This window comes from Nocardiopsis moroccensis (assembly GCF_055763695.1).
In genome coordinates this window covers 3,765,017-3,879,353 of sequence record NZ_CP199747.1, presented here as the reverse complement: position 1 = coordinate 3,879,353, position 114,337 = coordinate 3,765,017, and the positions used below count along the sequence as shown (strand labels likewise).

Here is a 114,337-nt window from a genome sequence, read left to right as displayed (position 1 = left end):
CGAGAAGATCGACATCGGCGGCCCCGCGATGGTGCGCGCCTCGGCCAAGAACCACGGCAGCGTGGCGATCGTGGTCGACCCCGCCGGCTACGACTCCACCCTGGAGGCCGTCCGGGACGGCGGCTTCACCCTGGAGCAGCGCAAGCGGCTGGCGGGCCTGGCCTTCCAGCACACCGCCGCCTACGACGCCGCGGTGGCCGACTGGTTCGCCGGCGCGTACGCGCCCGACGCCGAAGCCGAGTCCACCGGGTGGCCCGCGTTCCGCGCCTCCGCGCACACCCGCACCGCCGCCCTGCGGTACGGCGAGAACCCGCACCAGAAGGCCGCGCTGTACACCGAGGCGGGTTCGGCCGGTACCGGCCTGGCCGGTGCCGAGCAGCTGCACGGCAAGGCCATGTCCTACAACAACTACGTCGACGCCGACGCCGCTCTGCGCGCCGCCCACGACTTCGACGAGCCGTGCGTGGCCATCATCAAGCACGCCAACCCGTGCGGCATCGCGGTGGGCGCCGACAACGTCGAGGCGCACCGCAAGGCGCACGCCAGCGACCCGGTCTCGGCGTTCGGCGGTGTGATCGCCACCAACCGCGAGGTCGGCGCCGAGCTGGCCGAGCAGATCTTCGAGATCTTCACCGAGGTCGTCGTCGCCCCCGGGTTCACCCCCGAGGCCGTCGAGAAGCTCTCCGGGAAGAAGAACATCCGCCTGCTGGCCGTGGCCGACCCGGCCCGGGGCCCGCGCGTGGAGACCCGTCAGATCAGCGGCGGCCTGCTGGTCCAGGACACCGACGTCGTCGACGCCGAGGGCGACGACCCCGCCACCTGGACGCTGGCCACCGGGGAGGCGGCCGACGAGGCCCTCCTCGCCGACCTGGCCTTCGCCTGGAAGGCCGTGCGCGCGGTCAAGTCCAACGCGATCCTGCTCGCCTCCGACGGCGCCACGGTCGGTGTCGGGATGGGCCAGGTCAACCGGGTCGACTCGGCCGGCCTCGCCGTCTCCCGCGCCGGTGAGCGGGTCAGGGGCTCCGTGGCCGCCAGTGACGCCTTCTTCCCGTTCGCCGACGGTCTGGAGATCCTCACCAAGGCCGGGGTGCGCGCCGTCGTCCAGCCCGGCGGCTCGGTCCGTGACGCCGAGGTCATCGCCGCCGCGGAGGCCGCCGGGGTCACCATGTACCTCACCGGCACCCGCCACTTCTTCCACTAGCCCAGTCAGCGAGGAGCAACGTATGAGCGCGATCGTTCTGGACGGAAAGGCCACCGCGAAGGCCATTCGCGAGGAGCTGGCGGAGCGGGTGGCCAAGCTGCACGCCAAGGGCCTCGCCCCCGGCCTCGGTACCGTCCTGGTCGGCGACGACCCGGGCAGCCACTCCTACGTGCGTGGCAAGCACCGCGACTGCGCCCAGGTCGGCATCGCCAGCATCCGCCGCGACCTGCCCGCGGACGCCACCCAGGAGCAGGTGGAGCAGGCGGTGCACGAACTCAACGAGGACCCGGCCTGCACCGGGTACATCGTGCAGCTGCCGCTGCCCCGGGGGCTGGACGAGAACCGGGTGCTGGGGCTGATCGACCCGGCCAAGGACGCCGACGGCCTCCAGCCGGTCAACCTGGGCAAGCTCGTCCTGATGGAGGAGGCCCCGCTGCCGTGCACCCCGCGCGGCATCGTGGAGCTCCTCAACCGCTACGAGGTGCCGATCCGGGGCGCGGAGGTCGTGGTGGTCGGTCGTGGCGTGACCGTGGGGCGCCCCCTCGGCCTGCTGCTGACCCGGCGCTCGGAGAACGCCACCGTCACCCTGTGCCACACCGGTACCCGTGACCTGGCCGAGCACACGCGCAAGGCCGACATCATCGTCGCCGGTGCGGGTGTCCCCGGGCTGATCACCAAGGACATGGTCAAGCCGGGCGCGGCCGTGCTGGACGTGGGTGTGACGCGCACCGACGACGGGCTGGTCGGGGACGTCGCCCTCGACGTCCCCGAGGTCGCCGGACACGTGTCCCCCAACCCCGGCGGCGTGGGCCCGATGACTCGGGCCATGCTGCTGGTCAACGTGGTGGAGGCCGCTGAGCGGCAGGCCGGCTCGGCGGCCTGATCGGCTGCCCGGCGCTCCTGCCGCCTGTCCGAGGGGGCGGTCCCGCACGGGGCCGCCCCCTCGTCGCGTCCGAGCCGGACGCTCAGCTCGCCCGGCGGGAGGAGTCACCCAGCGGCATCGGGCGGACCAGGCCCAGGGCCACGACCTCGTTGGCCAGCCGGGTGCGGCGGTTCTGTCCCTCCGGGATGCGGAACTTCTGGTAGAGCCGGAGCAGGTGCTGTTTGACCGCGGCCTCGGTGACCACCAGTGCTTCGGCGATGTCGCGGGCGGTGGCGGGGGCGACGAAGGCCTCCTCGGAGAGCGCGGGCCGGCACAGGGCGGTCAGTACGTCCAGTTCGCGCCGGGTGAGTTCGGGGGCGGCGCCCCTGCGGAGCTCGATGTCGGGGCTGAGCTGTTCGTTGGGCAGGCCGCCGATCCGGCAGCGGGCGGTGCCGAAGCTCACGACGTCGCCCTCGGCCAGGACGCGCCGGGCGATCGGGCGGCCGTTGACCCGGGTGCCGTTGCGGGACAGGCCCAGGTCGACGACGTAGACGTAGGGCCCCCGGCGGACGAGTTCGGCGTGGAGCTGGGACACGCTCGGGTCGTGCAGCCGGATGTCGGTGCCCTCACCGCGGCCGACCGTGGTCACCTCGGCGGGGAGCGGGCGGATGTCCCCGGACTCCTCCACCCGCAGATAGGGGCCGTCCACGGGGGCTCCTCCCGTGCTGGTGGGGCGCGGTCGGTGGGGGTGGGGTCGGCGGTGGGGGAGGGGCGGCTGTCGGGGGGTGGCGGCTCGGTCTACACGTCGCGTGGGCTTCATGGGGGTGGTCCTCGCTCACCGGTGCGCTCATCTCCACTCTGGGTTACCCGGCTGGTACGCGTTCTACGCGCTTACTCCGGAGTTAGGCGGATAAGGCGCGGAAATACGGCTCTGTGGCCGAACCGGGAGTAGGAAACGGTCACTGATATCCCCGAAGGGGGACAAGTCCGTTTCCGTGAGCCCTGGGGCTCCGGCGGTGCCGTTCACTACAATGGGCGGGTCCTCTTCCGGGTGTCGGGGTCCGTCGCACACGGGCCCGACCGGGGCCACCAGGAACGTGAGCCACACTGGAGACTGTCCGGTTTCGGACAGTCTCCTTTCGAGGGTTGGCCGGTCTGTGCCAGATGCCCGGGGAGAGGTCGGCAGAACGAGCCGCGCGGCGGCCAAGCAATTCGGAAACGAACAGGTCGGGACTGGGTGGACGACGCGGAGCAGGCTGAGGTGGCGGAGTCGGACGGGCGCACCCCGGACGGGGGTTCGGGCTCGGTGGAGGGCGGCCGGAGGAAAGTGCCCTACTGGCTTTCCCAGGTGCCCTACGCCCTGGTCCTGTCGGCTCTGGCCGCGGGGATCGCGGTCGTGGCCGCGGCCCACTTCAAACGCGGCCCGGCGATCATCGCGGGTGCGCTGCTGCTCGCGGCGACCTTCAGGTTGCTCCTGCCCAAGGACTGGATCGGCCTGCTGGCGGTGCGTCGGAGGTGGGTCGATCTACTCACCCTGGTCTCGCTCGCGGGCCTGCTGATCGTGTTGGCCTGGGTGGCGCCGCAACTCTCCGCCTAGGCGTCGAATAAGCTTGATGTCGAGATACTGCGACACCGACAAGCACCGCCTCCCCGGTAAGCACGGATACCGGGCGGGATCAGGGGATTGCCGCGCGCGCGGAACCCGGAGCCGGCCACGAACCGGTTCCGGCCCTCCGCCGCACGAGGCGGTAGCGAAGACTGAAGGGACAGCCACACAGCCATGGCCAAGATCAAGGTCGAAAACCCCGTAGTCGAGCTCGACGGCGACGAGATGACCCGGATCATCTGGTCCTTCATCAAGGACCGTCTGATCCTGCCGTACCTCGACATCGACCTGAAGTACTACGACCTCGGCATCGAGGAGCGTGACCGCACCGACGACCAGATCACCGTCGACGCGGCCAACGCCATCAAGGAGCACGGCGTCGGCGTCAAGTGCGCCACCATCACGCCGGACGAGGCCCGGGTCGAGGAGTTCGGCCTCAAGAAGATGTGGCGGTCGCCCAACGGCACCATCCGCAACATCCTCGGCGGTGTCGTCTTCCGCGAGCCCATCATCTGCGAGAACGTGCCGCGGCTGGTGCCGGGCTGGACCAAGCCGGTCATCATCGGCCGTCACGCCCACGGCGACCAGTACAAGGCCACCGACTTCAAGGTGCCCGGCCCCGGCACGGTCACCATGACCTACACCCCGGCCGACGGCAGCCAGCCGGTCGAGTTCGACGTCGCGAACTTCCCCGAGGCGGGCGGTGTCGCGATGGGCATGTACAACTTCCGCAAGTCCATCGAGGACTTCGCGCGCGCCAGCCTGAACTACGGCCTGGACCGCAACTACCCGGTGTACATGTCCACCAAGAACACCATCCTCAAGGCCTACGACGGCATGTTCAAGGACGTGTTCGAGGAGATCTTCGAGACCGAGTTCAAGGACAAGTTCGCCGCCGCGGGCCTGACCTACGAGCACCGCCTCATCGACGACATGGTCGCCGCCGCGCTCAAGTGGGAGGGCGGCTACGTCTGGGCGTGCAAGAACTACGACGGCGACGTCCAGTCCGACACCGTCGCCCAGGGCTACGGCTCGCTCGGCCTGATGACCTCGGTCCTGCGCACCGCTGACGGCCGCACCGTGGAGGCCGAGGCCGCCCACGGCACCGTGACCCGTCACTACCGCCAGCACCAGCAGGGCAAGCCCACCTCGACCAACCCGATCGCCTCCATCTTCGCGTGGACCCGCGGTCTGGAGCACCGGGGCAAGCTGGACAACACCCCGAAGGTGGTCGAGTTCGCGAACACCCTCGAGGACGTCGTCATCAAGACCGTCGAGGGCGGCCAGATGACGAAGGACCTGGCCCTGCTGATCGGATCCGACCAGGAGTGGCTGACCACCGAGCAGTTCCTCGCTGCCCTGGACGAGAACCTGAGCAAGCGCCTCGCCTAGGAGGTCGGCTCGCGGCGGCCATGAGCCGGCGGTCGCGATGAGACCTTGACCACGCCCGGGCGCCCGTACGAGGGGCGTCCGGGCGTCGTCGTGCCATCGGTCCCGGTGCCGGGGTGAAAAGCGTGGAAAGCGGTGTTCACGGGGGTTCGGGGTCCCGTGGAGTTGGAAGTTCCCCGGCATGTTTCCCGTGTTCGGGTCACATCGGCGGGGCCGCGGTGGGAGGATGGCAGAGCCGGACAGGGGCCTCGGGTCCCGGGTGCGACGTAGGACACGTGAACACGATTCGCACCTTTCGCGAACTTTGACCTATTGTGGAGACACGCCGGTGAGAACCGGCAGGCCAGAGCGGGTTCAACGCCCCTCGGCCACCACGAGCCGACGTGCCGGCCGTGCGCCCGCTGGGGGGTAGGCGCGCACAGTACGGAACGTCACGAAGAAGGGCCCGTCACTCCGGTGACGGGCCCTTCGCTCGTTCACGGTCCGGTCCGGGGCGGGGGCGCCCTCGGCCGACACCCGCTCCGCCGTGCCGCCCTAGTCCTCCATGACCTCCTCGGGGATGGGCTCGCCGGTGCGCATCGCCTCGAACATCTGCTCGGACCTGCCCTCGTCCCACAGCACGACCGAACCCACGCCGTCCAGGGTCGGGGTGCTGCCCACCGGCACGGCGGTGGTCCGGGTGCCGCCGCGCATCGCCAGCAGCATGCTCGCCAGGTGGCGCAGCTTGTCGCCCTCGTCGACCATGAACGTGTCGGTGCCCGCGAGCACCAGCGGCACCGAACGGAAGGGGTTGACCATCGTGGAGGGGGCGCCGGCCTTCTGGATCAGCGCGGAGAAGAACTCGCGCTGGCGCTGGATCCGGTCCAGGTCGGCGCGCGCGGTGGCGCGGGTGCGCACGTAGCCCAGCGCGGTGCCGCCGTCCATCTCCTGGCAACCCGCCTCGATGTCCAGGCCCGCCTTCGGGTCCGCCATCGGTTCCTCCGGGCACAGCTCCACGCCGCCGACCGCGTCGACCAGGTCGACGAAGCCGCCCATGCCGATCTCGACGTAGTGGTCGATCCGTACGCCCGAAGCCTGCTCGAAGGTCTGCACCAGAGGCCCCGGGCCGCCGCAGACCTCCGTCTCCGACTCGTCGGTGCCGCACACGGCGTCGGCGAAGGCGGTGTTGATCTTGTTGTCCGCGTAACCCGGAATGGCCATGGGGACGTAGGAGTCGCGCGGCACGCTGACGATCGTGGGGTCGCCGTCGCGGGGCATGTACAGCACCATGATCGTGTCGGTGCGACGGCCCTCGGCCCGGCCGGTGGCCAGGTCCTGGACCTGCTCGTCGTCCAGGCCGTCGCGGCTGTCGGAGCCGACGATCATGTAGGTGGTCCCGGGCTGGCGGTCCGGTCGGCCCTCGTAGTCCTGGAGCGCCTCGACCCGCTCCAGCCGCGAGTCCGCCCAGAGGTAGAAGGCGCCGGGGATCACCAGGAGGAGGATCAGCGCCACGACGAACGCGTTGCGGACCTTCCTCCTGCGGCGCTCCTGTGCGCGGCGCTTGATGCCGCGGCCGTCGTACTCGCGTCCGGCGCTGTGGGTGGGGCGCCTCTTCGGGCGGTGCGGGGGCACCCGGTCGGCCGGGGGGAGCCGGCGGGTCTCGCCCACCACCCGCTGCTCGGACTCGCGCGAACGGTAGAGCTTCTCGAACGCGTCCGCCCTGCCGGGGTCGCCCCCGCGCCGGAACACGCCGCCTCTGTCGTGTTCACCGGTCGAGCCGGGTTCCTCCCGCTGCCGTCGGTCAGCCATCGAATCGCCTATCTGCTCCGCGCCGTGCGCCGCTCGGGTGAGTGTTATGTCCCTTGTGATCGCTGACAGAGTAGTCGGGTTCACTCCGATCTCCTCCAGCGGCCGGGACCGGCCCCCGGAGGGGACGCGGAAGCGGCGCTCCGCGGTGGTGGGCTCAGGGTTTCCGGCGGGCCCCGTCGGCGGGTACCGCGGCGCGGATCCGGGGCTCGGGCCACCCCTTCTCCGCGAACGCACCGCGGACCGCCTCCGCGACGTCGGCCACTCGGTCCTCGCCGACCAGGGCGAGGGCGGTCCCGGCCCACCCCGACATCCGGGTCCCCCGGGCGCCGGCGCGCGCCGCGGTCTCGACCGCCAGCTCCACGGCCGGCAGGGGCAGGCCGAACCGGCGCAGGGACAGGTGCGAGGCGGACAGCACCGGCCCGATCTGCACGGCGCGGCCCGCGCGCAGCAGCCCGACCGTCGCGTTGAGCCGGTGGACCTCGGTGACGGCGTACTCCACGCGGCCGCGCAGCACCGGGTTCTGGAGGCCGCGCAGCGCCTCCGGCAGGTCCTGGACGGCGCGCAGCGGCCCCAGCACCTCCTGGGCCCGGGCCAGTTCGGTGGCGCGGACCGGACGGGGGTCCCGCCGGGGCAGCGCCCCGGTCTCCAACACGAGCAGCCGCAGCCCGGCCCCTGCGAGGTCGAAGGGCAGCAGGGTGGTCCGGCCGCTGGCCAGGTTCACCCGTACGGCGTGCCCGGGACGGGCGTCCAGGGCGACGCCCCCTCCGGCGGTGGTCCCGGCCAGATCCGCCCCGGCGGGGCGGTCGGCCCCGGCCAGGTCGGCCAGGGCCAGGCGCACCGCAGCGCCCACCGCCTCGGTGTGGCCCAGGGAGGCGTGCTCGGGCAGGTCCGAACCGAGGAGCACCCGGAGTCCGAGGCCGCTCTCCAGCAGGCCCCCGTCGCGCGCGTCGGCCACGGTCTCCCGCACGGCCCGGGCGGCGCGGTGCCGTTCGCCGAGCGGCCCCGCGGGCGCAGCGGTGCGCACACGACCGTCCGGGGTGGTGCCGACGGCGGCTGTCACCCCCCAGGGCAGGGCGGCGTACAGGGCCGCACCGCCGCCGGCCGCGGTGTGCTCGCCCATCAGCGCGAGCCGCCCGGGTGCGTGCCACAGGCCCTCGGGCTCGGAGCCGAAGCGCTCTTTGAAGGCGAGCGTCAGGGCCCCGTCACCGGGGGCCTCCGGCCAGTTTCCGACCGGGCCCCCGGTCCTCGCCCCCAACACCGCCCGCACCCGTGCTCCGGTGACCCCCACGCGCCGTCTCCGTTCTCGGTTCCCTCAGTGGAAATCCACGTCAATGTACGGTTCCAGTCTGCCGTCACTTCGGTACCGGCCGGGTGTGGGGCTTTCCCTGCGAAGGTGCGGTGACGTTAGGTTGTGCCCCTGCGTACGCGCAACCGCCGGAAGGCCGCCGTGAGTGCGGCGGGCGACGGGGGAACGGAACGGACAGGGGGACCATGGCCGCAGCGCTGGACCGGGCGAAGGACAAGGCACGGCACTACCGGAACCTGGCGATGGACACCTACTGGGGGCTGCGGCGCCGGTACCCGTTCGTCGACCACCTGGTGCGTGCCGGTGAGCGCTACTCGGACCGCAGGGGGAACCAGCTGGCGGGCGGGGTCACCTACTTCGCCTTCCTGTCCTTCTTCCCGCTGCTGGCGCTGGCCTTCGCGGTCGTCGGTTTCCTGGCGGCCCGGCAGGTCGAGCTCACCTCCTACCTGGAGGAGGCGCTGGACGACGTGCTGCCGGGGCTGTCCCAGCAGCTGCCCATGGAGCAGATCGCCGACGCCCGGGTGGGCGCGAGTCTGCTCGGTCTGCTCGGTCTGCTGTACGCGGGCCTGAACTCGGTGTCGGCGTTGCGGGAGGCCCTGCACTCGATCTGGTTGAAGAACCTCAAGCACGGGCCCAACTTCGTGCTGCGCAAGGCGGGGGACCTGCTGGTCATGGTCGGGCTGGGGTCGGCCCTGTTCTTCACGGTCGCGTTCACCAGCGTCATGCAGACCGCCACGGTGTGGCTGCTCTCCCTGGTGGGGCTGGACGGGTCGTTGCCGGCGAACCTGTCCCTGCGGGCCCTGGCACTGGTCATCGCCGTCGGTGTGAACATGTGCCTTTTCCTGCTGACCTTCGCGCTGCTGTCGGGGTCCGGGCGGCCGACCAGGATGATGTGGCGGGGCGCGCTGCTGGCGGCGGTGGGGTTCGAGGTGCTCAAGAACGTCGCGGCGCAGCTGTTGGCCGGGACGCTCAGCAACCCGGTCTACGCGTCCTTCGCCGTGCTGGTCGGCCTGCTGGTGTGGATCAACCTGGTGATGCGCCTGGTGGTGTTCAGCGCGGCCTGGACGGCCACCTGGCTTCCGGTGCCGCCGCCCTACACCGGGTCCCTCCCGCTGCCGGAGGAGAACGGCATGGACTGGACCCGGCCGACCCCGGTTCTGCGGCCGTGCGCGAAGGAACTGGCCGAGCGCCGGTTCGCCCGACGGGTGCTCGCCCTCGGGTTGTCGCTGGTGGGGGCCGTGGTCGGTGCGGTGGCCGCAGCGACGGCTCTCCGACCCCGGCGGGAGCCCCAAAGGAAGTGAAAAGCACTTGGAAAGAATTCGCTTTTTTCTGGGTGTTTGATTCCGTATGCGCGAGGTGTGTGACGGGTAGTCCTCCCCTGTCCCGGTTGGTCGGTTCGCCGGGATGAGCGGTGCGTCGGTCACAGCGGCCGCCCCACACCTGGAGGGCACATGGGAATCGCATTCAAAACGTCCGAACGTGCGACGCTCGGGGTCGAGTGGGAGCTTCAACTCGTCGACCGGAGCAGTCGCCATCTTCGGCAGGAGGCGCAGCAGCTTCTCGCGGCCCTCCCCGACCTGAGCAGTGCGGCGGCGGTCCCCCCGCTGCGGCACGAACTCATGCAGTCCCAGGTGGAGGTGGTCACGGGGATCTGCGAGACGGTGGAGGAGGCCAAGCTGGACCTCTCCCGCAACGTGGCCCGGATGCGTGAGGTCCTCGAACCGCGCGGAACCACCCTGACCTGCTCGGGGACCCACCCGATCGATGACTGGCGGGACCAGGAGCTCAGCCCCGGCAAACGCTACGGCGAGCTGGTGGACCAGATGCAGTGGCTGGCCCGCCGGATCCTGACCTGCGGGGTCCACGTGCACGTCGGTGTGCGCGGGCAGGAGAAGGCCATTCCGATCGTGAACGCACTTGCGAAGTATCTACCGCATTTTCTCGCTTTGAGTGCTTCCAGCCCATTCTGGAACGGTCACGACACCGGCCTGGCCTCCGCGCGCTCGATTGTCTTCGGCGCTCTGCCCACCTCGGGGCCCCCGCCCAACCTCCCGGGCTGGGCCGCTTTCGAGGAATACCTCGAAACCCTTCTCCGGGCAGGTACCATCGCCTCTATCAAGGAAGTGTGGTGGGACATCCGTCCGCACCCGGATTTCGGCACCATAGAGATCCGGATGTTCGACGGCATTCCCACCTTGCGCGAGGTGGGAATGGCCGCCGCTCTCTCCCAGAGTCTGGTGGAGATGTTCGATCACCAGCTCGACCGCGGGTACAGCTTGCCCAGCCCGCCGTCCTGGGTGGTGAAGGACAACAAGTGGCGGGCCACCCGCTACGGACTCGACGCTCGTGTCATCACGGACGCACACGGAACCACGGTTCCGATCCGGGACGACCTCTACGAGCTGGTCCACGAGTTAACGCCGGTCGCCACCCGCCTGGGGTGCGCGCAGGACCTGGACCTGGTCTTCGAGGTCCTGGAAAAGGGCGCCTCCTACGAACGCCAGCGGGAGGTCGTCGCGGCGGGCGGTTCGCTCGAGGACGTCGTGGACCTGCTCTCCGCCGAGTTCGAGGGCGGTCCCACCCGTGCGACGGTCGGTGCCGGCGGCGGAGCCGGTGCGCGGTAAGACGTGTAACGAAGAGGGGACCCTCGCATGCAGGGACGTGACCTGCCGGAACAGTTGACCGCTTTTCTGGCGCGCCATGAGCGGGAGCTCAAGGGCTTTCGCCGGGACCTGCACATGCACCCGGAGCTGGCCTTCGCCGAGCACCGCACCACCGGCCGTCTGGCCGAACGGCTGCGCGAGGTGGGACTGCGGCCCCGGACCCTCCCCCAGGGGACCGGCCTGATCTGTGACGTCGGGGACGGACCCGGCCCCACCGTGGCCCTGCGCGCCGACATCGACGCGCTCCCCCTCCCCGACGAGAAGGACGTCCCCTACCGCTCCACCGTTCCGGGCGTCGCGCACGCCTGCGGACACGACGTGCACACCACGGTCCTGCTGGCGACGGGGGCCTTCCTCGCGCAGCAGGACCGTGCGGGAGCCCTGCCCGGCCGGGTCCGGTTGCTCTTCCAACCCGCCGAGGAGCTCCCCGGCGGGGCGGTGGAGGTCGTCAAGGCCGGGGCGATGGAGGGCGTCGACCGGATCTTCGCCCTGCACTGCGACCCCCGCCAGGTCGTCGGCAAGGTGGGCCTGCGCACCGGCGGCATCACCGCCGCCTGCGACCAGATCATGGTCCGCCTGTCCGGCCCGGGCGGGCACACCGCCCGTCCGCACCTGACCTCGGACCTGGTCTACGCGCTCGGCAAGGTCGTCACCGAACTGCCCGCCGCCCTGTCCCGCCGCATCGACCCCCGGGCCGGTTTCAGCCTGGTGTGGGGCCGGATCAGCGCGGGTTCGGCGCCCAACGTGATCCCCGACGACGCCGTCGCCGAGGGCACCGTCCGCTGCCTGGACGACGAGGCGTGGCACTCGGCCCCCGACATCCTCAAGGGCCTGGTCGAGTCGGTGGCCTCCGCCTACGGCGCCGACGCCGAGGTCACCTACCGCCGCGGTGTCCCGCCCACCATCAACGAGGCCCGCAGCGTCGAGATCATGCGTGAGGCCGCCACCGCGGCCCTGGGCGCCGAGGCGGTCGGATCGACCCCGCAGAGCCTGGGCGGCGAGGACTTCGCCTGGTACCTGGAGCACTCGCCCGGAGCGCTGGCCCGACTGGGCACCCACTCCCCGGACTGGGACGGGCCCATGCTGGACCTGCACCGGGGCACCTTCGACGTGGACGAGCGCGCGATCGGGGTGGGGACCCGGCTCATGGTGAGCACCGCTCTCACCGCGCTGTGGGAGAACGCCCCGGAAGGTGTCCGGGTGGACGACCAGGCCCTGGCCTGACCGGCGGCTTCTGCCGGATTTTCGGCAACTTCGCGTCGCCGTGTCGGGTCCCCTCTCCGTCCGATGGCATCCTGAGTGGATGAACCAGCCACTCACAGTCGAACAGATCCGGCGGGCGCCGAAGGTACTCCTGCACGACCACCTCGACGGGGGCCTGCGCCCGGCCACGGTCGTCGAGCTGGCCAGGGAGGCGGGCTACACCGGGCTGCCCACCTACGACCCGGTCGAACTGGGGCGTTGGTTCCGCGACGCCTCGGACTCCGGATCCCTGGAGCGGTACCTGGAGACCTTCGCCCACACCACGGCGGTCATGCAGAGCCGTGACGCGCTGGTGCGCGTCGCCGCCGAGGCCACCGAGGACCTCGCCGCCGACGGCGTGGTCTACGCCGAACAGCGCTATGCCCCGGAGCAGCACCTCGAGGGCGGGCTCACCCTGGAGGAGGTCGTCGAGGCCGTCCAGGAAGGGCTCGAACTGGGGGAGAAGCGCGCGGCGGACGCCGGCCGGAGCATCCGCACCGGGCAGCTGGTGACCGCGATGCGCCACGCGGCCCGTTCCTCTGAGATCGCCGAGCTGGCGGTCCGCTACCGCGACGCCGGGGTGTCCGGTTTCGACATCGCGGGGGCGGAGGCGGGCAACCCGCCCACCCGCCACCTGGACGCCTTCGAGTACCTGCGCCGGGAGAACTTCCACTTCACCATCCACGCCGGTGAAGCCTTCGGCCTGCCCTCCATCTGGGAGGCCCTCCAGTGGTGCGGCTGCGACCGCCTCGGCCACGGCGTGCGCATCATCGACGACATCACCACCAACGAGAACGGTGTGCCCCGGCTGGGCCGTCTGGCCCAGTACGTGCGGGACAAGCGGGTCCCGCTGGAGATGTGCCCCAGCTCCAACGTGCAGACCGGTGCCGCCGAGTCCATCTCCGAGCACCCGATCCGGCTCCTGCACGACCTGCGTTTCCGGGTCACGGTCAACACCGACAACCGCCTCCAGAGCGGGGTCACCCTGTCGGAGGAGTTCGCCAAGCTGAGCGAGGCCTTCGACTACGACTGGGACGACCTCCAGTGGTTCACGGTCAACGCCATGAAGTCGGCCTTCCTGCCCTTCGACGAGCGTCTCGCGCTGATCAACGGGATCATCAAGCCCGGCTTCGCGCAGTTGAAGTGGGCGACGCACTGATGGCCGGATCCGGTGGTGGTTCCACCACGCACTACTCCACCTCCTCCCGGGTGATGGCGGCGGTGTGGGTCGTCATCGCGGTCCTGCTCCTGCTGGACCTGGTGTTGCGGGGTCAGGACCGGCTGGCCTGGATCGCCGGGGCGGTCCTGGTGATGAGCATCGCCGTGGTCTACGTGGCGTGGCTGCGCCCGCGGGTGGTCTCCACCGAGCGCGGAATCCGGATGGTCAACCCGCTGCGCGAGACCTTCGTGCCGTGGGCGGCCGTGCGATGGGTGGACGTGGTGGACGTGTTGCGGGTGCACACCGCGGAACGGGTCTACCGCTCGTGGCCGCTGCGTGAGACCAAGCGGGCCAGGGTCCGCGAGAACATGCGCCGGGAGTCGGGTTACCTGGATTCCGACGACGACGGGGACCCGACCCGGATGCGCCCGGTCGACCTGGTCGCCCGCGATCTGCGCCGGGACGCGGAGCGGTACAAGACGCGTCCGCTGAGCGGTCCGATCAAGGACGTCGAGGAGGAGGGACCGGCCGCCCTGGGGGCCCAGGACCGTCCGCAGACGATGGTCCCGGTCGAGGTCATCGTCGTCCTGGGCGTGCCCGTGCTGCTGTTCGCGGCGGTGCTCCTGCTGGCCTGAACCGTTCCCATCCACGACCGGACCCGGTCCCCGCGCGGTGCGCGGGCGGCCGGGTCCGGTTCTTGTCGAGCCGGCTGCCGGTACCGGGATTCGGGGCGGGGATCCGGTGCGCGGGGTTGACGAGCACCCCGAGGTTCTGCTTAGGTTAGGCATGCCTAAGGGAGAGCGTTCCGGGTGGGCGGGCTTCGCGCGGATGGCCACCCACCCGGATCCCCTCCCGAAGGCGACGCGCGCGGTTCAACTGAATATCGGTAGGAGAAGGTGTCGTCAGCCGCTAGTCCAACGGGGTCTGCGGGGATCCCGAGCGCGGACGACACCGGGGAAAGCACCGCCTTCGACCGGACCCACGGCCGGTACCGTCCATCCCATGGCCTCGGGGTGTACGCTCGCCACGCCGGTACCGGACACGCCGGGTCCGGTCGAAGGTGCCCCACCTCCCCACACGCACGAAAGCCCGGCACCGCCGGGCTTTTCGCGTTTTTCGGGTCCCACCGGGGCTTCCCCGGGGACTGTGGGCGGCGCTGACCGGGTCAGGCCGCGGCGAGTGTCCGGTTGAGCAGCTCCCCGAGCCTGCGCGCCCGCTGGGTGACGATCTCCAGGGCACGCTCGGACTCGAACGGCTCCAACACGGCTCCGACCGCGTCGTTGCTGACCACGGACAGCCCCAGCACCTCGGCGCCCATCTCCACCGAGGCGATGGCCTCCAGGGCGATCGACCGCCCCACCACGTCCGCGCCCGCCTGGCGCAGGATCTTCAGCTCGGCCGGGGTCTGCAGCTGCGGGCCCGAGGTGGCCACGTACACGCCTTCGGCCAACGAGGCGTCGACCCCGTGGATGATCCCGCGCAGCCGTTCGCTGTAGGCCTCGGTCAGGTCGACGAAGTCGGGGCCGGTCAGCGGGGACCTCGCGGTGAGGTTGACGTGGTCGCGCAGCACCACCGGCTGCCCCGGTCGGTAGTCGGTGCGCAGGGAGCCCGCGGAGCCGGTCAGCACCGCGACCCGCGCGCCCGCGGCGATCCCCGTCCGCACGGCGTGCGTGACCACCATCGGGTCGAGGCCCTCGTAGAGGTGGACGCGCCCCATGAACACGACTACGCGCTTGTCGCCCACCCACGTGCTCCGCACCCTTGCGCTGTGCCCCTCCGCGGTGGGCGCCACGAAGCCGGGGAGCTCGGTCGCGTCGAACTCGATGTCGGGCGTGCCCAGGGTGTCCGCCGCGCCCGCCCATCCGGAGCCGAGCACCACCAGGGCGTCGAAGCTGTCGGCACCCGCGCGGGCCAGCAGTTCCTTCGCCGCGGAGCTCGCCAGCTCCTTCGCCTCGCCGGTCGTCCGGGGCAGCTGCTCTGATTCGCTCACAAGTCGGATGCTACCGCTGTGTAATCAGATAGTTCCGGAACGCAACGCAGTGTGTCCGGCGGGCGGAATGTACGCGTCGTCTCGGGTGACCTCGGCGACCAGGGCATGTGGTCTTCCTCGCGTCCGGCGAGGTCAGGAGGGTTCCGGTGTGCCACTCCGGCCGCCCCCGAGGGTCTTGTCCGGGGTGCCTGCGGTTTTCGACGGTCGGCATGGCCGACAATGGTGGGAAGCGATAAAACCAGGTGGTGCCCTGCCATGCCCGAATATCGCCCCAGACCGGGAACGGGTGTGCCGCACCGCCCGCAGAGGGAGTGAAGCAGCGTGACGAAGGTCGTGATCATCGGTGGCGGGCCCGGGGGCTATGAGCCGGCGTTGGTCGCCGCGCAGCTCGGCGCGGATGTGACTGTGGTGGAGCGCGACGGAATCGGCGGTGCCTGCGTCCTCACCGACTGCGTCCCCTCCAAGAGCCTGATCGCCACCTCCACCCGGACCACGTACGTACGTGAGTCCGCTGACCTGGGCATCCACATCCCCGAGGCGGCGCAGGACAAGTCCTCCGTCGAGGTCGACATCGACCAGGTCAACTCGCGGATCAAGCGCCTGGCCCAGGCACAGTCCGAGGACACCCGGGCCCGCCTGGTCAAGGAGGGCGTGGAGGTCATCAGCGGTCAGGCCCGGCTGGTCGACCCGCACATCGTGGCCGTCGGCGACCGCCGGATCACCGCCGACGTCGTCCTCATCGCCACCGGAGCGCACCCCCGCGAGCTGCCCACCGCCAAACCCGACGGTGAGCGCATCCTGACCTGGCGCCACCTCTACGACCTGGAGAAGCTGCCGGAGAAGCTGATCGTGGTCGGCTCCGGTGTCACCGGTGCCGAGTTCGCCAGCGCCTACCAGTCCCTGGGATCGGACGTGACCCTCGTCTCCTCCCGCAGGCTGGTCATGCCGACGCAGGACTCCGACGCCGCCGAGGTACTGGAGGACGTCTTCATGCGCCGGGGCATGACCGTCCTCAGGCAGACCCGCGCCGAGTCGGTCGTACGCACCGACGACGGTGTCCGGGTCACCCTCTCCGACGGCCGCACGGTCGACGGCAGCCACTGTCTGATGACCGTCGGCATGATCCCCAACACGGAGGGCCTGGGTCTGGAGGAGGCCGGTGTCCGGTTGGGCGACGGCGGGTTCGTCGAGGTCGACCGCGTCTCCCGGACCACCGTCCCCGGTGTCTACGCCGCCGGTGACTGCACCGGGGTGAACATGCTGGCCTCGGTGGCCGCCATGCAGGGCCGTATCGCCATGTGGCACGCGCTCGGCGAGGCCGTGGCCCCGCTGCAGCTGTCCACCGTCGCCTCCACCGTGTTCACCCACCCCGAGCTGGCCGCCGTCGGTGCCAGCGAGGACGACGTGCGCAGCGGCAGGATCGACGGCCGCACGGTCACCCTGCCGTTGAACACCAACCCGCGCGCCAAGATGAACGAAGTCAGGGACGGCTTCGTCAAGCTCATCTGCCGCCAGCACACCGGCATCGTCCTCGGTGGCGTCATCGTCGGCCCGCGCGCCAGTGAACTCATCCTGGGCGTGTCCATCGCGGTCCAACAGCGCCTGACCGTCGACGACCTCGCGCACACCTTCTCGGTCTACCCCTCCCTGTCGGGCAGTGTCACCGAGGCCGCCCGCTCCCTCATGATCGCCTCCCCCGAATAGAGCGCGCTCCGGGGCCGGGGACCGGCCACCGCGGCATACCCGCCGTGTGCGAGTGCAGGGCGCACGGCGGGCCGGACCCTTACCCGCCCTTGACGGGGGCAGGTGTATCTTTACCCGTTCTTGACGGGAAATGGCGTATCTTTTCCGGCGTGACCTGTCCAAAGTGCCAGAGCCAGATGCGTACCTTCGACCGCCAGGGCGTCCACATCGACCGGTGTGATGGCTGCCAGGGAATCTTCCTGGACCGGGGTGAGCTGGAACGCCTCGTCGCTGCGGAACAGCAGCACTACGGAGCCGCTCCGCCCCCCGACCCGCAGGCGCCCCCGCCCTACCCGGGCCAGCAGCCCGGCTATCCGGGGCACAAGCCCGCCCACCCGGGATCCCCGGCCGGCTACGGCGGCTACCGGGACTCCCCGCCCGCCTACCGGGACTCGCCGCGGGCCTACCGGGGCTACCAGGACTCGCCCCGCCCCTACCGTAAGCGTCGCAAGGGTTTCCTGGAACAGCTCTTCGACTAGTCGGACGAGAGCCGTGCACCCGCTGATCTGTACACACTGCGGGGAATGGGACGGGGTACCGGACACCGGAGGCGGCGAGCACCTGCTGCGCTGCTCCTCCTGCGGTCTCACCCGACCCTTCCTGCGCCTCCCGCTCCTCTGCGTGACCGGGCCCAGCGGCACCGGGAAGTCCACCGTGGCCCGGAAGCTGCTGGACCGGCTGGGGGAGCGGTTCGTCGTGCTCGAACAGGACCTGCTCTGGGTGGGCGGCCTGCGCGACCCGGCCGAGGAACACCGCCTGTTCCGCTCCACCTGGCTGCGCACCGCCGCCATGGTGCAGCAGAGCGGGCGACCCGTCGTGCTCTGCGGGACCGTGGCCCCGCCCGAACTGGAACCCCTGCCCGAGCGGGCGCTCTTCTCGGGGATCCACTACCTCGCGCTCACCTGTGAGCCCGGCGTCCTCGCCGACAGGCTCAGGGCCCGCCCGGTCTGGCGCGGTTGGGACGAGGCGAGGGTCGTCGAGACGTTGGAGCACCAGGAGTGGCTGCTCGCCGAGGCCGAGCGGCTCCGGCCCCCGGTCACCCTGCTCGACACCACCGAGTCCGGCCCCGGGGAGACCGCGGCCGCGATCCACCGGTGGGTGGACGCGACCGCCGGAGCGGACGACTAGAAGTCGAACCCGCCGAAGTCCCCGAAGTCGCCTCCGCCCATGTCCCCGCCGAAGTCGCCTCCGCCGCCCATGTCCTCACCGGCGCCCATCATGCCACCGCCCATCATCGACCCCATCATGGAACCCATCATCATGCCGGTGAACATGCCGGCCATCATGTTCATGCCGAAGTAGCCGCCGGCGTAGGGCGAGTAGGCGGGCCCGGCGTCGTAGTACGGGCGGCGCTCGCCGTCGACCTCGACCATGCGCACGTCCGGCTGGCCGCCGGTGCGCACCGCCTGGGCGCAGACCGCACACGCGGTGACCGACCGGGGCGAGCCACCGGGCGGGGCCCAGGTGACGTCCTCGGTGGACGGCCCGTGCTGCGGGTTGAAGAAGCAGGGCCCGCGCCGCTCGGGGACCGGCTCGCCGTTCATCCGGGCGCGGGTGGCGGTCATGTAGTAGCGGCCGTCCTCCAGCGCTCCGGTCACCGACTTGACCTGCTCGGGTTCCTGGATGGTGTCCAGTAGGGACTTGGCCCGGTCGTAGGAGTCCATGGCCCGGGAGTAGTCGTTGCGGGTCTCCTCGTCCACCGCGGACAGGTCGATCTCCAGGCGGGCGACGTCCTCACCGAGGCGGACGACGTCCTCGGTGGCCATCTGCCTGATCTCCTCCAGCTGCTTGGCCTTCTCGGCCTCACGCTTCTTGCGGCTGTTGTACACGTACCAGCCGCCCGCAGCCACGATCAGCACGAGTGCGGCGAGCAGGACGAGCCCGGAGCCGCCGCCCCCGGCGGGGGCCTCGTCGGCGGTCTCCGTGCTCTGGACGGCGTCGGGCACCGCCGCGAGGGTGTCGATGGGGTTCTGGCCCCCCTCGTCGAGGGCCGTCTGCCTGATGGCCTCGGTGTCCTCCAGGTTGGGGGAGGTCACGTAGAAGTTCTCGCTTCCGCCCAGGACGCCGTAGGCCCCGTCACCGACCTCGGCCATGACCGGCTCCATCACGGCGTTCACCCCGGCCTCGGAGGTGGCGACCTCGGACGGCAGGGCCACGTAGTAGACGGGGGTGTCCGCGCCGGCGGAGACGGACTCCAGCGCGGCCACGTCCGCGGCCGGGATCACGTCGATGGACGGGTCGACGAAGACGCCGTCGTCCTCCAGCTCCGCGACGATGTCCTGGGTCTGGGGCGGTTCCCCGGGTGCGTCGGCAGCGGCGGGAACCGCGGCGGCCACCACCGCTCCCAAGGCTCCGGCGGTCAGCAGTGCGGGTGTTACCAGGCGACGCAACATGATCGTTCCTCTCGCTTCCCTCAACCACAGGGACGAACAGGAGGCCGCCGCAGTTCCCGCCCCCGGCCCCTGTGGCCGTCGTCTCCGGTGCGCGCATACCCGTCTCCTCCGCGCACACGGCCTCTCCCGCGTACACGACGGGGCCCGCCGAAGTCACTTCGGCGGGCCCCGTGGGTGAACGGTACGTCGGGGTCAGCCCCTGGCGCCCGAGTCGGCTGAGGCGAGCTCCGCCTCGCGGGCTCCGTCCGGACCCGCCCCGTCCTCGGCCGGGTCCGCGGCGGTGCGGGTGGCCGCGGCCTCCTCTGCGGTCGCGGTGCCGGGCTCGTCCAGCGGGACGAAACCGGTGGTGCCGCGCGGAGCGTGGTAGCGGACCGGGTCGAGGATGCCCTCGCGCTTGGCGACGATCGCCGGGACCAGGGCCTGACCGGCGACGTTCGTGGCGGTGCGGCCCATGTCCAGGATCGGGTCGACGGCCAGCAGCAGGCCGACGCCCTCCAGGGGCAGGCCCACCGTGGACAGGGTCAGCGTCAGCATGACGGTCGCGCCGGTGGTGCCCGCGGTGGCCGCGGAGCCGATCACCGAGACGAACACGATCAGCAGGTAGTCGGTGATCGCCAGGTCCACGCCGAAGAACTGGGCGACGAAGATCGCCGAGATCGCCGGGTAGATCGCGGCGCAGCCGTCCATCTTGGTGGTGGCGCCGAACGGGACCGCGAAGGCGGAGTAGTGGCGGGGCACCCCGAGGTTCTGCTCGGCGACGCGCTGGGTGACGGGCAGCGTGCCCATCGAGGAGCGCGAGACGAAGCCGAGCTGGACTGCGGGCCACACACCGGTGAAGTACTTGACCGGGGACAGCCCGTTGAGGCGGGCGATCACCGGGTAGACGACGAACACCACCAGGGCCAGGCCGATGTAGATCGTGATGGCGAACTGCCCGAGCGCGCCGATGGTGGTCCAGCCGTAGCTGTAGACGGCGTTGCCCAGCAGGCCCACGGTGCCGATCGGCGCGAGGCGGATGACCCACCACAGGGCCTTGAGCACGACCTCCAGAGTGGAGGCGGTGAAGTTGATGAAGGGCTCGGCCGCCTTGCCGACCTTCACCGCGGCGATGCCCAGGGCCACGGCGATCACGATCAGCTGGAGCGCGTTGAAGCTCAGCGAGGTGGACAGGGAGCCGTCGTCGGCGGCGGAGGTGTTCGCGGCCAGGCCCAGGAAGTTGGCCGGGACCAGGCTCTCGATGAAGGCCAGCCAGGAGCCGTGGGTGGAGGGTTCGGCGGCGGTGGCCTCGTCCACGGCGCTGTTCAGGCCCGGCCGCACGGTCAGTCCGAGGACGATCGCGATGGCCACCGAGACCAGTGCGGTGACGGCGAACCAGAGCAGGGTCTTCCACGCCAGCCGGGCGGCGTTGGCGACGTTGCGCAGGTTCGCGATGGAGGAGATGACGGCGAGGACGATCAGCGGCGGCACGATCGTGCGCAGCAGCGCCACGAAGGTGGAACCGACGGTCTGGAGGGTGACCGCGAGCCAGTTGGTGGCCTCACCGGTCTCCGGGTGGGGAGGGCTGATCTGCAGGGCGACGACACCGAGGACGAGGCCGAGCACCAGACCGGCGAGGACCTGGGCGGCGAAGGGGAAACGCAGTCTGCGTCTGGGAGCTGTGGTCTGCTCGGACACGGAAGAGAACTCCAGAGATGGGTGGCCGGGTGCACGCGTGCGACGTCACGGGTCGGCGCGGCGGGCCGCGGGATCCCGGCACAGGGGATATGGGCGGGCATCACCGGTAGGGGTGACCTGGGAAGGGTGAGCGGCGCGCTGCCCGGCAGAAGGCGCGGGCGCGCGTGGACCTAGCTACACGCGTGGCTGTCGAAGCGGCACAGGTCGATGTGCCACCTTCGCGTCAATCCCCAGATGTTCGTCACAGTCGAGAACAATAACTGGGTTTCCTTACCTTTTCCATACACAAGGGGACGCTCCGAGCGGAGCCGCTGGTCGGAACGCCCGCTGCGCAGGCTCTTCCCGCATCCGGGGGCGACGAGGATCACCCCGCCGCGGCGTCGACGGGCCCGGTGTCCGGGGCGCGCGGGAGGGAACCATCCATGGAGGGGGCCGGGGTGGGATGATTTCCCGAAAACACCGTTACGGGGTGACGTGAGTGGCTGCTTTGGGCGACAAGAACGATCCGACGAACGGAGACGACATGCCCGTTCCAGTCGCGGACGAATCCACGGTCAGGGCGTTCGGTTCCCAGGTGACAGTCCCGTTGCCCCCGCCGGGCGGCTTCACCGCAGAGGACCTCGATCGCATCCCGGACCTTCCACCGCACACCGAACTCATCGACGGAAGCCTGGTCCTGGTGAGCCCGCAACAACGCTTTCACATGTTCGTGCTCAAGCTGCTCGAACAGCAGCTTGACGCTCAGATACCCCCGGAGCTGCGGACTTATCGAGAGATGACGGTCAGAGTCGGGGACCGGCAGCGTCCCGAACCGGATCTGATGTTGATCCGGGCCAGCGGTACCGAGTCCATACACAACACGTGGGTCGACCCGACCGTGGTCGAACTGGCGGTCGAGGTGGTCTCCCCGGAGTCAGAGGTACGGGATCACAAGCGCAAGCCCCAGATCTACGCTGAAGCCGGTATTCCGCATTTCTGGCTGGTCGAGGAGGACGCCGCGGGTGAGCCCGTCGTCTACACCTACGAGATCGATCCGGTGAACACGGCGTACGGGAACCTCCGTACCCATCGTGGGAGGCTCGAAGTAACAGCGCCCTGTGACCTGGACGTCGATCTGCTGCGCATTCGCCGGTACTACTGAGCTCGGGTATCCGGGTGGCCGGATCCGTACGCAGAGGGGAGGCACCGGTCACGGCGCCTCCCCTCCCGTGTGTTCCGGCCCGGTCGTCAGGCGTCCTTGATCTCGCAGACCACCGCGCCGTTGCCGATGGTCTCGCCCGCGGTGACCTTCAACCCGGTGATGGTCCCGGCCCGGTGCGCGGTCAGCGGCTGCTCCATCTTCATCGCCTCGATGACGACCACGGTCTCGCCCTCGGCGACCTGCTGGCCTTCTTCGGCCACCAGCTTGACCACGGTGCCCTGCATCGGTGAGACCAGTGAGTCGCCGCTGGCCGCTGCGGCGCCCCCGCTCCTACGGGCGGCACGCTTCCTGCGCCCACCGCCCCCGCCGCTGGTGGCGGGGGCCGCGGCCGCGCCCAGGGAAGCGGGCAGGACCACGTCGAGGCGCTTGCCGCCGACCTCCACGGTCACGGTCTCGCGCTCGGGTGTTTCGGTGGTGCCCACCTGGCCCGCCCAGGGCTCGATCCGGTTGTCGAACTCGGTCTCGATCCACCGGGTGTGGACCCCGAACGCCTGGGCCGGGTCGGTGGGGGCGAACGCCGGGTCGACCACCACGGTCTGGTGGAAGGGGATCACCGTGGGCATGCCGCCCACGGTGAACTCGGCCAGCGCCCGCTGCGAGCGCTGCAGTGCCTCGGTGCGGGTGCGGCCGGTCACGACCAGCTTGGCGACCATGGAGTCGAAGGCCTGCGGGACGGTGAAACCCGCCTCGCAGCCGGTGTCCACCCGCACACCGGGGCCGCCGGGCAGGGTGAAGTCGGTGATGGTGCCGGGGGCGGGCATGAAGCCCCGCCCGGCGTCCTCGGCGTTGATCCGGAACTCGAAGGAGTGCCCGCGCACCTGGGGGTCGTCATAGCCCAGGGCTTCGCCGTCGGCGATCCGGAACATCTCCCGGACCAGGTCGATGCCGGTGACCTCCTCGCTCACCGGGTGCTCGACCTGCAGGCGGGTGTTGACCTCCAAGAAGGAGATGGTGCCGTCCACACCGACCAGGAACTCACAGGTGCCCGCACCCACATAGCCCGCTTCTTTGAGGATGGCCTTGGAGGAGGCGTAGAGCCGCTCCATCTGCTCGGGCGAAAGGAACGGGGCGGGGGCCTCCTCCACCAGCTTCTGGTGGCGGCGCTGCAGGGAGCAGTCCCGGGTGGAGACGACCACGACGTTGCCGTGGGTGTCGGCCAGGCACTGCGTCTCCACGTGCCGGGGCTTGTCGAGGTAGCGCTCGACGAAGCACTCGCCGCGCCCGAACGCGGTGACGGCCTCGCGTACCGCGGACTCGTAGGCGTCGGGCACCTCGGCCAGGGTGTGGGCGACCTTGAGGCCGCGGCCGCCGCCGCCGAAGGCCGCCTTGATCGCGATGGGCAGCCCGTGCTCTTCGGCGAAGGCCACGACCTCCTGGGCCGATGTGACCGGGTCGGGGGTGCCCGCCACCAGGGGGGCGCCGACCTTCTGGGCGATGTGGCGGGCGGCGACCTTGTCGCCCAGCGCGGTGATCGCGGTCGGGGGCGGGCCGATCCAGGTCAGGTCGGCGTCGATGACGGCCTGGGCGAAGTCGGCGTTCTCGGCCAGGAAGCCGTAACCGGGGTGGACGGCGTCGGTGCCGGAGTCGGCGGCCACGGTCAGGAGTTTGGCGATGTCCAGGTAGGAGTCGGCCGGGGTGGAGCCGCCCAGGCTGTGGGCCTCGTCGGCGATCTTGACGTGTAGGGCGTCCAGGTCGGGTTCGGCGTAGACGGCGACGCTGGTGAGTCCGGCGTCGCGGCAGGCGCGGGCGATGCGCACGGCGATCTCGCCGCGGTTGGCGATCAGAACTTTACGCACGGTGGAAATCCTCCAGCTGGAGCGTGGAGCGGGTCACGCGCCGACCGCTCGACGAAGGGTCTGGGACAACGGAGAGCACGTCAGGGGTCACCTCGTGCTCAGACGCCAGGCACCGGGGCCCGGGCGCAGGGGGGCGCGCATACCGCGTGAGCGGTCCCGCCAACCGGAGGCGGGACGCTCCGGCTCGGGCGCCTCGGCGGCGGCGCGGGCGGCCGCCGCTCGGGCCCCGAGGACGGCGGTGAGCACCGCGATCTCCTCCTCGGAAGGCTCGCCGCGGACCACGGTCAGGTGCGGTGGCCGGTGTGAGGGCAGGTCGGGCGCGCTCACAGCGGAATGTTCCCGTGCTTCTTCGGCGGCAGCTGCCTGCGCTTGTTGCGCAGCGCCTTCAACGCCTTGGCGACCTGGACCCGCGTCTCGGAGGGCATGATGACCCCGTCCACGTAACCGCGCTCGGCGGCCGAGTAGGGGTTCAGCAGGGTGTCCTCGTACTCGCCGACGAGGCGGGCGCGCTCGGCCTCGACGTCGTCGGCCGCGGCGAGGGTCCGCCGGTGCAGGATGTTGACCGCCCCCTGCGCGCCCATGACCGCGATCTGTGCGGTGGGCCAGGCCAGGTTGACGTCGGCGCCCAGGTGCTTGGAGCCCATCACGTCGTAGGCGCCGCCGAACGCCTTGCGCGTGATCACGGTGATCAACGGGACCGTGGCCTCGGCGTAGGCGTACAGGAGCTTGGCGCCCCTGCGGATGATGCCGTCCCACTCCTGGTCGGTGCCGGGCAGGAAGCCGGGCACGTCGACGAAGGTCAGTACCGGCACGTTGAACGCGTCGCAGGTGCGTACGAACCGTGCGGCCTTCTCGGAGGCGTCGATGTCCAGGCAGCCCGCGAAGCTCATGGGCTGGTTGGCGACGATGCCCACGGAACGGCCGTCCACCCGGCCGTAACCCACCACGATGTTGGTGGCGAACTGGGCGTGCACCTCCAGGAAGTCGCCGTCGTCCAGGACCGACTCGATGACCTGCCGCATGTCGTAGGGCTGGTTGGCCGAGTCCGGGATGAACGTGTCGAGGGCCAGGTCGGCCTCGGTGGTCTCGTCGCCGGGGTCCTCCTCGGGGGCCAGCGGCGGGGCGTCCTCCAGGTTGTTGTCGGGCAGGTGCGAGAGCAGGGTCTTCACGTAGTCGATGGCGTCCTGCTCGTCGGAGCCCATGTAGTGGGCCACACCCGACCTGCTGGAGTGCGTGGTGGCGCCGCCGAGGTCCTCCATGGAGACGTCCTCGCCGGTGACGGTCTTGATGACGTCGGGCCCGGTGATGAACATCTGGGAGGTTTTGTCGACCATCACGACGAAGTCGGTGAGCGCGGGGGAGTAGACGTGCCCGCCCGCCGTGGCGCCCATGATCAGGGAGATCTGCGGGATGACGCCGGAGGCGTGGGTGTTGCGTTTGAAGATCTCCGCGTACAGGCCCAGCGCCACCACACCCTCCTGGATGCGCGCGCCGCCCCCCTCGTTGATGCCCACGACGGGGCACCCGTTGGTGAGGGCGTGGTCGAGGACCTTACAGATCTTCTCACCGTAGACTTCGCCCAGCGATCCGCCGAAGACGGTGACGTCCTGGCTGAAGACTGCGACGGGGCGGCCGTCAACGGTTCCGTGGCCGGTCACGACGCCGTCGCCGTAGGGGCGGTTGGCGTCCAGACCGAAGTTTGTGGAGCGGTGCCGGGCCAGTGCGTCGAACTCGACGAAGGAGCCCGGATCGAGCAGTGCGTCGATCCGCTCGCGTGCGGTCATCTTGCCTTTGGCGTGCTGTTTCTCGACGGCTCGCTCGGATCCGGCATGGACAGCTTCGTACCTGCGTCGCTGCAGGTCAGCAAGCTTTCCCGCGGTCGTGTGGATGTCGATCTCAGCCGCGGACAGCGGTTCAGGGGCTTCGGTGGCCATAACTGCCCAGGTTAGCTTCGGGGGGCCGGGCGGCCTGCACGCGGCCCGGGTTACTCGTCAGTAGGTTCGGCTTGGCGTGTCCGACTGTCGAGGCGGCGCCCCTGGGGCGGGACGGAGTGTAAAAGGCGCGCGGGACTCGCCGGAAAACGTGAGCCAATGTGAATTCGACCCGCCCGGCCACAATTGTTAACGCCAGGGCAAAACCGTGGAAATCCACCCCCCGCACGCGTGCCGCCAGGGGCGATCTCGGTAAGGTCGGCCCTATGACAGCGGTAAGTGCAGAACGCGACAGTGCCCGGCAGGAAGTCCCCGAACAGCTCAGAAATGACGTCAAGCTGCTCGGCGAGATGCTTGGAACGGTCCTCGCCGAAAGCGGTGGTGAGGATCTGCTCGCCGATGTCGAGAAACTCCGGCACGCGGTGATCGGCGCCCGGGACGGCGCCGTCACCACCGAGGAGATCACCGAGCTCGTCGGCGCCTGGCCGCTGGAACGCGCCAAGCAGGTGGCCCGCGCCTTCACGGTCTACTTCCACCTGGCCAACCTGGCCGAGGAACATCAGCGCATGCGCGCCCTGCGCGAACGCGACGACGCCGCGAACCCGCCCCGTGAGTCCCTGGCGGCGGCCGTACGCGCCGTCCGCGAGACCGACGGCGGCGAGGAGCGCCTGGCCGAACTCGTCGAGGGCATGGAGTTCCACCCGGTGCTCACCGCCCACCCCACCGAGGCCCGGCGCCGCGCCGTCTCCACCTCCATCCTGCGGATCAGCGCCCAACTGGACGCCTGGCACGCCTCCCACGAGGGCAGCAGCACCGCGGCCGAAGCGCACCGCCGCCTGCTGGAGGAGATCGACCTGCTCTGGCGCACCTCCCAGCTGCGCTACACCAAGCTCAACCCGCTCGACGAGGTGCGCACCGCCCTGGCCGCCTTCGACGAGACGATCTTCGCGACCATCCCGCAGGTCTACCGCGCTCTCGACACCGCCATCGACCCGGAGGGGACCGGAACGCGGGCGCCCCGCGCCACGCCCTTCGTCCGCTACGGCAGCTGGATCGGCGGCGACCGTGACGGTAACCCCTTCGTCACCCACGACGTGACCCGCGAGGCGGTGACGATCCAGTCCGAGCACATTCTGCGCGGCCTGGAAACCGCGTGTAGCCGCATCGCCCGCAACCTCACCGCCTACTCCAACCTCACCCCGGCCGGCCCCGCGCTGCTGGAGGCCATCTCCGAGGCCAAGGCCGCGCATCCGGCCCTGATGGGCGAGATCACCCAGCGCTCACCCAACGAGCCGTACCGCCAGTTCCTGCTTCTGGCCGCCGCGCGACTGCACGCCACCCGCGAACGCGACGCCGACCTCGCCTACCCGGGCGCCGAGGACTTCCTCGCCGACCTGCGCCTGGTCCAGGAATCACTGGCAGCGGCCGGGGCGAACCGTCAGGCCTACGGCGAACTCCAGCACCTGGTCTGGCAGGCCGAGACCTTCGGGTTCCACCTGGCCGAACTGGAGATCCGCCAGCACAGCGAGGTCCACGCGGCCGCGCTCGCCGAACTGGAGTCCGGCGGCCCCCGCTCGGAGCGCACCGAGGAGGTCCTCGACACCATCCGGACCGTCTCCTGGATCCAGGAGCGCTTCGGCGTGGAGGCCTGCCGCCGCTACATCGTCAGCTTCACCCGCTCGGCCGAGGACATCGAGGCCGTCTACAAGCTGGCCACCTACGCGCTGCCGCCCAAGCGCGTGCCGGTCCTGGACGTCATCCCGCTCTTCGAGACCGGGGCCGACCTGGAGGCCTCGCCCGCGGTGCTGGCCGGGATGCTCGAACTCCCGCAGGTCCGCCAGCGCCTGGCCGACAACGACCGCCGCGTGGAGGTCATGCTCGGCTACAGCGACTCCGCCAAGGACGTGGGGCCGGTCAGCGCCACCCTGCGCCTGTACGACGCCCAGGCCCGCCTGTCCGCGTGGGCCGGCGAGAACGACGTACGCCTCACCCTCTTCCACGGTCGGGGCGGCTCCCTCGGCCGCGGCGGCGGTCCGGCCAGCCGGGCCCTGCTGGCGCAGGCGCCGGGCTCAGTCGGCGGGCGGTTCAAGGTCACCGAGCAGGGCGAGGTCATCTTCGCCCGCTACGGCCAGGAGGCCATCGCCCGCCGCCACATCGAACAGGTCGGCCACGCCGTCCTGATGGCCTCCACCGACGACGTCCAGGAGCGCGAGCGCGCCGCCGCCGAGCTCTACCGGCCCCACGCCGACACCATCGCCGCCGCCGCGCAGAAGGCCTACCTCGACCTCATCGGAACCGAGGAGTTCGCGGTGTGGTTCTCCCAGGTCAGCCCGCTGGAGGAGCTCGGTGAGCTCCGACTGGGCTCCCGCCCCGCCCGCAGGGGCGCGGCCAAGGGGCTCGGTGACCTGCGGGCGATCCCGTGGGTCTTCGCGTGGACGCAGACCAGGGTCAACCTGCCCGGCTGGTACGGCCTCGGCACGGGCCTGGCCGCCGTCACCGACCTGTCGGCCCTCCAGGACGCCTACCGGGAGTGGCCGCTGTTCGCGTCCCTGCTGGACAACGCGGAGATGAGCCTGGCCAAGGCCGACCGAACCATCGCTGAGCGCTACCTCGCCCTCGGCAACCGGCCCGAACTCACCGAGACGGTCCTGCGGGAGTACGACCTGACCCGCGAACTCGTCCTGAAGGTGACCGGCCACAGCCGCCTGCTGGAGAACCGCGCGGTCCTGTCCCGCGCGGTGGACCTGCGCAACCCGTACGTGGACGCGCTGAGCCACCTGCAGCTCCGCGCCCTGGAGGCGCTGCGCGGTGAGGAGGCCGACTCCCTGTCCGAGCAGGACAGCCAGCACCTGGAGCGCCTGCTCCTGCTGTCCGTCAACGGTGTGGCCGCAGGCCTGCAGAACACCGGCTGACCCCGGCGACCACACGGTCCGGGTCCCGCGCCAGGGGGTTGCCGGGGGGGTTTCACGCCCCCCGGCAACCGCCGGAGAGGTGCGGGGCCCGCGGCGTGTCCCCGGGCGGTTCAGGCGGGGAACGCGCCGGTGTCGAGCGTCAGGTCGAAGGGGTCCGGGACGTGGATCTCCTTGCCGAAGGGAACCTTGGTGATGCTCGTGTACCGGCCGCTCTCCGGATCGGAGAAGAGGGTGACCTCGCCCCTGCCGCTCTCCGGGTCCCAGCGGTCCACCAGCAGGTACAGGGGGATCCCGGCGTGCGCGTAGCCCCACAGTTTGGGCTCGCGGTCCTTCTTCGCGGTGCTCCTGGAGGTCACCTCGACCACGAGGATCGCATCGTTGACCAGATGTTCGGGGTCAGAGCTCAGCACTGATTCGGGTAGCACCATCAGGTCGGGGATGTACAGGCCGCTACGTAGTGGTACCCGCACACCAATGTTCTGGTAGACCTCAGCCCCACCGACCCCGCTTTCCCTGCGGTGGCACTCCAGAACGAGCCACTTGTGGATCAGGGTCACTATGTGGCCGTGTTCGAGGGAGGGGGGAGTCATGATCCTGATCGCGCCTTCGATGATCTCGGCCCGCCACCCTTCGGGCAGGTCCAGCTCTTCCCAGGCGCGCAACAGGACTTCCCAGTGAGACGGCGTGCTCAGCACGGTCTCCGATTCCGCGATGGTCATTGTCGCGATACCTCCAGTAGCTGAACGTAGCAACGCACGATCACCTGTGTGCTGGATTCAGCTTAACCGGGGCGCATCCGCCTCCGAGGGTTGTCCACAGAGGATTCCGGCGCTGCTGTAATGGGGCCATGACCGGTGAACACAGCAGTGAGACCCCCCCTCTGGACCGGGCCGCGATCACGGCCGCGGCGGTACGCCCCGGCGGGCTCTGGCGCAGCGTGGAGGTGGTGCCCGAGGCCGGTTCCACCAACACCGACCTGATCGCCCGCTCCAAGGAGGGGGCGCCCGAGGGCACCGTGCTGGCCACCGAACACCAGACCGCCGGAAAGGGGCGGCTCGGGCGCGGGTTCACCACCCCGCCGGGGGCCGCCCTGACCTTCTCCGTGCTGGTGCGGCCCGCCGTGCCGCCCGACTTCCTGGGCTGGCTCTCCCCGATGATGGGGGCGGCCGCCGTCGCCGCGGTCCGTCGACTGACCGGGGTCGGGGCCGTTCTGAAGTGGCCCAACGACGTCCTCGTGCCGGGGGAGGGGGGAGAGGGCAAACTCGCCGGGATCCTCGCCGAGGCCGACTTCTCCGACCCCGCGCGGCTCGGTGTGGTGGTGGGCATGGGCCTCAACGTCGCCCAGGAACGCGGGGAGCTCCCGGTGCGGACCGCTACCTCGCTGCGGGCCGAGGGCGCGTCCGGAACCGGCCGGGGCGCACTGCTCTCGGCGGTCCTGGCCGGGTTCGAGGAGCGCTACACGGCCTGGACCGGGGCCAGGGGGGACGCCGAGACCAGCGGACTGGCCGCCGAGTACCGGGACGTGTGCGTCACGATCGGACGCGGTGTCCGCGTCCACCTGCCCGGGGACCGGCTCCTGGAGGGCACCGCGACCGGTGTCGACGATCAGGCCCGGCTGCTGGTGACGGGCCCCGGGGGCGAACAGGCGCTCAGCGCCGGGGACGTCGTGCACGTCCGGCCGGGAGACTGAGACCGCCGAACGGGAACCGGGGCCGCGGGGCCCGGAAAGGTTGTCCACAGGGGAGAACTCGCCTCTCCCACACGGGGGCGCCCTGTGCCATTATCACCGTTATGGCTATCGCGGACCGCTACCTTTCCGACGACGAGGAACTCGTCCACGTCGCACGCCAGCACTGGACCGTCCTCGTGGGTGAGTTCGTGGCGCTCCTGCTGATCGTCGCGATCGTGGGCACCGCCCTCTTCTTCGTCCCCTGGAACGAGGAATGGGGTCCGATCGCCGGGGCCGTCGCGGTGGGTGTCGGTCTCGTTGCCGCGCTGGCCTTCTGGCTCGTCCCCATGCTGAGGTGGGCCACCACGGTCTACATCCTCACCAACCGGCGGCTGATGATACGGGAGGGCATGCTCTCCAAGCAGGGCCGTGACATGCCACTGACCAGGGTCAACGATGTTTCCTTCAATATCACGCTCTGGGAACGGATCATGCGGTACGGAACGTTGTCCATTCAGTCGGCATCGGAGCAGGAGGGCATGGTCCTCCAGCGGGTGCCCCGACCCCAGTGGTTCCAGTCGGAGATCTACCGCCAGGTCAACGTGGCCCAGCGGCCGGACTATCCGGATGGTCCCCAGGGCTGACCAACCGTCTCCGGTGACCCACGGCCCCCTGACCCGGAAGGCCGCGGGCGTAAGCTGGTGACGGATCCGACACCGCGCCCCCCCGGCCGGTGACAAAGAGATTGCTCCCCGCCGCGGCGGGGAAGGTCCCGTGAAAGAGAACGTATGCCGTCGCGTCCTGACCCGAAAGCGATCGAGTCCGTCCTGCTCGGTGGTGAAGCGGTCTACACCAGGGAACAGGCGGTCGAGCTCGCCGGAGCCGATCCCGAACTGGCCGGGCGCGTCTGGCGCGCCCTCGGCTTCCCCACCCTGGGTGACGACTCGATCATCTTCGCCGAGAGCGATGTCGAGGCGTTGCGTATCGCCAACTCCCTGCTCCAGGAGGGCATCCTCGACGAGGAGGGCGTGGTCCGGTTCGCCCGTGCCATGGGACAGACCATGGCCCGCCTGGCCGACTGGCAGACCAGCATCCTGAGCACGCTCATCTTCAAGGACGGCAACGACAGCGCTGCGGCCAGCCCCCTGATGAACCAGGTCAAGGAGCTCCTGCCGGACGTCGAGCGCCTGCTGCTGCACATCTGGCGCCGTCAGCTCGCGGCCTCCACCGCGCGCACCCTCGCCGTGATGTCCAACGGCCACGACATCGTGCCGAACTACTACCCGCTGATCGTGGGCTTCGCCGACCTGGTCTCCTTCACCACCCTCAGCCGTGAACTCGACGAGGTCGAGCTCGCCGGGGTCGTGGAGGGCTTCGAGGCCACGGCCGCCGACATCGTCGCCTCCGGCGGCGGGCGGGTCGTCAAGACCCTCGGCGACGAGGTCCTCTACGTCGCGGACTCACCGCTCCAGGCCGCCGACATCGCGCTGCGCCTGGCCTCCGGGGTCAAGACGCACGTGGAGGTCCCCGACGTCCGGGTGGGGGTCGCCTACGGGCCGGTGCTCACCCTGCACGGTGACGTCTTCGGCACCACGGTCAACCGCTCCAGCCGTCTCACCTCCTTCGCCCGCCCGGGCACCGTACTCATCGACGACGCGCTCGCCGAGAGCCTCGAAGAGGAGGAGGGGCTCCAGGTGGTCAAGGTCCGGGCCCGACACGCGCACGGCCTCGGACTCATCCAGCCCTACGCCCTGCGCCGCGACTTCGACGCCCCGAGCACCTGACCGGGAGGCCGGGCCGGAAGGACCCCGCCGCCCCGCCACAGGAAATTCCCCGACACCGGGGTGACCGGCGCGGAACGGAGTGTGCTCGGGGGGCCGGCGGGATAAGCTCGAAGCTCCAGCCCCCGTGAGACGTCAGGTGGTGAGCCAGTGAGTTCCCTTTCCCCCGTCCAGCGGCTACGTACTTCCGGAGTCCTCAGTGTGGAGGGCACCGAGTCCAACGTCGAGAACAACGTGTGGATCGTCGGCAACGACGACAGCGCGGTGGTGATCGACGCCTCCCACGACCACGAGCGCATCGCCCGGGGGCTCGGGGACCGTGAGCTCATGGCGATCGTGTGCACGCACGGGCACGGCGACCACGTCAACGCGGCGGTGGCCCTGGCCGAGCTCACGGACTCCCCGATCCTGCTCCACCCGGACGACGCCGAGCTGTGGCAGCAGGTCCACCCCTACCGCGAACCCGACGCCCCGCTGCTGCACGGCGAGGTGCTGCGTGCCGGGGACGTGGAGCTCACCGTCCTGCACACCCCCGGCCACACACCGGGCGGGGTCTCCTTCCACGCCCCCGAACTCGGCGTGGTCTTCAGCGGGGACACCCTCTTCCCCGACGGGCCGGGGGCCACCGGCCAGCCCTCGTCCGACTTTCCGACGATCATCGCGTCCATCCGCGACCAGTTGGCCACCCTGCCCGGAGACACCGTGGTGCACCCCGGACACGGTGACTCCACCACCGTCGCCGAGGCCGCCGCGCACCTGGAGGAGTGGACCAGCCGCGGCTTCTGAGCCCGGCACGGCCCGCACCCGAGCGCACGGGTCGGCGCCCGGGCTGCCCAGGGCCGCGGCCCGAAGGCGGACACCGCCTCTCAGGGCACCGGCAGCGGGTCGGCGGTCTCCAGGAACTCCGCCGGGACCCTGACCCCCAGGCGCGCCAGCCGACGCAGGTGGGTCCGGTGGCCGAACCGTTCACGCAGTACCTCGTGCCCGCGTTCGACCTGCTGCTCGTACCGCTCCCCGTCGGCCATCAGCGCCTCGATCTCGGCCCGGACCCCCGCGGGGTCGGTGTAGAGCGCCGCCGCGCCGAAGACGGGTTCGAAGGAGTGCGGCAGCAGGGTCGGCAGGCCCGCGGCGATGGCCTCCAGCGGTGCCCGCCCGAAGGGTTCGAGGTGGCCCTCCCTGGTGAAGTACACGTACGCGTCCAGACCGTGCAGGAAGTCGCGCACCTCCATGGAGTCGAAGCCGCGCACCCGCCAGTGGTCGGGCAGGACCCCCAGGACGCGCTCGGGCGCCTTCGCGCCGCCCAGGACGTGCGTCTCCCAGCCCGGCAGCCCCGGGTAGGCGGCGGTCAGCGCAGCCGGTTCCCCCGGCCACTTGTCCCGGTGGTCGCGCGAGTGCCGGCCGAGCAGGACCCGGCCGTCCGGGGTGCGCCGGGACTCCCGCTGCCAGGCGTCCAGGTCGATAATGTTGGTCCAGTCCTCGTCGGCCAGCGGTATCCCCGCCATCTCCGCGGCGTGGTGCGAGACCATCGCCTCGCGCACCCGCGGGCTGACCGGGTGCCAGGTGTGCTCCCCGAGCAGGCTCCGGAACCCCTCCGCGCAGCGGGCGACGTCCCACGCCTCGTTCCTGGCCTCCTCGACCCCGTAGCGCCGGAGCGGGGTCTGGTTGAGCACCACGATCCGACGTGCGGCCTCCACCGAGGGCAGTACGTCCAACGGTCGCTGGCCGATCAGGGGGAACCTGACCACGAGCAGGTCGCACCTCACCCGCTCGTCGGGGGCGACGAAACGGACGAGGTCGTTGTCCACGGCGGCCAGGACCTTGGGGTTGACACCCAGGGACTGGTCTCCGGACAGCGCCGGGTGGTGGACCAGGCCGGTACGCAGCCCCGCGCGCCGCTGGGCGGTGATCTCCTGGAGGTTGCTGCCGGTCGTGCCCCCGGGGAGCCGGAAGTCGGACATCACCACCACGTCGAAGTGCTGGGCGGGTGCGGGCGGACGCACCCGGGCGGTCAGCAGCAGGGGCACCCCCGACGAACCCCGGGCGTCCCGGGGAGCGGCCAGGTCGGCCAGGTGGGCGTGGTTGCGGGCGTGCTCGGAGCCCCCCGTGGCGCGGTGCCAGTTGGACAGGGTCTTGTGCGCTTCGGCCCGGACCCCGGGGCTGGCCCCGCCGTCCGAACCCAGGGCGCGGAGCTGGTCCGTTCCCAGGGTGCTGTACCCGGCCCAGAGCAGGTCCTGTGCGCTCGTCAGACGCTTCTCCGCTCGGGTCGGTGCGGGGCCCCGCTCCCGTAGGGACCGTTCCCGCAGGGCCCACCCCTCCACGGTCCGGTCCGCGCAGGAGTCGGCGGCCTCCTGGATCGTCTCCCGGAGCCGCTCGTCCCGCTTGCGCGCGTTACTCAGTTCGTCCCGATGTTCGCGGGCCATCCCGTCCAGCCGTGTGCGGACCTCTCCCAGCTCTTCGGACAGGTGCCGACACCGCTCCTCCACCAGACGCCCGGTCCCCAGAACCAGGAGGGCGAGCCCGGCGAAGGCCAGTGCCAGGGCGAGCCCCGGCGGACTGACGGCGACGGCGACGGCGACCAGCCCGACGGCGGCCAGCACGATCTGCTTGCGGGAAATCGACCTGAGCCTCATGTTGCGACCACGTTCCGCGTAGAGGATGGGTGCCTCCCGCGCGGGCCCGGTGGGGCACGCCGGCGGCGGGAGGGACCAGCTTCACCCAGTGGGCGGCGGGGGAGAAGCACCCCGGGTTCAGAGGAGGGTCGCTGACAGAGCGGGCGAAGCTGCCGATGTCGGATCAGTCGCGGTCGCCGGTCCCGTCCGGGAACCGGGCCCCCTCCCGGTCGGATTCGCCCGAGTCCCCGGCGGAGAGGAGGACCTCCAGGTCGGGGCCCAGGTCCTGGGGCGACATCGAGGACAGGTACCCGTTGAGGTGGTGGCGGAAGGCCTCCGCGGAGTGGGACGGTTCCACGTCCCTGCGCTGGGCCAGGGCCACCGTGCGCAGCAGCCGGGGCCGGGCCAGGGGGGTCCCGCGCAGCCCGGGGCGGTTGCGCAGCACCATGCTGGGCACCACCGCCAGGCCCAGCCCGGCCTCCACGAACCGCAGCACGGCGTCCATCTCGCCGCCCTCCACTGCCAGCTCCGGTTCGAAGCCCGAGGCCCGGCAGGCGCGTAGGGTGGCCTCGCGGACGTCGTACCCCCGGCGGAACATCACCAGGGGCCGTCCCTGGAGTTCGGTGATGCGCATCGAGGCCCGCCCGTTCGGCGAGGGCTGCGCGGTGGGGCTCGCCACCACCAGGTTCTCCCGCAGGATCGGCGTGGTCGAGAAGTCGGGGTCGCTGCTGTGCAGCGGGAGGATGATCAGGGCCATGTCCAGCTCGCCGCGGCCCAGGTCGCGGATGAGGTCGCGGGAACCGCTCTCCTCCACGTGGAGTTCGATGCCGGGGAAGCGGGTATGGAAATCGGAAAGCACGTCGGCCAGCAACCCGGCGCACAGGGACGGGGTGGCGCCCAGGCGGACCCGGCCCCGGCGGACCCCGGCGAGCTCGGCGACCTCGCGGCGGGCCGTCTCCAGGTCGGTGAGGATGCGTTGGGCCAACGGGAGCAGCGCCTCGCCGGCCGGCGTGAGTGTGATGTTTCCCCGAGCACGACTGAATAACGGCGCACCCAACTCACGCTCAAGGCTCCGGATCTGTTTGCTCAAGCTCGGCTGGGCGACGCTGGAAAGCTCGGCTGCGCGGGTGAAATGGCGCGTGCGGGCCACAGCGACGAAGTAGGCGAGCTGTTGGAACTGCATGATCCATAGCCTATGGCTATGGAGGCCAGGGTCCTGATGACTTGGACGTTGGACTTAACCCGAATTTAGAGTGGCAGGCTGTGGCGAACAGTACCTTGACCAAGAAGCGGTCTACGGCCTACGGGTCCACGGTGGCGCTCAAGTCAGCAATGGCGGCCTCCGGTGCGATCCTCGTGCTGTATTTGATCGCGCACATGTACGGCAACCTGAAAGTCTTCGCCGGCCAGGAGTCCTTCGACGGCTACGCCCACGGTCTCCGCGAGCTGGGCTACCCGATCCTGCCCGAAAGCGGCTTCCTGTGGATCTTCCGGATCGTGCTCCTCGCGAGCGTCCTGATCCACATCTACTCGGCGGCGGTTCTGACGATTCGCGCGCGTAGGGCCCGTGAGCACCGTTACGCGGTGCGCAAGCGGGTGCAGCGCACCTACTCCTCCTACACCATGCGCTGGGGCGGTGTGCTGATCGCGCTCTTCGTGATCTTCCACATCCTGCACCTGACGGTGAACGCGATCGCGCCCGGCGGCAAGTCCGACAGCCCCTACGAGCGGCTCGTGAACGGGTTCCAGCCCGAGTTCTGGTACGTGACCCTCTTCTACGTGCTGTCGGTCATCGCTGTCGGATTCCACCTGCGGCACGGCATCTGGAGCGGCATGGCCACTCTGGGAGCCAACAAGGCCAGCCGTCAGGGCAAGATCAACGCCGTCGCCGTGGTGATCGCGCTGGTCGTGACCGTCGGTTTCCTGCTTCCGCCCCTGGCGGTCACCTTTGGACTGGTGAGTTAATTGTCTGAGAACGACCTCTACATCGAGGGCGCCCCGATCCGCGACGAGAAGGCGCCCGAGGGACCGATCAACGAGCGCTGGGACAAGCGCCGCTTCTCGGCCAAGCTGGTCAACCCCGCGAACCGGCGCAAGCTCTCCGTGATCATCGTCGGCACCGGTCTGGCCGGTGCCGCCGCGGCGGCGACCATGGGCGAGGCCGGCTACAACGTCGTCTCGTTCTGCTACCAGGACAGCCCCCGGCGCGCGCACTCCATCGCCGCGCAGGGCGGCATCAACGCCGCGAAGAACTACCGCAACGACGGCGACAGCATCCACCGCCTGTTCTACGACACGGTCAAGGGCGGTGACTTCCGCTCCCGCGAGTCGAACGTCTACCGTCTGGCCCAGACCAGCGTCGAGATCATCGACCAGTGTGTGGCCCAGGGCGTGCCGTTCGCGCGTGAGTACGGCGGTCTGCTCGACAACCGCTCCTTCGGCGGTGTGCAGGTCTCCCGTACGTTCTACGCGCGCGGCCAGACGGGACAGCAGTTGCTGATCGGCGCCTACCAGGCGCAGGAGCGGCAGATCGCGGCGGGCACCGTTCAGATGAACACCCGCCACGAGATGCTCGAGGTCATCGTCGTGGACGGCAAGGCGCGCGGCATCATCGCCCGTGACATGGTCACCGGCGAGATCGAGACGCACTTCGCCGACGCCGTGGTCCTGGCCACCGGCGGATACGGCAACGTCTTCTTCCTGTCGACCAACGCGATGGGCTCCAACGTCACCGCCGCGTGGCGCGCCCACCGCAAGGGCGCGCACTTCGCGAACCCCTGCTACACGCAGATCCACCCGACCTGCATCCCGGTCAGCGGCGACTACCAGTCCAAGCTGACCCTGATGAGCGAGTCGCTGCGCAACGACGGTCGGATCTGGGTGCCCAAGGAGGGCGGCGACACGCGCGACCCGCGCCAGATCCCCGAGGACGAGCGCGACTACTACCTGGAGCGCATCTACCCGGCCTTCGGCAACCTGGTGCCGCGCGACATCGCGTCCCGTGCCGCCAAGAACGTCTGCGACGAGGGCCGCGGTGTCGGTCCCGGCGGTCTGGGCGTCTACCTCGACTTCGCCGACGCGATCGAGCGTCTGGGCAGGGATGCCGTCGAGGCCAAGTACGGCAACCTGTTCGACATGTACCAGCGCATCACCGGTGAGAACCCGTACGAGGTTCCGATGCGCATCTACCCCGCGGTGCACTACACCATGGGTGGCCTGTGGGTCGACTACGACCTCCAGAGCAGTATCCCGGGTCTGTTCGTGACCGGTGAGGCCAACTTCTCCGACCACGGCGCCAACCGCCTGGGCGCCAGCGCGCTGATGCAGGGTCTGGCGGACGGCTACTTCGTCCTGCCGAACACCATCAACGACTACCTGGCCGACGGCCCCTTCGAGAAGCTCGACGAGAGCCACCCCGAGGCCGTCAAGGCCAAGGAGGAGGTCACCTCCCGGATCGACAAGCTGCTCTCCATCAACGGTTCCCGCACCGTCGACTCCTTCCACAAGGAGCTCGGCCACATCATGTGGGACTACTGCGGCATGGAGCGCAACGAGGAGGGCCTGCGCAAGGCCATCGACCTCATCCGGGAGCTGCGCGCCGAGTTCTGGCGCGACGTCAAGGTGCTGGGCACGAACGAGGAGTTCAACCAGGCTCTGGAGAAGGCCAACCGCGTGGCCGACTTCCTGGAGCTGGGCGAGCTCATGTGCATCGACGCCCTGCACCGCCGTGAGTCCTGCGGCGGCCACTTCCGTGCCGAGAGCCAGACCGAGGACGGCGAGGCCCTGCGCCACGACGACGAGTTCGCCTACGTCGCCGCCTGGGAGTTCGGTGGCACGGACAGCAAGCCCGTGCTCCACAAGGAAGCCCTGGAGTACGAGTACGTCGAGATGAAGCAGCGGAGCTACAAGTGAACATCACCCTGCGCGTTTGGCGCCAGAAGGGCCGTGACGACGAAGGCCGGATGGTCACGTACAAGCTCACGGACGTCTCGCCGGACATGTCCTTCCTGGAGATGCTCGACGTTCTCAACGAGAAGCTCACGCTCGAGAACGAGGACCCGGTCGCCTTCGACCACGACTGCCGTGAGGGCATCTGCGGTGCCTGCGGTGTCGTGATCGACGGTGAGGCCCACGGGCCGGAGGTCACCACCACCTGCCAGCTGCACATGCGCAGCTTCAAGGACGGCGACACCATCACGGTGGAGCCGTGGCGGGCCAAGGCCTTCCCGGTCGTGAAGGACCTGGTCGTCGACCGGGGGTCGTTCGACCGCATCATCCAGGCGGGCGGCTTCATCAGCGCCCCGACGGGTACCGCGCCGGACGCCCACGCCAACCCGATCCCGAAGCCGGACGCCGACCGCGCCTTCGACGCCGCGACCTGCATCGGCTGCGGCGCCTGCGTGGCGGCCTGCCCGAACGCCTCGGGCATGCTGTTCACCGCGGCGAAGGTCACCCACCTCGGTATGCTCCCGCAGGGGCAGCCGGAGCGGGCCTCGCGTGTGGTGAACATGATCAACCAGCATGACGACGAGGACTTCGGCGGCTGCACCAACATCGGTGAGTGCGCCGCGGTCTGCCCGAAGGGCATCCCGCTGGACACTATCTCCCAGCTCAACCGCGACCTGCTGGGATCCCTCAGCAAGGGCATCAGCTGACCGGTGCCCGGTCCTGTGCACGGGCCGCGTCCCTCGGGGGCGCGGCCCGTTCGCGTGCGCGGCCGGACCGGCCGCCGCGATCAGCACGGCCCCACCCCTCCCGGAGGCGCCGACAGGGCGGTCAGGCGGCGGGGCGGAGCATGCAGTAGGTGAAGGGGAAGGACGGGTCGTCGACCACCCGCATGACGCGGAAGCCGTACCTCTCGTAATAGCCGATGTTGCTCGGGTTCATGGTCTCCAGGTAGACCGCGACCCCGTCCGCGTCGGCCTGGGCCAGGCCCGCGCGCAGCAGCGCCGACCCCACACCGGCCCCACGTGCCACGGGGTCGGCGCCCAGGGTGGCCAGGTACCAGTGCGGCTCCTCGGGGGCGGACGCCTTCAGCTCCGCGAAATAGCCCAGGACCTTCGGGAGCCGCCTCAGGCCCACCAGCGCGGCCAGGTGCGGCAGCGCCCGCAGCACGGTGGCCGCGCTCTCCGCGTTTTCCTCGGGAGGGGCCCACAGGGCCGCGCCGCGCACCATCCGGCGCCCCTCCTCCTCGGCCTCGAACACGCCGGCCCGGCCGTGGGGTACGTACTCGAACCCCGCCTCCAGGGCGCTCAACCGGACCGAACGCGCCATGCGCAGGTTCGGGTCCGGGAACAGCCACCGGAAGAGGGGGTCCTCGCAGAAGGCCCGGCCGAGCACCCGGGCCACCTCCGGGACGTCGTCCATGGTTGCGGTGCGGACCGATCCGACGGTGGTGGCGACGGGTGCCATACGCGCTGTCTCCCTCTTCCCGGGGCTCGTCACCGCTCATCTTAGATCACGGGAACATCACGGCGGGTGGTTTCCGGGAAGGGCCCGAGTGCCCCGGGAGCGCCGGGTCAGGAGGCCGGTCGGAGCAGGAAGTAGCTGGTCCCGACGTCCTGGTGCGGGACCTCGTGCACGCAGCGGAAACCGAAGTGCTCGTAGAAACCGACACTCTTGTCGTTGAGGGTCTGGGTGAACACCGGCAGGCCCCGGGAGTCGGCCTCGTCCAGCCCGGCCGTGAGCAGCCCGCCTGCCACCCCGGTGCCCTCGGCGCTCGGGTCCACCCCGAGCGCGGCCAGGTACAGATGGGGCTCCTGGGGGGAGGCCATCTTCCACTCGGCGAAGATCCGCACGAACGCGGCCAACCGGGCGCGACCGATCAGCGCACCCCAGTGCGGCCAGGTGCGCAGGGAGACCAGGGGTCCCTCGGGGTTGTTCGTCGGCTGGGCCCACAGCGCTGCGGCGCGGATCACCGGGGTGGCGCCGGCGGCCTCAGCGGTCTCGGCGACCCGGGTGTCACCCGCGGGGACGTAACCGAACCCGGCAGCCAGGGCGAAGAAGCGGCGGACCTTGGCCATCCGCGTCTCCTCGTCGGGGAAGAGCCAACGGAAGAGCGGATCGTCGTGGAGCGAACGGCTGAGCACCCGGGCCACCCCGGGAACGTCGTCGAGTGTGCTGGCACGGGCGGCGGAGGCGACGATCGGACTCATCCTGGCTGCTTTCTGGTAGGGGGCGTCCCGCTCATGGTAAGCGGGGCGATCACGGTTGCCGGGCGGCTGCCTCGGCGGCGACCGGCTGGTCGAACACGTGCGCACGGACCCAGGCGTGCATGGCCACGGCGGCCGCGGCACCGGCGTTGATCGACCGGGTCGACCCGAACTGGGCGATCGACAGCACGGCCGCGCACACCTTCCGCACCTCCTCCGACAGGCCGGGGCCCTCCTGCCCGAACACCAGGACGGTCTCGCGCGGCAGCGGATAGGTCTCCAGGGGGACCGCACCGGGCAGGTTGTCCACCCCGACCAGCACGAGGCCGCGCTCGGTGGCCCACTCCACCAGTGACTCCGTGTCCGGGTGGTGGTGGACGTGCTGGTACCGGTCGGTCACCATGGCGCCCCGCCGGTTCCAGCGGCGCTTGCCCACGATGTGCACGGCCGCGCAGCCGAAGGCGTTGGCGGTACGCACCACCGATCCGATGTTGAAGTCGTGTGTCCAGTTCTCCACGGCCACGTGGAACTCGTGTCGGACCGTGTCGAGGTCGGCGATGATCGCCTCACGGCGCCAGTACCGGTAGTGGTCGACGACATTGCGCCGGTCGCCGTTGGCCAGCAGTTCAGGATCGTAGTGCTCGCCCTCGGGCCAGGGGCCGGGCCACGGGCCCACACCGACCTCGCGCGCCTCGTCCTCCCCGGGAGTAGGGGCGGCGGGCGTCGCGGTGGCGGTTTCGGGCAGCACGGCGGCGGCCTCGGGTGCAGGGTGCTCGTTCATCGCCCCCCAGCTTACGAACCGTCCGGGGCCGCCCGAGCAGACCAGGGCTCCGTCCGGCCCGACCCGGCGCCCGACCGTGGACCGGTGAAGGCCCGGTGCCCCCAGGCGGAGGCCCCCGTGGGAGTCACGGCCCCGGGCGACGCCGGCCCTGCCGCCTCCGCCGGGTCACCAGCAGGGCCACGGCCCGCCAGCCGAGCATGGTCACGGCCAGGAACAGGGAGGTCACCAGTACGAAGGAGAACGGCGCCCCCTCCCCGCCGAGCAGGCGCAGCGGCATCGCGCCCGCGACCGTCACCGCCCACACCAGGACCCCGGTCGGCCAGATCCGGTCAGGTGAGCGCCACGCCAGGGTGACGACCCACCCCAGGGCCAACGCGATCAGGAACGGCCACGCGGTCCCGGCCACGGCAGCCGGAGCCAGGCCGGTCGCGTGGTCGGCCTTGCCCACCACGACGAAGACGAGCACGCAGAGCAGGTCGGCCAGCAGAGCCGCCAGCGGGGTGTACGAACGCATGCCACCAGGCTAGACCTGTCTTCTGCACCGCCTCGGCCGGGCTCGGGGGCGGCAGACGCGGCCCCGGGCCGGTCTGCGGCTGGGCCGGGGTGGAAACTGACAGTGACAGAGTGAACCGGCTAGGGGTTCGGGGCATCTGACCCTTCCGGACCGCCCCCGGCGCTCCCTGTGAATCCTCACCGTGTCCGGCGCTCCCTCGAACCCCCGATCGTGAGAATCCGTCCCGTGAACCCTTCGCCCAGCACGCCCACCCGTTCCCCGAAACCCGGCGGGAACATGCCCTTCGATCGTGACCGTCTGCCTCCGGGTGCGACCCCTCCAGCCAAGGGCGACCCCGAACGGCTGGGCGGCTACCGGATCGTGGGACGAATCGCCCGGGACGCCGTGGGCACGGTACTGCTCGGAGTGGACGGCGACGGCGCCCCCGCCACGATCCGCCTGGTCTCCGCGGGGCTCGCCGACGCTCCGGACGCGCGCTCCCGGCTGACCGCGGAGGTCGGCCGACTCGTCCGCGTCCGCTCCCTGTGCACCGCCGTCTACCGGGGAGCGGACGTTCGGGCCGCCGCCCCCTGGCTGGCCGCCGCGTACGTCCCCGGCCGGACCCTGGCCGAACACGTCGCCGAGCACGGTCCGCTGACCGGCGGCATGCTCACCGCCCTCGCCGCGGGGCTCGCCGAGGCACTGGCCGCCGGGCACGCCGTCGGGGCCACCCACCTGTCCCTGGACCCGACGAAGGTGGTTCTTTCCCCGTCCGGGCCCAGGGTGGTGGACCTCGGGGTCGCCAGGGCCACCGGTCGACGGGTCGCCGCCGCGCGCTGGTCCGCGCCCGAGCAGAGGGGCGCGGACGCCGCCACCGGTTACGCCGACGTGTTCGCCTGGGGGTGCCTGGTGCGGTTCGCCGCCACCGGATGGGAACCGTCCGGGGACGTCGTGGCCGCCCCCGACCTCGGGGCCGTCCCCCAGCAGCTGGCCCCGCTGGTCCGGCGGGCCCTGGCGGAGGAGCCCGAGCAGCGGCCCACCGCGCTCCAGTTGCTCCGGGAACTCACCGAGGGTCGGGGCGGGGATCCGGCGGAAGCGGTGGCTGCGCTCCTGGCCGCCGAGTGGACCGGGATGCGGGCCCCCGAACCCCGCAGGGTGAGCCGGGTGCGAAGGCCTGCGCTGCTGTCCGGAACCGCGGCGGTGCTGGCCGCCGCGCTGCTCGGCGGATGGCTGGTGGTCCGCCCGGGGGAGGAACCAGGGGAGGAGCCGGGGGAGACCTCCACGGGGGAGGCCGCGACGGAGGACGTGGAGGAGGAGACCTCCGGGCCGACCGTCGCCGAGGATCCCGAGGACGTGGACGCGGTGGTGGCCGAGGCGGTCGAGCTGGCGCTGGGGGCGTCCAGCTTCACCACATATGAGTACAGCTATCACAGCGGTCCCGGCGACAGCGCGTCGTACTCCTACCTCCAGACCCGGGAGCCCGAACCGGGGATCCTCCTGGACGTTCCCATGATCTCCGGTGGGGTCATGGCCCTGGGGAGTGACTTGGAGGATGTCGTGTACTTCAACAACACGCTGCTTGAATCCGAGGGTCCCCCCGACCGCGTGTACTACCGGGACGACGGCCCCCGGATCGCAGAGCCGGAGCACCCCCGGGAACGGTGGGAGGAGCTTCTCGACACGGTGACCACCTTTTTGGCCTCGGTCGAGCTGGCCTATCAGGGGACCGGCGTAGCTCCTACGGAGTACCTGCCCGCGGAGGTTCTCGGTGACGGCGCGCCGGCGGATCATACCGGGCACCGGTACACGGCCACCTACGTCGAGGCGGACTATCTGGACTACGGGGACGTGGAAGGGACGCTCGAGTTCTGGGTGGACGAGGCCGGGTACCCGTTGCACTTCGACCGGTACACCGCACCTGACGGGGTGGCCCCCGACACAACGCTCCCCGGGGTGACGGGGTTTCTGGTGGAGTTCGCCCGCTTCGACGAACCGGTTGACCTCCATGTCCCCACCGAGGACGAGATCCTCCCGGAGCGTCCCTGACCCGTCCTTCTGACCGCCCCGCCACGAACATGGCCCCGGCGCCGTGCGCCCTGTTCGGGCACACGGCGCCGGGGCCGCCGGCTCGGGCAAGGACCAGTCGCTATTCGCCCCGCCCGCCCCCGAGGTTCTCCTTGAGGAAGTCCACCTGCAACAGCAGCAGGTTCTCCGCGGTGACCGGGTCCGACGGGCTGTGGGTCACGCCCGCCAGCGGCAGCACCGTGTGCGGCCGCCCCGCGGCGAGCAGGGCCTCGGACATCCGCTGGGTGTGCGCGAACACCACGTTGTCGTCGATCAGGCCGTGGATCAGCATCAGCGGCCGCTCCAGCTTGGCGGCGTCGGCCATGAGCGACGTCTTCGCGTACACCTCCTCCTGCTCCTGCGGGGTCCCCAGGTAGCGCTCGGTGTAGTGCGTGTCGTACAGCGCCCAGTCGATCACCGGGGCTCCGGCCACCGCCGCGTGGAACACGTCCGGGCGGCGCAGCACCGCCAGCGCCGCCAGGTACCCGCCGAACGACCACCCGTGGATGCCGACCCGGGTCAGGTCCAGGCAGGAGAACCGCTTCGCCGCGTCCTCCAGCGCCGCCACCTGGTCCTCCAGGACCGGTTCGGCGAGGTCGTGGTGGACCGCCTGCTCATAGGCCAGGTCCACACCCGGAGTGCCGCGCCCGTCCGCGATGAGGACCGCGAACCCCTGCTCGGCGAACCACTGGGACGACAGGTACGCGCCACGGGCGTTGAGCACCCGCTGGGCGTGCGGGCCGCCGTAGGGGGCGACCAGAACCGGGAGGGGCGCGTCGCCCTCGCGGTACCAGGACGGCAGCAGCAGCGCGGTCGGGATCTTCCGCTCCCCGGCCGGCCAGGACTCCACCCGCGGGTCCGGGAGTTCCGGAACCTCGGCGAGGCTCTCGATCTCACCGTGGGTGCGGCGGGTCTCGGTGCTGGCGTTGCGGACCACCAGGGTCCGCACCCCGGTGAAGTCCAGGGACCGGTGCTGCACCACGAGAGTGTCACCGCGCAACCGACCGGAGCGCACACCCCCGTGCCCGTCGTCGGTACCCCCGGCCGACCCGAAACCGTCCGGCAGCTCCACCGGGGCGCAGGTGCCCAGCCGGGTGTCGGCCAGCCACAGCGACTGGTCGCCGGGGCGGCCCCCCGGCGAGCCGGAGAACAGCACCCGGTCGCCGTCCACGCCCACCACACCGCGCACGTACACACCCGCGGGGCTGACCGCGCGCTCGCCCACGTACACCCGGCGCTCGCCGTCACCGTTCTCACGGCCGATCCACACCAGCTCGCCCGCGGCGGTGAAGTCCGGCACGCCCGGCATGATCTCGACCCACACGCCGTCGCTCTCGGTCCGGGTGGCCGATACCAGCCCGGTGGCGGGGTCGGCACTGAACAGGCTGAGGGTGCGCTGGTCACGGCTCTGCGCGGTGAACACCAGGACGGGGTTGCCGTCCGGGCCACTGGTCCAGGCCACGGTGGGCACGTACGGCAGCTCCCCGCGGTCCCACTCGATCGGCGTGGGTTCGGGGCGGCCGTCCCGCCGGTAGGCGGTCGCGGAGGGTACGGGGAGCACGGCCAACCGCACGTCCGGGTTGGCGGTCCCGGCCGCCGGGTAGCGCAGCGGCTGCGGTTCCTGCCCCGGCTGGTTCGGGTCGCCCACGAACCAGCGGTTCACCTCGGACTCGTCCACCCGGCTGACCGCCAGCGAGCCGCCGTCGGGCGACCACCAGAAACCGCGCACCCGCCCCATCTCCTCGGCGGAGACCAGGTCGGCCAGACCCCAGGTGACGTTCTCTCCGTCCGGTTCCACCAGCACCCGGTCGCGGTCCTCGTCGCCGTTGTCCGCGAGGTCGACGACCCGGACCGCGCCCCGGTGGACATAGGCCACCCGGTCGCCGGCCGGGTCGATCCGCGGGTCCACGGCCGGGCTGGCCACCGGCAGCTCACGCGGTTCGGTGTCGTCGCCGACCAGGTCGACGTAGAACACCCGGCCGGACAGGGTGAACACCGCACGTGTGAAGGCGTTGTCCACCGTGTACGAGACGATGCCGCCGCCGTGCTCGCGCATCCGCTCGCGGCGGGCCCGCTCCTCGGGCGGCAGGTTCTCGTCGTCGGCGCCGAGTTCCCTGGGGTCGGCGAGGACCGTCGCGGTGCCCGCCTCGGCGGAGTACAGCCACAGACAGGTCGCCCTGTCCGTGCCGCTGCGCCCGCGCAGGAAGGTGACGCGCGACCCGTCCGGGGAGATCTGGAACGCGCGGGGGACTCCGATCGTGAAGCGCTGGGTTCGGGCCTGTTGGCGAGGAAAGCTCATACGCAGATTGTGGCCCATTCCACGCGGCTCCCGCTCCTGGGCGGGCCGGTGCGGCCGTTTGGGCCGGGAAGAGCGCATCCGGCCGGTATTGTTCGCTGGGTGATGGACAGGCGACTGATGATGGTGCACGCGCACCCGGACGACGAGAGCATCGTCACCGGTGCCACGCTGGCGAAGTACGCGGCCGAGGGGGCCCAGGTCACCCTGGTGACCTGCACCCTGGGCGAGGAGGGCGAGGTCATCCCCGCCGACCTCGCACACCTGACCTCCGACCGCGAGGACACCCTGGGCGAGTACCGGGTCGGGGAGCTCGACCGGGCCTGTGTGGCCCTGGGGGTCCGGGACCACCGTTTCCTCGGCGGCCCCGGGCACTACCGGGACTCCGGGATGATGGGCGGCCCCGCCAACGGGCACCCCCGCGCCTTCTGGGGAGCCGACGTCGAGGAGGCGGCCAGACGCCTCGCCGAGATCATCCGCGAGGTCCGTCCGCACGTCCTGGTCAGCTACGACGAGCACGGCGGCTACGGCCACCCCGACCACATCCAGGCCCACCGGGTCACCCGGCGGGCCTGCGCCAAGGCCAACGAGCGGGCCATGCCCGGCACGCCCTGGCAGGTCGGCAAGCTCTACGCGATCGCCCAGCCGATCTCCCGGATCGAGGAGTCCATCGCCCGGCTCAACGAGGAGGCGGGGCCCTTCACCCCGCCCCGGGAGGTGTCGGACATCGCCCGGGGCACCCCCGACCAGGTCGTCACCACCCGCGTCGACGCCACCGACCACTGGGCGGCCAAGGCCCTGGCGATGCGGGCGCACGCCACCCAGATCACCGTGGACGGGGAACGGTTCGCGCTGTCCAACGGCATCGCCCAGGAGATCGACGCCGTCGAACACTTCACCCTGCTGATGGGTCCGCCGCCCAAGGCCGGGGAGGACGGTTACGAGACCGACCTCTTCGCCGGCCTGTGAACCCGAAGGGCCGGTCCGCGGTCCCGGCCGGACCGGACGACACGTCCGGGGAGCGGCTCCGCCCCCGCCCCGGAGCGCCTACCCTCGTCTTCCGTGACCACTCCTGAAACGGCCCAGACGCCGCAAAGCCGCCCGCACCCGTTCGTGTCCTCGGCGATGACCGTGCTCTCCTTCGCGGTCCTGCTCGTCGCGGGCCTGACCGTGGGGGTGCTGTCCGGGTTCGGGATGGGGTGGCTCGCCCACTTCTGGAACCTGGGGGCGGCGGTGAAGGCCGGGAGCGTCGTAGCCGTGCTCGCCTTCCTGGTGCTGCTGTACGCGGTGTGCCGTCTCGCCGGGTGGGGGAGCCGTCGCCAGTCCGGCGCCCTGGGCTTCGCGGTCGGTTACGTGGTGGCCCTGCTCGGCATGCTCGGCTACCTGCCCGGCGGCGACATCGTCTTCTCCGCCAAGCTGGTCAACTACCTCTTCCTGTTCGGCTCCATGGCCGCCCTCGCGGCCGGGGTGGTGCGCAGTGTCGTGCTTCCGGTGCGGCCCGCCCCCGCCGCGCAGCCGGACCGGGCCTAGAACCGGACCGGGGTCCGGCCTAGGCCCAGAACTGCAGGAGCAGCTTGCCGTGGAACATCATCCCGGGGACGCTCGGGTTCGGCAGGACCAGGTCGAACAGGGTGTAGACCAGGGTGTCGAAGAGGTCCCGGACCACCGGCAGCCACAGCACCGCGAACACCGCGATCGAGCAGAACAGGCCGTTGGCCCTGACGAAACCGGTCCACCGGGCGCCCCGGAAAGCGGCCAGGACGTGGTACCCGTCCAGGCCCGGGAACGGCAGCAGGTTCACCAGCGCGCTGGTCAGGTTGGCGAAGGACAGGAAGGCCATCGCGGAGATCGCCCAGTTCACACTGTCCTGGCCGACCGGCACCAACAGTGACACGGTGAGCGCCAGCGCGGCCGACAGCAGCAGGCTGGCCAGCGGACCGGCCAGCGCCACCATGACGCGGCGGCCGCGGGTCGGGACACGTTCCCAGTCCACGTAGGTGGGCGGCCCGTTCAGGCCGAACCCGCCCAGCCCCAGGTAGACCGAGGGCAGCACCAGACCGCCGAAGGCCTCCCGGTAGACGAAGGGGTTGAACCGCAGGTAGCCGCTACCGCGCAGGGAGCGGTCCCCGGCCAGGTAGGCGGTCAGGGCGTGCGCGAACTCGTGCACGGCCACGGACGCGATCCAGCCGAGCAGGATGAGCAGCGGCGGGATCAACGGGGTGACGGCCGTCCCCTCGGCGGCCCAGTCCAGTTCCACGGCGCGCCAGGACAGCCACCCCGCGAACCCGGTCAGTCCGAGCAGCAGGACGAACACCGGGCTGGGCAGGAAGTCCGCCCAGCTCTCCTGCCTGGGCGTGGTTTCCCCGCCCGTGTCCTCGTCGGCGTCCCCGTCCGGAGCCTTCTCCCCGCCCGAAGCCCTTTCCCCGGACGCCGGAGTGCTCACCGCCCCGCCGTCACCGTCAGGGCCCTCTGCGCGCTCCGCGCCGACCCCGGCGGCGTTCAGGGCGTCGTCGGGCATCTGCTCCCACGGGTCGGCGACGTGTGCCCCGTCGCCGGAGTCCGAGCTCTCGGCGTCGGGAACGGTCACGTCGTCGGGTTCCGCCTTCTGCGGCGGCTCGGGCGTGGGCATGGTGCTCCTGCTGGTCGCGGGTGGTTCGCGCTCCAGGTTAGGCCCTGGCCCGAACCTCTTCGCAGCGGGTGCCGCGAGGCGCGGGGCGGTCAGACCACCGCGCGGGGCGCCACCGCGGACTTGTGCAGGCACGCCACCGCGAACGCCCTCCCCTGTGGGGTGAGTTCCCGGCGGCCGTCGCTGTCGCTCCCGACCACCAGACCGAGTGCCTCCAACAGCCAGCCGACCGCCATGACCATCGCGCGCACCTGGTCGGAGGCGGTTTCGGCGGCGCGCCGGTGCGCGGCCGCGTGCCGCCCCGCGGCGACCGGCGGCTCCACGGGGCGCCAACCGGACTCGGTCAGCACCCGTTCGGCGGCCTCGGCGTCGGAGATCCCGCGCCGGGCGTGCGATCCCAGGCCCTGCGGGGAACGGGCCAGCAGCATGCCCAGCAGGGTCTCCGCGGCGGCCTGCTCGAAGCCGCCGGTCCGGCACAGGGTCTCCGTGGCCGCCTGCCACAGCGCTTCGGGGTCCTCGCGCAGCTGCTGGCCCCGGCGGGTGAGTTCGAGCCGACGACCGGAACGGCGCACGGCCCGCATGGTCCGCAGCACCTGGTGAAGGGAGATGAGCTGGGTGGCGTCGGTCTCGCTGCGCGGCGGCTCGGGTGAGGTGGACCAGCCGAAGTCCTCACACATCTGCCGGACCACACCGGGGGAGATGTAACCGATCTGGGTGAGGGCGATCCCGTCCGCGGCCAGGTCCAGCAGCCGTTGCAGCGGCGCCATGGCGGCGGCGGAACCGCGCGGCACGTCCGCCCCGGCGATGATCTGCCCCACCAGGGGCCACAGGCGCTGCCGGTGCGGGTGTGCGGACGAGGACATCCACGCGCGTACCCGTTCCTCCCGGATCCGGTCCAGGTGGCTGAGCCCCCGCAGGTCGGGCTGGGTGAGGAAGGACCGCGCGAACCGTTCCTGGGCGGGGCGCCAACCGCGTTTGCCGGGACGGATGTCGCCCAGGGAGATCGCGAGTTCGAGGGCGGCCGCGGTCTCCCGGCGGGCGTGCAGTTCGACGTCGCCGACGGCGGTGCCCCAGGTGAGCTCGGGCAGGTCGGGCGGTTCCACCCCGGACTCCCACATGAGCCTTTCGTACATGGCCAGGCCCGCGGTGTGGTCGGAGTCGTAGAGGGTGAGCAGGGTGGCGGTCTCGGGGGCCGAACAGATCTGCGCGTACCGGTTCAGCTTGAGGAGCTGGAGGAGGTGGCCCAGGGAGCGCACCGCGAACAGCCGGTCGTCGGCGGAGTCCTGGAAGCGCATGGGGAGTTCGTACCAGCAGAAACGCTGCACGGCGTGCTGGTTCAGCTGTTGGATCTCCTGCTCGGGGGCGAGCGTGTCCAGGGCCAGACGCGCCATGTCGGCGGCCCGCTCGTCCCGCCGGGCCAGCTCGGCGAGGGCGGACGCGACTGCCTCCCTCATGATGGGCGCCACCTCCCCGCGTACCTCGTGCCCGGTCCGTCAGGGGTGGGACGGCCGGGCCCGGTGCTTCGTTGTCCGCCCGAGGCCGCGGTTGGGGGAACCACCGTGCCGGGGCTGAGCCTCTCCTACCCCGGAAAGACCGAAGAATGCCTGGACGAACGCTCAGGGCGCCTGTGGAGGGCGCCCGCCGCGCCGACGCGGCGGAACCGGGGGGACGACACGGCTCGCGACGATGTCGGACTCGGCGACCTCCACCGTCGAGTCGTCCCTCCTGCGTAGTGTGAGCACGTTTTCGGCCCAGGATTCGACTACCCCGACGATATCGGTGAATCCTCCCTCGGGGAGGGTGATTCGCACGGAGACACGTCGTCCGAGGTCCTCCGGAACGATCCTGTGGACCAGTTGCCCGCGCAAGTGCATGAAATCCCGACCCCCGAGTGTGCGATGGGTGTTCTACGACGCCATACTAGGAGGACGACATCTGTGCCAATCGCTTGCAGAGCCCGGACCGCGAACGGCGCCCGCACGTCGGGAGCGGCTCCGGGGAACTCTGAAGGTCCCCGCCTCCCCCGTGGGTAAGCGGGGGTGAGACAAGGAGTACGACGTGACCTACGTCATCGCGCAGCCCTGTGTTGATGTGCTGGACAAGGCGTGCATTGACGAGTGCCCTGTGGACTGCATCTACGAGGGCGACCGCATGCTCTATATCCACCCGGACGAGTGCGTTGACTGCGGTGCGTGTGAGCCGGTCTGCCCGGTCGAGGCCATCTACTACGAGGACGACCTGCCGGAGCAGTGGTCCGAGTTCTACAAGGCGAACGTCGATTTCTTCGACGACCTCGGTTCGCCCGGCGGTGCCTCGAAGGTCGGCAAGATCGACCGCGACCACCCGATCGTCGCCAAGCTGCCTCCGCAGGCCGAATAGCAGCAACCCACCACCGCATCCCCTTGGCGCAGAGGTTGCGTGGCGTGCACGTGTCGTGCCGACCCCCGGCCGGGGGTCGGCACGACACTGTTGTGTGAGATACAGGATGGAGAGTGCACGATGGGTGAACGGCGACCGGTGACCGACCGGCTCCCGACCTTCCCGTGGGACCGGCTGACGCCGTACAAGAGGACGGCCTCGGCCCACCCCGACGGCATCGTCGACCTGTCCGTCGGCACCCCCGTCGACCCGGTGCCCGCCAGTCTGCGCAGCGCCCTCGCCGACGCGGCCGACTCGCCCGGGTACCCGACGACCTGGGGCACGCCCGAGCTGCGGGCCTCGATCGAGGACTGGCTCGAACGCCGCCACGGGGTACACGTCGCCGAAGGCGCGGTCCTGCCCACGGTTGGCTCCAAGGAGCTGGTGGCCTGGTTGCCGACCCTGCTCGGCCTGGGCGCCGGCGACACGGTCGTCCACCCCGAACTCGCCTACCCCACCTACGACGTGGGCGTGCGGATCGCGGGTGCCACCCCGGTCGCCTCCGACGGCCTCACCTCGCTCGGCCCGGCCGACGTGAAGCTGGTGTGGGTGAACTCGCCCGGCAACCCGACCGGTCGCGTGCTCGGCGTCGACCACCTCCGCAAGGTCGTGGCGTGGGCCAGGGAGCGGGGCGCGATCGTCGCCTCCGACGAGTGCTACCTCGACCTCGGCTGGACCGATCCGCGCCCCGTGTCGATCCTGCACCCCAACGTGTGCGGCGACTCCCACGCCAACCTCCTGGCCGTGCACTCGCTGTCCAAGCGCTCGAACCTCGCCGGATACCGCGCCGCCTTCGTCGCGGGCGACCCCAACCTGGTCTCCGAACTCCTCGCCGTGCGCAAACACGCCGGGATGATCGTGCCCGCCCCCGTCCAGGCAGCCATGAAGGCTGCCCTGGACGACGACGAGCACGCCGCCCGCCAGAAGGAGACCTACCGGGCCCGCCGCACCGAACTGCGCTCCGCCCTCGAAAGCGCCGGCTGGACCATCGAACACTCCGACGCGGGCCTGTACCTGTGGGCCAGTCACCCCGACCACGACTCGTGGAGCGCCGTGGGCGCCCTCGCCAAACTCGGAGTGCTGGTCGCCCCGGGGACGTTCTACGGTCCCGCCGGTGACGGCCACGTGCGGGTGGCCTTCACCGCCACCGACGAACGGGTGGAAGCCGCGGTGAAACGCCTCGGCTCCGGGGCGTAGCGGCGGAACGTGGTCGGGGTTCGGCGAACCCCGACCACGCCCCGGTGGCGCCGGCCGTCCCTACCGCAGCACCACACGCCCGTCCGTGGCCTGGTCCTCCTCGACCCGGGACCATTCCTCGGCGTCGTCCACCCCGTTGGACGCCTGCCACCGCTGGTCCTCATAGGTCACCGAGGTGATCCCGTACTCCTCGGCGTGCGCCACGGCCCACAGCGCCATCGCCCAGCCCAGGTCACCCGTTCGGCCCACACTCCCGCTCCCGCTGCTGCTCTCCGGGTCCACGGGCAGCTGGGCCGGGTCGGTGCCGAACACGCGGGCCATCTCTTCCTGTGCCCCCGCGACGTCGGCGTCCGAGACCTGCATCCCCTCCACGGTCTCAGCGTCGAACCAACAGGTCACCGAGGGCCCGGCCCGTCCGGTGAACACCTCCGCCATGTCGGCTGACAGCTCCTCGTGCTGGTCGTAGGCGAACCCGTGGGCGCTGCGCTGGACCTGCTGCGCGGCCTCGTAGACGGGCAGGCCCTCCCAGCCGTTCACCTGCGCCAGCTTGTCGTAGAACGACCTGCTGGCGAAGACCGGGTCGAGGATCTCGTCCGGTTCGCCCCACTCCTGGGAGGGGCGCTGCTGGAACAGGCCCAGGGAGTCCAGGTCGCCGTACTCGACGTTGTAGAAGGTGGACTCCTGCCACACCGTCGCGTACGCCACCGTCACCGCCTCCTCCGGCAGGTCACGGCTGAAGGCCACACCGCCCACGGTCGCCGCGTTCACGGCCTGGGCGACCTCCATCTCGTAGCGTCCGTCCGCCAGCCCCAGACGGCAACCGGGCTCGGGCTCCTCCTCGGTGTCGAGGGGCTCGAAGGTGGTCAGCACGTAGTAACCCCCGGCGACGAACAGGCCGCAGACGAAGGTGAGGATGAGGAGGATCTTGGCGAACGCGGAGAACTTCCTGCGTTTACTGGGCACGGGCGAACCAAGGGTCGGCGAACGGGTGGAGCGCACCGGGCCCGGTCCCGGGAAGGGTCCGGAGGCGGTGGTGCGCGGGGCGCGCCGGGATCCTGTCGAAGGTGTCCGGGGGCGGTCCCCGGCGAGCCTCGGCGAAATTGTAGTCGGCGTTGCGAACTCCCACGGGAACCCTCCGGTCGGCTTCGCCGAGGGCCGCTGCGGTGCCCGGTGCGCCCGCCCCGCACTCCCTCGCCCGCCCTCGGGCCGTCGGCCGCCCGCCGGAGTGGTGAAAGGCTCAACCCGGGCGGGCGGGGCGCATGCGCCGCACTCCCCGGGAGCGGCTAACGTGGGTTCACATGACCAGCTCGTACAAGAGTCCGCTGCCCGACCAGATCGACGAACTCTGGGCGCAGCGCTCCGAACTCACCCCCGGCCACACCGATGCGCGCGAGATCATCACCGGCGCCATCGACCAGATCGACGAGGGCAAGGCCCGCGTGGCCTTCGTCGACCCCGCCACGGACGACGTGGTGGTCGACGAGCGCGCCAAGCGCTCCATCCTCCTCGGCTTCAAGGTCCTGGACATGAAGGAGTCGCAGGTCGGTGACTTCTACTACCACGACCGCATGCCGCTGAAGACCCGCTTCGACGGCGTCCGCGTCGTCGCGGGCGCGATCGCCCGGTGGGGCTCCTACCTCGCCCCGGGCGTCGTCCTCATGCCGTCCTTCACCAACATCGGCGCCTACGTGGGTTCCGGCACCATGGTCGACACCTGGGCCACCGTCGGTTCCTGCGCCCAGGTCGGCGAGAAGGTCCACCTCTCCGGCGGTGTGGGCGTCGGCGGCGTGCTGGAGCCGCCGCAGGCCTCCCCGGTCGTCATCGAGGACGAAGCCTTCCTCGGCTCGCGCAGCATGGTTGTCGAGGGTGCCCGTGTCCGCAGGGGCGCCAAGCTCGGTGCGGGCACCATCCTCACCTCCTCCACGCGCGTCTTCGACGCCGAGACCGGTGAGGAACTGCCCCGCGGCGAGGCTCCGGCCTGGTCGGTGTGCGTCACCGCCAACCGGACCAAGAGCTTCCCGGGCGGCGACTTCGGCATGCCGGTCCTGCTCGTGCTCAAGCGCCTCGAGGAGGGTCAGGAGCACGACAAGCTCGCCCTGAACGACCTCCTCCGCGAGCACGGCGTCAACGCCTGACGCCGACGCCCGGGCCGTACGAACCGGCGAACGGGGCGCCCTCCCGCCACGGGAGGGCGCCCCGTCGTCTGTTCTAGGCTGGCCACGTGTCGCGTGCGCGCACCGCACACCGCGGGGGTGCGTGCGCGCACCGCACCCCACGACGACCCACACACCTCACCGAAACGGGGCGAGACCATGCTGGACCTGACCTCGGACGTGGCGGATCTGACCGCCGCCATCGTGGACATCCGTTCCGAGAGCGGCGACGAGAAGGCCCTCGCAGACGCGGTCGAGAGCGCCCTGTCGACCCTGCCCCACCTCACCGTCACCCGGGACGGTGACGCCCTCGTCGCCCGGACGGACCTCGGCCGTGAGCGCCGGGTGGTGATCGCCGGACACCTCGACACCGTGCCGATCGTCGACAACGTCCCCTCGCACGTCGAGGGCGAGCGCCTCTACGGCTGCGGCACCTCCGACATGAAGGCGGGGGTGGCCGTCCAGCTCAGGCTGGCCGCTCTGGTCACCGAGCCGGTACACGACGTCACCTACGTCTTCTATGACAACGAGGAGGTCGACGCCGTCCGCAACGGTCTCCTGCGCCTGTCCAGGAACCACCCGGAGTGGCTGGCCGGCGACTTCGCGATCCTGATGGAGCCCACCGACGGGGTGATCGAGGGCGGCTGCCAGGGCACCATGCGCGTGGACGTGAGGGCCTACGGCAAGCGTGCGCACAGCGCCCGCTCCTGGAAGGGCGAGAACGCCATCCACCGTGCCGGCGCGATCCTGGACGTCCTGCGCGCCTACACGCCCCGTCAGCCGGAGGTGGAGGGCCTCACCTTCCACGAGGGCCTCAACGCGGTGTTCGTCGAGGGCGGCGTGGCGGGCAACGTCATCCCGGACGAGTGCGTGGTCCGGGTGAACTACCGGTACGCCCCGGACCTGTCCCCGGCGGAAGCCGAGGCCCACCTGCGTGAGGTGTTCGAGGGTTTCGAGGTCACGGTCACGGACTCCTCGGCGCCGGCACGCCCCGGTCTGGACGATCCTTCGGCGGCGGCGTTCGTCACCGCGGTCGGTGAGGGCCGGGCCCGGGCCAAGCTCGGCTGGACCGATGTCTCCCGTTTCTCCGAGTTGGGTGTACCCGCGGTCAACTACGGCCCGGGGGACCCGATGCTCGCCCACACCCGTGACGAGTACGCCGAGATCCCGCAGATCCGTGTGGCGCAGGAGCGCATGGCCGCCTGGCTCACCGGCCGGCGCTGAACCGGCTCCGCCACCGGTCAGCACCGGTGCGGCCGACAACGGTCATCCGCGTGTCACATGTCGTTCGAGTGTGAGCTCGCCCAGGGTGGATAGCTTTACGGGCATGACGGAAGAAGAAGACGTCCGGCGCGCCGGACCACTCACCTACCGCGGCCGCGCCATCCCGGACACCACGACCGACCAGCGGCTCCTCGACCGGCGGGGCCCCTCCGACTGGGTGCACACCGACCCCTGGCGGGTGCTGCGCATCCAGTCGGAGTTCGTGGAGGGCTTCGGACTGCTGTCCGAGCTCCCCTCCGCGGTGAGTGTCTTCGGCTCCGCGCGGATCAAACCCGGGACCGAGTACTACGAGCTGGGTGTCGAGGTCGGCAGCAAACTCGCCGACGCCGGTTACGCCACCATCACCGGTGGCGGCCCGGGCATGATGGAGGCCGCGAACAGGGGTGCCCAGCAGGCGGGCGGCCTGTCCGTCGGGCTCGGCATCGAGCTGCCCTTCGAGCAGTCGCTCAACTCCTACATCGACATGGGGATGACCTTCCGGTACTTCTTCGTCCGCAAGACGATGTTCGTGAAGTACTCACAGGCCTTCGTGGTGCTGCCGGGGGGTTTCGGGACGCTCGACGAGCTGTTCGAGGCGATCACCCTGGTGCAGACCAAGAAGATCACCCGTTTCCCCGTGGTGCTGGTCGGCACCGAGTTCTGGGGCGGCCTGCGTGACTGGGTGGAGTCCAGTCTGCTCAAGCACGGCCTGATCGCGGAGAAGGACATGGAACTGCTCCACGTCACCGACGACCCGGACGAGGCGGTCCGGGTCATCCAGGAGGCGCACCTGCACCTGGAGAGCAAGTTCGAGCGCGCGGAGGCCGGACCCTCCAGCTGACCCGCCGCGCCCCGCTCGGGGCCCGCCCCGAGCGGGGCGCGCTCCCGGTCCGAGGACCGCTGCGTCAGGCGAGTCCCCGGCGCACGGCGGCCGGCGGGCGCTCGCCGCGCACCGACGCGACCATGTCCAGTGCCCGGCGCACCCGGTCCGGGTGGCCGGTGACGAACACACGCGCGCCCGCCCAGGCGTACACCGTGGCCAGGGCCACCTCCTCGGCGGCCGGGACCGGGACCGAACCCGCGATCCCGGGCGGTGCGGGAGGCAGGTCGGTGCGCGGCCCCTGCCCGTCGGGGCGCGTACAGCGGACCAGGACGGTGTGTCCCTGCGCGACCAGCTCCGTCACCCGGGTGACGGGCGGCCGGTGCCCGGCGTCCGCGGTCCAGTGGGGACCGGCGCCGTCGCCCCGGCCCTCGACGGGCGGGGCAGCGGTTTCGGCGGCCTCGGGAGGGCCGGGGACGGAACCGGGGGTCAGGACTCGAAAGCGCGGTTGCGGCACCCGCCGAGTCTCCCACGCGAGGGCACTCCCGGGGGAGGGGCCGGTGTGGCACGATCGGTCCGTGCCTTTCTTCATCATGATCCTGGTCGCCGCGGCCGCGCTCGCCGTTCTCGTCGGCGTGGTCCTCGTCGTGCTCGGCAAGGGCGGCCGACTCGCCCGGTTCGAGGCCGACTTCCCCCCGCTGAACCTGCCCGAGGGGCGTCCCGTGGGCTCCCGCGACCTGGGCGGTCTTCTCCTTCCGCTGGCCATGTGGGGTTACCACGTACGCGCGGTCGACGAGCTGCTCGTCCGGCTCACCTCCACGTTGCGCGAGCGGGAGTCGCGGATCGATGACCTGGAGCGGCGCTTGGCCCGCCTGGACCCGTCCTACCTTCCGCGGGGCACCGGGCCCCGGCCCGGGGCGCACCTGCCGGGTGAGGGCGCTCTTCCGGGTGGGAGTGCCCTGCCGGATGAGGACGGCACGGAGCGGGACGGGGAACCCGGCACGGAATGGGGCGGGGGGCCCGGCACGGATTCCGGTGCCGTCCCCCAGTCGGAGTGGGCACCCTCCGACCCGGATGACGCCGCCGTCGGCGACGGGAAGAGCGGCAAACGGGCCTGACCCGGGTGCGCCGGGTCCCGCCGAACGCTGGTCCGCCGCCGCCGGAACGACCGCGGAGGCGCCGCGGAGCCCCATCCCGGTCGGGAGATATATGTCGTGCATCACATCCGATGTGTCGTTCTTGGTCGGATGTGGTGCGTTCCGGTGCTCTATTCTCAGTCGCTGTACATGCGTACCCCCGCTCCGCCGGAGCGGGTGGACCGTCGGTGAGGATGGCGAGGATGGACACAGCAGCCGAACTCCGGACGGGCGCAGAGGACGGGTCCGGGAGCTCCTCCACCCCGGTGCGCCAGATGTCCCTGTGGCCTCCGCCCCGTTCGACCCGGCACAGCGGCAGGCGCCGCCGCCAGTTCACCAAGGCGGCCGTGACCGTCGCCGCGCTCGCGCTGCTCGGCGGCGGGTCCTTCGCGGTCTGGACCTACCTGGACGGTTCCGGCGACGACACGGTCACCGCCACGTCCGAACCCGACGAGTTCGTCGGATCGTGGTCGGGCCGGATGGACCAGGTCGACACCGAGGGCGACCCCGTCGCGGAGTGGGACGCCCAGGTGAGGATCGAGGAGGGTGCCGAACGGGGCAGCACCGTCTGGACCACCTTCTCCTGCTCCGGGACCCTCGAACTGTCGGCGCGCGACGGCGATCGGCTGGTGTACTCCTACACCGAGATCTCCGACCCCGAGGACCGGTGCGTCGACGAGTCGGAGCTGACCCTCTGGCCGGTCTCGAACGGCGGAGGGCTCGAGGCCGAGTGGTCCGCGGTCACCCATGAGGGCACCCGGATGATCTCCACCGGGACCCTGGGCGCCGCCACCGGAAACCTGGACTGAACCGCCCCTGCCGACCCTGGGGCGCCGCCGTCGGCCCCATCCCGAACCGCTCTCGCGGACCTCGCCCCGCGCGGGTTTCGGTCGAGACCGATATAACCTTACTGACCAATGATTTCTTGTCGGTGGGCGCTCACGGAGGTGGCCCGGCTGTCGCCTGGCGCACACGCAGGGGTCAACCTCCGAGATAATGGTCGAAGCGTGACTCACGTCCCCCAAGCCACACGGGCGCGAGTCGCACGGAACCGGCCACCTGCGAGGAACACTGAGAAAGGGGAATGGCATGGCGGCGATGAAGCCGAGGACCAGCGACGGGCCGATGGAGGTCACCAAGGAGGGTCGCGGCATCATCATGCGGGTCCCGCTCGAGGGCGGCGGCCGTCTGGTCGTGGAGCTCACGCCCGACGAGGCGACCGAGCTCCGGGACGCGCTTCGGGGTGTCGTCGGATAACCGGATACCACTCGTCCCCCACCTGGGCCGGAGCGCCCTGACGACCCCCAAGGTTCCACACCTCCTACACGAGTGAACGATTGTGAGCGGCCTGTGCCATTCGCCACGGAGATCCACCCCGTACCGGGGACCCTCGCCGAATCCACCGCGGACCTGCTGGTCCTCCCCGTACTCACGGGCGAGGAAGGCCCCGAGGCGGTCGAAGGGGTCGTCGACGGCGGACTGACACAGGTCCTTCCGGCCCCGCTCGCAGATCTGTTCACGCACTACGCGCTCACCGGAAAATCCGGTGAGCTCTCCCAGTTCCCGGTGTCCCGGGACGGGGGCCTGGTCCGCCTGGCCCTTCTCGGGGTCGGTTCGGGCGGCCCCGACGACCTCCGGAAGGCCGGCGCAGCCCTCGCCCGGGCCGCACGGGGCAACGAACGCGCCGCCCTGGCCTGGCCCGGGGCGGACAAGGAGGCGGCCACGGCCTTCGCCGAGGGCGCCCTGCTCGCCTCCTACACCTTCACGCTCAAGTCCGCCGAGGCGCCGCGGGCCCAGCGTCCCCTGGCCGCCATCGACGTGGTCGGCGGCGCCGAGGACCTGGCGGAGGCGCTGGCGCTGGGCACCTCCCTGGCCACGGCCACCGCTCTGGCCCGGGACCTGATCAACACCCCCTCGTTGACCAAGGACCCGGAGTGGATGGCGGCCCGGGCACGCGAGGTCGCGTCCGCGGACACCAGGCTCGACGTACGGGTCTGGGACGAGAAGGACCTGGACGAGGAGGGTTTCGGCGCCATCCTCGGCGTCGGGCAGGGCTCCTCCCGGCCGCCCCGGCTGGTCCAGCTGTCCTACACGCCGGAGAACCCCACCGAGCACGTGGTGCTGGTCGGCAAGGGCATCACCTTCGACACCGGTGGCCTGTCGCTCAAGCCCAACGACAACATGAAGCTCATGAAGACCGACATGAGCGGCTCCGCGATCGTGCTGGCCGTGCTGTCGGCCCTGGCAGCCGTGGGGTCCGGGGTCCGGGTCACCGGTCTGCTCGCACTCGCGGAGAACGCCATCTCCGGTGACGCCACCCGCATCGGTGACGTGCTGACCACCTACACCGGCAAGACCGTCGAGGTGCTCAACTCCGACGCCGAGGGCCGCCTGGTCCTGGCCGACGCCATGGGCTACGCGAGCACCGAGCTCGCCCCGGACGTCCTGGTGGACGTGGCCACCCTGACCGGTGCGGCCAAGCTGGCGCTGGGCACCGGGACGGGCGCGCTGTACAGCAACGACGACGTGGTCGCCGCCGAGATCGAGAGCGCGGGCCAGGACTCGGGCGAGCCGCTGTGGCGGATGCCGCTCACGGAGGACTACGTCCCCACCACCCGGTCCCGGGTGGCGGACCTGGCCAACATCGGCACCCGCGGCAGGGACTTCGGTCCGGCGGGGGCCACCGACGCCGCACTGTTCCTGCGCGAGTTCACCGGCGGACTGCCCTGGGCCCACCTGGACATCGCCGGTCCGGGCCGGTCCATGCAGGAGAGCGGCCTGCTCTCCAAGGGCGGGACGGCCTTCACCACCCGCACCCTGCTGCGCTGGCTCGCCCGGCGATAGGAGTCCTTCCACGGGGCCTGCGGCGGTCGACGGTGCCGTCCGGGCCCCGTCGCCGTGTCCGGTTCCGGTCAGGGACGGATGGCCGCGAGCAGGCCCTCGCCCACCGGGACCAGCAGCGGGATGAACGACTCGTCCTCCCGCATCCGCTGCATCACCTCGCGCACCGCCACCTCGGCCGGGTCCGGCACCCGCAGCGGCCCGTCCGGCCCCCCGGGGGCGGTCATCACGTTGTTGAACACCACGACCCCGCCCGGGCGCAGCAGCCGTAGCGCCTCCTCCAGGTAGACCGGGTAGGAAGCCTGGTCGGCGTCGACCGAGACCATGTCGTAGCCGCCGTCGGTCAGCCGGGGCAGCACCTCCAGAGCCGTGCCGCGGATCAGCCGGGCCCGCCCCGCGCCGAAACCCGCCCGGGCGAAGGCCGAACGCGCGTAGTCCTGGTAGGCGGCGTTGACGTCCACCGTGGTCAGGATGCCCTCCGGAGCCATCCCCCGCAGCAGCCAGATCCCCGACGTCCCGCACCCGGTGCCGACCTCCACCACCGAACGAGCCCCGATGGCCGCGGTGAGGAACCGCAGGGCGGCCCCGGTCGCCGCGTCCACCGGTGGGGCCGCGGACCGGACACCGGTGTCGTAGGCGTCCGCCAGGGGGCCGTCGCCCATAGCGGACTCCTCGAACCGGGCCTGCTCGGTCCGGACCCACGCCGTGCGGGCGGGGCTCTCTTCTGCGCTGATGACGGCCTCCCGTGTACTGCTGAATGTCGTAGCCGGGCGTTCTGACCGGGAGACCGTCACCCACCGTAGAATGGTGGTCGCGGCCAGGTAGTCTCCCTGGTCAAAAGACTAGCCTGATCCAGCCGAAACTCCGAGTGTGGCGACGGGAACTTAATCGGCGTCCCCCGGCGTTGAATCGGGATGAACGCACGTTGATCGCCACGAAGCAACCTCCCCCCGACCAACCCTCGTCTGGTGGATCAGCGGGATGAAGGGAGCAGCGGTGCCAGAGACCGGCCCTGCCGTTGAGTTCGAGGCATGGGAACCCCCGAGCTGGGAGGAGGTCGTGCGGACCCACTCCCCACGGGTCTACCGGCTGGCCTACCGTCTCACCGGTAACAAGCACGACGCCGAGGACCTCACCCAGGAGGTCTTCATCCGGGTGTTCCGTTCCCTCGCCAACTACACCCCCGGCACCTTCGAGGGGTGGCTGCACCGCATCACCACCAACCTCTTCCTCGACATGGCCCGGCGCAGGGCCCGGATCCGCTTCGAGGGGCTGGCCGACAACGCCGACGAGCGCCTGGAGGGCCGTGAGCCCTCGCCCGCCCAGCGCTATGACGACCGGCACTTCGACGCGGACATCCAGGGCGCGTTGGACGCCCTGCCCGCGGAGTTCCGCGCGCCCGTCGTGCTGTGCGACATCGAGGGCCTGTCCTACGAGGAGATCGCGGCGACGCTCGACGTCAAGCTGGGCACCGTCCGCAGCCGTATCCACCGGGGCCGCGCCCAGCTGCGCCGCGCCCTGGAGCACCGGCGGGCCCTGACCGCGGAGAACGACGCCCGGGGCGGCGGAGGCAACGTGAAGACCGGGGAGGCGGAGTGAGCATGGACCACCTCGGGGAGCGCCTTTCGGCGCTGATCGACGGGGAGCTGGGCGCCGCCGAACACGAGCGCGCCCTCATCCACCTGGCCAAGTGCGAGCCGTGCCGGTTCGAGGCCGACATGATGCGCAGGCTCAAACGCCGCCTCACCGGGCTCGGCGAACCGGAACCCGACATGGACTTCATGGGACGCCTGATGTCCCGGCCCGACCCGGGCGGACAGCGCGGGCGAGGTGATGGCGACCCCCCGGGCCCGCCCCCGAACAGCCCTTTCGGGTCCAGCCCGCCGTTGGGGTCCTCCCGCCCCCTGGGCGGGTTTCCCGGGAGCGGGTACCCGGCGGTCGAGCGGGCCGAAACGGCTCCGCGCCGCGAACAGCCGCGCACCAGCCCGGAGCGGTACGTCCCGGCCGCGACCGAGCGCCGGGGTGGCACCGACCGGTTCTCCGGCCTGCTGCCGTACTTCTCCGGCGGGCGCTACGCGGTCGCGGGCCTGGCGGTGGCGACGGCGCTCCTGGGGAGCGCGTTCGTCGCGGGCGGTGAGGGGGAGGAGGCTCCGGTGGTGGAGCCCCGTCTGTCCGACTTCGCCGTCGAACACGCGGTGACCAGCCGACAGATCCCGGTGGTCGAGCCGCTACCCGCGGACCCGCCGTTCGACCCCCTGCCCGTGGTGGCCGAGCAGTCCTCGGACCCGACCGAAACGACCCGGTGAGGTCCGGGGAACCCTCTCCCGGTCCGAGTCCAGGCCCCGCATCCGCCGTCTCCGTCGCACTGCTGTGCGCGCTCCTGCTGACCGGTGGGGGCCCGCCCGAGGCGACCTCGGTCCCGGCCGAGGGCGCGGACGACGGTATGGCCGTGCTGGAACGCGCGGCCGGCTCCAACGGCCGTGTGGCCTACTCCGCGATCCGTGAGGTGCGCGGCCCGGAGGGCTCCGGTACCGAGGAGGGGGTCGACGTGCGTGTGGTCAACAGCCCGGGTGCGGGTCTGGCCATGTCCGCCCCGGGAGAGGACGAGCACGCCTTCGTCGTGCTCGCCTCCTCCGCCCTGGAGTCCCTCGACGGCCGCCTCCTGGACGTGCTCGGTGACACCTACCGCGTGGCGGACGCCGGACCGGCGCACCTCGACGGCCGACAGGCCCGCCTGGTCGAGGCGCTGCGCGCGGACTCGACCGTGGCGGGACGTTTCTGGGTGGACGCCGAGACCGGCCTGCTCCTGGGCCGCACCGTGTACGACCGGGCGGGGGAGCGGGCGTTCAGCACCAGGCTCACCGGCCTGGACCTGGGCGACGGGGACTGGCCGGAACAGGCCCCGGGCGACGCGCCCTGGGGTGACGCGCTCAACGAGGAGGAACTGGACGGCCTGCGCGAGGCCGGCTGGGTGGTGCCCGAACACCTGACCTGGAACCTGAGGATGGTCGACGCCCGGGCCAAACGCTACGGGGGTGAGCGTGTCGTGCACGCGGTCTACTCCGATGGTTTGTCCCAGGTGTCGGTTTTCATCCAACGTGGCAAGCTGGGAACCGAACATCCCTCCACACTTCGTGACGGATACACCGGAACCGGTGCGGGGGGAAGTGGCGTCACAACAGGACACGACACGATCTTCGGCGGAGACGTGGGCCAGTACCAGAGCGTGTGGCAGGCGAGCGGTTTCGTCTACACGGTCCTGGCCGACGCCCCCGCGGACCTGGCCTCCTCGGCGGTGGCCGCGTTGCCAGGACCCGAGGACTCCGGCTTCTGGGCCAGGGTGCTGCGAGGTCTGTCCCGGCTGGGTCTTCTGTAGGGGCCTGGTCCACCGGCGGAGCGTGTGCCGAGCCGGAAGCCAAGCGATGTACGGAGCAGGTCTTGAGTCAGGACAACGACCGTTCGGAACCCGGTGAGGGTCGGGTGCCGCCTCCGCCGAACGGTGGAACCCCCCAACGAGGCGTGCCGAACACCCCCGCCCCGGGTCAGTCACCCGCGCAACCCCCGCAGCGGCCCGGCGGGGCGCCGATCGTCCCGCCGCACCCCCCGGGAGGCCAGGCCCCCCGGCCCGACCGTTCCGTGAACCAGGGCGCGGGCGGCCCCGGACCGGCCCCGCAGGGCCGGCCCGCCCACCAGGCCCAGCAGGCCCAGCCCGCCCACGGCCACTTCGCCATGCCTCCGGGAACCTCCGCCCAGTACGCCTCGCCCGCCCCCGCTCAAGGGCCGCACCGCGCCAAACGCGGGGTCCCCGCCTGGATGGCGTTGAGCGGGATGCTCGTCGTCGCCCTCATCGCGGGCGGTGCCGGGGGGCTCGCCGGAGGGATGATCGGTGCCGGCGGCGAACCGGAGGCGCCCCCCGAACAGGAGGGGCCGGTCATGAACGAACCTCCGCCCGAGGCGCCCGAGCGCGACCCCGACACCATCGCGGGCGTGGCCCAGCGCGTCAGCCCGAGCGTGGTCTCCCTGCGCAGCGCGGGCGGGCGCGTCGGGGCGAGCGGTTCCGGGTTCGTCATCGAGGGCGACTACGTGGTCACCAACGACCACGTCTCCTCCCCCCTGGAGGAGGACGGCATCGTCGTGGAGTACAGCGACGGCAAGTTCAGCCTGGCCTCGATCGTGGGCTCCGATCCAAGTTCCGACCTGGCGGTACTGGAACTGGAGGACCCCAACGACGTGGAGCCGCTGCCGTTCGGGGACTCCGAGGAGGCGATCGTCGGCGACGAGGTCATCGCGATCGGCGCGCCCCTGGGCCTGACCGGGACGGTCACCCAGGGCATCATCAGCGCCGTGGACCGCCCGGTCAGCTCGGACGAGGGCGAGAGCCAGTTCTTCGCGATCCAGACCGACGCGGCGATCAACCCCGGCAACTCGGGCGGTCCGCTCGTCGACGTCCAGGGACGGGTCATCGGGGTCAACTCGATGATCGTCACCATGGGCGGGGGCTTCATGGGGGAGCAGCAGGGCGGCAACATCGGCCTGGGGTTCGCGATCCCCTCCACCGAGGCCGAGGAGGTCGTCAACCGGATGATCGACCACGGTGAGACCGCCTACGCGGACCTCGGGGTCACCTACGACACGGAGAGCCCGGTCGTCGGTGCGGTCATCGCCGAGGAGCGGGACGCGGTCGAACCCGGCGGCCCGGCCGACGACGCGGGCCTGGAACCGGGCGACGTGATCGTCAGCTTCGACGGCAAACGGGTCAACTCCCACGGCGAACTCCAGGCCATGGTGCGCGACCGCGCTCCGGGCGAGGAGGTCGAGCTGGAGTACGAGCGGGGCGGCGACCGGGAGAGCGTCACCGTCACCCTCGGCTCGGACGAGAACTGACCGACGCCCGGTGCGACACCACGGCCCCCGAGTCCGACCGGACTCGGGGGCCGTCGCGTGTCTTCCAACCGACCCGGGCGCTCGGCCGCGGTCCGGGTGTCAGCGGCCGGCGGGGGAGATGCCCAGCTGCATTCCGGCCAGCCCGCGGGGCTTGCCGACCAGCTTCTCGGCGATCGAGATCATCACCTTGCTGGCCTCGGCCTCGGGCTCGGTGAGAACGAGCGGCTTGCCCTCGTCGCTGCCCTCGCGCAGGCGGGTGTCCAGCGGAACCTGGCCCATGAGCGGGATCTCGGCGCCCAGGGTCCTGGTCAGGGCGTCGGCGACGGTCTGGCCGCCGCCCTGGCCGAAGAGGTACACCGGGTCGGCGCCCTCCTCCGGCAGGTAGTAGGACATGTTCTCGATGACGCCGGCGATGCGCTGGTGCGTCTGGGCGGTGATGGCGCCCGCGCGCTCGGCGACCTCGGCGGCGGCCTGCTGCGGCGTGGTGACCACGAGCAGTTCGGCGCCGGGGAGCATCTGCGCCACGGAGATCGCGATGTCACCGGTGCCCGGGGGCAGGTCCATCAGCAGGACGTCCAGGTCGCCCCAGAAGACGTCGGAGAGGAACTGCTGGAGGGCGCGGTGCAGCATCGGGCCGCGCCACACCACCGGGGTGTTGCCCTCGGTGAACATGCCCACCGAGATGACCTTGATGCCGTGGGCGGTGGGCGGGAGGATCATGTCCTCGACCTTGGTCGGGAAGTCCGACGCACCGAGCATGCGCGGCACCGAGTGGCCGTAGATGTCGGCGTCGACGACGCCCACCTTGTGGCCCTGGGCCGCGAGCGCGGCGGCGAGGTTCACGGTGACGGACGACTTGCCGACACCGCCCTTGCCCGAGGCGACCGCGTAGACCTTGGTGAGGGAGTTCGGCTTGGCGAAGGGGATCTCCTTCTCCGCCTGCCCGCCGCGGAGCTTGGTCTGGAGCTCCTTGCGCTGCTCCTCGTTCATGACGTCGAGTTCGACGGTGACCTTGGTGACGCCGGCGACCTTGGTCACCGCTTCGGTCACGTCCTTTTCGATGCGGCCCTTCATCGGGCAGCCGGCCACCGTGAGATAGATACCGACGTGCACGGCACCGTCGTCGGCGAGGTCGACGCTCTTGACCATGCCGAGGTCGGTGATGGGACGGTGGATCTCCGGGTCTTGCACCGTTGTCAGGGCCTCGTGGACCTGCTCGGTGGTTGGTGTGGAGGACATGTACTCAATCGTAGGTCAGCGGGACGGGGACTCGTCCTGTGGTGTCGCTCCCAGGACCACCTGTTCCAACAGGGGGCGCAGGGCCCGGTATTCCGGTGTCGGCAGGGGCCCGGGCCGAACCGATCCGCACGGTGATCGGACGATGACGGTACGGCCTTAACGCAGGCGATACATGTCCGGATAGTAGTCTCGGCGCACGATGGGAAATGTGCCACCACAGCCTGGTTCGTCCTGGCCCGCCGCGCCCGAGGAGGCGCAGGGGCCGGTTTCCGGTGGCCACACCCAGGAGCAGACCTGGGCCTGGCCGCCCGGCGGCGGAAGACACACCCCGCCCGGCGGGCATCCGGCGCTGACGCCGGACCCCTCGGTGTGGGCTTGGCCACCACCGCGTCCGGTGCGGTCGAAGCAGTTCGCCTGCGCCGCGGTCCCCGAAGGTGAGTCCTATCACAGGCTTGCCCGGACCTCCCTGTTCCGGTGGTGGATCCCGCCGCTGGCGGTCCTGGTCTTCGCGGTGCTGTTGTTCTTCCTCTGGGTCGGCGTCGTGGTCGTGATGACGATCTTCGCCATCCTCGGCGGCAGCGGCCTGGCCCCGGACTCGGTCCGGGTGGGGGAGATCGCCGGGCTGGCCTTCGGGCTGTCAGCCATCGCGCTGCTCATACCCGTCACCCTCTTCGTGGCCCGCGTCGTGCAGTGGCGCCGGGCCGGGTCGCTGTTCTCGGTCGCGGGCCGGATGCGCTGGCGCTGGTTGGCCCGGTGCGTCTTCGGCGCGGCGGTACCCCTCACCCTGGGCGCGGGGCTGTTCATGCTCCTCGGCGACACGACCGCCGCTGCCGGCGCGGTCGGCGACAACGGGGGGACCGAGGTCCTCGCCGCGGCGGCCTCCGTGATCGTGCTGCTGGTGCCGTTCCAGTCCGCGGCCGAGGAGATGACCATGCGCGGGCTGGTCATGCAGCTCGTGGGTTCACTCGGCTCGCCCTCCGGTGAGAGCGCCTTCTCCCGGGTGCTGCGCTCCCCGTGGCCCGCCGTCCTGGCGGGGGGAACCCTGTTCGCCGCGCTCTACGCGGCGACCCACCCGGGGGCCCTGTGGAACACGGCTTCGCTGGTCGTCTTCGGCCTCGGGATGGCCTGGCTGACCTGGCGCACCGGCGGCCTGGAGGCCGCGGTCGGTCTGCACGTGGTGAACAGCCTGGTCCAGTTGTCCCTGTGTGCCCTGACGGGACGCCTGTCCGAGGTCGGTACCGGCGCCGTGGTCGGCGGCGGGCTGCTCACGGACACCGACACCCCGATGACCCTGGCACTGACCGCCGCCCAGGTGGGCCTCTACCTTCTCCTGGTCACCGGCTTCGCGCGCCGTCGTGGTGTCAGCCGCCGCAGCGCCGCCGCTCAGCCCTGAGCCCGGTTCGTCCCGTTGCCGGTCGGCCCGCCCGGCTGTTCGCCGTCCCCGTCGTCCCCGCCGTCCCCGAGGCGGCCCCCGGGAGCGGTTTCCGGCGCGGGTGGGAACACCCAGGTGCGGTACGAGAAGAAGCGGAACAGCGAGCCCAGGCCCACGCCCACCACGTTCCCGGAGAGGTTCTGCGCGAGGGGCCCGTCGAGGCCGAGCACGTACAGGGAGAAGGCCTGGCAGCCCACCTGGATGAGCATCCCGACCCCGTTCATCACCAGGAACAGGAAGGTTTCCCGGCCGTAGCCGGTGCGGGCGCGGTTCCCGAAGGTCCAGAACCGGTTGCCCACGAAGGCCACCGCGATCGCGCACAGGGTGCCGAGCACCTGTCCGGTCATCGCCTGGGCTCCGTTGGCCCACAGCAGGTTGGTCGCCGCCAACTGCACGACGTAGGCGACCGCGCCCACGGAGCCGAACTTGCCGAGTTCGGCGGCGAGCTCGGGCAGCCGGGGGTATCGGGGGCGGAAGTCGCGCATGGCCTGCGTCTTTCGGTCGCTGGTGGAGGTCACGGTCGAGGGGGAGCGGCCTTGGGGGCTCCCCGTCCGCACGCCCTAGACTCTAACCGGGGCTGCGACAGACACCCCGGCCGCGGGTTCCGAGCCGAACGGCCAGGTTCCGCCATGCGCGGGGCCGCCCCGCATCCGCGGTTGACGAGCATTGAGTTGAGGAACTGTGAGCGAGCGTAACCGCATCGTCCCCCGCGTAGGAATGGTAGGCGGAGGGCAACTCTCCCGGATGACCCACCAGGCAGGCATCGGACTGGGAGTGGACTTCTCGGTGCTGGCGGCCGGCCCCACCGACAGCGCGGCCCTGGTCTGCGGTGGCGTCACCTTGGGCGACGACTGCGGCCTCGACGACGTCCTGGCCTTCGCCAAGGCCCACGACGTGGTCACCTTCGACCACGAACACGTACCCGAACCCGTCCTCCGCGCGGTGGAGGAGGCGGGCGGGCTGCTGCGCCCGGGCCGTGACGCCCTCCGTTTCGCCCAGGACAAGCTCCGTATGCGCACCCGCATGGCCGAGCTCGGCGCACCCTCCCCCCGCTGGCGGGCGGTGACCACCCTCGAGCACGTCACCGGGTTCGCGGAGGGGGCCGGGTGGCCGGTGGTGCTCAAGGCGGCGCGCGGCGGCTACGACGGCAAGGGCGTGTGGGTCGTCGGGGACGCCGAGGAGGCCCGCGGGGTCGTGGACCGCGCGGCCGCGGAGGAGGTGCCGCTCCTGGTCGAGGAGAAGGTGGCCTTCAGCCGTGAACTCGCCGTGCAGGTGGCCCGTTCCCCGCACGGCCAGGTGGCCGTCTACCCGGTCGTGGAGACGGTGCAGCGCGGCGGGATCTGCCACGAGGTGATCGCTCCCGCGCCGGACCTGCCGGAGGACAAGGCCCTGCGCGCCCAGCAGTTGGCGATCGAGATCGCCCAGGCCCTGGACGTCACCGGTGTACTGGCCGTCGAGCTGTTCGAGACCGACGACGACGTGGTCGTCAACGAGCTGGCCATGCGCCCGCACAACTCCGGACACTGGAGCATCGAGGGTGCCCGCACCTCCCAGTTCGAGCAGCACCTGCGCGCGGTCCTGAACCTTCCCCTGGGCTCGCCGCGGACCAACGCCCCCTACACCGTCATGGCCAACCTGCTGGGCGGCGAGGACCCCGAGGTCTACCGCCGCTACCTGCACGTCATGGCCAAGGACCCCGAGGTGAAGGTGCACCTCTACGGCAAGGAGGTGCGTCCGGGCCGCAAGATCGGGCATGTCACCGTCATGGGCGACGACTACCGGGACCTCCTGGAGCGCGCCCGTGACGCCGCCAGCTACCTGCGAGGAGAACAGAAGTGACCGACAGCAAGCCCGTGGTGGGCATCGTGATGGGGTCCGACTCCGACTGGCCGGTGATGCGCGAGGCGGCCGAGGCGTTGAAGGAGTTCGATGTCCCGTTCGAGGCCGACGTGGTCTCCGCGCACCGCATGCCGCACGAGATGATCTCCTACGGGGCCGAGGCCGCCGGCCGGGGGCTCAAGGCGATCATCGCGGGGGCGGGGGGCGCGGCCCACCTGCCCGGGATGCTGGCCTCGGTCACCACCCTGCCGGTGATCGGCGTCCCGGTGCCGCTCAAGTACCTGGACGGGATGGACTCGCTGCTGTCCATCGTGCAGATGCCCGCCGGGGTTCCGGTGGCCACGGTCGCGGTGGGCGCGGCCCGCAACGCCGGTCTGCTGGCCGTGCGCCAGCTCGCCGCGCACGACCCGGAGCTGGCCGAGCGCATGGCCAGGTTCCAGGAGGAGCTCAGGGAGCAGGCGCACGCCAAGGGCGAGCGGCTGCGCCGCGAGGTGTCCAGCAGCGACTCGGCCATGGGTTTCGGTCGCTAGCGGACCGGCCGGGGCAGCCGCGGGTGCGGGCCGGGCTCCCACCGCCTTCCGGCGGTCTCAGCCCGCCGCGCCCCCGGCCGGCTCCGGGCCGGCCTCGGACAGAAGGGCGCGCAGGCCGTCCATCGCCTGGTCGACGGTGGGCAGGGAGCCCGGGTCGACGAGGTACTGGAGCACGTACCCGCTGACGATGTTGTAGAGCATCGAGCCCAGCCCGGAGACGGTACCGGGGTCGATCCGCTCGGGGGGCAGGCCGAGGACGAGCGCGGCCAGTGCGCGGCGGCCCTCGCCGATCCCCTCCCGGAGTGCCGTGCGCACGTCCTCGTCGAACTGGGCCTGTGCGTAGGCCTGGACGCTCGCGACCAGGAGGTCCCGCTGCTCGGGGAGGGTTTCGAGGAGCGCGGTGACCAGGAGGCGGGCCCGTTCCTCGGGGCTCTCGGTGACTGCCTCTCGCACAGCCTCCTCGAAGACGTCGCCCCAGTCGCTGGTCGCTTCGAGGACCGCGGTGTTCATGAGGTTGTCCTTGGACCCGAAGTGGTATCCGATGGACGCCAGGTGCGCGCCCGACGCGGCGGCGATGTCCCGGGCGGTGGTCTTGCTGTAGCCCTTCTCCGACAGACACTTCTTCGCGCCCGCCAGCAGGTCCTCACGTTGGCTCATACCCGCAGCCTAACATTTTGACGTACGTACATATTGACCGCTGATTTGTACGGACGTACGATCAATTCCATGCACACGACAACGCCACACCAGCGCGCCGCCGGCCGCACCTGGATCGGGCTGTTCCTGCTGCTGATCCCCGCGCTACTGGTCTCCATGGATCTGTCGGTCCTCTTCGTCGCCGCACCCGCCATCGCCCGGGACCTCGACCCCAGCGCCACCCAGTGGCTGTGGATGATGGACGTCTACGGCTTCGTCCTGGCCGGACTCCTCGTCACCATGGGCAGCCTCGGCGACCGGCTCGGCCGCAGGCGGCTCCTGCTCGGCGGGGCACTGGCCTTCGGAGCGGCCTCCGGCCTGCTGGCCATGGCGCCCACCGCGGAACTGTTCGTCGCCGGGCGCGCCCTGCTCGGCGTCGGCGCCGCCACCCTGGCCCCCTCCACCCTCTCGCTCATCCGTGCCATGTTCACCGACCCCGTCCAGCGCCGCACCGCCGTCGGGCTCTGGACCGTCGCCTTCACCGGCGGCGCCGTCATCGGCCCGATCATCGGCGGGGCCCTGCTGGAGTTCTTCGCCTGGGGGTCGGTCTTCCTGATCAACCTGCCGTTCATGGCCCTGCTGCTCCTCGCGGCCCCCTTCCTGCTGCCCGAGTCCCGCAACCCCGCCGGCGCCGCCTTCGACCTGTTCGGCGCGGCCACCTCGCTCACGGCCGTGCTCGGCCTGGTCTACGCCGTCAAGCGCTTCGTGGAGTACGGCGCGGACGGGACCGCGGCCCTCGCCCTCGTCGTCGGCCTGGTTTTCCTTGTCGCCTTCGTGGTCCGCCAACGGCGCGCGGAGCACCCGCTCATCGACATCTCCCTGTTCACCCGGCCCGCCTTCACCGCCTCCGTGGCGGGCAACACCGTGGTCGCCTTCGCCGTGGCCGGACTCGGCCTGCTGACCTTCACGTTCCTCCAGGTCGTACACGGACTCAGCCCGCTGGCCGCGGCCCTGTACGCCCTGCCCACCATCCTCGGAACCGTTCTGGGCGCGGCCCTCGCCGGCTCCCTCGCCGATCGGATCCGCCCGGCTCGGCTCATGGGCCTCGGGCTGCTCGTGGGCGCGGCCGGCTTCGGGCTCGTGGGAGCCGGAGCCGACAGCGGCATCCTGCCGTTCCTGGCCGGGTACACCGTGGTCACCCTCGGCATCGGGGTCGTGGCGACCCTGGCCAACACACTCGTGCTGGCCACCGCTCCGCCCGAGCGCGCGGGTGCCGCGGCCGGGGTGTCCGAGACCAGTACCGAGCTCGGTGCCGCGCTGGGCATCGCCACCCTGGGCACCATCGCCGCCTCGCTCTACCGGTCCGGTATGGAGCGGGGCCTGCCGGAGGCGGGCGGGGCCGCCCTGGAGACCGTCGCGGGGGCGGCCGCCACCGCGGCACACCTTCCGGAGCCGCAGGCCCGGGACCTCCTGGACACGGCCTTCGCCGCCTACACGTCGGGGGTCTCCACCGCCGCCCTGACCGGTGCCGCCGTGCTCACCGCCGTGGCGGTCCTGGTCCTGGTCGCGCTGCGCCGACTCCCCGCCGGAACCGAGCCCCCCGTCCACGGGGAAGCCGCGGCGGAGGACCCCGCCGCACCGCAGGCCCCGGCCCCGTGAACACGCCGAACGGCCGCCCCTTCCGGAGCGGCCGTTCGGCGTGCACGAGTGCGGGAGGGAACCTACTGGCGGCCCAGGGCGCGGTAGGTCCAGCCGGAGGCGCGCCAGAACGTCGGGTCCAGGGCGTTGCGGCCGTCCACGATCCGCTTCTGCGCCACCACCGAGGCCAGTTCCTCCGGGTTGGCCTCGCGGAACTCCGCCCACTCGGTGAGCAGCAGGACCACGTCCGCGTCGCGGGCGGCGTCCAGCATGGAGGTCGCGTAGTTCAGCTCCGGGTGCGCCTCGCGGGCCCGCTCCAGCGCCTGCGGATCGTAGACCGTCACGTGTGCGCCCAGGGAGGCGATGGTGGCGGCCACGTCCAGGGCGGGCGAGTCGCGGATGTCGTCGGAGTTGGGCTTGAACGCCGCACCCAGGACCGTGACGGTGCGCCCGGCGAAGTTGCCGCCGATCAGCTGGCGAGCGATGTCGATCGTGCGCGCCCGGCGGCGCTGGTTGATCGCGTCCACCTCGCGCAGGAACGACAGCGCCGGTTCCACGCCCAGTTCGTCGGCGCGGGCCATGAACGCCCGGATGTCCTTGGGCAGGCAGCCGCCGCCGAAACCCAGGCCGGGGCCGAGGAACTTGCCCCCGATGCGGTCGTCGTAGGACAGCGCCTCGGCCAGCTGGATGACGTCGGCGCCCGCGACCTCGGACACCTCGGCCATGGCGTTGATGAAGGAGATCTTGGTCGCCAGGAAGGCGTTGGCCGACACCTTGACCAGCTCGGCGGTCTGCAGGTCGGTGACCAGGAACGGGGTGCCCTCGTCGACCTGCTGCTGCCAGAGCGCGCGGACGGCCTTCTCCACCCGCGGGGAGTTGGTGCCGATCACGATCCGGTTGGGCCGCAGGGTGTCCTCCACACCGAAGCCCTCACGGAGGAACTCCGGGCTCCAACCCAGCTCGGCATCCTTGCCCGCAGGGGCGAGCGCGGCCAGCCGCGCGGCCAGCGTGGCGGCGGTGCCCACCGGGACGGTGGAGCGGCCCACGACCACGGTCGGCCGTTTCAGGTGCGGTGCCAGGCATTCCACGGCGGAGTTCACGTAGCGCAGGTCCGCGGCGCCGGAGTCGTCGCGCTGCGGGGTGCCCACACAGATCAGGTGCAGGTCGGCGAAGTCGGCGGCTTCCGCGAAGTCCGTGGTGAAGTGCAGGCGGCCGGTTTTGAGGTTCTCGGCCAGCAGCTCGTCCAGCCCCGGCTCGTAGAAGGGGACCTTACCGGAGCGGAGCATGTCGATCTTGGCCTCGTCGACGTCGAGGCCGATGACCTCGAAGCCCATCTCGGACAGGCAGGCGGCCGTGGTGGCGCCAAGGTAGCCGGTCCCGATGACGCAGACCCGCATACGTTCCGCTTCGACCACTGGGGGTTCCTTCCTCGCTTCCGCACGCGCCTCGTGTGCTGGTTGTTCCCGCTCATGGCGGATCACATCCCGCACGAGGGCAGAAAACGGACATGGTTCGGCCGACGGGTGCCCGTGGGGGACGGTGCATCACCTTACGCGTCGGGGTTTGGCGCGTGACCGAACAACACGTGAACAGTCAGGCGCACAGATTACCGGCGTGCGGGGGACGGTCCGCACCGAGGGAGGAGTGCCGGCACCCACACGGCGAGTGCCGTCTCAGAGTCCGCCGTCATCGAAGGGGCGTGTCCGCCCCGAGTTCTCGTCCAGCGGGGTCCACGCGGCGCCGGACTCCCCGCGGCGAAACGGCGTCGTGGTCTTGTTCGGATCGTCATACTCGCGCACGGGCGAGGTGGGCGGCGGCACGTCCGGAACCGTGTCGCCCACCGGGCCGCCGTCGTTCCAGGGCGGGACGGCGGCGGGGAGGTCCTGTTCCTCCTCGTCGGGGTGCCGTTCACGGCTGGTGCTCGCGACCACGCGCTCCCGGGGCGGGGAGCCGGGCGGGCCGAAGTCCTGTGAGGCGGCCCGCCAGCGGTTCGGCAGCACCGCGGAGCCCAGCAGCAGCACGCCCAGGGGCAGGGCCACTCCGAGCCCCGCGCCGCTCGGGTAGAGGAAGCTCTCGTTGTTGAGCCAGTACAGGGCGGCGCCCATCGACTCCGGGGAGAACACCGGCCACAGGCACAGCGCCGCCAGCAGGGCCCCGGACGCGCCCGCGACCAAGGGCGAGAGCCTCGACCCCACCAGGTAGGCGCCGACAAACCCCAACAGGCACAGAACCACCACGGACAACACCGTCGTCACGCTTACATCACCCTGGGTGATTTTCGGGAAGAGGTCGGCCGCCCAGGCGGCACCGACCCACAGCACCGGGGCCAGGGCGATACCGGCGAGCAGACCGACCAGGTGGCGGAGCACGCGTCCCCTTCCTTGGCGGGGATCACCCGCAGACGTTGTCCCTCGCGGTCGTGGTGGCCGGCGCGCCGCCCTCGGAGGGCTCCTCCTCCGGCTCGGTCTCCTCGACCTCGGGGGCCTCGAACCTCGTGTGGTTGAATCCGATCACGACCTGGAGGTCACCGTCCAGGGTGCCATCCTCCACGGTCTCCGACCCCGGGAGCGTCCCGGCGACGTACTCGGCGGCGCGCTCCTCGCCCGGACCGTACCTGACCTCGGTGCGCGCCACGTCATGGCGGCTCCAGTTCTCCGCGCTGTCCGTGACGTCGAACCCGGCCCCGCCGAGCTGTCCGTCCAGCCGGGCGCCCAGACCGGGGGCGGCGGTGCCGTTGAACACCCGGAGACTGATGTCGCCCGGAACCGGTTCCTCCTCCGCTCCGGCGTCCTCCCCGGGCTCCGGTTCGACCAGCGGTCGGTCCGCGTTGACCGCCGCGAACATCTCCCGTGCGGCGGGCTCGTCCCACAGCAGGGCGACGTCGCCGCGCGGCGTCCAGTGCTCCATGTCGGCGATGGGCACCTGGGCGAAGGTGACGTCCCTCAGGTCGAGCTCGCGCATCTGGTAGGCGAGGTCGTTGATGGTGCTGGTGTCCAGTCCTTCGTCCACGGTCACCGAGGACAGGGCGCTGTCCAGGAAGGCGGTCAGTTTGACCGGGTCGGAGAGCGTCTCGGTGCTCATCGCCCGGTCCAGCATCGCCGACAGCACCTGCTGCTGCCGGTCGATCCGGTCCAGGTCGCCGCGGGGGGTGGCCCGGGTACGGGCGAAGGCCAGCGCCTCGGTCCCGTCCACCCGGTGTGTCCCGGCCGCCATGTCCAGGTGCGCCTTGGGGTCCTCGATCGCCTCGGGCAGGCACACGTCGATGCCGTCCAGGGAGTCCACCACGTCCACGAAGCCGCTGAAGTCCACCTCCACGTAGTGGTCGATCCGCACGTCGGTGACCGACTCCACCGTCCGGACCGCGAGCTGGGGTCCGCCGTAGGCGTAGGCGGCGTTGATCTTGTCCTCACCCTCGCCGGGGACGTCCACCCACAGGTCACGGGGGATGCCCACCACGGTGAGGTGGTCGCGTTCGTGGTTGAGGCGCACCAGCATGATGGTGTCCGAACGCTGCCCCGGGGTGGACCCCACGCTCAGCGCGTTCTTGTCCTCCCTGCTCATTTCGTCCCGGCTGTCGGAGCCGATCACGAGGAAGGTCAGGCCGCCGGTCTCCTCGGGGCGGTCGCCGTCGGCCATGTCGCCGAACACGTCGAACCGGTTGAGGGAACCCGACATCCACCCGGTGATCGCCCACGAGGTGCCCGAGGCGAGCAGGACCAGCACCGAGAGCACACCCATCAGGAGCAGGCCGTTGCGGTGGCGGCGGATCCGCGCGTCGGGCACGGTGACCCTGCCGGACCGGGTGGAGCGCCGCCCGCCGGGGGGCAGGGGCTGTGAGCGCTTGCGCCGGAACTCGCCCGTTGGCCCGTGCCGTCCGGCGTCGTCGTCGCTCATCGGCATCCCCGTCCCACCCGTTCAACGGTGTCCTCGGTACCTAGGTTGTCACCCGATCGGCCGAAGGGCGCGGGATGTCAACCATCGGCGTGTTGTTCTCCCCTTTGGGTGTGACGCAACCGGCACCGGAAGCGTTCACCAGGACCCAAACGTCTCGAAAACCCTTCCCCACCCGGCACATCCGCACACCCGGGCGACACGGATGAGCGGTGGGTGCGCGTGCAGTACCGTTGAGCGCGCGCGGAGCCCCCGTGGCCCGCGCAGTCCCGACACGTCTTGACCTTGGGAAGTGCCCGTGTCCTGGCCGCCTGTCTCCGTCGTCATGCCCGTACTGAACGAAGAGCGCCACCTCGCCGCAGCGGTGGAGCACGTCCTCGCCCAGGAGTACCCGGGCGAGCTCGAAGTCGTTCTGGGTGTCGGCCCTTCCTCGGACCGCACCCGCGAGGTCGCCGACGGCCTCGCCGCGGCCGACCCCCGGGTCAAGGTGGTGGACAACCCCACCGGCAGGACCCCCGCAGCGCTGAACGCCGCCATCGGAGCCTGCTCACACGACATCATCGCTCGCATCGACGGCCACGCGATGATGCCCTCCGACTACCTCCGGGTGGCGGTCGAGACCCTCGACGAGACCGGAGCCGACAACGTCGGCGGCATCATGGCCGCGGAGGGCACCACCCCCTGGGAGAAAGCCGTCGCCGCGGCCATGACCTCCAAGGTCGGCGTGGGCAACGCCCGCTTCCACACCGGCGGCGAGGGCGGTCCCGCCGACACCGTCTACCTCGGCGTCTTCCGCCGATCGGCCCTGGACCGGGTCGGTGGCTACGACGAGGCCTTCCTGCGGGCGCAGGACTGGGAGATGAACCACCGCATCCGCACCACCGGCGGCACCGTGTGGTTCCAGCCCCGGATGCGGGTCTCCTACCGTCCGCGCCGCAACATGCGCCTGCTCGCCAAGCAGTACTTCCACTACGGCCGCTGGCGGCGCGTGGTCGCCCGCCAGCACAAGGGCACCATCAACCTGCGCTACCTGGCCCCGCCCGTGGCCGTGGCCGGAATCGTCGCGGGCCTGGTCGGAGGGGTGTTCCTCTGGCCGCTGTGGCTGGTGCCCGCGGCCTACCTGGCCCTGATCACGGCCGCTTCGGTCCCGCTCACCCGCGGCCTGCCCGTCTCCTCGTGGCCGCTGATCCCGGCCGCGCTCGCCACCATGCACATGTCGTGGGGCGTCGGCTTCATCACCAGCCCGCCCGGGCTCGGCGCGGACTCGCGCTCCGCCCAGTCCACCCGGGCCTGATCCGCCCCGGCCCCGTAACGGCCGTATCCGGACGACGTCCGCCCTCGATCGGGGGCGGACGTTCTGCTAGGCAGGTCGGTGAAGGCAGAACCGGAGAGGGTGTCATGGACGAGTTGCGCGGAGACCAGGCGTCCTGGGTGTTCGACAGTCAGTCGATCGCCATCAGGTACGAGACCAAGGGCTGGTTCAGGAGTCCGCTGCTCAAACTCCTCGAAAGGGTGGACGTCCCCGTCTGTGCGGTCCAGGACGTGGAATTCCGTCCCGGTGCCGGGCGCAGGAACGGCTGGATCATGAACCTGCGTCTGCACGAGCGCATGGACCCCTACGCCGCCGTCGGTGCCGCCCTCGACGACAAGGCCCAGCCCTTCCGGCTGACCGGTCCCGCCAGGACCGAGCTGGTCGCCGAGTACCTCGCCGACCAGCTCCGCTTCGCCGCCGGACGGGCCGCGGAACCGGACCCGGCCACCCCCACCCGTCTCGTCCCCGCGCTGCCCCTGCACATCCGGACCTGTGAGGGCACCGCCCGGCTGGAACCCGACCGGCTGACCCTGGTCTGGGCGGGAGCCCACGCGAGCGGCTACAAGAAGAAGAAACAGCGGCGCGAGTACGACTTCGCCGACATCACCGGAGTGGAGTGGGCGCCCCTCGACGACTGGGGGTGGGGTTTCGTGCGGATCATCGCCGAAGGGACCGCGGACGCGGCCAAACCCAAGAACGACCTCAACGTGCTGCGGGCGGGTGATGGTGGCAACGAGAGCCACCAGGCCTTCCTGCTCGCCGCCACCGTCACCGCGCACCGCTGGGCCCTGGACGCGGCCACCCGCGCCGCACTCGGACCCGACGAGACCGCCCGGGACGGCGCCAGGCCCGGCTTCGACGAACCGGAGTGGTGGAAGAACGCGGCCCGCACCGCGCTGGAGGCCGTACGCGGTCCCCGCCCCGCCACGGACCTCCCCGGTGACACAGACCCGGACGCCGGAGGCGACGGGGCAGGAGACGGCGGGGGCCCGTCACAGTCCGCCGACACCACCTGGATCTTCGAGCAGATCGAACGGCTCGGCGACCTCCACGCCAAGGGCCTGCTCACCGACGAGGAGTTCAGCACCAAGAAAGCCGAACTCCTCGACCGGATCTGAGCGGCGCGGCCGGGATCACCCGGCCGCACCGGTGGTTCCGGCCCCCTGCAGAGCCGCCACCGTCCCGGGCACGTCGTCCACCACCACCGCGTCCATCCCCGCCCCGGCGAACCGGGCCGCGTCCGCCGGGGCCGGACACCAGGAGATGATCTCCAGCCCGGACCGGTGCGCCGTCTCCACCGTGTACTCCAGGCTGCGCCGGCCCGGCCGGGCCGCCTCCCCGTCCAGACCCAGCGCCCGGGCGTCCACCGCCACGATCGGGCAGCCCATGCCCACCGCGCCGGGGACCGCCGAATCCGCGGGGTTGCGCACGTACGGCATCCACGCCGTCGCCACCCCCGGCGCGCCCTCGCGCACCCCCAGGAGAAGGCCGGGATCGAAGGAGCAGACGAACAGTCGGCGACGTTTCGCCTCCCGGCGCAGGAACGGCAGGACGAGCGCGAGGGTCCGCCGCGCCGGGGCGTCCACCCCGTCCTCCATCACCGTCTTGACGTCCACGTCCAGGCCCACCTCGGCCGGGATCGCGGCCAACCCCTCCTCCAGACCGGTCAGCCCCGCCTCCCGGCACTGCGCCTCGGTCAGGTCCACGACCGCGCGACCGTCGTCCAGCGCCGCGTTGTGGAAGAGCACCAGCCGGTCGTCGGCGGTGCGCCGCACGTCGATCTCGATCCAGTCGGCACCGGCCCGCGCGGCCAGCTCGAACGAGGCGGGGGTGTTCTCCCGGGCGCCGTCGACCACGCCCCGGCCCGCGCCCCGGTGGCCGATCACCTCGGCCGCCCCGAAGACCCCGCTCACACTGTTCTCCCAGCTTCCGAGGGCGCCTCCACGGCCGCGTGCGCGCGCATCCGGCGCAGCAGGGTCTCGGCGACCTCCACGTCACCCGGGTTGGTCACCTTGATGTTGCTCTCCTCACCCGGCACGATCCGAACCTCCTCCTCGGGCAGGTAGCGCAGTACCACCCCGCAGTCGTCGGTGGCCACCAGTTCGGGGTCGGCCATCGCCAGTTCGTAGGCGCGCCGGACCACACCCAGCCGGAACCCCTGCGGTGTCTGCATCCTGCGCAGCCGGGAGCGGTCCGGGGTCGCCGCGATCGCCTCGCCGCCGCTCCTGGCGGGGGCCACCCGGACCACGGTGTCGGCGCTGGGCACCGCCACCCCCACGGCCCCGGCCTCCCCCAGGGCGCGCACGCACGCGGCGACCGTCGCCGGGCGGACCAGCGGCCGCGCGGCGTCGTGCAGCAGGACCAGGTCGGAGTCGGCGGCCGAAGCCGTCGCGGACAGCGCCGCGTAGGAGGTCTCCGTTCTGGTCGCCCCGCCGGGCAGGACCGCCGAGACCTTGGCGAACCCGGCGTCGGCGACGATCTCCTCGACCCGGCCCACGTACTCGCCCACCATCAGCACGACGATCTCGTCCACCTCGGGGCTGGCCTCGAAGGCCGCGATCGAGTGCTCGATGATGGGCCGCCCGTCCAGCGGCAACAACTGCTTGGGGGCGGGGGCGCCCATCCTGGCACCGACCCCTCCGGCCAGAACCGCCGCGATCACCCGCGGACCTGCGGACATTTTTCCTCCGTGTTTGTTTTGGTCCTCCGCTTCGCTTCGGACCGTGTTTGTGTTTGCTTGGGTCCTCCGCTGGCGCTTCGGACCGTGTTCGGGCGCCTCAGGGGAGCGTTCTTCATCCTCGTCTACGCCTGGCTCGTTCCTCGCCGGCGGCTTGACTCGTCTTGCAGAACACTCCCGCGCCCGAACGAAAGAACACCCCCTGGGGTGAAGGTAAGCAGGAAGAGGCTCCTCCTGGGGCGGAGGTGAGTGGGAGGGTGCTCTCCCTGGGGCGGGGTGAGCGGGAGGGGGCATCCCCTGGGCTCGGGCGATGGGCGACTCTCCGGGCGGGAGCGGTGCGAGGACGCCGACCCTGGCCGACGTAGGCGGGTGGGGCCGAGGACGGTACGGATCCGGGGTGAGCGGCAGGTGGTTGACACGGTCTGTCCGTTGCAGCGGTAACCTATGGACGCCTGTTGGGCGTGCCTGGTCCATACCTCCTCTGATTCGGTCGTGGAGCTGGGCGTGGTTGGTGACATCCCCCGGTCGCCCGGACACACCCCCCGTGCCGGTCCGGTGAGGCTGCGACCGCGTTTTCATGTGGACGGCCGGTGCGCGCAGGCGAGTTCACAGACGCGACTGTCCGGCACACCGTGAACCGGACGATCTCAAACCTTGGAGGTGGCGGTGGCGTCAAGGACGCTGGCCGTCTGGGAGCACCGGAAGGTCGTCGGCCTCCTGGTCCGGCGCGACCTGAAGGTCAAGTACCAGCAGTCCGTGCTGGGTTACGCCTGGACGATGTTGGAACCCCTCGCACTGACGTTGGTGTACTACTTCATCTTCGGCGTCGTTCTCCAGGCCAACCGCGGCATACCCGAGGGAGCCGACGCCTACGGCGGCTACATCCTCTTCCTCGTCGCGGGCATCCTGCCCTGGACCACCTTCGGTGCGATCCTCAGCGAGGCTCCGCGCGCGATGATCACGCACTCGAAGCTGATCACCACCATGAAGGTCCCCCGCGAGATCTTCCCGATGGCCACCGTCGGCACCAAGTTCATCGAGTACCTGCTCACCTGGCCGGTCCTGCTGATCTTCGTGTTCGCCCTGGGCGGCCGGTTCAGCTGGGAGGGCATGCTCCTCTGGCTGCCGTCGGCGATCGTGCTGACCTTCGCGTTCGGCCTGGGGGTCACCCTGTTCCTGGCCTCGGTGAACGTGTTGCTCCGCGACGTGGAGCGCCTGACGCGTATCCTGACCCGGATCCTGTTCTACGGCTCGGCGATCCTGTTCCCGGCCGTCATGGTGCTCGACTCCAGTGCCCCCGGCTGGGTGAAGACGGTCTACGAGCTCAACCCGCTGATGGGTATCTTCCAGATGCACCGCACCGTGTGGTTCCCCGGCTTCGAGGAACTAACACCCAGTCCTCTCGCGTTGACCTCTGCGGTGGTCGGTTCGATCCTGATGCTCGTTATCGGATACTGGACGTTCCGCCGTCTGGAGATGTCCGTTCTGAAGGAGTTGTGATGGCGTCCACCTACGAGGCCGCGGTCACCAGCGGTCCGGTCATCGAGGCCCGCGGCCTCGGTGTGAAGTTCGCCGTGAACCGCCGGCGCAAGCGCAGCCTCCGTGAGATGTTCATCCACGGCACCAAACGCGACCCCAACGCCGAGGGCAACGAGTTCTGGCCGCTGCGCGACGTGTCCTTCGACATCGCCAAGGGCGACTGCGTCGGCATCGTCGGCAAGAACGGCACCGGCAAGTCCACCCTGCTCAAGATGATCGCCGGGGTGCTCATCCCGGACGAGGGCAAGGTCAGCGTGCACGGCAAGGTCGCGCCGCTCCTGGAGCTGCGGGCCGGGTTCAACGACAACCTGACCGGCCGCGAGAACGTGTACCTGGTCGGTTCACTGCACGGCATGACCGAGAAGGAGATCGACGAGCGCTTCGACGAGATCGTCGACTTCGCCGAGATCAAGCCGAAGTTCATCGACACCCCGGTACGGCACTACTCCAGCGGTATGAAGGTACGGCTGGGATTCGCGCTCATCTCCCAGCTGGAACACCCGATCATGCTGGTCGACGAGGTGCTGGCGGTGGGGGACAAGGCCTTCAAGCGCAAGTGCTACGAGGCCATCGACCGGATGCTGGCCAACGAGCGCACGATGGTCCTGGTCTCGCACAACGAGAAGGACCTGCGCCGCTTCTGCAACCGGGGCCTGTACGTCAAGGGCGGTTCGCTGGCCCTGGACACCGACATCGACTCCGCTCTGGCCGCCTACAACGAGGACACCAAGGCGGAGATCGAGGAGCGCAAGAAGAAGGACGAGGCCAAGAAGAAGCGCGCCGAGGCCGCGGAGAAGAAGGCCGAGGAGCGGGCCGCGGACCCGGAGGATCCCGACGGGACCGGGGGCAAGGACGGCGGCCAGGCCGCCTGAGGCGCCCGCACAGACCTGGAGAGAGCGCATCCCGGAGGTTCCGGAGGTGCGCTCTTTCGTGTCCGGGGCTGTCCGGAACGCCCTCAGCGGTACCGGAACGGGATGTCCGCGGCCATGTGCGTGTCAGTGGTTGATTGCACACAGAGCGTGGGTGACGGTGACTCCCAGTTGAAACTGGGAGGGCACGGGCATATGACGGGCACGGTGGCGCGGGCGACCGCGCGGATGTTGGAGCGCAGGCGTGTCACCAGGACGGGGGTGACCCGCATCAGTGTCCTGGTGGCGGTCGCGGCGGCGGTCTGGTTCGGTCGGACCGACCTCGTCGGCGCCCTCGCGGGGTCGGCCCTCCTCGGACTGGTCCTGTGCTGCGACGCGGTCCGGGACCGGATGCGGGCCAACCGCAGGGACGCACTCACCCTCTGGACCGTGTCCGTGGCGGCTCAGCTCCGGGAGTACGTGGTCTACGTCGGGCTCGCCTTGGGCGCGGCAGTCGGCGGATCCACCGGCGCCTGGGGGTGGGCGGCCGGGGCGTTGATCGCCCTGGCCCTGCGTGACTCGCTCCTGGTGGCCCGCTCGGCCCCGCCGGCGCCTGCGGGGGCCGAGCCCCTCGTGCTGCCCGCACAGCGTCGGTCTGAGGGCGTCCGGGTGCCCGCGCCCCGGGCGGGGGCGGCGGACCCCTCGCAGGCCCGGGGGGACTCCGGGGCGGCGCGCGACGGCACCGCGGCGGAGGGCGCCGCGGATCCGGGGCGCATCCGTCCCTCGTCGAGCACCCTCCCCCTGCCGGTCCTGGCCCGTCGGGTGCTGCTCTTCGGCCAGCCGACCCGGTTCCTCGTGATCGCCGTCGCCGCGACGGTCGGGGACGCCCGGCTCGCCTTCCTCAGCCTCATCGTCGGCTGCGCCGTGGCGATCACCGGAGAGCTCGTCGACCCTTCCTCGCGAGGGACGCGGCGATGAGCTCCGCGGAGCCGGAGCGGGACCCCGGGCACACGCGGGAACGGCTCGAACCCGTCCTCCCCGACCTGCGCTTTCTTCGTGATGACAGTCACATCGGAATGCTGCTCGGCAGAATCGCCCCGGGGATGGCCCCGCCGCTGCTCACCGTGGTCGCGGGAGCCGTCGTCGTGCTGGTGCTCCTCGCGGCGGGCGGGGGAGGGCTGACAGGCATTACCCTGTTCGCACCGGTCGCTGCCCTGCTACTGTCCGGTCTGGCCTCGGGCCACCCTCACGACGGGCGGTACGACTGGCTGGTACCCCCGGTCCTGCGCGTCACCGAGTACAGCTACCTGGCGGTCGTCGGGCTCGCGTCCGGCGTTCCCGGTCCGCTGGTGTTCGTACTCTTGATGACGGTCGGTTGCCACCATCGCGACGACGTCGCACGCCCCGCTGTCGGTGTGAGCCGACCGGTGTGGGTGCGGCGGGCCGCGCTCGGCTGGGACGGACGGATGCTCGTCATCTCGGTCGGGGGCGCGTTTTCCGCCCTCACCCCCGCCTACGGCATACTCGCCGGATACCTGGCGGTCCTGCTCGTTCGCGAGGCCGGGCGCACCTGGAGCGCGACACCGGTGACCGATGTGCACGTCAGCGCGGCCACGCCGAGTGGCGGTGCCGTTCTGGGGGACCACCCGACCACCCGCCAGGGAGACGGGGGCCGACCGGCCGCCGGAACGAACGGGGAGGCGTGAAAGCCTCCTCGACCTAAGGAGGAACACGCCCTCATGCTCGGAATGGTTCTCGCCGCAGGCGCCGGGCGCCGTCTGCGTCCCTACACCGACACCCTGCCCAAGGCCCTGGTGCCAGTCGACGGTGAGACGACCATCATGGACATCTCGCTGCGCAACCTGGCCGCCGCCGGGCTCACCGACGTCGTCGTGGTGGTCGGTTACCGTGCCGAAGCCGTGGAGGAGCGCAAGCAGGCACTGGAGGAGCGTCACGGCGTCAAGCTCACCCTCAGCTACAACGACAAGGCCGAGGAGTGGAACAACGCCTACTCCCTGTGGACCGCACGTGAGTTCTTCTCCGAGGGCGTCCTCCTCGTCAACGGCGACACCGTGCATCCGGTGAGCGTCGAGGAAACGCTACTCGCCGCCAGGGGACCGGAACTGCTCCTCGCGGTGGACAACGTGAAAAACCTCGCTGACGAGGAGATGAAGGTGACCCTCGACGAGGACGGTCACCTCAGCACCATCACCAAGCTGATGGACCCCGCCACTGCCGCGGGGGAGTACATCGGCGCCACCCTCATCGAGGGCTCGCTCGCCCCGCGCCTGGCCGATGCGCTGAAGGCCACCTGGGAGCGGGACCCGCAGCTCTACTACGAGGACGGTTACCAGGAGCTCGTCCGTCGCGGTGAGAAGATCTCCGTCGCCCCCATCGGCAAGGTGGACTGGGTCGAGGTCGACGACCACGACGACCTGGCCAAGGCAAGGGAGATCGCGTGCCGCTACTAGCCCGAATGCTCCCCTCCCCCCTGGCGATCGACGTGCGCCGGGGAGCCATCGCCTCGCTCGGAACGGTGCTGGCCGACCGCCGCATCGCCACCGAGGGACGCATCGCCGTCGCGGTGGGCCCGGGCCAGGGCGCACAGATCGCCGCCGACCTGGACCTGCCCCAGAGCGAGGTCTTCCAGGTCGAGGAGGGCACCGTCGACGCGGCGACCGAACTGGGCAAGAAGCTGCGTTCGGGCGCCTACGAGGCCGTGGCCGGCATCGGCGGCGGCAAGACCATCGACGTCACCAAGTTCGCCGCGACGATGGCGGGTATCCCGATGGTGGCCGTGGCCACGAACCTGGCCCACGACGGCATCGCCTCCCCCGTCAGCTCCCTGGAGCACGAGGGCGGCAAGCCGTCGATCGGGGTCACCATGCCCATCGCGGTGGTCATCGACGTCGACTACGTCCGGGCGGCCCCCGCGCACCTGGTCCGGTCCGGCATCGGTGACGTGGTCAGCAACATCTCGGCCATCGAGGACTGGGAGCTCGCGGGGCGCGAGAACGGCGAGCCGGTCGACGGCATGGCGGTCACCTTCGCCCGCATCTCGGCCGAGGCGGTCCTGCACCGCCCGGACTCGATCGAATCCGAAGGGTTCCTCAAGGTCCTGGCTGAAGGCCTGGTGCTGTCCGGCATGGCCATGTCGGTCGCCGGTTCCAGCCGTCCGGCCAGCGGGGCCTGCCACGAGATCCTGCACGCGATCACCCAGCTCTACCCGGGCACGAGCAACCACGGTGAGCTCGCCGGGTTGGGCGCGCTGTACGCGTCCTACCTGCGGGTCGAGCACCTGGACTGGCCGCAGTCGCGACTGGAGGAGATCCGGAACTGCCTGCTCCGCCACAACCTGCCCATCGTGCCCTCCGACGTCGGTCTCGACGAGGCTTCGTTCGCGCGTGCGGTGGCCCACGCCCCGGGCACCCGCCCGGGCCGGTTCACCATCCTTGAACACCTGAACCTCTCCGAGGACGAGATCGGGCGGAGTGTTGCGGACTATGTCGAAGCCGTCGGTCGCTGAGGTCCGCGCGGGCGGTCAGCCCGCGGGGATCAAGGAGCGCGTCAACGAGGAGCACTGGGCGGGCCGTCTCTACATGCGGGACATCTCCCCGTACCTGACGACCCTCTTCGTGCGCCTGCGCGTACCGCCGAACCCCATCACCTACCTGATGATGGTGTTCGGCGTGCTCGCCGGGGTGATCGTGGCCTTCGGTGGCCTGTGGTCGGCGGTCCTCGCCGCCGTGTTCGTGCAGATCTACCTTCTGCTGGACTGTTCCGACGGCGAGGTGGCCCGGTACACGGGCCGCACCAGTGTGGCCGGTATCTACCTGGACCGCATCGGCCACTACGTCTCCGAGGTCGCCCTGCTGGTCGGCCTGGGCATCCGCGCCCAGGGCGGGTTCGAGCCGGGCGGCTGGGTCGTCCTGGGCATGGCCGCCGCGCTCGGTGTCGTGCTGATCAAGGCCGAGACCGACAACGTGGTGGTGGCCCGGGCCAAGGCCGGTCTGCCGGAGGGGATCTCCGAGGAGGCCATGAAGCCGAAGTCCTCGGGGCTGAGCCTGGCCCGCCGCCTGGCCTCGATGCTCAAGGTGCACCGCCTCATCCAGGCGGTCGAACTCTCCCTGATCGTGGTGGTGGCGGCCGTGGCCGACCTCTTCCTCGGGGAGCCGGCGGCCACCCGGATCCTGGTCGTGGCCTGCGCCGCCGTCGCGGTGCTGATGAGCTTCGCGCACTTCGTGAGCGTGCTCGCCTCCCGCCGCCTGGAGTAACGCGGCGGTGACGTTACGGCGTCACTTGTGGAGCCGTGGACGATACCCCGTCCACGGCTCCGTACACTTCGCTTTTATCCTTTCGTTAGTCTGTTTCTGCGAACGTTGACATGTGTCCACCTGTCAGCCGCACGTCGTCCACTGAACGGTCGCAACCATGGCCACACCCGTGATTCCGCCCTCGCAAGGCTCCGGCACGTCCACGACGGGGGACCTCCGAGCGCCCAGAGCCGAACGGAGCAGCTCCCAGGTGCCCGGTACCGGTAAGCCCACCCTGTCCTGTGTCCTGCTCACCATGGGCAACCGCCCGGCCGAGCTCAGGCGTGCGATCACCAGCGTGTTCGAGCAGGAGGAGGCCGACGTCGAGGTCGTCGTCGTCGGTAACGGGGCCGACCTGCCCAAGCTCCCCGAGGGCGTCACCACGGTGCGCCTGCCGGAGAACGTGGGCATCCCCGAGGGGCGCAACGAGGGTGTGCGGGCGACGCAGGGTGACGTCATCCTGTTCCTGGACGACGACGGCTGGTACCGCTCCATGGACCTCGCCCGCCACGTGCGCGAACGCTTCGCCGCGGACCCCGGTCTCGGCGCACTGTCGTTCCGCATCGCCGACCCTGACGGCGGGCCGGACCAGCGCCGCCACGTGCCCCGGCTGCGAGTGGGCGATTCGCGCCGGTCGAGTGCGGTCACCACGTTCCTGGGCGGGGCCTGCGCCATCCGCCGCACCGCCTTCGACGAGGGCGGCGGGCTTCCGGGCGAGTTCTTCTACGCCCACGAGGAGACCGACCTGGCCTGGCGGATCATGGACGCCGGGTACACCATCGAGTACGACGCCGACGCCGTGATGTACCACCCGGCCGTCGCGCCGACCCGGCACGAGAACTTCTACCGGCTCAACGCCCGCAACAGGGTGTGGCTGGCCCGGCGCAACCTGCCGTGGCCGCTGGCCTTCGCCTACCTGGGCACCTGGGTGGGGCTGACCGTGCTGCGCGAACGCGACCGGACCGCGCTGAAGTCGTGGTTCTCCGGTTTCCGGGAGGGCTGGCGCGAGGACGCGGGCCGACGCACCCCGATCAGCTGGCGCACCGCCTGGCGGATGACCAGGGCCGGACGCCCCCCGGTCATCTGAGCACACCCGCGACCCAAAGGAGGCGGACTTGGCTGTCGTCAGCCCCCTCGTCATCGGATTCCTGCTTCTCGTCGTCGCCGTCATCGCCCTGGTGGTGACGCTCGTCGTCGTGTCGGCACGGAAGAAGCCGAATCCTCCCCGGAACCGGGGACAGTCGCCCCACGGTCAGCAGTCCGGGCCGGGGTCCGGCCCGCAGGGTCCCGAGTACCCGCAGCGGTGAAAAGGGGGCGGGCGCCGCACGGCGTCCGCCCCCTTCACGGCTGTTCGGGATCAGAGCTCGGTGACGGCCTCTTCGTAGTCCAGCCGCGGCAGGCGGTCGAACCAGGCGTCGGGGCCGGGCTTGCCGATGTTCATGACCACCAGGGGGGTCTGGGTGGAGTCCTCGCCGAAGAACTCCTTGCGGACGCCCTCGGCGTCGAAGCCGGTCATCGGGCCCGCGGCCAGACCGGCGGCGCGAACGCCGACGATCAGGTAGGCGACCTGGAGGAGCGCGTTCTGCAGGGCCATGGACTCGCGGGCCTCGACCGGCATGCCGGAGAAGTTCTCCCGGGCCTCCGGCATGACCGGGAAGGTCTTCGGGAAGTGCTCGTGGAAGGCGCTGTCAGCGGACAGGACGAGTGTGAGCGGAGCGGTCGAGGTCTTGGGGGCGTTGTTGCCCGCCATGTGCTTCACGAGTCGCTCGCGAGCCTCGGGGGAGCGGACCGCGGTGACGCGCAGGGGCTGGTTGTTCATGGCCGTGGGGCCGTACTTGACCAGGTCGTAGATCGTGCGCAGCTGTTCCTCGGTCACCGGCTCGTCGGTGAAGGTGTTGGCGGTGCGGGCGCTACGGAACAGCAGGTCCTGTGCGTCCTTGTTCAGGACCAGTGTGTCAGTCATGTCGAAACCTCGGCCGTGCTCGTGGGTGGTGGTGCCGTCCGGGGACGGCACGCAGCACAACCTAGTTGACTAGGAAGATATTTCACCACAGAACGATATGTGAGCTCATTCACCCACGAGTGCCAGGCGAGCGGCCTATTCGCTGAACGCCGTGCGCGGGCGTCCGCTCTGCCGGGGCGCACGGGGCCGGGGAATCGCCGGGGCCGGGGCGTTGGCTTCACAGACCCACTCCTCCAGCCGCTTCACGAACAGTCGTGCCTGTACCGGCCAGTGGAAGGAGCGCTGTGCGATCCGGTGGCCGGTGCGAGCGTACTCGTGCCGGGTCTCCTCGTCCCGGCGCAGCTCCAGCACGGCCCGCGCTGCCGCCTCCGGGTCCTCGAACGGCACCACGGTCCCGGCGGGGCCCTCCGGGCGCTTGGTCACCAGGGCCTCGGCCATCGGGTTGGGGGTGGTGACCACCGGAAGCCCGTGGGCCATGTACTCCACGACCTTGGTGGGCAGGGAGTGCCGGTAGTTGTCGGTGTCGTGCAGCAGGCTGATCCCGGCCAGGGCGCCGGCCGCGATGCGCAGGGCGCGGTCGTTGGGCACGAAGCCGTACCAGTGCAGAGCGTTCTCCTGGTGGGCGTCGCGCAGCAGCTGCCGGATCCCGTGGTCGGCGCCGCCGATCACCTCCAGGCGCACCCCGTGGTCACGCAGCCGGCGCCCCATCTCGATCATGTCGTGGGCGCCCCGGGCCCTGGACAGGTGCCCCAGGTAGACGACCCGGTCCTCGCCGGGCGCGCGGAGCGGCGCCTCGGGCACGTCGGTGGTGTTGGGCACCACCGGGTGGTCGAGCCGGAACCGGGGCCGGTAGCCCTCCTCGGCCAGCAGCAGGTGCATCCGCCGCTCGGCGTACCGCTCGAAACCGCGCACCACACCGCCGAGCGGTCGGCGCAGCGGCTGCGGGACCCAGGGCTTGGTGCGCAGGGCCGCCGGGGTGTCCTCGTGCACGTCCCACACCGTCACCGGTCTCTTGGCGGGCAGGGCCAGCAGCAGTTCGGGGTCGTGGAAGAGCAGGAGGTCGGCCTCGGGCGCCAACCGGGCCAGAACGGTCCGGGCCGCCCGGATCGAGGAGAGCCGGTCACGGCCGGAGGCACGGGGGACGTCCACCGAACGCACCTGGTCCCAGGGGGTCACCCCGCACTCCCGGAAGGGCGCCACGTACGTCACCGTGTGTCCGGCGTCCACCAGGGCCCGGATCTGGCGGTGCAGGATTCGTGCGTCCTCGGGGTGGTGCACAATCGTGGCCACAAGCGCGTGCATCGAGATCACCTACGTGTGTCACCGTTTTGGTCCGACTGGTCCGTGTTCGATGATCCGCTGTGAAGGTGCGGGATCAGCTGTACGACACGGTATTCACCTGCGGAAACACACTGAGGAAAGCCGAGTGGACAAGCGGGGTGGTTCCGGTGAACCTTCGGTGGGCGGACGGTGAACGCGCCGAGGCACGCCGCCGAACGCCGTCTGGCGTCCGGGTCGACGTGCCTCGTGCGGGCCCCTGCGGCCCCTACAGGACCTGGACGCCCTCCCGGTCGACGCGGCGCCGGAACTGCGCCGGGATCTCGGCGGCCTCGTCCGGGTCGGGGCGGCGAAGGACGCCCCGGGTGTCCAGGAGCAGCCGCGCGTACTCGTTGAGCAGCTTGGGCCGGTACTCGCTGTGGTCGGTCAGCAGAACGGTCAGGTCGGCCTCGGCCAGGGCCTGCTCCAGGTCGGTGGAGCGCGGCACGTCAACCCCGTCCACCTCCCAGGACTCCACGTGCGGGTCGTGGTAGGTGAGCGTGGCGCCCTTGGCGGCGAGCTTGCGGGCCACCGGGCGGGCGGGCGACTCACGCTGGTCGGCGATGTCGGCCTTGTAGGTCACGCCGAGCAGCAGGACCTTGGACCGGGAGAGCGCGAGCCCGGAGTCGTTGAGCAGCTCCTGGGCGCGCTGGGTCACGTAGGACGGCATCCGTCCGTTGATCTCCTGGGCCAACTCGACGAACCGGAACGGGTAGCCGAGGGTCTTGACCTTGTAGGAGAGGTAGTTCGGGTCGATCGGGATGCAGTGTCCGCCCACGCCCGGGCCCGGGTAGAACGCCTGGAAGCCGAACGGCTTGGTGGCCGCCGCGGAGATCGAGTCCCACAGGTCGACGCCCAGCTCCTGGCAGAAGACGGCCATCTCGTTGACCAGGGCGATGTTGACGTGCCGGTAGGTGTTCTCCAGCAGCTTGGCCATCTCGGCCTCGCGGGTGCCCCGGGTCCGGACCACGGTGTTCACGAAGTTCTCGTAGAAGGCGGCGGCCGCCTCCCCGCACTCCTCGGTGAGCCCGCCGACCACCTTGGGCGTGTTGGCCACGCCGAAGGTCTGGTTGCCCGGGTCGATCCGCTCGGGGGAGAAGGCCAGCCGGAAGTCGGATCCGGCGACCAGGCCGGACTCCTCCAACAGGGGCCGTACGACCTCCTCGGTGGTGCCCGGGTAGGTGGTGGACTCCAGGATCACCAGGGTCCCGGGGGACATGTGCGCGGCGACGGCCTTGGAGGCGGAGGTGACCGCCCCCAGATCCGGGCCGCCCTCGGGTGAGAGCGGGGTGGGGACACAGATGACGATGGTGCGCGCCGTCGCCAGGCACGCCGGGTCCGTGGTCGCGCTGAACCCCTTGTCCAGCATCGTGTTCACGTCTTCCGGCGACAGGTCGTCGATGTGTGACTCGGCCTTGTTGAGGCCGTCGACCACACGGGCGCTGACGTCGAAACCGGTCACCTTCAGCCCGGCTGACACGGCTTCGGCTGCCAGGGGCAGACCGACGTAGCCGAGGCCGAGGACGACGAGGTCGCCGGCCGAACCGGAACGCTGCTCGGGGACAGTGGCTGGGTTGGAGGCTGCGGCATCCACTTCGTGGTCACACTCGCATTCGTTTCGTGAACGGGCGCATATATCGAGGACTGCCATTCGGAGTTCTGGAGATCCGAGTGTAGACAGGCATTGCCCTTGGTTACGGGATCTGTCCTGGTCCGGACACTTTCCCGATGAGAACCCGATACGCCTGGTTATAGCGGTATACGGCCTCGGTCCACGTGCGGTTTGCACCGACGCGTTTGCGGCCTGCTCGGCCGTAGGACGTCCGCTTTTCATGACTGTAGGCGAGTTTTGTGAGCACATCAGCTAGACGTGCCGATTCGCCCGCCGGAATTAACTCTCCGGTCACTCCAGGTTCCACGATCTCTCGCAGAGCGGGTAGGTCACTCGCGACGACGGGCAGCCCTCCCGCCATAGCCTCCACCGGTTTCAGAGGGGTCACCAGCCGACACACCCGTTCGTCGAGCCTGGGCACCGCGAACACGTCCAGGGCGGCGTGGTGGTGCCGGACCCGATCGGCCGGGACCCGCCCCGGGAAGTGCGCCGCCCCGGACAGCCCGAGTCGCTCCGCCCGCCCGCGCAGCGCGGCGAGCTCGGGCCCGTCCCCGACGATCAGGGCGTGGGCGGGCTCGCCCCGCTCCCGCAGCAGCGCCACCGCGTCCAGGAGCACGTCCAGCCCCTCGTAGCCGAAACAGCTTGTGGTGGTGCCCACCACGAACTCCTCCCGGCCGATCCCCAGACCCTCGCGGACCGCCCCACCCGACGGCAGCGGTTCCAGGAAGGAGGCGTCCACGGCGTTGGGGACGACCAGCATCCGCTCCGCGGGCACCCCGCGGGCCTCGATGTCGGCACGCATCGCCTCGCCGAGGGTCACCACCAGGTCGGCGGCGAGCATGCACTCCGTCTCGCTGGCGCGTTCGGCCCGGTAGAAGGCGTCGTCGACCCCGCGGGAGGGGTCCCGGGACAGCCAGGACTCCTCCAGGAAGCCGCGGACCTCGTAGACCACGGGCAGCCCGTACCTGCGCCCCAGTTCCAGGGCCAGCCGCGCGTTGTGGTGGTTGCTCGCCGCGTGCAGCACGTCCGGACGTACCGCCTCCACCAGTTCCGAGGCCAGCCGCAGCCCCGAGTCGAGCTCCTCGGTGTGGTCGGCGGGCGCGGTCCAGGGGAGGAGGCGGTGGTAGGGGACCCCGTCCACCCGCACCAGCGTGCGCGGATCCAGCACGCCCTTGGTCAGCGGGTATCCGGCCCTGGTGGCCACGTGCACGTCCATCCCGGCCTCCCGCTGCGCGAGGGCGATGCGGTGCGTGCGCTGGGTGTAACCGGCGTTGGTGTGTGGCAACGCGTTGGTGACCAGATGCAGGACCCGGACGCCCGCCCCCGGCCGCTTCGGGTCAGGGCCCGTACACCGCTGTCCCGATCCCGCCACCGCCGGTCGCTGAGCGTTCACCGTGTCGTCAGGCCGCGTTGGCGCACCGCGGGTTAACGTGATCCCGTGAAGGTCAGGCGAATCGGACGGGGAGGCGGGGACGGCGCGCCCCGTGGCCAGCGCCGTCCGGTACTGCGCCGTGGTCCGGTGCGGTCCGGGCGGGATTCGTTCGACCAGTTCACGCGCGGTGTCCGCGTCCCCGGCGGCGAGGGCGGCCGCGACCAGGCGCCCCACCCGGCGGGGCGAGGAGCCCCGGGCGGTGGACAGCAGCACCTCGCGTGCCTCCTGGCGTCGCCCCTGGTCCCACAGGGCGTAGGCGCGCGGCAGGGCACCCGATCGGGACGCCACGGCGCGTGCCGTGGTCCGTACGGGGCCGGGCATCAGCCGGGGCGCCAACAGGGGCAGCCGAGCGGGCTCGGAACGCAGATGGTGCCAGGCCAGGGACGCGGTGAACGTCACCGCCCTCGGCCATCGGGCACGCGGACGCGGAACGCGGGGTTCAAAAGTCTGGGAGTCATGCACGGTCAGTCACACAACCACGTGGACGTGGCCGGATGGTGACAACACGGCGACCCCGGCGGAACGGCTGGGGCAAAGAACTCCCCGACCGGCCTCCGCGCCGCCCGGCCCGCCGAGCCGCCGCGGTCACCGGTCCGCCCGGGACCCGCACCAGAACAGCAGACACCCCCACCGGAAGAAGAAGGAAGCAGCCGTGACAACGAGTGCCCCTCTTGGCAGTCAGGACACCGGGATCGTGCACGTGGTCGGGGCCCGCCCCAACTTCGTGAAGGCCGCGCCGGTGGTTTCGGCCCTGCGCGGCCGGGGCGCGCACCAGACGGTCCTGCACACCGGCCAGCACTACGACGACCGCATGTCGGCCGTCTTCTTCCGCGACCTCGGCCTGCCCACCCCCGACGTCGACCTCGGCGTCGGCTCGGGTTCGCACGCCGCCCAGACCGCCGCCCTCATGGTCGGCCTGGAGAAGGAGTTCACCCGGACCACCCCCGGCATGGTCGTGGTCTACGGCGACGTCAACTCCACCCTGGCCGCCGCCCTGGTCGCCGCCAAGCTCGGCATCCCCGTCGCGCACGTCGAGGCGGGCCTGCGCTCCTTCGACAACACCATGCCGGAGGAGGTCAACCGCCGGGTCACCGATCAGCTCAGCGACCTGTGCTTCGCGACCAGCCCGGAGGCGGTCGGCCACCTGGCAGCGGAGGGGGTGTCCCCGAACCGCGTCCACCTCGTCGGCAACCCGATGATCGACACGCTCCTGGGCAACCTCGACCGCTTCGACGTCGACGCCCTGCGCGCCCGCCTCGACCTGCCCGAACGCTATGTGGCGGCCACCCTGCACCGGCCCGCCAACGTCGACGACCCCGCCAACGTCGCCCGGCTCACCGAGCGCCTGCACGAGATCGCCGGCCTCACCGACGTCGTCATGCCCGTGCACCCGCGGGGGAAGGCGGCCTTCGACCGGGCCGGGCTCGGCGACCACCCGCGCGTGCACCTGCTCGAACCGCTCGGCTACCTCGACTTCGTCGCGCTCACCCGAGGCGCCGCGGCCGTGGTCACCGACTCCGGCGGCGTCCAGGAGGAGACCACCGTCCTCGGCGTCCCCTGCCTGACCCTGCGCCCCAACACCGAACGCCCGATCACCATCACCCACGGCACCAACCAGCTGGTCACCGAGGCCGACCTCCTGCCGGCCCTGCGCAAGGCCCTGGACGGACGGACCGCCGAACGGATCGGTGACGTGCCGCCGCTGTGGGACGGCCGGTCGGGGGAGCGCATCGCCACCGTCCTCGCCCAGTGGACCAGGTGACCCCATGAACCCCCTCCCCGGGGCGGCACCCGCCCCCTCACGACAGACGGACAGCCCGGGGCCCCGACCCGGGGTCTTTCGACCCGAGCACAAGGTGGCAGACCGTGAAACGGCGTGAACAGAGCCAGACCGAACAGCTTCGGCAAGCCCTGGCCGAACGCGAGGCCCAGCTCCAGGAGGCGCAGGCCCGCCTCGCCGCGGTCGAGGGGTCCACCTCGCTCCAGGTGGGCCGTGCGCTCACCGCGGCCGCCAAACGCCCCGGCCGCTCCCTGGTCAAGCTCCCGCGCGACCTCTACCGGCTCTGGCGCCGCAGCGGCAGCACCAACCACGCCGCGCGCCGCCGGGTCGAACCCGTCCGCTCCTTCGACGCCGAACGCCAGGAGGCCCGCCTCCTCACCGGGCTCAGCGGGGGACGCGAGGACCTGCTGGTCGTCGCCACCGTCCTCGGGCCGGCCGTCCAGGCGGCCGTGGACCCCTACCTGCGCTCGGTGCCCCTGCGTCCGCACGACGCCCAGATCGTCATGGACGGGGTGGACGTCGATCTGCTCCTGGTGTCCGCCTCCGCGGCCGCGCCCGGGTCCCCCTGGGCGCACGTGGGGGACCCCGCGGCGGTCGACCGGACCAGGGCCCTGCACTGGGTGCTGGAGTCCGCGGCGGCGCGCGGCATCCCCACGGTCCTGCTCGACGACGCGCCCGCACCGCCCGCCCTGCGCCGGCTCGGTTTCGACCGCGTGCACAAGGGCGACGCCGGGGTGCCGCTGCACCTGTTCAACCCGGTCGCGGCCGAACTCGTCTCCGGCCCCGAGGCCGTCTTCGTCCGCACCGCCCCGGACCTGCCGGTCCCCGACGTCCTCCTCGACCTGGGCGTGGGCGTGGTCGACGCCGACTCCCCGGAGCTGCCCGACGCGCTGCGCGCCGCCAACGTCGCCGTCATCCCGGAGACCGGCCACGGCGACCTGCGCCTGCGCCGACGCGCCTGGGCCTGCGGCACCCGGGTGATCCCGCACCCGGCCGTCCCCGTGCCCGAGGCCGAGGACCTGGCGGTCACCGTGCCCCGCCTGCGCGCGGACGGTCCCACCCCCCGCGAGGTGCGCGCCATGCTCCGGCAGGTCTTCCTCGACGAGGCGGCGCCGGTCCGGCTGGCCGCGCTCCTGGACGGCCTGGTCTTCGGGTCGGGCACCCCCGGGACCGAACTCCCGCTGAGCGGCCGCGGCGTCGCGGTCCTGGCCGACCCGGCCTCGGCGGCCGAGGCGGACCGCCTCGCCGAGGACCTCCTGGGCTCCCGGCTGCGCCCCGCCGAACTGGTCGTACCCGACACCGCCGCCCGGATGTCCGGCGTCCAGCGCCTGCGCGCCGAGGGCGTGAGGGTGCACACGGTCCGCTCCACCGCCCCCGACACCCCGGAGGAACTCACCCGGGACGTGGCCCCGGCGGGCGCCGGCGGGCCCGCCCCGGCCCACTGGGCGTCCCTCGCCGAACGCGCCACCTCGCCGTGGGCGCACCTGTGGACCGGCCCGGTCGGCAGACACCGGCTGGCCGACCTGGTCTGCGCCGCCGAGTGCTCCGGGGCCGACGCCGTGGGCACCCCGGACACCGCGGTGCCGGACGGCCGGGAACCGTCCGGAGCGGGGGAGCGGGGCTTCTTCGACCGTGAGACGGGGAGCCGGCAGTACGTCTTCGTCACCTCGATCACCCCGGAGCTGGCCCGCACCGGGCTGCTGCGGCGCGGCTGGCGCCCGACGGAGTGGAACCGACGCGGTACCAGGCTCCTCGCCCTGGGCCCCGACCACGGATCCGGTACCGACGGCGACAGCGAGGACCCCACGCACGCCGACGCCTCGACCGGAGCCCTCGGGTGACCCGCCGCGCCCGATCCGCCGCCCTTCGCCCGCTACGGACGCCCACGGCGCAGCCCGACCGCCGCAGTTCTGATTGACTTTCCGGTCGCCCCCGCACGGGCGGCCCACCAGAATCCGAAGGGAAGAACGTGAGCACACCTCCTCCGCGCGCACTCTTGTACGGGGACGTGGACCTCAACATCATCGACGGCTCGGCCATCTGGGCCCAGTCGATGGCGCAGGCCCTGGCCGCGGCCGGATGCGAGGTCACCCTGTTGTTGAAGGCACAGGTGCGGACCGATCGGCTCACGGCGCCGCTCACGCAGACCCCGGGGGTCCGGGTGGTGCGCCCCTATGAGGACCGCATGCTCCCCGACCTCGGACCGCGCGGCCTCACACCCGAGCAGGCCGTGGAGCTGATGGGCGGGCTGCACGCCCGCAAACCCTTCGACCTGGTGGTCGTGCGGGGCCGTCGCCTCGCCGGGCTGGCCGCCCAGGAGGAGGCCCTGACGGGTCGCCTGTGGACCTACCTCACCGATTTTCCGCACAGCGTCGGCGAACTGACCGCGACGGCCACCGCGGAGCTCACCGAGATCGCGCTCGCCTCCCGTTTCGTCCTCTGCCAGACCGAGGAGCTGCGGGCCTTCCTGGAGTCGACGGTGCCCGCCGCCTGCAGCCGTTCGGTGCTCTTCCCGCCGGTCGCGGTGGTCCCCCCGGGGGTGGCCGCGGACGGCGAGGCGCACGCCCGCACCCGGCTGGCCTACACGGGCAAGTTCGCACCCGCCTGGAACACCCTGGAGATGACCGGGCTCCCCGAGGAGCTCGCCCGCCTGGGGGTGGATTCCGAACTGGTGATGATCGGCGACAAGATCCACGCGGAGCCCGCCGACTGGGCCAAGCGCATGCGCAGGGCGCTGGAGAGCACGCCGCACGTGGACTGGCGCGGCGGCATGTCGCGGGCCGACGCGCTTCGCGAATCCGCCACCTGCGACTTCGGGATCTCGTGGCGGGACCCGTCCATGGACGCCAGCCTCGAACTGTCCACCAAGGTCCTGGAGCTGGGGGCGCTGGGCCTGCCGGTGGTGCTCAACCGCACCCCGATGCACGAGACCCTGCTCGGCAGGGACTACCCGCTCTTCGCCGGTGAGGACGCCTCCTCGGTGGCCGCGGTGGTGGCCCGCGCCTACCACGACCGCGCCGTGTACGCGGAGGCCGCCGAGCGCTGCCGGGCGGCGGCGGCCGAGCACACCCTGGAACGGGCCGCCGAGCGGTTGCGCGGCTACCTGGCCGAGGCCCTCCCGTCCGCCCCGCAGGGGGCCGACCCCGAACTGCCGCTCAAGGTCGTCATCGCCGGTCACGACCTGAAGTTCTTCACCCGTCTCGCGGAGTACCTGGACTCGCTGCCGGGGCTCGACGTGCGCATCGACGAGTGGGAGGGGCTGAGCACCCACGACCAGTACCGGTCACGGGAGCTCGCCGCCTGGGCCGACGTCGTCATCTGCGAGTGGTGCGGGCCCAACGCCCTGTTCTACGCCAAGTGGAAGCGCCCCGACCAGCGGTTGATCGTCCGCCTGCACCGCTTCGAGCTGTACGCGGAGTGGCCGCGCCGCCTGGACGTCGGGAAGGTGGACGCGGTGGTGTGTGTGAGCCCGCACTACGCCGACCTCACCCGCGAGCTCACCGGCTGGCCCGCCGACAAGGTCGTCGTCCTGCCCAACTGGGTGGACGACCGCCAGCTCGACCGGCCCAAACTCGCCGGGGCCGAGTACTCGCTCGGCATGATCGGGATCGCGCCCTCACGCAAGCGCCTGGACCGGGGGCTGGACGTGCTCGCGGAGCTGCGCCGCATGGACCCCCGCTACACGCTCTCGGTCAAGACCAAACAGCCGTGGGAGTACTGGTGGATCTGGAACCGGCCGGAGGAGCGCACCTACTTCGAGCGCGTCTACCGCCGGATCCAGCGTGACGGCACGCTCGCGTCGGGGGTGGTCTTCGACCCCTTCGGCCCGGACGTGGCGACCTGGTTGCGCAGAGTAGGGTTCGTGCTCTCCACCAGCGACGACGAGTCCTTCCACCTGGCGCCCGCCGAGTGCGCGGCCTCCGGTGGCGTCCCCGCGCTGCTGCCCTGGCCGGGAGCGGACACCATCTACGATCCGCACTGGATCCACGACGACCCGGTGGCGATGGCCGAGGCCATCCACGCGACGGTCTCCGAGGGCCGGTTCGGCGAGGAGAGCGAGCGCGCCCGCGCGGAGGTGAACTCGGTGTACGCCCTGGAGAGGGTGCGCTCCCTCTGGAGCGACCTGGTGGTCCGCGGTGAGGTTCCGAAACCGCTGGACTCGGCCGCCCACGCGGGCACGGGGAACTGACCGGGCCCCGGGGCAGCCCTACTTCAGACGGGGCCGGTCATCTTCGACAGCCCGCCGGCTCCGGCGGGCAGGAAGAGCGCGAAGGTGGTCGGCCTGGTCTGCACCAGTTCGACGCGGGCCCCTTCGGACTCGGCGATGTGACGGGCCAGGGCCAGGCCCAGGCCGGTGCCGCCGCCTCCGCTCACCTCGCGCTCGAAGATCCTTCCGGACAGGTGATCGGGGACCCCCTCGCCCTCGTCGCTGACCTCCACGCGGACGGACTGGCCGGTGTCGAGGCGGCGGATGGTCACCGTCCCCGCGCCGTGTTTGTAGGCGTTCTCCACCAGGGTCGCCAGGATCTGGGCGAGGTCGGTGGGGACGGTCATGGCGGTCAGCCCGGGGTCCCCGGTGACCAGGAGCCTGCGTTGCTCCTGTTGGAGGACGGGCGACCATTCGGCCTGCAGGTGGTTGAGGACGGGGTCGAGTTCCACCGGTTCGACTTCGGGGTTCTGGCTCTTGCGGGCGCGGCCGAGCAGGCTTTCGACGGTTTCCACGAGCCGTTCGGTCTGGGCGAGGGCCGCTGCCCCCTCCTCGCGGACCACCTCGGGGTTGTTCGACTCGGCGATGATCTCCTCCAACCGCATGGTCAGAGCGGTCAGCGGGGTGCGCAGTTGGTGGGATGCGTCAGTGGCGAAGTGGCGTTCGGTGGCGATGAGCCCGGCGATGCGTTCGGCGCTGCGGTCCAGCACCTCGGCGACGCGGTCGGCCTCCGGGATGCCGTAGCGATGGCCCCACGGTGTGGTCACCCCGGAGCCGAGGCGTTCGGCGGTGGCGGCCAGGTCGACGAGGGGCAGGGTGAGCCTGCGGGCCTGGAACATGGACAGGCCCACGGCGACCCCGATGGCCAGCAGGGACAGGGAGGCGATCCCGAGCCAGGCCCGGACCACGCTCTCCTGCACGTCCTCGTTGCTGGCCCACACCTCGACCCGGGTCTCGCGACTGGTGGTGACGGTGGCTTTGAGCAGGTGCGGAGAGTCCGCGGCCTCCGGGTTCAACGACGGGTCGCCCGCGGTCACGGCCGTGGGCGCGTCCGCGGGTGTGATCCGGATGAACCGGTCCGGGTGCTCCCGGCTGAACCGCATCGGGTCCAGTTCGCCGTGGAGCCCGAGCATGTTGTCGCTCTCGGCCCCGATCAGCTCGGCCTCGCTCTCAAGCTGCCTGCTGCTCTCGTCGTGCACCAGCTTGTAGGTGAGCGCCCCCAGGGGCAGGCCGAGCAGCATGACGGCTATGACGGTCACCACCAGGGTGGAGAAAACCATCCGCCTGCGCATGTCACCTCACGTCCGTCCGACCCCGGGGCGGTCGACCGGCAAGTGTGTCGAACCCGAGGCCGGGTCAGTCTCGTTCGAACCGGAAACCCACACCCCGGACGGTCGTGATGTACGACGGCTGGTTGGCGTCGTCACCGAGTTTGCGGCGCAGCCAGGAGATGTGCATGTCCAGGGTCTTGGTCGATCCCCACCAGTTGGTGTCCCACACCTCCCGCATGATCTGTTCCCTGGTGACCACCTTGCCGGCATCGCGTACGAGTACGCGCAGCAGGTCGAACTCCTTGGTGGTCAGTTGCAGTTCGCGTTCGCCCAGCCAGGCGCGGCGCGAGTCGTTGTCGATCCGGACCCCGTGGACCACCGGGACCTCGGCCCCGCCCCGGCGCAGGAGCGCGCGGACACGGGCCAGGAGTTCGGCGAGTCTGAAGGGTTTGGTCACGTAGTCGTCGGCTCCGGCGTCGAGGCCGACGACGGTGTCGACCTCGTCCGCGCGGGCGGTCAGGATGAGGATCGGCGTTCCGTGACCCTCGGCGCGGAGCCGACGTGCCACCTCAAGGCCGTCCATTTCGGGTAGCCCGAGATCCAGGACCATGAGGTCGATGTCTCCCGCACGGGCGCGGTCGAGTGTCTCAATGCCGTTGACGGTCACGTCTACCGTGTAACCCTCGCGTCGGAGTGCGCGCGCGAGAGGCTCGGAGATCGAGACATCGTCTTCGGCCAGCAAAACGCAGGTCATGGAGCCGATCGTAGGTCCAGGGTGGCGCATTTCCCTATTATGCGCGCCGGATGGCCCAAGGTTGGCCGAAAATACGCTAATCACATATCGGTCAAATAGTACAATTGGCCACCATGGGCCTTTTCTTTGCACGTTCTTGGTGAAACTGGGAAGCTGGTTCGAGAGGGTGTTCCCATGCGCCCCGAGAGACGTTTCCCGGACACGGAGGAGCCCGCACGTGAACCCCAACCCGCCGCCCGGCGGAGGAGAATTCGGACTTCCGCCGCAGGGTCCTCCGCCGGGGCCGCCGCAGAACCACCCGCCCGCCGGACCCCCGGCCCCTCCGCCCTCGGGCAGGTACGGGACCGGGCTGCTCGCGGTGCTCTCCGTGATCGCGGTGCTGGCCGGGGCGTCCTTCCTCGGCGGCGGACTCGCGCTCACCGGGGCGCTCACCGACCGGATCGCGGCCGGTCGGGGTGAGGGGGCCGCCGAACCCTCCGCCTCCCCGTCGGCCGCGCCCTCGCCGGAGGAGTCCCCGAGCCCGACCCGACCCCCCCTCCCGCCTCCGGAGACCACCGGGGAGCCGAGCGAACCTCCCGCGGAGGAGCCACCGGAGAAGGTCTCGGCCGGGGACGTGGTCGCGGAGCTGAGCGGGGACCACGGACTCCGGGAGGGCGTAGACATCACCGGTGAACTGTGCGTGGACGAGGAGGACGCCTTCGCCTGCACGAGTGCCGTGCACACCGATCTCGTCCGGGTCATCGCCTTCGAGGACGTCCTGGTGGCCTCGATCGTCGTCACGGGCCTGACAGCCCAGATCGCGGAGGACGACAACGACATGGTCGACGCGCAGAACGCCTGCCACATCGTGTTCATCTGGTTCGAGGGCGGCAGCATGGAGCAGTCCGCACGGGACGCCATGGCCGGCGACACCGAGGAGTTCGCCGGGTGCTGACGCCGGCTCCCGCCACACCCCGGGTCGATGCGTGCCCAATTGATCACACTGGGTAATAATGGGGTGTTGGTGACGGTTGGCGGGCCCCGGGACCCGGACCCTCACCGGACCTGTCCACTCATCTCGGACACCTGAGCCGGTCCGGGCGGGGCACGCGAGGAGCAGCGATGGCGCGCAGCAGTAGTACGGCGAAAAGCAGTACGACGGTAAGGCGAGCGGAACCGCGGGCCCGCCGGGGCACGGAACGGGCGGGAGGGGCCGAAGCGCGTGGCGCGCGCGGTCCGGGCCTGCTGACCACCCTCGCCCTGGCCCTGGTGCTTCCGGTCGCCTTCGTGGCACCGGCAGCAGCGGAGGGTGCCGGCCCCGGCGCTGCTCCCGGCACCGCCGAGTCCGGCGCGGCCGAGTCCGGCGTGGCCGGGGCACGGAAGACGGAAGGGGCGGCCCCCGCCGGCCCGAACGCCCGGTCCCAGTCCCTCTCCCACCGCCACTACTACTCCACCTGGCGCGACGCCCGGACCTACTGGTCACAGGGGAGCCGCTACCCCACGAGCGGCTGGCTGTGGGCGGGGCGGCACTACTTCTTCTGCCAGGTCGAGGGCGAGCCGCACACCGACGGTGAGGGCTACTCGACCTGGTGGGCGCTGACCGACGACGACACCGGCAACCGGGACGTCTTCGTCAGTGCCACGGCCTTCCGGGACAACGAGCCCTGGCAACCGATCGAGGGCCTCCCCCGCTGCTGAGGCGTCCCCGGACACGGCGCGGGCCCGTCCGAGCAGCCGCTCGGACGGGCCCGCGTTCGTCGTCCTGTCCCGGACCTACCGGTGACCGGACAGCGGGATCAGGCGTCACCCTCCCCGGTGTCCGCGGCCGTCCTGCGCCTACGGCTCAGGTAGATGGCGCTGCCACCGGCGGCCACGGCGATCGCGGCGACCAGGACCAGGCCGGTCAGGGCGCTACCGGTCACCGGCAGGGAACCCTTGTCGCCGTCCTTGTCGTCGGGACGACCGGGCTTGTGCTCGTCGGGGTCGGTCGGCCCGTCGGTGGGACCGTCCGTCGGCCCGTCGGTGGGGCCGTCCGTCGGCTCCGGCGACTCCGGCGGGTCCGTGGGCGAACCGTCCCCGTCACCGGGGGGCTCGGTGGCCTGCTCGCCGACCACGATGCGGCCGGAACCGCCCTCGGGGTAGTCCGCCGCGGTCACGGCACCGTCGAGGGTCTCGGTGAGGTAGCGCTCCAGAGCGCCCTGGTAGGTCGAGCCCACCACGGTGAAGTCGGCGCCGCGGAAGGGGTACATGTCGCCGCCGGAGGCGGAGAAGTCGATGGTCGCGATCGTGATGCCCGGGCCGTCCACGACCTCGCCGTCCTCGACGAGCACCGTGCCGTCGTGCAGGACGGCGCTGCGCACGCGCTCACCGGGGGTGAGCACCTCCCCGTCGCCGTCGACCTCCTGGGCGGTGTTGTCGGGATCGTAGGCGAAGTTCACCCCGGCGACCTGCATGAACCGGCCGTCGGCGGCGGGCGCCGCGGAGACTCCGTGCTCCAACAGCTCCTTGACCTGCGTCCGGGGGATCTCCGGGACCACCGCGACCTGGTTGGCGAAGGCGGCGATCGAGTAGGTGTCGAGCGCGGTCACCGGACCTGCCGGGATCACCGAGGAGTTACGGATACCGCCGCCGTTCTGGATACCGATCTGCGGCTCGGGGACGCCGTACTCCTCGGCGTTGCGCACACCGGTGTCCAGCAGCGAGTCCGCCATCAGGTTGCCCAGGTTGGTCTCCTGGGTGCGCACGCCCGGGTCCCGGGTCCCGTCCAGGGCCACCTCGCTCTGCGCCACCTCGGTCTCGGAGAGTGCGGCGACGTGGTCGGCGACCGGCTTGGTCACCTGGGCGTCGACCTCGGGGTGCGGCTCGACGGAGTCGTCGACCACGACCGGTCCGGAACGGTCGCTGACGGAGACCAGGCCGCCCTCGGCGTCGAAGTTGATCACCAGACGGCCGACGTACTTGTAGTCGGAGCCCGCGGTCACGATCGGGACCTCGTCGCCCTGCGCGTCCTCGGTGAGCAGCGGGTAGGAGAGGGGGTCGCCGGTGCCCGGGTGGACGGTGACCTCGTCGCCGGGGACCAGGGCCTCGTCCTCGTCCGCCATCACCTCGTGGCCGCCGCCGGAGACCACGGCGTCGACGCCGGTCAGCTCCTGGGCGACCCGCTCCTCGTAGGTGATGTTCTGCAGGTGGGAGATGAGGATGATCTTGTCGACGCCCTCCTCGGTCAGCCGGTCGACCTCGGCCTGGACCGGGCCGACGACCTCGTTCACCACCACGTCGCGCGGGCTGGAGATGGAGGCCAGCTGTGGGTAGAGCGCCCCGACGACGCCGACCTGCTCGTCCTGCACCCGGACGACGGTGCTGGGGGCGATCCGGCCCGAGGCCTCGTGCGCGGCCAGCCCGGGCTCGCCGGACACGTCCACGTTCGCGGCGACCACCGTGGTGTCCTCGCCGAGCTCACCGATGAACTCGGCGTACAGGTCGGGGCCGAAGTCGAACTCGTGGTTGCCCATGGCGACCGCGTCGTACTCGGCGTGGGAGGTGGCGACCGCGTCGTAGAAGGGGGCGCCCTCCTCCTGGGAGGCGGCGAACTCGGGTCCGGGAAGGTACAGGTCGCCGGAGTTGACGGTGACCACGCCGCGGTCCTCGGCCTCGTCGGCCCCCGCGCCGGTGCCGGCGTTCTCGCTGTCCCGGAGCTGGTGGAGCAGCGTCGTGTAGCGCGCGGCTCCGCCGAAGTCCGGTTCGCCGGAGGCGTGCAGGAGGGCTGACTCGGGGTCGTTCCCGTGCAGGACCGTGAGAGTGAAGGCCGCCTCGCCGGGGGTGTCCATGGGCGCGGACGCGCCGGCCGCCGGGGCGAAGGGCACCACCAGAGCGCCCGTCAGGAGCAGTGCGCCGGATGCGCGCACGAGTCTGGACATGTCTGCTGTGACTCCTTTGGGGGATCGTGCGGGAAAGCCGCCCTGGGGAGGGTGGGGGCGGAGTTCGTTCACCCTAGAGGGGGACGGGTGTTGGGGCACGGGCCGCAGGGTTACGATTCGCAGAATCTCCTGTGCGCTCGAAGGTTCCCCGTCTCCGGCGTGTCGCCCGGCGTCACCCTGGGAGACTTCCGGTTGCGCGGTGTGATCTTTTTCGGGCGTAACTCCCGACGTATGGTGTTCCGGGCCCACGCCGCCACGACCGCACGCCCTACCATGGAGGGGACCGTCGGCTCGATTCCCCTCGGAGGACGTCCGTGTTTCCCTCTGGCCAGGACCCGTATGACCCCGACGCGGGACAGGGCGGGATCCCCTCACAGCGGGGGATGCCCGGCATCGAACCCCACCTGGAGGCGCTCCGCCCCGACGCGCCGATGCCCGGGCGGGTGTCCACGGTCCGCACCCTGATGTTCATCGGCGGTGTCTGCGGGATCCTGCTCGCCCTGCTCTGCGTGATGGGCCTGGCCGCGCCGACCGAGGCGATGAACGAGGCCCTGGACGAACAGGCCGCCCTCGCCGCGGAGCAGGGCGTGGCCTGGTCCATGGACGCCGACCTGATGCGTTCCCTCATGGTCGTCATGGCGCTGGTGACCGGGGCGTACGGGGCCCTGTCCACCTTCCTCGCCGGCCGGCTGCGCAACCGCACCGTGGGGGTCTTCTGGGGCGTCGTGCTGTTCCAGGGCCTTGCCGGGCTCATCCTGCTGTGGAGCCTGCTCTCCGGAGACGTGCTCTCGATCGTGCCGCTCGGTTTCGCCGTCACCATGATCGGCTTCATGTGGGCCAAGGAGAGCCGCGCCTACTACGGGCTGCTCTGAACCGCTCCGCCCGCGCGGCCGAAGAGGCCGCCCTCCCGCGGCGGCAGCGGCGCCCGGACCGCGACCCTGGTCCACTGGCGGTCCAGCAAGCCGCGCACCGCCCCGGCACCGGTCCCGGCGGCTGCCCCGCCGTCCGTGCCGGAGGGTGCCCGTACCCCGCCCGCGGGGCCCTCCAGGGCCAGGGCGGCACGGAGCAGCTCCCCGGAGTCGGGCCGGTCCTCAGGGTCCTTGCTCATGGCCGCCACCACCAGCCTCTCCAGCCCGCGCGGCAGGTGCTGCAGGTCCGGTTCCTCGAACATGACCCTGCGGGCCATCTCCTTCGGCGCCGCCCTACCGAACGGGTCGTGCGCCGCCGAGGCGAAGGCGACCGTCGCCCCCCACAGGAACACGTCGGACCGCTGGGTCGTGGGCTGGTGCTGGTACTGCTCGGGGCTCATCCACCCGGGGGTGCCCAGGCTGTCGCGCTGCCGGGTGGGGCGCTCGTCGGCCAGGGCCTCCGGTGAGGGCAGTTTGAGGTCCCGGTAGGCCCGCCGCATCCGGCGCAGCCGGATCCACTTCGTGGGGTCGGGGTCCTCGACGGGGTGCGCGATCCCGAAGTCCAGCAGTTTGGGGCCCTGCCCGGACAGCACCACGTTGCTCGGTTTGAGATCGCGGTGCACGACCCCCGCCGAGTGGATCGCGCGCAGGGCCTCGGCCACCCCGACGGCCACCCCGAGGAGCATGCCGCCGCGCAGCCGCCCGAACCTCTCCACGTGGTGCCGCAGGGTGGGGCCCGGTACGTACTCGGTGATCATCCACGGCGGTTCGGCTCCCACGTCGGCGCGGACGAACCGCGCCACCGCCGGACTGTTGACCCTCGACAGCAGCCGGGCCTCGTGCGCGAACCTCTCCCGGAACCGTTGGTCGCGGGCCTGCTCCGGGTGGACGACCTTCACCGCGAGGTAGCCGTTCACCCCGGGGGAGTCGGCGGCGTAGACCGTTCCCATGCCGCCCGAACCCACACGCCCGCGCACCCGGTGCCCGCCGATCTCGCGGGGGTCCCCCGGTTCGAGCGGGGCGAGTCTGCGTACACCGCGCGCCTTCATGGGTACTCCAACCGGCTGTGGGGAGGGATCTGCCGGGTCCTATCCCCGGATTCTCCCCGTTCACTCCTCTTCCGTACCGGTGTCCGCCTTTCCCGGGCCCGTTCGATTCCGGGGTCGGACGGTGGAGTGGTAGGAAGTCCCTGTCGAAATCGACAACGAGGACCCCCATGAAGCTCACGTTCCCCGACGGCCACATCGTTCAGCTGACCCCCTGGCTACTGCAGGCGGTGCTCGGCGCCTTCCCCCTGCCCGGCGACGAGGGGCGGCTGGCCCCGTACGAGGCCGACCCCTCGGCCCGCGAGATGCTGATCCGGGAGGGGGCGGCCGCACACGACGGGAACGGCGACTTCGTACTCACCGGACACGGCCTGGAACTCCACCGGTTGGCGACCGCGTCCGGATCCCCGGACCGGGAAACGGAGGGCGGGAGACTCACCTGCTCGCCCGAGCTGACCCCGGAGGAACTGGCCCGGGTACGGGAGGCGGAGGCACAGTTGCGGGCGGGAGCCCGGGCGTTCCGGCGCGGTGAACCGCTGTCCGCCCCGGCCAGGTACGCCGTCGGCGCCGGTCTCCTCCTGCCGCCCGTGGGCGCCTTCCTCGTCGATCGGTACCTGTACGACCACGGCCTGCCCGTCACCCTCACCCTGATCGTGCTCATACTCGTGGCGGAATGGGCGGCCGTGGGCGCGATCCACCGTTACCGGCGTGCGAGGCAGGCCCGCGCCCCCGGCGAGGTCCTGCGCAGGCACGCGAAGCGCTGCCTCGCCCCCGCCGCGCTCGACCCGGTCTCCCGCGGGCTCCTGCTGCGGGTCCAGCGGGTGGTCGACGGCTCCGCGGACCCGGCGGCGCTGGCCGGACAGGAGTGGGAGCTGGCCCGGGAGCTGGCCGGGTACAGCCTCCGCCGGGCGGAGCTCGAGGGGCTGACCGACCCGGACGAGCACGTCCTGGGCCTGATCGACCTGCTGGCCGACCTTGCCCGTGCCGAGGAGCGGGTCCGGGAGCTGGAGGCGGCGCCGGCCTGAGGGGCCTGCGCAGGAGGGCCGTCCACAGGTCGGCGGACGGGCTGCCGAAGGTCGGTACCCTCTGGCAGTCTCGGAGGGGCCAGCGACAGGGGGAGAAGAACGTGACACCGGAACAGTTCATCGACGCGGCCCTGTGGTTCCCCGAGTCCGAGGAGAGCGAGCCCTTCGGCCCGGGGCCCCTCGTGTACAAGGTGGCCCGACAGAAGATGTTCGCCCTGCTCACCGGGGGCTCCGAGGGGGAACCCGCCACGGTGAACCTCAAGTGCGACCCCGAACTCGCCCTGGAGCTGCGCGGACGGTACCCGGCCCTCACCCCCGGCCGGCACATGAACAAGCGACACTGGAACTCGGTGCTGCTGGACGGCACCGTGCCCGACGACGAACTCGTGGAGATGCTCAGGCACTCCTACGTCCTGGTCGCCCGCAGCCTGCGCCGGGCGGACCGGGACCGGGTGCTGGCGGTCCTGGGGTACGACGCCCCCGAGACCGGCGCCCGGAGCTGAGAGAGGACGAAGGTACACAGTGCCAGCCGCACCCGATCCCGCCGCCCCCCGGTCGGCGGTGGTCCAGGGGGTCCTGGAGCGGATCACCTACGCCAACGAGGAGACCGGCTACACCGTCGCCAAGGTGGACACCGGGCGTGGCGGCAACGACCTGCTCACCGTCGTCGGCTCCCTGCTGGGGGTCCAGCCGGGCGAGGCGCTGCGCCTGCGCGGCCGCTGGGGCTCGCACCCCCAGTACGGCCGCCAATTCCACGTGGACGACTACACCACCGTGCTGCCCGCCACGGTCCAGGGCATCCGCCGCTACCTCGGCTCCGGGCTGATCAAGGGGATCGGGCCGAAGATGGCCGAGCGGATCGTCGGGCACTTCGGCACCGACGCCCTCGACGTCATCGAGGAGGAGCCCGAACGCCTCATCGAGGTCCCCGGGCTGGGCCCCAAGCGCACCGCGCTCATCGCCGCCGCGTGGGAGGAGCAGAAAGCCATCAAGGAGGTCATGGTCTTCCTCCAGGGCGTCCAGGTCACCACCTCCCTGGCGGTGCGCATCTACAAGAAGTACGGCGACGCCTCCGTCGAGGTGGTCCAGAAGGAGCCCTACCGGCTGGCCTCGGACGTGTGGGGGATCGGCTTCAAGACCGCCGACACCATCGCCCAGGCGGTCGGTATCCCCCACGACAGCCCCCAGCGGGTCATGGCGGGGATCCAGTTCACCCTCTCCGAGTCCAGCAACGACGGGCACTGCTACCTGCCAGAGGAACGGCTCATCTCCGCCGCCGTGAAGATCCTCCAGGTGGAGGCGGGCCTGGTCATCGAGTGCGTGGCCGAACTCGTGGCCGCCGAGGGCATCGTCCGCGAGACCGTTCCGGGGCCCGAGGGGGAACCGGTCCGCGCGGTCTACCTGCTGCCCTTCCACCGGGCCGAGATGGGACTGGCCTCCGGGCTGCGCGCCCTGCTCCACACGCCCGAGGAACGCATGCCCGCCTTCGCCGACGTCGACTGGCCCGCGGCCCTGGAATGGCTCGACCGGCGTACCGGCTCCTCGCTCGCCGAGGCCCAGCGGCTCGCGGTCCGTGAGGCCCTCTCCCGGAAGGTGTGCGTGCTCACCGGGGGTCCCGGCTGCGGCAAGTCCTTCACGGTCGCCTCCATCGTCACCATGGCCAGGGTCAAGGACGCGAAGATCATCCTGGCCGCCCCGACCGGACGCGCGGCCAAACGCCTCACCGAGCTCACCGGCTTCGAGGCCTCCACCGTGCACCGGCTCCTCGCCCTGCGGCCCGGCGGCGAGGCCTCACACGACCGGGACAACCCGCTCGACTGCGACCTCCTGGTGGTCGACGAGGCATCCATGCTCGACCTGATCCTGGCCAACAAGCTGGTCAAGGCGGTTCCGCCCGGCGCGCACCTGCTGTTCGTCGGCGACGTCGACCAGCTGCCGTCCGTGGGCGCCGGACAGGTTCTGCGCGACCTGCTGGACGAGGACTCCCCCGTCCCCAACGTGCGCCTGACCCACGTGTTCCGCCAGGCCCAGCAGTCCGGCGTGGTCACCAACGCGCACCGCGTCAACCAGGGGGAGCCGCCCCGGTTCCAGGGGATGGCCGACTTCTTCCTGTTTCCCTGCGAGGAGACCGAGGACGCCGCGGCGATGACCGTCGACGTGGTCGCCCGGCGCATCCCCCGCCGTTTCGGCCTCGACCCGCGCCGCGACGTCCAGGTACTCACCCCGATGAAGGGCGGACCGGCCGGGGCCGCCAACCTCAACTCGGAACTCCAGGCGGCGGTGACCCCGCCCGGGGAACGGGTGCCGGAGCGCCGGTTCGGCGGCCGGGTCTTCCGGGTCGGTGACAAGGTCACCCAGATCCGCAACAACTACGAGAAGGGGGAGAACGGGGTCTTCAACGGCACCCTCGGGGTGGTCACCGGTATCGATCCTCTCGCCCAGGAGGTGTCGGTGCGCACCGACGAGGACGAGGAGATCAGCTACGACTTCGCCGAACTCGACGAGCTCACCCACGCCTACGCCATCACCGTGCACCGCTCCCAGGGCAGCGAGTACCCGGCCGTGGTCGTCCCCGTCACCACGTCCGCCTGGATGATGCTGCAGCGCAACCTGCTCTACACCGCCATCACCAGGGCCAAGAAGCTGGTGGTCCTGGTCGGTTCCCGTCGGGCGCTGGCCCAGGCGGTCCGCAACGCCTCCTCGGGGCGCAGGCACACCGCCCTCGCCCACCGGCTGTGCCGAGCCCCCGCGGAGGAGGGCCAGCCGTTCGGCTGATGGTCCGGAACCGCACGCGACGCCCGTTTCGGGACGCGGAAAGCGCGGGGATCTTCGTTGGTTCCGCTCCGCGGAGTCCGCGTGCCAGGACGGTCCCCTCCGGCCCGGGCAACCCGGAACCGCCGGCCCGCGGTTCCCCCGCAGCCCCTAGGCTGGTGTCTCGTGCGACAGACACTGATCGTGGTGGGCGCGGCCATCATCCGGGACGGACACGTCCTCGCCGCCCAACGCGCCGAACCCCGGGCCGTACGCGGACGGTGGGAGTTTCCCGGCGGCAAGGCCGAACCCGGGGAGAGTCCCGCCGAGGCGCTGGTCCGGGAGTGCCGGGAGGAATTGGGCGTGACCGTCCGACCCCTCGAACAGGTCGGGGACGACGTTCCCCTGCCCGAACTGGCCGAACGGCACTCCCGTCCGGCCTTCCTGCGGCTGCTGCGGGCCGACCTCCGGGTCGGGGAACCACAGGCCCTGGAACACCTGGCACTCCGCTGGGTCGCCTCCGGCGGCCTGCACGGAATCGACTGGATGCCCGCCGACGTCCCCTTCCTGGGGCCGCTCACCCCGCTGCTCCGAGCACAGGAGAGCCCCGTCTGAGGCGGCTTTCGGGAGACGTGCGACGCCCTGCCGGGGCGGGCTCCGGGGTGACCAAACTAACCGGGGTGACCTGTACGTTTCCCAACCAGACCACTATGACCGCATAAACTGGCAACGGGCCGTGGCACTCTGCGGTCTCTACCCAGTACAGGAGATCGAGACTTAAGCATGTCCAGCGCTACGCCCGTCGAGGGCTCCGCCCGCCGCAGTGACCTGCGCAACGTCGCCATCGTGGCTCACGTCGACCACGGCAAGACGACCCTCGTTGACGCCATGCTCTGGCAGTCCGGTGTCTTCCGGGAGAACCAGGACGTCGACGACCGTGTGATGGACTCCAACGACCTGGAGCGCGAGAAGGGCATCACCATTCTCGCGAAGAACACGGCGGTGCACTACACCACGCCCGAGGGCGATGACGTGGTCATCAACATCATCGACACCCCCGGCCACGCCGACTTCGGCGGCGAGGTCGAGCGAGGGCTGTCGATGGTCGACGGTGTCGTCCTGCTCGTCGACGCCAGTGAGGGCCCGCTCCCGCAGACCCGCTTCGTGCTCCGCAAGGCGCTGGCGGCCAAGCTCCCCGTCATCCTCGTCATCAACAAGGTCGACCGGCCCGACAGCCGTATCGCCGAGGTCGTGGACGACACCTACGAACTGTTCATGGACCTGGACGCCGACGAGTCGCAGATCGAGTTCCCGATCGTCTACACCTGCGCCCGTGACGGCAAGGCCTCCCTGGAGCGCCCCGGCAACGGCGAGGTGCCCGAGAACGACAACCTCGTCCCCCTGTTCAGCACCATCCTGGACACCATTCCGACCCCCAAGTACACCCCCGGCGCGCCGCTGCAGGCCCACGTCACCAACCTGGACGCCTCCCCCTTCCTCGGCCGTCTGGCCCTGGTCCGGGTCCAGGAGGGCGAGCTCCGCAAGGGCCAGCAGGTCGCGTGGATCCGCACCGACGGCACCGTCCAGCAGGTCAAGATCACCGAGCTCCTGATGACCGACGGCCTGGAGCGCAAGCCCGCCGAGATGGCCGGCCCCGGTGACATCGCGGCCATCGCCGGTATCGAGGACATCATGATCGGCGAGACCCTCGCCGACCTGGAGAACCCGGTTCCGCTGCCGCTCATCACGGTGGACGAGCCCGCCATCTCCATGACCATCGGTACCAACACCTCGCCGCTGGTCGGCAAGGTCAAGGGCTCCAAGGTCACCGCGCGCCTGGTCAAGGACCGCCTGGAGAAGGAGCTCATCGGCAACGTCTCCCTGCGGGTCCTGCCCACCGAGCGCCCCGACACCTGGGAGGTGCAGGGCCGCGGCGAGCTGGCGCTGGCCATCCTGGTCGAGCAGATGCGCCGCGAGGGCTACGAGCTGACCGTCGGCAAGCCGCAGGTGGTCTCCCGCACCATCGACGGCAAGGTGCACGAGCCGGTCGAGCGGCTGACGGTGGATGCCCCCGAGGACTACCTGGGCGCCATCACCCAGCTGCTCAGCGTCCGCAAGGGCCGGATGGAGAACATGGTCAACCACGGCACCGGCTGGGTGCGGATGGACTGGCTGGTTCCCTCCCGCGGCCTCATCGGCTTCCGTACCGAGTTCCTCACCGAGACCCGCGGTACCGGTATCGCCCACCACGTCTTCGAGAAGTTCGAGCCCTGGTTCGGTGACCTGCGCACCCGCCCGAACGGCTCTCTGGTGGCCGACCGCGCGGGTGTGGCCGTGGCGTTCGCGATGTTCAACCTCCAGGAGCGCGGCACGCTGTTCGTCGAGCCCACCACCGAGGTGTACGAGGGCATGATCGTCGGGGAGAACTCCCGTTCCGACGAC

102 protein-coding genes (2 of these 102 cut by a window edge) are annotated in these 114,337 nt (G+C 71.1%); 63 read left to right on the top strand and 39 right to left on the bottom strand.

The genetic code is table 11. From position 1 onward, the window contains the following. A protein-coding gene (gene purH / locus ACUKCB_RS17220) for a bifunctional phosphoribosylaminoimidazolecarboxamide formyltransferase/IMP cyclohydrolase (protein WP_473036624.1) crosses the window boundary here: on the top strand, positions 1 to 1,201 show its 3' portion. 368 nt of this gene lie to the left of the window's left edge; the window shows 1,201 of its 1,569 coding nt (coding positions 369–1,569); its start codon lies off the left edge, out of view; the stop codon is at positions 1,199 to 1,201. Positions 1,202 to 1,223: 22 nt separating this feature from the next. After that, entirely contained in the window at positions 1,224 to 2,084 is an 861-nt protein-coding gene (locus ACUKCB_RS17215) for a bifunctional methylenetetrahydrofolate dehydrogenase/methenyltetrahydrofolate cyclohydrolase (protein ID WP_473036623.1), read from the top strand. An 82-nt stretch (positions 2,085 to 2,166) separates the two neighbouring features. Here ACUKCB_RS17215 and ACUKCB_RS17210 read toward each other — a convergent pair whose 3' ends face one another. Continuing rightward, positions 2,167 to 2,772, bottom strand: a complete 606-nt coding sequence (locus ACUKCB_RS17210) for an FHA domain-containing protein (RefSeq protein ID WP_473036622.1) — start codon at positions 2,770 to 2,772, stop codon at positions 2,167 to 2,169. Between the two features lie 528 nt (positions 2,773 to 3,300). Here ACUKCB_RS17210 and ACUKCB_RS17205 point away from each other — a divergent pair. Both ACUKCB_RS17205 and ACUKCB_RS17200 read left to right on the top strand, forming a co-directional pair. Continuing rightward, positions 3,301 to 3,660 (top strand): DUF3017 domain-containing protein, encoded by a 360-nt coding sequence (locus ACUKCB_RS17205; RefSeq protein WP_473036621.1) that lies wholly within the window; start codon positions 3,301 to 3,303, stop codon positions 3,658 to 3,660. Positions 3,661 to 3,843: 183 nt separating this feature from the next. Continuing rightward, the gene (locus ACUKCB_RS17200; RefSeq protein ID WP_473036620.1) at positions 3,844 to 5,061 is read left to right on the top strand and encodes an NADP-dependent isocitrate dehydrogenase; all 1,218 of its coding nucleotides are present in this window, start codon (positions 3,844 to 3,846) and stop codon (positions 5,059 to 5,061) included. Positions 5,062 to 5,592: 531 nt separating this feature from the next. On the opposite strand, the gene ACUKCB_RS17195 is transcribed toward ACUKCB_RS17200, so the two are convergent. Further along, positions 5,593 to 6,846: an LCP family protein gene (locus tag ACUKCB_RS17195; protein WP_473036619.1), complete on the bottom strand. Its 1,254-nt coding sequence runs from the start codon at positions 6,844 to 6,846 to the stop codon at positions 5,593 to 5,595. Between the two features lie 154 nt (positions 6,847 to 7,000). After that, positions 7,001 to 8,134, bottom strand: coding sequence for a galactokinase family protein (locus ACUKCB_RS17190; RefSeq protein ID WP_473036618.1), 1,134 nt, complete (start codon positions 8,132 to 8,134; stop codon positions 7,001 to 7,003). A gap of 203 nt (positions 8,135 to 8,337) precedes the next feature. Between ACUKCB_RS17190 and ACUKCB_RS17185 the strand changes: the two genes are divergently transcribed. From ACUKCB_RS17185 to ACUKCB_RS17165, 5 genes are all read left to right on the top strand, one after another. After that, a complete protein-coding gene (locus ACUKCB_RS17185; RefSeq protein ID WP_473036617.1) occupies positions 8,338 to 9,453 on the top strand; it encodes a YihY/virulence factor BrkB family protein in 1,116 nt (371 codons plus the stop codon). 150 nt (positions 9,454 to 9,603) lie between these two features. Then, positions 9,604 to 10,776, top strand: coding sequence for a glutamate--cysteine ligase (locus ACUKCB_RS17180; RefSeq protein ID WP_473036616.1), 1,173 nt, complete (start codon positions 9,604 to 9,606; stop codon positions 10,774 to 10,776). Between the two features lie 27 nt (positions 10,777 to 10,803). Continuing rightward, on the top strand, positions 10,804 to 12,039 hold the full coding sequence (locus ACUKCB_RS17175; protein ID WP_473036615.1) for a M20 family metallopeptidase: 1,236 nt from the start codon (positions 10,804 to 10,806) through the stop codon (positions 12,037 to 12,039). Between the two features lie 79 nt (positions 12,040 to 12,118). Continuing rightward, the gene (locus ACUKCB_RS17170) at positions 12,119 to 13,216 is read left to right on the top strand and encodes an adenosine deaminase (protein WP_473036614.1); all 1,098 of its coding nucleotides are present in this window, start codon (positions 12,119 to 12,121) and stop codon (positions 13,214 to 13,216) included. Then, entirely contained in the window at positions 13,201 to 13,851 is a 651-nt protein-coding gene (locus ACUKCB_RS17165; protein WP_473036613.1) for a PH domain-containing protein, read from the top strand. The genes ACUKCB_RS17170 and ACUKCB_RS17165 overlap by 16 nt, the downstream gene beginning before the upstream one ends. Positions 13,852 to 14,381: 530 nt before the next feature. On the opposite strand, the gene ACUKCB_RS17160 is transcribed toward ACUKCB_RS17165, so the two are convergent. Continuing rightward, positions 14,382 to 15,206: a purine-nucleoside phosphorylase gene (locus tag ACUKCB_RS17160; RefSeq protein ID WP_473036612.1), complete on the bottom strand. Its 825-nt coding sequence runs from the start codon at positions 15,204 to 15,206 to the stop codon at positions 14,382 to 14,384. 321 nt (positions 15,207 to 15,527) lie between these two features. Here ACUKCB_RS17160 and ACUKCB_RS17155 point away from each other — a divergent pair, with 321 nt between their 5' ends. From ACUKCB_RS17155 to ACUKCB_RS17145, 3 genes are all read left to right on the top strand, one after another. Beyond that, the gene (locus ACUKCB_RS17155; protein ID WP_473036611.1) at positions 15,528 to 16,910 is read left to right on the top strand and encodes an NAD(P)H-quinone dehydrogenase; all 1,383 of its coding nucleotides are present in this window, start codon (positions 15,528 to 15,530) and stop codon (positions 16,908 to 16,910) included. Positions 16,911 to 17,059: 149 nt separating this feature from the next. Next, the gene (locus ACUKCB_RS17150) at positions 17,060 to 17,428 is read left to right on the top strand and encodes a TFIIB-type zinc ribbon-containing protein (RefSeq protein ID WP_473036610.1); all 369 of its coding nucleotides are present in this window, start codon (positions 17,060 to 17,062) and stop codon (positions 17,426 to 17,428) included. A gap of 13 nt (positions 17,429 to 17,441) precedes the next feature. Continuing rightward, complete coding sequence (locus tag ACUKCB_RS17145) at positions 17,442 to 18,077, top strand: P-loop nucleotide/nucleoside kinase family protein (RefSeq protein WP_473036609.1); 636 nt, start codon at positions 17,442 to 17,444, stop codon at positions 18,075 to 18,077. Here the strand turns inward: ACUKCB_RS17145 and ACUKCB_RS17140 are convergent. Beyond that, positions 18,074 to 19,315, bottom strand: a complete 1,242-nt coding sequence (locus tag ACUKCB_RS17140; protein WP_473041047.1) for a chemotaxis protein CheA — start codon at positions 19,313 to 19,315, stop codon at positions 18,074 to 18,076. The genes ACUKCB_RS17145 and ACUKCB_RS17140 overlap by 4 nt on opposite strands. Before the next feature lie 219 nt (positions 19,316 to 19,534). Beyond that, on the bottom strand, positions 19,535 to 21,016 hold the full coding sequence (locus tag ACUKCB_RS17135) for a dicarboxylate/amino acid:cation symporter (protein WP_473036608.1): 1,482 nt from the start codon (positions 21,014 to 21,016) through the stop codon (positions 19,535 to 19,537). 523 nt (positions 21,017 to 21,539) lie between these two features. Here ACUKCB_RS17135 and ACUKCB_RS17130 point away from each other — a divergent pair. Next, a complete protein-coding gene (locus ACUKCB_RS17130) occupies positions 21,540 to 22,157 on the top strand; it encodes a Uma2 family endonuclease (RefSeq protein ID WP_473036607.1) in 618 nt (205 codons plus the stop codon). Positions 22,158 to 22,243: 86 nt separating this feature from the next. On the opposite strand, the gene ACUKCB_RS17125 is transcribed toward ACUKCB_RS17130, so the two are convergent. The 3 genes from ACUKCB_RS17125 to ACUKCB_RS17115 form a co-directional block, all read right to left on the bottom strand. Continuing rightward, positions 22,244 to 24,013, bottom strand: coding sequence for an acetyl/propionyl/methylcrotonyl-CoA carboxylase subunit alpha (locus ACUKCB_RS17125; protein ID WP_473036606.1), 1,770 nt, complete (start codon positions 24,011 to 24,013; stop codon positions 22,244 to 22,246). 87 nt (positions 24,014 to 24,100) lie between these two features. Continuing rightward, positions 24,101 to 24,340, bottom strand: coding sequence for an acyl-CoA carboxylase subunit epsilon (locus ACUKCB_RS17120; RefSeq protein ID WP_473036605.1), 240 nt, complete (start codon positions 24,338 to 24,340; stop codon positions 24,101 to 24,103). Continuing rightward, on the bottom strand, positions 24,337 to 25,947 hold the full coding sequence (locus ACUKCB_RS17115; RefSeq protein ID WP_473036604.1) for an acyl-CoA carboxylase subunit beta: 1,611 nt from the start codon (positions 25,945 to 25,947) through the stop codon (positions 24,337 to 24,339). The genes ACUKCB_RS17120 and ACUKCB_RS17115 overlap by 4 nt, the downstream gene beginning before the upstream one ends. Positions 25,948 to 26,210: 263 nt before the next feature. On the opposite strand from ACUKCB_RS17115, the gene ACUKCB_RS17110 reads away from it, so the two are divergent. After that, a complete protein-coding gene (locus tag ACUKCB_RS17110) occupies positions 26,211 to 28,856 on the top strand; it encodes a phosphoenolpyruvate carboxylase (protein ID WP_473036603.1) in 2,646 nt (881 codons plus the stop codon). 110 nt (positions 28,857 to 28,966) lie between these two features. On the opposite strand, the gene ACUKCB_RS17105 is transcribed toward ACUKCB_RS17110, so the two are convergent. Further along, on the bottom strand, positions 28,967 to 29,575 hold the full coding sequence (locus ACUKCB_RS17105) for a Uma2 family endonuclease (RefSeq protein ID WP_473036602.1): 609 nt from the start codon (positions 29,573 to 29,575) through the stop codon (positions 28,967 to 28,969). 128 nt (positions 29,576 to 29,703) lie between these two features. Between ACUKCB_RS17105 and ACUKCB_RS17100 the strand changes: the two genes are divergently transcribed. From ACUKCB_RS17100 to ACUKCB_RS17085, 4 genes are all read left to right on the top strand, one after another. Further along, entirely contained in the window at positions 29,704 to 30,546 is an 843-nt protein-coding gene (locus ACUKCB_RS17100; protein WP_473036601.1) for a biotin--[acetyl-CoA-carboxylase] ligase, read from the top strand. Positions 30,547 to 30,647: 101 nt separating this feature from the next. After that, complete coding sequence (locus ACUKCB_RS17095) at positions 30,648 to 31,169, top strand: PH domain-containing protein (RefSeq protein ID WP_473036600.1); 522 nt, start codon at positions 30,648 to 30,650, stop codon at positions 31,167 to 31,169. Between the two features lie 144 nt (positions 31,170 to 31,313). Further along, positions 31,314 to 32,309, top strand: a complete 996-nt coding sequence (locus tag ACUKCB_RS17090) for an adenylate/guanylate cyclase domain-containing protein (protein ID WP_191268538.1) — start codon at positions 31,314 to 31,316, stop codon at positions 32,307 to 32,309. A gap of 147 nt (positions 32,310 to 32,456) precedes the next feature. Next, positions 32,457 to 33,092 (top strand): MBL fold metallo-hydrolase, encoded by a 636-nt coding sequence (locus ACUKCB_RS17085; protein WP_452546184.1) that lies wholly within the window; start codon positions 32,457 to 32,459, stop codon positions 33,090 to 33,092. 80 nt (positions 33,093 to 33,172) lie between these two features. Here the strand turns inward: ACUKCB_RS17085 and ACUKCB_RS17080 are convergent, their stop codons facing one another. Next, positions 33,173 to 34,936, bottom strand: a complete 1,764-nt coding sequence (locus ACUKCB_RS17080) for a glycosyltransferase family 1 protein (RefSeq protein WP_473036599.1) — start codon at positions 34,934 to 34,936, stop codon at positions 33,173 to 33,175. A 163-nt stretch (positions 34,937 to 35,099) separates the two neighbouring features. Then, entirely contained in the window at positions 35,100 to 36,098 is a 999-nt protein-coding gene (locus tag ACUKCB_RS17075) for a LysR family transcriptional regulator (protein WP_473036598.1), read from the bottom strand. A 131-nt stretch (positions 36,099 to 36,229) separates the two neighbouring features. On the opposite strand from ACUKCB_RS17075, the gene ACUKCB_RS17070 reads away from it, so the two are divergent. The 3 genes from ACUKCB_RS17070 to ACUKCB_RS17060 are packed head-to-tail and all read left to right on the top strand — an operon-like array spanning position 36,230 to position 39,570. Beyond that, complete coding sequence (locus ACUKCB_RS17070) at positions 36,230 to 36,880, top strand: succinate dehydrogenase cytochrome b subunit (protein ID WP_473041046.1); 651 nt, start codon at positions 36,230 to 36,232, stop codon at positions 36,878 to 36,880. After that, a complete protein-coding gene (locus ACUKCB_RS17065; RefSeq protein ID WP_473036597.1) occupies positions 36,881 to 38,827 on the top strand; it encodes a fumarate reductase/succinate dehydrogenase flavoprotein subunit in 1,947 nt (648 codons plus the stop codon). Further along, positions 38,824 to 39,570 (top strand): succinate dehydrogenase/fumarate reductase iron-sulfur subunit, encoded by a 747-nt coding sequence (locus ACUKCB_RS17060; RefSeq protein WP_452546191.1) that lies wholly within the window; start codon positions 38,824 to 38,826, stop codon positions 39,568 to 39,570. Before ACUKCB_RS17065 ends, ACUKCB_RS17060 begins: the two co-directional genes overlap by 4 nt. A 121-nt stretch (positions 39,571 to 39,691) precedes the next feature. Here ACUKCB_RS17060 and ACUKCB_RS17055 read toward each other — a convergent pair whose 3' ends face one another. From ACUKCB_RS17055 to ACUKCB_RS17040, 4 genes are all read right to left on the bottom strand, one after another. Continuing rightward, positions 39,692 to 40,327 carry a GNAT family N-acetyltransferase gene (locus ACUKCB_RS17055; protein ID WP_473036596.1) on the bottom strand — a complete coding sequence of 212 codons (636 nt, stop codon included), beginning with the start codon at positions 40,325 to 40,327 and terminating at the stop codon, positions 39,692 to 39,694. Between the two features lie 107 nt (positions 40,328 to 40,434). After that, complete coding sequence (locus ACUKCB_RS17050) at positions 40,435 to 41,070, bottom strand: GNAT family N-acetyltransferase (protein ID WP_473036595.1); 636 nt, start codon at positions 41,068 to 41,070, stop codon at positions 40,435 to 40,437. A gap of 49 nt (positions 41,071 to 41,119) precedes the next feature. Continuing rightward, positions 41,120 to 41,848, bottom strand: a complete 729-nt coding sequence (locus ACUKCB_RS17045; protein ID WP_473036594.1) for a TrmH family RNA methyltransferase — start codon at positions 41,846 to 41,848, stop codon at positions 41,120 to 41,122. A gap of 124 nt (positions 41,849 to 41,972) precedes the next feature. Further along, on the bottom strand, positions 41,973 to 42,362 hold the full coding sequence (locus ACUKCB_RS17040; RefSeq protein WP_473036593.1) for a DUF3054 domain-containing protein: 390 nt from the start codon (positions 42,360 to 42,362) through the stop codon (positions 41,973 to 41,975). Between the two features lie 225 nt (positions 42,363 to 42,587). On the opposite strand from ACUKCB_RS17040, the gene ACUKCB_RS17035 reads away from it, so the two are divergent. After that, entirely contained in the window at positions 42,588 to 44,387 is a 1,800-nt protein-coding gene (locus ACUKCB_RS17035) for a serine/threonine-protein kinase (protein ID WP_473036592.1), read from the top strand. 100 nt (positions 44,388 to 44,487) lie between these two features. Here ACUKCB_RS17035 and ACUKCB_RS17030 read toward each other — a convergent pair whose 3' ends face one another. Beyond that, on the bottom strand, positions 44,488 to 46,704 hold the full coding sequence (locus tag ACUKCB_RS17030; RefSeq protein ID WP_473036591.1) for a S9 family peptidase: 2,217 nt from the start codon (positions 46,702 to 46,704) through the stop codon (positions 44,488 to 44,490). A gap of 99 nt (positions 46,705 to 46,803) precedes the next feature. Here ACUKCB_RS17030 and mshB point away from each other — a divergent pair, with 99 nt between their 5' ends. Both mshB and ACUKCB_RS17020 read left to right on the top strand, forming a co-directional pair. Then, entirely contained in the window at positions 46,804 to 47,670 is an 867-nt protein-coding gene (gene mshB, locus ACUKCB_RS17025; protein ID WP_473036590.1) for an N-acetyl-1-D-myo-inositol-2-amino-2-deoxy-alpha-D-glucopyranoside deacetylase, read from the top strand. Positions 47,671 to 47,763: 93 nt separating this feature from the next. Then, positions 47,764 to 48,231 carry a hypothetical protein gene (locus ACUKCB_RS17020; RefSeq protein WP_473036589.1) on the top strand — a complete coding sequence of 156 codons (468 nt, stop codon included), beginning with the start codon at positions 47,764 to 47,766 and terminating at the stop codon, positions 48,229 to 48,231. A 19-nt stretch (positions 48,232 to 48,250) separates the two neighbouring features. Here ACUKCB_RS17020 and ACUKCB_RS17015 read toward each other — a convergent pair whose 3' ends face one another. From ACUKCB_RS17015 to ACUKCB_RS17005, 3 genes are all read right to left on the bottom strand, one after another. Next, complete coding sequence (locus tag ACUKCB_RS17015) at positions 48,251 to 49,330, bottom strand: site-2 protease family protein (protein ID WP_473036588.1); 1,080 nt, start codon at positions 49,328 to 49,330, stop codon at positions 48,251 to 48,253. A gap of 89 nt (positions 49,331 to 49,419) precedes the next feature. After that, positions 49,420 to 50,781 carry a hypothetical protein gene (locus ACUKCB_RS17010; RefSeq protein ID WP_473036587.1) on the bottom strand — a complete coding sequence of 454 codons (1,362 nt, stop codon included), beginning with the start codon at positions 50,779 to 50,781 and terminating at the stop codon, positions 49,420 to 49,422. Between the two features lie 162 nt (positions 50,782 to 50,943). Then, positions 50,944 to 51,201, bottom strand: a complete 258-nt coding sequence (locus tag ACUKCB_RS17005; RefSeq protein WP_473036586.1) for a putative acetyltransferase — start codon at positions 51,199 to 51,201, stop codon at positions 50,944 to 50,946. Positions 51,202 to 51,385: 184 nt separating this feature from the next. Between ACUKCB_RS17005 and fdxA the strand changes: the two genes are divergently transcribed. Together fdxA and dapC are read left to right on the top strand one after the other, a co-directional pair. Further along, complete coding sequence (gene fdxA / locus ACUKCB_RS17000) at positions 51,386 to 51,706, top strand: ferredoxin (protein ID WP_014908468.1); 321 nt, start codon at positions 51,386 to 51,388, stop codon at positions 51,704 to 51,706. Between the two features lie 120 nt (positions 51,707 to 51,826). After that, positions 51,827 to 52,942 (top strand): succinyldiaminopimelate transaminase, encoded by a 1,116-nt coding sequence (gene dapC, locus ACUKCB_RS16995; protein ID WP_473036585.1) that lies wholly within the window; start codon positions 51,827 to 51,829, stop codon positions 52,940 to 52,942. Between the two features lie 60 nt (positions 52,943 to 53,002). Here dapC and ACUKCB_RS16990 read toward each other — a convergent pair whose 3' ends face one another. Next, positions 53,003 to 53,905 (bottom strand): hypothetical protein, encoded by a 903-nt coding sequence (locus ACUKCB_RS16990; protein ID WP_473036584.1) that lies wholly within the window; start codon positions 53,903 to 53,905, stop codon positions 53,003 to 53,005. A 335-nt stretch (positions 53,906 to 54,240) separates the two neighbouring features. On the opposite strand from ACUKCB_RS16990, the gene ACUKCB_RS16985 reads away from it, so the two are divergent. The 3 genes from ACUKCB_RS16985 to ACUKCB_RS16975 all read left to right on the top strand — a co-directional run bounded on the left by ACUKCB_RS16985 (position 54,241) and on the right by ACUKCB_RS16975 (position 57,199). Next, positions 54,241 to 55,077, top strand: a complete 837-nt coding sequence (locus ACUKCB_RS16985; RefSeq protein ID WP_473036583.1) for a 2,3,4,5-tetrahydropyridine-2,6-dicarboxylate N-succinyltransferase — start codon at positions 54,241 to 54,243, stop codon at positions 55,075 to 55,077. Between the two features lie 177 nt (positions 55,078 to 55,254). Then, entirely contained in the window at positions 55,255 to 56,319 is a 1,065-nt protein-coding gene (gene dapE, locus ACUKCB_RS16980) for a succinyl-diaminopimelate desuccinylase (protein ID WP_473041045.1), read from the top strand. 103 nt (positions 56,320 to 56,422) lie between these two features. Continuing rightward, complete coding sequence (locus tag ACUKCB_RS16975; RefSeq protein WP_473036582.1) at positions 56,423 to 57,199, top strand: LOG family protein; 777 nt, start codon at positions 56,423 to 56,425, stop codon at positions 57,197 to 57,199. A 64-nt stretch (positions 57,200 to 57,263) separates the two neighbouring features. Here ACUKCB_RS16975 and ACUKCB_RS16970 read toward each other — a convergent pair whose 3' ends face one another. Continuing rightward, complete coding sequence (locus ACUKCB_RS16970) at positions 57,264 to 57,695, bottom strand: hypothetical protein (protein WP_473036581.1); 432 nt, start codon at positions 57,693 to 57,695, stop codon at positions 57,264 to 57,266. A gap of 61 nt (positions 57,696 to 57,756) precedes the next feature. Between ACUKCB_RS16970 and ACUKCB_RS16965 the strand changes: the two genes are divergently transcribed. The 4 genes from ACUKCB_RS16965 (at position 57,757) to ACUKCB_RS16950 (ending at position 61,158) form a co-directional block, all read left to right on the top strand. Continuing rightward, positions 57,757 to 58,296 carry a hypothetical protein gene (locus tag ACUKCB_RS16965; protein WP_473036580.1) on the top strand — a complete coding sequence of 180 codons (540 nt, stop codon included), beginning with the start codon at positions 57,757 to 57,759 and terminating at the stop codon, positions 58,294 to 58,296. A gap of 221 nt (positions 58,297 to 58,517) precedes the next feature. Continuing rightward, complete coding sequence (locus ACUKCB_RS16960; protein WP_473036579.1) at positions 58,518 to 59,123, top strand: hypothetical protein; 606 nt, start codon at positions 58,518 to 58,520, stop codon at positions 59,121 to 59,123. Between the two features lie 280 nt (positions 59,124 to 59,403). Then, positions 59,404 to 59,571, top strand: coding sequence for a DUF3117 domain-containing protein (locus ACUKCB_RS16955; RefSeq protein WP_017542172.1), 168 nt, complete (start codon positions 59,404 to 59,406; stop codon positions 59,569 to 59,571). 93 nt (positions 59,572 to 59,664) lie between these two features. Next, the gene (locus ACUKCB_RS16950) at positions 59,665 to 61,158 is read left to right on the top strand and encodes a leucyl aminopeptidase (RefSeq protein ID WP_473036577.1); all 1,494 of its coding nucleotides are present in this window, start codon (positions 59,665 to 59,667) and stop codon (positions 61,156 to 61,158) included. Positions 61,159 to 61,226: 68 nt separating this feature from the next. Here ACUKCB_RS16950 and ACUKCB_RS16945 read toward each other — a convergent pair whose 3' ends face one another. Continuing rightward, positions 61,227 to 61,817: an O-methyltransferase gene (locus tag ACUKCB_RS16945; protein WP_191269047.1), complete on the bottom strand. Its 591-nt coding sequence runs from the start codon at positions 61,815 to 61,817 to the stop codon at positions 61,227 to 61,229. 319 nt (positions 61,818 to 62,136) lie between these two features. Here ACUKCB_RS16945 and sigE point away from each other — a divergent pair, with 319 nt between their 5' ends. The 4 genes from sigE (at position 62,137) to ACUKCB_RS16925 (ending at position 66,039) form a co-directional block, all read left to right on the top strand. Further along, positions 62,137 to 62,754: an RNA polymerase sigma factor SigE gene (sigE, locus tag ACUKCB_RS16940; RefSeq protein ID WP_191268495.1), complete on the top strand. Its 618-nt coding sequence runs from the start codon at positions 62,137 to 62,139 to the stop codon at positions 62,752 to 62,754. Positions 62,755 to 62,756: 2 nt separating this feature from the next. Then, on the top strand, positions 62,757 to 63,461 hold the full coding sequence (locus tag ACUKCB_RS16935) for an anti-sigma factor family protein (RefSeq protein WP_473041043.1): 705 nt from the start codon (positions 62,757 to 62,759) through the stop codon (positions 63,459 to 63,461). Then, positions 63,458 to 64,531, top strand: a complete 1,074-nt coding sequence (locus ACUKCB_RS16930) for a transcriptional regulator (RefSeq protein ID WP_473036576.1) — start codon at positions 63,458 to 63,460, stop codon at positions 64,529 to 64,531. Before ACUKCB_RS16935 ends, ACUKCB_RS16930 begins: the two co-directional genes overlap by 4 nt. Positions 64,532 to 64,983: 452 nt before the next feature. After that, on the top strand, positions 64,984 to 66,039 hold the full coding sequence (locus tag ACUKCB_RS16925; protein WP_473041042.1) for a S1C family serine protease: 1,056 nt from the start codon (positions 64,984 to 64,986) through the stop codon (positions 66,037 to 66,039). A 99-nt stretch (positions 66,040 to 66,138) separates the two neighbouring features. On the opposite strand, the gene ACUKCB_RS16920 is transcribed toward ACUKCB_RS16925, so the two are convergent. After that, on the bottom strand, positions 66,139 to 67,278 hold the full coding sequence (locus tag ACUKCB_RS16920; protein WP_473036574.1) for an Mrp/NBP35 family ATP-binding protein: 1,140 nt from the start codon (positions 67,276 to 67,278) through the stop codon (positions 66,139 to 66,141). Between the two features lie 394 nt (positions 67,279 to 67,672). Between ACUKCB_RS16920 and ACUKCB_RS16915 the strand changes: the two genes are divergently transcribed. Further along, entirely contained in the window at positions 67,673 to 68,671 is a 999-nt protein-coding gene (locus ACUKCB_RS16915; RefSeq protein ID WP_473041041.1) for a lysostaphin resistance A-like protein, read from the top strand. On the opposite strand, the gene ACUKCB_RS16910 is transcribed toward ACUKCB_RS16915, so the two are convergent. Next, on the bottom strand, positions 68,662 to 69,195 hold the full coding sequence (locus tag ACUKCB_RS16910) for a GtrA family protein (protein ID WP_473041040.1): 534 nt from the start codon (positions 69,193 to 69,195) through the stop codon (positions 68,662 to 68,664). The two genes, ACUKCB_RS16915 and ACUKCB_RS16910, sit on opposite strands and share 10 nt — an antisense overlap. A gap of 196 nt (positions 69,196 to 69,391) precedes the next feature. On the opposite strand from ACUKCB_RS16910, the gene ACUKCB_RS16905 reads away from it, so the two are divergent. Both ACUKCB_RS16905 and purE read left to right on the top strand, forming a co-directional pair. Beyond that, entirely contained in the window at positions 69,392 to 70,549 is a 1,158-nt protein-coding gene (locus ACUKCB_RS16905; RefSeq protein WP_473036573.1) for a 5-(carboxyamino)imidazole ribonucleotide synthase, read from the top strand. Then, the gene (gene purE / locus ACUKCB_RS16900) at positions 70,546 to 71,079 is read left to right on the top strand and encodes a 5-(carboxyamino)imidazole ribonucleotide mutase (protein ID WP_473036572.1); all 534 of its coding nucleotides are present in this window, start codon (positions 70,546 to 70,548) and stop codon (positions 71,077 to 71,079) included. The genes ACUKCB_RS16905 and purE overlap by 4 nt, the downstream gene beginning before the upstream one ends. A gap of 57 nt (positions 71,080 to 71,136) precedes the next feature. Here purE and ACUKCB_RS16895 read toward each other — a convergent pair whose 3' ends face one another. After that, positions 71,137 to 71,736, bottom strand: a complete 600-nt coding sequence (locus ACUKCB_RS16895) for a TetR/AcrR family transcriptional regulator (RefSeq protein WP_473036571.1) — start codon at positions 71,734 to 71,736, stop codon at positions 71,137 to 71,139. 69 nt (positions 71,737 to 71,805) lie between these two features. Here ACUKCB_RS16895 and ACUKCB_RS16890 point away from each other — a divergent pair, with 69 nt between their 5' ends. Continuing rightward, positions 71,806 to 73,374, top strand: coding sequence for an MFS transporter (locus ACUKCB_RS16890; protein ID WP_473036570.1), 1,569 nt, complete (start codon positions 71,806 to 71,808; stop codon positions 73,372 to 73,374). Between the two features lie 62 nt (positions 73,375 to 73,436). On the opposite strand, the gene ACUKCB_RS16885 is transcribed toward ACUKCB_RS16890, so the two are convergent. The 3 genes from ACUKCB_RS16885 to ACUKCB_RS16875 form a co-directional block, all read right to left on the bottom strand. Beyond that, the gene (locus ACUKCB_RS16885; RefSeq protein WP_473036569.1) at positions 73,437 to 74,843 is read right to left on the bottom strand and encodes a UDP-glucose dehydrogenase family protein; all 1,407 of its coding nucleotides are present in this window, start codon (positions 74,841 to 74,843) and stop codon (positions 73,437 to 73,439) included. Positions 74,844 to 75,026: 183 nt separating this feature from the next. After that, positions 75,027 to 75,722 carry a YIP1 family protein gene (locus ACUKCB_RS16880; RefSeq protein WP_473036568.1) on the bottom strand — a complete coding sequence of 232 codons (696 nt, stop codon included), beginning with the start codon at positions 75,720 to 75,722 and terminating at the stop codon, positions 75,027 to 75,029. A gap of 22 nt (positions 75,723 to 75,744) precedes the next feature. After that, positions 75,745 to 77,247 carry an LCP family protein gene (locus tag ACUKCB_RS16875; protein WP_473036567.1) on the bottom strand — a complete coding sequence of 501 codons (1,503 nt, stop codon included), beginning with the start codon at positions 77,245 to 77,247 and terminating at the stop codon, positions 75,745 to 75,747. Positions 77,248 to 77,542: 295 nt separating this feature from the next. Between ACUKCB_RS16875 and ACUKCB_RS16870 the strand changes: the two genes are divergently transcribed. Both ACUKCB_RS16870 and ACUKCB_RS16865 read left to right on the top strand, forming a co-directional pair. Next, positions 77,543 to 78,538 carry a glycosyltransferase family 2 protein gene (locus tag ACUKCB_RS16870; RefSeq protein WP_473036566.1) on the top strand — a complete coding sequence of 332 codons (996 nt, stop codon included), beginning with the start codon at positions 77,543 to 77,545 and terminating at the stop codon, positions 78,536 to 78,538. Between the two features lie 104 nt (positions 78,539 to 78,642). Then, entirely contained in the window at positions 78,643 to 79,674 is a 1,032-nt protein-coding gene (locus ACUKCB_RS16865; RefSeq protein ID WP_473036565.1) for a DUF4429 domain-containing protein, read from the top strand. 15 nt (positions 79,675 to 79,689) lie between these two features. Here ACUKCB_RS16865 and ACUKCB_RS16860 read toward each other — a convergent pair whose 3' ends face one another. Continuing rightward, a complete protein-coding gene (locus ACUKCB_RS16860) occupies positions 79,690 to 80,469 on the bottom strand; it encodes a glycerophosphodiester phosphodiesterase (RefSeq protein WP_473036564.1) in 780 nt (259 codons plus the stop codon). Continuing rightward, positions 80,466 to 81,236 (bottom strand): IspD/TarI family cytidylyltransferase, encoded by a 771-nt coding sequence (locus ACUKCB_RS16855; RefSeq protein WP_473036562.1) that lies wholly within the window; start codon positions 81,234 to 81,236, stop codon positions 80,466 to 80,468. The genes ACUKCB_RS16860 and ACUKCB_RS16855 overlap by 4 nt, the downstream gene beginning before the upstream one ends. Before the next feature lie 651 nt (positions 81,237 to 81,887). Here ACUKCB_RS16855 and ACUKCB_RS16850 point away from each other — a divergent pair. The 9 genes from ACUKCB_RS16850 (at position 81,888) to ACUKCB_RS16810 (ending at position 89,240) form a co-directional block, all read left to right on the top strand. Continuing rightward, positions 81,888 to 82,733 carry an ABC transporter permease gene (locus ACUKCB_RS16850; protein ID WP_473036560.1) on the top strand — a complete coding sequence of 282 codons (846 nt, stop codon included), beginning with the start codon at positions 81,888 to 81,890 and terminating at the stop codon, positions 82,731 to 82,733. Then, complete coding sequence (locus tag ACUKCB_RS16845; protein ID WP_473036559.1) at positions 82,733 to 83,644, top strand: ABC transporter ATP-binding protein; 912 nt, start codon at positions 82,733 to 82,735, stop codon at positions 83,642 to 83,644. The genes ACUKCB_RS16850 and ACUKCB_RS16845 overlap by 1 nt, the downstream gene beginning before the upstream one ends. 192 nt (positions 83,645 to 83,836) lie before the next feature. Next, on the top strand, positions 83,837 to 84,598 hold the full coding sequence (locus ACUKCB_RS16840; RefSeq protein WP_473036558.1) for a hypothetical protein: 762 nt from the start codon (positions 83,837 to 83,839) through the stop codon (positions 84,596 to 84,598). Further along, entirely contained in the window at positions 84,595 to 85,326 is a 732-nt protein-coding gene (locus ACUKCB_RS16835; protein ID WP_473036557.1) for a DUF5941 domain-containing protein, read from the top strand. The genes ACUKCB_RS16840 and ACUKCB_RS16835 overlap by 4 nt, the downstream gene beginning before the upstream one ends. Before the next feature lie 33 nt (positions 85,327 to 85,359). Continuing rightward, positions 85,360 to 86,091: a phosphocholine cytidylyltransferase family protein gene (locus ACUKCB_RS16830; RefSeq protein ID WP_473036556.1), complete on the top strand. Its 732-nt coding sequence runs from the start codon at positions 85,360 to 85,362 to the stop codon at positions 86,089 to 86,091. A gap of 5 nt (positions 86,092 to 86,096) precedes the next feature. Beyond that, on the top strand, positions 86,097 to 87,146 hold the full coding sequence (locus ACUKCB_RS16825) for an iron-containing alcohol dehydrogenase family protein (protein WP_473036555.1): 1,050 nt from the start codon (positions 86,097 to 86,099) through the stop codon (positions 87,144 to 87,146). Next, positions 87,124 to 87,894, top strand: a complete 771-nt coding sequence (locus tag ACUKCB_RS16820) for a CDP-alcohol phosphatidyltransferase family protein (RefSeq protein WP_473036554.1) — start codon at positions 87,124 to 87,126, stop codon at positions 87,892 to 87,894. Before ACUKCB_RS16825 ends, ACUKCB_RS16820 begins: the two co-directional genes overlap by 23 nt. Before the next feature lie 295 nt (positions 87,895 to 88,189). Further along, entirely contained in the window at positions 88,190 to 89,020 is an 831-nt protein-coding gene (locus ACUKCB_RS16815; protein WP_473041039.1) for a glycosyltransferase family 2 protein, read from the top strand. Between the two features lie 28 nt (positions 89,021 to 89,048). Then, positions 89,049 to 89,240, top strand: a complete 192-nt coding sequence (locus tag ACUKCB_RS16810) for a hypothetical protein (RefSeq protein WP_473036553.1) — start codon at positions 89,049 to 89,051, stop codon at positions 89,238 to 89,240. 50 nt (positions 89,241 to 89,290) lie between these two features. On the opposite strand, the gene ACUKCB_RS16805 is transcribed toward ACUKCB_RS16810, so the two are convergent. The 4 genes from ACUKCB_RS16805 to ACUKCB_RS16790 form a co-directional block, all read right to left on the bottom strand. Then, positions 89,291 to 89,896, bottom strand: a complete 606-nt coding sequence (locus ACUKCB_RS16805) for a malonic semialdehyde reductase (RefSeq protein WP_473036552.1) — start codon at positions 89,894 to 89,896, stop codon at positions 89,291 to 89,293. Between the two features lie 135 nt (positions 89,897 to 90,031). Continuing rightward, entirely contained in the window at positions 90,032 to 91,198 is a 1,167-nt protein-coding gene (locus tag ACUKCB_RS16800) for a glycosyltransferase (protein WP_473036551.1), read from the bottom strand. Positions 91,199 to 91,442: 244 nt separating this feature from the next. Then, a complete protein-coding gene (locus ACUKCB_RS16795) occupies positions 91,443 to 92,807 on the bottom strand; it encodes a nucleotide sugar dehydrogenase (RefSeq protein WP_473036550.1) in 1,365 nt (454 codons plus the stop codon). 100 nt (positions 92,808 to 92,907) lie between these two features. Beyond that, positions 92,908 to 94,656 carry a glycosyltransferase family 4 protein gene (locus ACUKCB_RS16790; RefSeq protein WP_473036548.1) on the bottom strand — a complete coding sequence of 583 codons (1,749 nt, stop codon included), beginning with the start codon at positions 94,654 to 94,656 and terminating at the stop codon, positions 92,908 to 92,910. Between the two features lie 253 nt (positions 94,657 to 94,909). Here ACUKCB_RS16790 and wecB point away from each other — a divergent pair, with 253 nt between their 5' ends. From wecB to ACUKCB_RS16775, 3 genes are all read left to right on the top strand, one after another. Beyond that, positions 94,910 to 96,019 (top strand): non-hydrolyzing UDP-N-acetylglucosamine 2-epimerase, encoded by a 1,110-nt coding sequence (wecB, locus tag ACUKCB_RS16785; protein ID WP_473036547.1) that lies wholly within the window; start codon positions 94,910 to 94,912, stop codon positions 96,017 to 96,019. Positions 96,020 to 96,123: 104 nt separating this feature from the next. Beyond that, on the top strand, positions 96,124 to 97,878 hold the full coding sequence (locus ACUKCB_RS16780; RefSeq protein WP_473036546.1) for a hypothetical protein: 1,755 nt from the start codon (positions 96,124 to 96,126) through the stop codon (positions 97,876 to 97,878). 155 nt (positions 97,879 to 98,033) lie between these two features. Next, positions 98,034 to 100,226, top strand: coding sequence for a glycosyltransferase (locus tag ACUKCB_RS16775; protein ID WP_473041038.1), 2,193 nt, complete (start codon positions 98,034 to 98,036; stop codon positions 100,224 to 100,226). A 23-nt stretch (positions 100,227 to 100,249) separates the two neighbouring features. On the opposite strand, the gene ACUKCB_RS16770 is transcribed toward ACUKCB_RS16775, so the two are convergent. Next, complete coding sequence (locus tag ACUKCB_RS16770; RefSeq protein WP_473036544.1) at positions 100,250 to 101,536, bottom strand: sensor histidine kinase; 1,287 nt, start codon at positions 101,534 to 101,536, stop codon at positions 100,250 to 100,252. A 64-nt stretch (positions 101,537 to 101,600) separates the two neighbouring features. Beyond that, positions 101,601 to 102,269, bottom strand: a complete 669-nt coding sequence (locus ACUKCB_RS16765) for a response regulator transcription factor (protein ID WP_017570862.1) — start codon at positions 102,267 to 102,269, stop codon at positions 101,601 to 101,603. 217 nt (positions 102,270 to 102,486) lie between these two features. Between ACUKCB_RS16765 and ACUKCB_RS16760 the strand changes: the two genes are divergently transcribed. Both ACUKCB_RS16760 and ACUKCB_RS16755 read left to right on the top strand, forming a co-directional pair. Continuing rightward, the gene (locus tag ACUKCB_RS16760; RefSeq protein ID WP_473036543.1) at positions 102,487 to 103,203 is read left to right on the top strand and encodes a hypothetical protein; all 717 of its coding nucleotides are present in this window, start codon (positions 102,487 to 102,489) and stop codon (positions 103,201 to 103,203) included. A 167-nt stretch (positions 103,204 to 103,370) separates the two neighbouring features. Continuing rightward, positions 103,371 to 103,946: a hypothetical protein gene (locus ACUKCB_RS16755; RefSeq protein WP_473036542.1), complete on the top strand. Its 576-nt coding sequence runs from the start codon at positions 103,371 to 103,373 to the stop codon at positions 103,944 to 103,946. Positions 103,947 to 104,044: 98 nt separating this feature from the next. Here ACUKCB_RS16755 and ACUKCB_RS16750 read toward each other — a convergent pair whose 3' ends face one another. Further along, a complete protein-coding gene (locus ACUKCB_RS16750; protein ID WP_473036541.1) occupies positions 104,045 to 106,165 on the bottom strand; it encodes a 5'-nucleotidase C-terminal domain-containing protein in 2,121 nt (706 codons plus the stop codon). A 383-nt stretch (positions 106,166 to 106,548) separates the two neighbouring features. On the opposite strand from ACUKCB_RS16750, the gene ACUKCB_RS16745 reads away from it, so the two are divergent. Beyond that, the gene (locus ACUKCB_RS16745) at positions 106,549 to 107,037 is read left to right on the top strand and encodes a hypothetical protein (protein ID WP_473036540.1); all 489 of its coding nucleotides are present in this window, start codon (positions 106,549 to 106,551) and stop codon (positions 107,035 to 107,037) included. Here ACUKCB_RS16745 and ACUKCB_RS16740 read toward each other — a convergent pair. Then, complete coding sequence (locus ACUKCB_RS16740) at positions 107,022 to 108,122, bottom strand: serine/threonine-protein kinase (protein WP_473036539.1); 1,101 nt, start codon at positions 108,120 to 108,122, stop codon at positions 107,022 to 107,024. The two genes, ACUKCB_RS16745 and ACUKCB_RS16740, sit on opposite strands and share 16 nt — an antisense overlap. A 167-nt stretch (positions 108,123 to 108,289) precedes the next feature. Between ACUKCB_RS16740 and ACUKCB_RS16735 the strand changes: the two genes are divergently transcribed. The 5 genes from ACUKCB_RS16735 to typA form a co-directional block, all read left to right on the top strand. Further along, the gene (locus tag ACUKCB_RS16735) at positions 108,290 to 109,144 is read left to right on the top strand and encodes a hypothetical protein (RefSeq protein WP_473036537.1); all 855 of its coding nucleotides are present in this window, start codon (positions 108,290 to 108,292) and stop codon (positions 109,142 to 109,144) included. Between the two features lie 101 nt (positions 109,145 to 109,245). Next, complete coding sequence (locus ACUKCB_RS16730; RefSeq protein ID WP_473036536.1) at positions 109,246 to 109,647, top strand: MmcQ/YjbR family DNA-binding protein; 402 nt, start codon at positions 109,246 to 109,248, stop codon at positions 109,645 to 109,647. A gap of 19 nt (positions 109,648 to 109,666) precedes the next feature. Then, complete coding sequence (gene recD2 / locus ACUKCB_RS16725; protein ID WP_473036535.1) at positions 109,667 to 111,919, top strand: SF1B family DNA helicase RecD2; 2,253 nt, start codon at positions 109,667 to 109,669, stop codon at positions 111,917 to 111,919. Positions 111,920 to 112,081: 162 nt separating this feature from the next. Beyond that, on the top strand, positions 112,082 to 112,510 hold the full coding sequence (locus tag ACUKCB_RS16720) for a (deoxy)nucleoside triphosphate pyrophosphohydrolase (protein WP_473036534.1): 429 nt from the start codon (positions 112,082 to 112,084) through the stop codon (positions 112,508 to 112,510). A 168-nt stretch (positions 112,511 to 112,678) separates the two neighbouring features. After that, positions 112,679 to 114,337 carry the 5' portion of a translational GTPase TypA gene (gene typA / locus ACUKCB_RS16715; RefSeq protein ID WP_473036533.1) on the top strand. Its footprint extends 234 nt past the window's final position, so the window shows 1,659 of its 1,893 coding nt (coding positions 1–1,659); its start codon is at positions 112,679 to 112,681; its stop codon lies off the right edge, out of view.

Excerpts from the sequence above, each read along its gene's own strand:
- ACUKCB_RS17215 (WP_473036623.1), top strand. The coding sequence starts at position 1,224 with ATGAGCGCGATCGTTCTGGACGGAAAGGCCACCGCGAAGGCCATTCGC.
- ACUKCB_RS17200 (WP_473036620.1), top strand. The coding sequence starts at position 3,844 with ATGGCCAAGATCAAGGTCGAAAACCCCGTAGTCGAGCTCGACGGCGAC.
- ACUKCB_RS17195 (WP_473036619.1), bottom strand. The coding sequence starts at position 6,846 with ATGGCTGACCGACGGCAGCGGGAGGAACCCGGCTCGACCGGTGAACAC.
- ACUKCB_RS17185 (WP_473036617.1), top strand. The coding sequence starts at position 8,338 with ATGGCCGCAGCGCTGGACCGGGCGAAGGACAAGGCACGGCACTACCGG.
- ACUKCB_RS17180 (WP_473036616.1), top strand. The coding sequence starts at position 9,604 with ATGGGAATCGCATTCAAAACGTCCGAACGTGCGACGCTCGGGGTCGAG.
- ACUKCB_RS17175 (WP_473036615.1), top strand. The coding sequence starts at position 10,804 with ATGCAGGGACGTGACCTGCCGGAACAGTTGACCGCTTTTCTGGCGCGC.
- ACUKCB_RS17170 (WP_473036614.1), top strand. The coding sequence starts at position 12,119 with ATGAACCAGCCACTCACAGTCGAACAGATCCGGCGGGCGCCGAAGGTA.
- ACUKCB_RS17130 (WP_473036607.1), top strand. The coding sequence starts at position 21,540 with ATGCCCGTTCCAGTCGCGGACGAATCCACGGTCAGGGCGTTCGGTTCC.
- ACUKCB_RS17115 (WP_473036604.1), bottom strand. The coding sequence starts at position 25,947 with ATGGCCACCGAAGCCCCTGAACCGCTGTCCGCGGCTGAGATCGACATC.
- ACUKCB_RS17110 (WP_473036603.1), top strand. The coding sequence starts at position 26,211 with ATGACAGCGGTAAGTGCAGAACGCGACAGTGCCCGGCAGGAAGTCCCC.
- ACUKCB_RS17105 (WP_473036602.1), bottom strand. The coding sequence starts at position 29,575 with ATGACCATCGCGGAATCGGAGACCGTGCTGAGCACGCCGTCTCACTGG.
- ACUKCB_RS17100 (WP_473036601.1), top strand. The coding sequence starts at position 29,704 with ATGACCGGTGAACACAGCAGTGAGACCCCCCCTCTGGACCGGGCCGCG.
- ACUKCB_RS17095 (WP_473036600.1), top strand. The coding sequence starts at position 30,648 with ATGGCTATCGCGGACCGCTACCTTTCCGACGACGAGGAACTCGTCCAC.
- ACUKCB_RS17090 (WP_191268538.1), top strand. The coding sequence starts at position 31,314 with ATGCCGTCGCGTCCTGACCCGAAAGCGATCGAGTCCGTCCTGCTCGGT.
- ACUKCB_RS17080 (WP_473036599.1), bottom strand. The coding sequence starts at position 34,936 with ATGAGGCTCAGGTCGATTTCCCGCAAGCAGATCGTGCTGGCCGCCGTC.
- ACUKCB_RS17075 (WP_473036598.1), bottom strand. The coding sequence starts at position 36,098 with ATGCAGTTCCAACAGCTCGCCTACTTCGTCGCTGTGGCCCGCACGCGC.
- ACUKCB_RS17055 (WP_473036596.1), bottom strand. The coding sequence starts at position 40,327 with ATGGCACCCGTCGCCACCACCGTCGGATCGGTCCGCACCGCAACCATG.
- ACUKCB_RS17050 (WP_473036595.1), bottom strand. The coding sequence starts at position 41,070 with ATGAGTCCGATCGTCGCCTCCGCCGCCCGTGCCAGCACACTCGACGAC.
- ACUKCB_RS17045 (WP_473036594.1), bottom strand. The coding sequence starts at position 41,848 with ATGAACGAGCACCCTGCACCCGAGGCCGCCGCCGTGCTGCCCGAAACC.
- ACUKCB_RS17040 (WP_473036593.1), bottom strand. The coding sequence starts at position 42,362 with ATGCGTTCGTACACCCCGCTGGCGGCTCTGCTGGCCGACCTGCTCTGC.
- ACUKCB_RS17030 (WP_473036591.1), bottom strand. The coding sequence starts at position 46,704 with ATGAGCTTTCCTCGCCAACAGGCCCGAACCCAGCGCTTCACGATCGGA.
- ACUKCB_RS17015 (WP_473036588.1), bottom strand. The coding sequence starts at position 49,330 with ATGCCCACGCCCGAGCCGCCGCAGAAGGCGGAACCCGACGACGTGACC.
- ACUKCB_RS17010 (WP_473036587.1), bottom strand. The coding sequence starts at position 50,781 with ATGAGGGAGGCAGTCGCGTCCGCCCTCGCCGAGCTGGCCCGGCGGGAC.
- ACUKCB_RS17005 (WP_473036586.1), bottom strand. The coding sequence starts at position 51,201 with ATGCACTTGCGCGGGCAACTGGTCCACAGGATCGTTCCGGAGGACCTC.
- dapC (WP_473036585.1), top strand. The coding sequence starts at position 51,827 with ATGGGTGAACGGCGACCGGTGACCGACCGGCTCCCGACCTTCCCGTGG.
- ACUKCB_RS16985 (WP_473036583.1), top strand. The coding sequence starts at position 54,241 with ATGACCAGCTCGTACAAGAGTCCGCTGCCCGACCAGATCGACGAACTC.
- dapE (WP_473041045.1), top strand. The coding sequence starts at position 55,255 with ATGCTGGACCTGACCTCGGACGTGGCGGATCTGACCGCCGCCATCGTG.
- ACUKCB_RS16975 (WP_473036582.1), top strand. The coding sequence starts at position 56,423 with ATGACGGAAGAAGAAGACGTCCGGCGCGCCGGACCACTCACCTACCGC.
- ACUKCB_RS16960 (WP_473036579.1), top strand. The coding sequence starts at position 58,518 with ATGGACACAGCAGCCGAACTCCGGACGGGCGCAGAGGACGGGTCCGGG.
- ACUKCB_RS16955 (WP_017542172.1), top strand. The coding sequence starts at position 59,404 with ATGGCGGCGATGAAGCCGAGGACCAGCGACGGGCCGATGGAGGTCACC.
- ACUKCB_RS16945 (WP_191269047.1), bottom strand. The coding sequence starts at position 61,817 with ATGGGCGACGGCCCCCTGGCGGACGCCTACGACACCGGTGTCCGGTCC.
- sigE (WP_191268495.1), top strand. The coding sequence starts at position 62,137 with ATGAAGGGAGCAGCGGTGCCAGAGACCGGCCCTGCCGTTGAGTTCGAG.
- ACUKCB_RS16935 (WP_473041043.1), top strand. The coding sequence starts at position 62,757 with ATGGACCACCTCGGGGAGCGCCTTTCGGCGCTGATCGACGGGGAGCTG.
- ACUKCB_RS16925 (WP_473041042.1), top strand. The coding sequence starts at position 64,984 with ATGCTCGTCGTCGCCCTCATCGCGGGCGGTGCCGGGGGGCTCGCCGGA.
- ACUKCB_RS16920 (WP_473036574.1), bottom strand. The coding sequence starts at position 67,278 with ATGTCCTCCACACCAACCACCGAGCAGGTCCACGAGGCCCTGACAACG.
- ACUKCB_RS16910 (WP_473041040.1), bottom strand. The coding sequence starts at position 69,195 with ATGCGCGACTTCCGCCCCCGATACCCCCGGCTGCCCGAGCTCGCCGCC.
- ACUKCB_RS16895 (WP_473036571.1), bottom strand. The coding sequence starts at position 71,736 with ATGAGCCAACGTGAGGACCTGCTGGCGGGCGCGAAGAAGTGTCTGTCG.
- ACUKCB_RS16890 (WP_473036570.1), top strand. The coding sequence starts at position 71,806 with ATGCACACGACAACGCCACACCAGCGCGCCGCCGGCCGCACCTGGATC.
- ACUKCB_RS16875 (WP_473036567.1), bottom strand. The coding sequence starts at position 77,247 with ATGAGCGACGACGACGCCGGACGGCACGGGCCAACGGGCGAGTTCCGG.
- ACUKCB_RS16865 (WP_473036565.1), top strand. The coding sequence starts at position 78,643 with ATGGACGAGTTGCGCGGAGACCAGGCGTCCTGGGTGTTCGACAGTCAG.
- ACUKCB_RS16855 (WP_473036562.1), bottom strand. The coding sequence starts at position 81,236 with ATGTCCGCAGGTCCGCGGGTGATCGCGGCGGTTCTGGCCGGAGGGGTC.
- ACUKCB_RS16845 (WP_473036559.1), top strand. The coding sequence starts at position 82,733 with ATGGCGTCCACCTACGAGGCCGCGGTCACCAGCGGTCCGGTCATCGAG.
- ACUKCB_RS16840 (WP_473036558.1), top strand. The coding sequence starts at position 83,837 with ATGACGGGCACGGTGGCGCGGGCGACCGCGCGGATGTTGGAGCGCAGG.
- ACUKCB_RS16835 (WP_473036557.1), top strand. The coding sequence starts at position 84,595 with ATGAGCTCCGCGGAGCCGGAGCGGGACCCCGGGCACACGCGGGAACGG.
- ACUKCB_RS16830 (WP_473036556.1), top strand. The coding sequence starts at position 85,360 with ATGCTCGGAATGGTTCTCGCCGCAGGCGCCGGGCGCCGTCTGCGTCCC.
- ACUKCB_RS16825 (WP_473036555.1), top strand. The coding sequence starts at position 86,097 with ATGCTCCCCTCCCCCCTGGCGATCGACGTGCGCCGGGGAGCCATCGCC.
- ACUKCB_RS16820 (WP_473036554.1), top strand. The coding sequence starts at position 87,124 with ATGTCGAAGCCGTCGGTCGCTGAGGTCCGCGCGGGCGGTCAGCCCGCG.
- ACUKCB_RS16815 (WP_473041039.1), top strand. The coding sequence starts at position 88,190 with ATGGGCAACCGCCCGGCCGAGCTCAGGCGTGCGATCACCAGCGTGTTC.
- ACUKCB_RS16805 (WP_473036552.1), bottom strand. The coding sequence starts at position 89,896 with ATGACTGACACACTGGTCCTGAACAAGGACGCACAGGACCTGCTGTTC.
- ACUKCB_RS16800 (WP_473036551.1), bottom strand. The coding sequence starts at position 91,198 with ATGCACGCGCTTGTGGCCACGATTGTGCACCACCCCGAGGACGCACGA.
- ACUKCB_RS16770 (WP_473036544.1), bottom strand. The coding sequence starts at position 101,536 with ATGCGCAGGCGGATGGTTTTCTCCACCCTGGTGGTGACCGTCATAGCC.
- ACUKCB_RS16765 (WP_017570862.1), bottom strand. The coding sequence starts at position 102,269 with ATGACCTGCGTTTTGCTGGCCGAAGACGATGTCTCGATCTCCGAGCCT.
- ACUKCB_RS16755 (WP_473036542.1), top strand. The coding sequence starts at position 103,371 with ATGGCGCGCAGCAGTAGTACGGCGAAAAGCAGTACGACGGTAAGGCGA.
- ACUKCB_RS16750 (WP_473036541.1), bottom strand. The coding sequence starts at position 106,165 with ATGTCCAGACTCGTGCGCGCATCCGGCGCACTGCTCCTGACGGGCGCT.
- ACUKCB_RS16745 (WP_473036540.1), top strand. The coding sequence starts at position 106,549 with ATGCCCGGCATCGAACCCCACCTGGAGGCGCTCCGCCCCGACGCGCCG.
- ACUKCB_RS16740 (WP_473036539.1), bottom strand. The coding sequence starts at position 108,122 with ATGAAGGCGCGCGGTGTACGCAGACTCGCCCCGCTCGAACCGGGGGAC.
- ACUKCB_RS16735 (WP_473036537.1), top strand. The coding sequence starts at position 108,290 with ATGAAGCTCACGTTCCCCGACGGCCACATCGTTCAGCTGACCCCCTGG.